A 115,343-nucleotide genomic window follows, 5' to 3' on the forward strand; every position below is an offset into this window, starting at 1 on the left:
CCTTCATGCTGTACAGAGAGCCAACATCCAACTTGGAGATTTCGTTGTCCTATCTGGTGCAGGAACACTAGGTTTAGGAATGGTTGCTCCAATTAAGAAGTCAGGTGCAGGAACATTGGTTGTATTGGACCTTCAGGATGACCGACTAGAATTAGCAAAGAAATTCGGTGCGGATATTGTTTTAAACCCAAGCAAAGTGGACGCAGTGCAGGAAATTAAGAATATGACGGAAGGCTATGGCTGTGATATTTACATTGAAGCGACAGGACATCCGGCATCAGTTGAACAAGGCTTAAGTGCGATTAGAAAGCTAGGTACATTTGTTGAGTTTGGTGTATTTGGTAAGCCTGTAACGGTTGATTGGAGCATCATTAGTGACCGTAAAGAACTTGATTTACTAGGTGCGCATTTAGGACCATACTGCTACCCATTAGTAATTGATGGAATTGCTAAAGGCGAAATTCCAACTGAAAGCGTTGTAAGTCATGAATTTGGATTAGAGCAATTCAAAGAAGCCTTTGATTTAGTGAAAAAAGGTTCAGAATCCTTAAAGGTTATTTTAGTACCATAAGCTAAGTAATCCGGACGCAAATTCGACGGGCGAATTTGATATATCCCCCCTGAATGGTAACGCTGCACCAAATGCTGCGTTACCATTCAAAATAGCAACTTCCCTAGTAATTTTTCTAAATCATTAGGAAAGTTACTTAAAATGAAAGCGTTTTATATGAGTGTGTGACTTAGAAAAAATATATGTTGGCTTTGGGAGGGTTAGGAAAATGAATGATTTGAGGCAGCAAGGCAGTTTTTTAGATAAAATAGGCATTCCTTCAAATCTGGTGTGGGGTTATATTGGCGTTCTTATTTTTATGATGGGGGACGGTCTCGAACTCGCATGGATCAGCACATATCTTGTTGAACAAGGATTAACAGTCCAACAGGCAGCGACTCTTACCACTGCATATGGAGTAACGATTGCCATTGGAGCCTGGTTTTCTGGTGTGATGGTCGAAGCCATTGGGCCGCGGAAGACGATGACAATTGGTGTCTTATTCTATGTCATTGGACATGCATTATTTGTGGGTCTTGCTTTGCCTAGTATTAAATATGGACTCATGATACCCACTTATGCAATAAGAGGTTTTGGTTATCCGTTATTTGCTTATTCATTCTTAGTATGGGTTACATATAAAACACCGCAGCAAAAGTTAGGAACGGCGGTTGGTTGGTTTTGGTTTGTCTTTACAGGTGGGCTCAGCGTACTAGGTGCTTACTTTTCTAGCTGGGCGATTCAAGCGTTTGGGCATATGGCTACCCTTTGGAGTGCGATTCTATGGGTATTAATTGGATGGCTATTAGCAGTCTTCGTAAACCGAGATTCATTCGAGGTAAAGGCAAAAGGTGATAATCAGGCTTCATCAAAATTAAAAGAGTTATTAAATGGAGTTACAATTGTAAAAAGAGAGCCAAAAGTTGCGATTGCGGGAATCGTAAGGATTGTCAATCAAACATCACAGTATGCATTCCCACTATTCCTACCTATTTACTTATCTAACTATGGAATCAATATGACGGTATGGTTAAATATTTGGGGAACGATTTTCATTTCAAATATCGCCTTCAATTTAATTTTCGGTGTGGTTGGAGATAAATTTGGCTGGAGAAATACCGTTACATGGTTTGGCGGAATTGGATGTGCTACTTTCACACTATTACTATACTTAGCACCACAATGGTTTGCGGGAAATATCGTCGCTCTTTCAATTATCGGTGTGCTATGGGGCGCATGTCTAGCAGGATATGTACCACTTTCTGCCCTAACTCCATCATTAGTAAGCGATGGCGACAAGGGTGCAGCGATGTCGATTCTAAACCTAGGAGCAGGCTTATGTGTTTTCGTAGGACCAGCACTAGTTGCTTTATTCTATAACTTTGTTGGAGCACAAGGGATTATCTTTATCTTAGTAGGTCTCTACTTATTAAGTGCTGTTTTAACAAGATTTTTAAAATTACCTTCTGAAGTTCAAGTAAAAGGAGAAGGAATTGAAGAAAAAGTAATCTAGTTTTATAGATATTGTCAATTAAAAAAATGACAATATTAATCTATAAATATATGTCATAGATTCCATTGATATGGGAAAATAAAATGGATTATCTAGTTGAACATCAGAATGCTAAAGGAGTGCATCAGCTATGAAAAAACTCATTAACGATCCAAAAAATGTAGTAGAAGAAATGCTAGAAGGATATATTAAAGCACACCCAAATTATATAAAAGTACTACCGGAAAATGACCGCGCACTTGTAACAACAAAAGAGACAAGAGAAGGAAAAGTTGGCATATTAATTGGTGGAGGCTCAGGCCATGAACCAGCGTTTATGGGTTATGTAGGTGCTGGAATGGCTGATGGCGTTGCTGTTGGGAATATTTTCGCTTCCCCTTCACCAGACCCAATAGTAGAAGTGACAAAAGCGATTGATAAGGGTGCAGGTGTTGCCTATTTATATGGAAACTATGCCGGCGATGTGATGAACTTTGGAATGGCAGCTGAAATGGCTGATTTAGAAGAAGATATTAAAGTAGAAATGGCTTTAACATCTGATGATGTAGCGTCAGCTCCGAAGGCAGAAAAAGAAAAACGCCGTGGAATTGCGGGATCATTATTTATTTGGAAGGCAGCAGGTGCCGCAGCAGACTTTGGCTATAGTCTTGAGGATGTTATCCGCATGGCGAAGAAAGCAAATGAAAATACCCGCTCAATGGGTGTCGGTTTATCTCCATGCTCCTTGCCGCAAACGGGTAAGCCAAGCTTTGAATTAGGCGAAAATGAGATGGAGATCGGTCTTGGCCACCACGGAGAGCCTGGGGTTGAAAAGGGACCAATTAAAACAGCGGATGAAGTAGCCGATCGTCTTGTTCAAGATATTTTAGCTGATATTGAGATAACAAAGGGTGACAAAGTAGCTGTACTGGTGAATGGTCTTGGTTCCACACCTAGAATGGAATTATATATTCTGTTTAGAAGAGTGGAGCAAATTCTTAACGAAAAAGGAATTGAAATTCATCGCTCCTATGTAGGCGATTATATTACTTCTTTAGAAATGGGCGGTTGCTCGGTAACCTTAATGAAATTGGATGATGAGTTAATGAAAGCGGTTGATCATCCGGTTGATTGTCCTATGTTTGTTCAAAAATAAAGGGGGGTTATGAGAATGGAATTAACAGCAGTAGATTTGAAACAATTTTATAAAGAGATAGTGGAAATGATTGAAGTTCAAAAGGATTATCTATGTGAACTGGACCGTAAATTAGGCGATGGTGACCATGGTGTGACGATGTCTATCGGCTGGCAGGCGATTAATAATAAATTGGAAAATGAGCTCCTAGAGGAAGAGGATTGCAGCAAGATTAGTATTACGGTAGGAAAAACGTTTTTAAGTGCGGTTGGCTCCTCTGTGGGTCCGTTATATGCTACAGGATTTTTACGGGGGGCAAAGGAAATTAAAGGTAAAACCGTTATAAACGATCATGACCTTGCGCAATATTGGATTGCCTTTGCTAAAGGTGTGAAGGAGCGAGGTCAGGCAGAGGTCGGCGATAAAACTATGATTGATACACTGGAGCCTTTCTTCCAGACATTAGAAGCAAGCTATGGTGAATCACAGAATTTCGTTAGCTCGTTCCGCTTGGCTGTGGAAGCGGGTAAAAAAGGCATGGAGTCTACGAAAGATTTATTATCGAAAAGAGGACGTTCCAGTCGTTTAGGTGAAAGGTCTCTTGGTGCACAGGATCCTGGTGCTACATCAGCCTACTACATCCTATCTACTTTCCAGAGCTTTATTGAGAAGTACAGCGTAGCCGTATAATAGTCATTTGAATAAAGAATAACCACATAACATCCTAGAATGAACAGAAAAAAATAGTAGTATTCAAAAAAAGGAATCAGGAACCTTTATTTCTGGTTCTTTTTTTTAGAAAAAAACGGTTAGTATTTTTAAATGAAAATTAAAAATGAAATAAAACGATAAAAAACAAAAATAAAAATTGAAAAATGATAAAATAAGTATTAAAATGAAAATATATAAAAGAATATACGAAAAACCAAGGGGGTTTACGAAAAATGAAAATTGGTATTGGCAGTGATCATAATGCGTTTCAATTTAAGGAAGAGCTTAAAAGGTTCTTGGCAAATACAGAGCATGAAATCGTAGACTATGGATGCTACAGTCAGGATGCAGTTGACTATCCGGATGTAGCCTTTGAAGTGGCAGAGGCCATTAGTGAAGGAAAGCTTGAACGCGGCATCTTAATTTGCGGGACGGGTATCGGTGTTTCGATTGCTGCTAATAAATATCCAGGCATCCGAGCAGCGCTATGTCATGATACCTACTCTGCTGAAAGAGCGCAGCTCAGCAATAATGCGCAAATCATTACGATGGGATCACAAATTATTGGTTTAGAAACGGGGAAGAAAATTGTGGATGCCTACCTAAATTCTGAGTGGGCAGAAGGTTCTAAAAAGAAAGTAGATAAAATTATCGAAAAAGAAAAAGAATTTGTAAATGTAAATTTTAAAGAAGTAGTTGCTTGCAGCTAAAAGAGCAAAATCCAAAGGGGGCGACAACATGCAATCATTGTTGCTGGATATAGTAAAAGTAACCGAATCAGCTGCCATTGCAGCACTGCCTTGGATTGGTAGCGGCGATAAAATGGCGGCAGATGGTGCCGGGACTAACGCAATGCGTGCGTCATTAAACAGGTTAAGGATGAACGGTACTGTCGTGATAGGCGAAGGAGAAATCGACGAGGCACCAATGCTGTTTATCGGTGAAAAGGTGGGAGCTGGAAATGGTCTGGAGGTGGATATCGCCGTTGATCCGATTGAAGGGACGAATCCTACCGTTAATGGACAGAGCAATGCCAGCGCAGTGATAGCTGTTGCGCCGAAAGGGACTTTGCTTCATGCTCCAGACATGTATATGGAAAAAATCGCGGTCGGACCAAAAGCAAAGGGCAAGATCGATATTGAAGCACCATTGCTAGATAATATTCAGGCTGTCGCCAAGGCAAGCGGCAAGGATGTAAGAGAGTTAACCATCCTTATCCAAGATAGACCAAGACATCAGGAATATATTGACATCATCAGAGGATGCGGAGCCAAGGTCCATTTATTCAATGATGGCGATGTGACCTACACAGCAGCAACCTGTATTGAAAACTTGAATATCGATATGTTTCTCGGCATCGGTGGTGCGCCAGAGGGCGTGCTTGGTGCTGTTGCCGTAAAAGGTCTTGGTGGTGAAATGCAGGCTAAGCTACTGCCATTTGATGAAGAAGAGTTTAATCGATGCAAGAAAATGGGAATTCTTCATCCGACCAAACCACTTAGGCATGAACAATTAATAAGTTCAGAAGACTGCATTTTTGCCGCAACTGGAATTACAGATAATCTGTACTTAAACGGAATTAAAAAGGAATCTAACCAGTATGTCACCCATTCCATCTTAATTTATGGAATAGAGCAGCGAGTAAGATATATCGAAAGCTTATATCCAGAGTATGAGTTTGCTAGATAAAAAGATAATTATATTAATAGTTTAAAGGGTCAAGAATATCAATAAAAACCAATATTGGAGGCAACAAGCATGGAATTTTTCTTAGATACAGCAAACATAGAAGAAATCAAGCGTATTAACCGCTTAGGTCTTGTGGATGGAGTAACTACGAACCCGACGATCATTGCAAAAGAAAACAGAGATTTTGAAGAAACCATTAAGGAAATTTGCAATCTTGTTGAGGGCCCTGTTAGTGCGGAAGTGATTGGTTTAACCGTTGATGAGATGGTGACGGAAGCAAGAGTAATTGCGGAGTGGGCTCCGAATGTTGTTGTAAAAATCCCAATGACAGAAGCTGGTCTTGAGGCTGTGAATATTTTATCAAAAGAAGGCATTAAAACGAATGTAACGTTAATTTTCTCGGTTTCGCAAGGATTAATGGCGGCAAAAGCTGGGGCAACCTATGTCAGCCCATTTGTTGGAAGAGTTGACGATATTGGAGTTGACGGCTTAGAGCTTATCCAAAACTTAAAAACAGTACTAGTAAACTATCAGTTAGATGCAAAAATTATTACGGCAAGTGTACGAAACATCGGACATTTAGAAAAAGCTGCGATTGCCGGTGCAGATATTGCTACAATCCCAGGCAATTTATTCCCTAAATTATGGAGCCATCCATTAACAGACAATGGAATTAAGCAATTTTTAGCTGATTGGGAAAAGGTGCCGAAGAAACAAGAGGTAAGATAATTCGGGAATAACCCCAGTCTTATCAAAAGAAAAAGGAGTGTTCCATTTGACTGCTATTGCGACATCTGTTGAACAATTATCCATTAATGCCGTTCGTACACTGGCAATTGATGCGATTGAAAAAGCAAATTCAGGACATCCCGGTCTGCCAATGGGAGCGGCGTCTATGGCTTACACATTATGGACGGAGCATATGACACATAACCCTAAAAATGCCAAGTGGTTTAACCGTGACCGTTTTGTCCTATCTGCCGGCCATGGTTCCATGCTTCTCTACGCATTGCTTCATTTATCAGGCTACAATGTCACCATGGACGATTTGAAGAATTTTCGTCAATGGGGCTCGAGAACCCCAGGTCATCCGGAATATGGCCATACAGATGGAGTCGAAACAACAACAGGACCGCTTGGGCAAGGGATTGCTACAGCCGTTGGGATGGCAATGGCCGAAGCGCATCTAGCTGCAGCGTACAATAAAGAAGACTTCACGGTAATTGATCATTATACATTTACACTTGTTGGTGACGGTGATTTAATGGAAGGAATCTCCCATGAAACCGCCTCGCTTGCCGGGCATCTTGGATTAGGAAAATTAATTGTTTTATATGATTCCAATGACATCTCCCTTGATGGCGACTTGAATAAATCTTACTCAGACAATACAGCGGAACGCTTTAAAGCCTACGGCTGGCAGGTGTTGCGGGTAGAAGACGGAAATGACCTAGGTGCTTTAAACCAAGCGATTCATGAAGCAAAAAGCAATACGGCTCAGCCGACGTTAATTGAAGTGAAAACGGTCATTGGTTACGGATCACCGAATAAATCAGGCTCCTCTGCATCACATGGTGCACCGCTTGGAAAGAGTGAAGTGGAATTAACAAAGGAAAGTTACCAATGGAGTTATGAGCCGTTCCAGGTTCCAGAAGAGGTTTATCACGATTTTAACGAAAAAACACGGGAAAAGGGTGCTGTTGCAGAAGAGGCATGGAATCATGTGTTTTCTGCATACAAAGAAAGGTATCCTAAAGATGCGGAAGAGTTAGAGCGTGCGATAAAAGGTGAACTGCCGCTGAATTGGTCTGAAAATCTTCCTGTCTATGAACTTGGTGAAAATAAAGCAACCCGTGATGCATCTGGCCAAGTGCTCAATGCCATCGCAGAAGCTTTGCCACAATTTATCGGTGGAAGCGCAGATTTAGCAGGTTCAAACAAAACAACAATTCTTGGACAGACAGATTTTTCAAAGAATGCCTATGAAGGTAGAAATATATGGTTTGGCGTCCGTGAATTTGCCATGGCTGCAGCGTTAAACGGAATGGCCTTGCATGGAGGATTAAAGGTATTCGGTGGGACATTCTTTGTCTTCAGTGACTATCTCCGCCCAGCCGTACGATTATCTGCCCTAATGAAATTACCTGTCACCTATGTCCTTACACATGATTCCATTGCTGTAGGGGAGGACGGTCCTACGCATCAGCCGATTGAACACTTAGCTTCTTTCCGTGTGATGCCTGGTTTATCCGTCATCCGTCCGGCAGACGGAAATGAAACGAGTGCAGCCTGGAGACTCGCGGTAGAATCTACGAATAAACCAACTGCTTTAGTACTGACAAGACAGAACCTGCCAATATTAGCAGGGACGAAGGAACAGGCCTATGAAGGTGTGACAAAAGGTGCTTATGTGATTAGTCCGGCAGTCAAGGATACAGCGGATGCGATTTTAATTGCAACCGGATCAGAGGTCCATCTGGCCATTCAGGCACAGCAAGCGTTAAAAGAAAAAGGGATTGCCGTGAGTGTGGTCAGCATGCCGTCATGGGATCGTTTTGACGAACAAGACCAGACGTATAAGGATGCTGTCCTGCCTCCACAAGTAACCAAACGGTTGGCGATTGAAATGGGCTCCCCATTTGGCTGGGAACGCTATGTGGGAGACAAAGGCAGAATAATTGGAATTGATACGTTTGGAGCATCTGGAAAAGCGGAGAAATTAATGGAGGACTTTGGATTTACGATTGACAATGTCGTAAAACAAGTGGAAGGCTTATTGTAAGTGACCTTGATTAATAAATTACTTTTATTGCTAATTTGTTTACTACCCATTTTGAAAAGATAGATAGAACATGTTAACTTCATTCAGCAAATGCTTTTTGTACCGAAAGCTTGCGACAGGTACAGAAGTCCTCCACTTCTACAAGTGGGGGATGAATGCAAATGGTACTTCGATTCAGTGGGGTACAAACCCCTGCTGAATGAAGTTAAGCCACCGGCGAGTCTTGCGATTTTTTAAAGGTAGTTTATCGAGCGAGCTCGATAAAAAATCCGGACGCAAATTCGACGGGCGAATTTGATTAAAAAAACCGGAACAAACTTTGGTTCTGCCCCAAGAACCGTGACTTTATTGGAAGGGAACGCCATAAAGGTCTGTGGAAAGATGCCATTTCTTACTGAAGAAATGGCATCTTTCCTTTGGGTGCGGATGCTTCGGAACCAGCCTGCGAAACGTCCTCGTAAGGAGGTTCTGAATGCCTCGGAACCCCTAATAATTGGCTTTACATCAGTCCGGTTACCTGTAGGTCGGTAATGAGAAACACTCCGTATGGAAACTTTTTTACGGTATAGATATTTTCAAAGTCCATGACGGTTTCTCGCGCCTCATCCCCGAAATAGACTCCAAACGATTCTTGGACGGTTATCTGATAAGTATCCTCTTCAATCGGAGTAATTTTGCTAACCTCATAATAGAGCAGGGTTTCCTTTATGTTACGTTCATACGTATCAAGAACATATTCAGCCTGTGCATGATAGAAAACACTCGTCGGGTCAATGAGATGCATGATATAGATGAAGGCTCCCTCGTTGACCGCCAAAGGATAATTGGTCATATATTCGTCCATCAGCATCCTTATTTTCTGCTCCTCCAGCTCGGAGGGTCCCTCCACGTCTGAAGTGGTAGCAGAAGGTATTTCAGCAGGTGGTGCTGGACCGTCAGCTTCTGCTCCAGTAGGCGGTGCAGGGCGCTCACCCCCTGTTTTTGTATCATTAGGCAGCTCCTTTGTTGGTTTCGTTTGAGTGGGCGCTTCCTCCTTTGGAGCCGTTTCCTTCCGGCTGGCCTCCTCAACAGTTTCTTGACCCTGGACATTCTCCACGGGTGTCTCCTCAATTGAAGCGTCGTTAGAAGTCTCCTTATCAGAGCAGCCAACCACTAATAGGAGGCAAATTATCCATAATAGGATCAATCCATACGGTTTTCTCATCATCTCACCTCTGCAGAATATGGACGTGATTAAGATAAATAGTAAATAAGTGATAAAAAAAGTCCCAACTCTATCCTATTCAGCTTGGGTGAAGAAATATGCTTCGTCCTTCAAGAAAATTTGCGGGGAAAGCGACCGGAAAAAGGTCATTATTGTTTGGTTATGTGGCATGGTCTAGAAGGATAGCGTAAAACGGCTAAGTAAATGGAGAATTTATAAATGGTAATCTATGAGATAAGAAATATTGATAACGAAGCCTATGAACATGAAGTGGTTGAAGAGCGATAAATTAAGCGGGATATCTGATTGAAAAAATATATCCGCGGTTTTGGGAGACTTATCCGCGGATTTCAGCGGGATATCCGCGCTTTTTGATAAGATATCCGCGCTTTTTTAACACATATCCGCATATATCCATTTTATACCAATTATTAAAGGCTTAATTACCTCTTTATATAAAAAAACAAAAAGAGTCAGCCCCCTACCGTTGAGAGGATTGACTCTTTTCTTATCTTATCTTATTCGTTCGCTTCGCTAGCCTTCACTTCTTTTTTCATCGGCTGAACATATCCGTATGTCATTGTCCGCCACAGCCATTCAAACGGACCAAAGTGGAAGCTTCTCAGCCAGATATAGCTGAACAGAGTTTGAGCCGCATAGATGGCGAGACAGATAAGTGTTCCTGCTGCGAGGCTGACCTTTCCATAATAATTCAGCCCTAAGAATATCCCGAGCGAGATAAAGGTCTGCAATAAATAATTTGTTAACGCCATCTGTCCGGTATAGCCAAGCGGACGCAGCAGTCTTTGCCAGAACGAACGACGCAGTAGCAGCACTAATGATGACATATAGAAGAAGCATAGGACCACTCCGCTTAAGCTAGTAAGGAGGAAGATGGTATTTTGCTGATAAGCACCTGTGTCGATGGCACCTGTTTTAAAGGAAGCCAATAGAGCAACAAGCGGAAGACCTAATAACAGCGTAATCCACCATACCTTTTTAAGCATTCGCAGATGGTCTGAGACCGCCCGGAACACACCGATTTTTCCGGCATAAAGTCCGAATAAGAACATGGCCAGAACCGTGATAATCGTAAAAGGGATATTTGCTAGTACCATGCCTATTTCGGTTTGCAGGCGGTACGCAACCAGCTCTAAATATGGTGCATTTTCATACATCTCTACATATTCGGCAAGCTTACCCGATTCAGTCTCGTCTATCTCTGTGTAAATGGTTTCCATCTTGGATGCAGGAATTAGAAACGGGGCAGATAGTGAACCACTCCCACCACTTACCACCCTTACGGGTCGCTTGAAGTGGGGGCTTCTCGACTTATCGTTACTTTTACTAGCTAACGAAAAATGACCGAGCTAACCCTCTTGTTCCAAGAGTTCTTGTTTCTATGATAACGCCAATAGGCGAATACCTTCATTTTTGATATTGATTGCTGAATTGTAGTCACGCTCTGCCACGTAACCACATGAACAACGGTAGGTGCGTTCAGATAGTTTCATTGGTTTTTCTGCACCACAACAAGAACACTTCTTAGTGGAAGGGAACCACTTATCCATTTTCACGAGTTGTTTTCCTTGTTCTTTTAGCTTGTACGCTAAGAAAGTAGTGAACATACCCCAACCATTGTCGTGAACGCTTTTTCCAAAGTGAAGGGCTTGAGACATTCCCTTCATGTTCAAGTCCTCAATCACGACAGCATCAAAGTTAGAAGCTAATTCTTTTGACTTATGATGAAGAAAATTCATGCGTTGGTTCGCCACTTTCTCATGTAACTTAGCTACTACTAGTCGTTGCTTGTTCCAACGTGCAGAACCTTTCTTACGTTTGGACAGAATGCGTTGTGCTTTTGCTAATTTTTCTGACATGACACGATAGTAACGAGGATAATTGGCTTTCTCATTCTCACTACTCACGTATAATTCATCCATAGCAAAATCTAGCCCAACGACATTTTCTATTGTTTTAGGCTGTATGTCTTTTTCGTATTCTGTTAGTACAGACACATAGTATTTCCCTGACTTCGTTCTCGAAATGGTGCAGGATTTCAGTTTGTAGTTCTCAGGAATTTCTCTATGCTGTTTGATTTTCACAAGTTTTAGCTTAGGTAATTTGATATGACCGTCTTTCAATTCGATGTTTCCATCGACTAAGTTAGTCGTGTAGGATTGTTTTGCTTTACGGTTTTTGAACTTTGGAAATTCCGCATTTCCTACAAAGAAATTCTTATAAGCAGTCTGCAAGTTGATTTGTGCGTTCGCTAAGGCTAATGAATCCACTTCTTTTAGGAATGGAAACTCACCTTTGTATTTTGCAGGAGTCGGAAACTTTTGCTTTTTAAGCATTTCTTTATCGTCCTTGAACTTTTCATAGGTTTCCTTGCGTTCAGCTAACATCTTGTTATAGACAAAACGAACACAGCCGAAAGTTTTGGCTAATAATACGGCTTTTTCTTTGTTTGGCAACAATCGAAATTTGAAAGCTTTGTTTTGTTTGGTCATATCAATTCACCTCACTTTTGACCTTGATTTTCGATGTATTTTTTGATGGTATCAATTGGAGCACCGCCTGTTGTAAGTAGACAGAAACTCCTTGACCAGAACATTTCTTTCCATAGCTTTTTTCTGATATGCGGAAAATCTCTCTTTATCAATCGAGAACTTGCACTCTTATAAGCATTGATGAACTTTGATAATTCAGAGTTGGGATGTGCTTTGAATAAGATGTGGATATAGTCTTTATCATGATTCCATTCCACTAAAGAAATATTGTACTTACTTCCAATCTCAGTGAACATCACCTTTGCAAAATCAGATATTTCACTGTCAAACACTTGTCTGCGATATTTCACAACCAGTACAAGATGATAATACATCAAGAACACTGAATGATTATTACTATCTAATTTCATTGTTATATCAATCCTTTATTCTACCTAAGACTGATTATACCAAAACCTTTGGCTAAAGCCAACCGAAATTCATCTCCCACCTACTCATTGGGCTATCGCCCTTCACAATTCTTGAGGATGGGAGACTTCTTTCGGAAATCCGTTAAAGCATGGAACGCAATTAATAAGCTGAAAGCCCAAATCAACAGTGTTTTAGGTTTTCTCTTATAAAAAAGCAGCAGTAGAAAGCCGGCAATGGCGTAGGTATGGAGGATATCCCCGTACCAAAGGAGCACGAGATGAAGGGCGCCAAATAATAGCAGTGCGAATAGCCGTCTGGAAAACAAACGGTTGATCCTGAGCCCCTTCTGTTCGGCACGGCTCATAAAGATGTAAAACCCAAGGCCGAATAGGAAGGAAAAAATCGTATAAAATTTCGTTTGAACAAACATCTGAAACAAGAGGTCAAGCCAGTAATCCATGCCGTTATACTCCGGAGCACTCACCATCAAAGCCGGTGAATGGAAGGCAGGCATATTCACCAGGAATATCCCGAGCAGCGCAAAGCCACGAATGATATCGATTGTCAAAATCCTCTCCTGGCTGGATATCGGTGTTGATTTCATCCCATCATCTCCTAATCAAATTCGCCCGTCGAATTTGCGTCCGGATTTTTATCGAGCTTGCTCGATAAACTACCTTAAACAAACAATTATCAAGATGAAATATCGATAGGGTCAATCAAGAAAACATTAGTCCCATAATTAATATGTAGAAATTAAACAGGGTATACCGGAATATTTGGATATAATATCCAGAAGTGGTGTCAGGCATCATTTAATCAGACTAGACCTCCATCATAGGTCCACACTCGGTGACTTGCTCAAGGAAGCTTGTAAAGAAAAAAGAGAATGAGATTGACGTAAATAAGGAACTACTATAAGAAGTGATAGGACTAATTTTCTAAATCAAGGAAATCGATGGTTTTGGGGAGGTCTACATGGATAGAAGAGTATGGAAGAATCCTGTTTTTTCAGTATCGGCGGTCGTTATTACATTGCTGGTGATATTGGGGGCTGCTGTTCCAGAGCGATTTGGAATCGTTGCTGGGCGCTTATTTAATTACACCACCATCAACTTTGGCTGGTTTTATTTGATTGCTGTATTTATATTAATCATTTTTTTAGTAGGACTTGCCATTAGTAAATATGGGACGATTCGTTTAGGAGGGGAGGATGAGCGTCCGGAGTTTTCCTTTTTTACGTGGATTGGCATGCTGTTTTCTGCTGGCTTTGGTGCTGGGCTTGTCTTCTGGGGAGTTGCCGAGCCGATGAGTCACTTTTTTACCTCACCTTTTCCGGGAGTGGAATCGCAGAATGAGGAAGCGGCAAGGGTGGCCATGGGCTATGCCTTTTTTCATTGGGGTGTCAGCCAATGGGCGGTGTTTGCGATTGTCGGATTGGTGATTGCCTTTTTACAGTTTCGAAAACAAAAAAATGGCTTGGTGTCGACAGCCCTCGAGCCAGTGACGGGCAGTAAACCAATAGTGAAGGGGACGATTGATACGCTGGCTGTTATCGCCACGGTTATGGGGATAGCAACCTCAATCGGCTTAGGTGTTCTGCAGATGAATGGCGGAATTAATGCGGTATTTGGGACGGAGAACTCCTTTGGAATTCAGCTAATGATCATCTTTTTCATTTTTATCGCCTATATGCTGTCCTCAACCACTGGACTCGATAAGGGGATTAAATTTCTGAGCAATTTAAACTTAGCTTTAGCGATTGTCCTTTTGTTGTTCGTCCTAATTGTAGGTCCGACGGTGTTTATTATGGAAAGCTTTACGCTGGCAATCGGAGATTATTTTTCTAACTTCATTCAGTACAGCTTACGGCTGCAGCCTTATCGCGGCGGGACTTGGGTACGAGATTGGACGATTTTCTACTGGGCATGGGCCATCGCCTGGTCACCATATGTAGGGGCGTTTGTAGCGAGAGTTTCAAGGGGGCGGACGATTCGAGAATACATCATGGGGGTGATGGTCATTCCGCCGCTGATTGCTTGTCTCTGGATTGCAGCTTTTGGGGGGACGGCGTTATGGAATGACCTAAATCGCCAGGCAGGTATCGCGGAGGCAGTCAATGCGGATATTACCTCGGCCCTGTTCGAGACCTTTAGCCAGCTGCCATTTACGGCCATAGTGTCATCACTTTCCATTTTGCTGATTCTAACATTCCTGGTCACATCGGCGGATTCTGCTACCTATACATTAGCGAGCATGACCAGTAATGGCACGCTGACACCGCCAACCTTTGCCAAGCTGGTCTGGGGTGTCTTGATGTCAGCGATTGCAACCGTCCTGCTTTATGCCGGCGGTTTGGAGGCCCTGCAGACGGCTTCCTTGATAGCGGCTTTGCCGTTTACCATCATATTGCTGATGCTAATTTTTGCAATAGTTAAGCTGTTAAAGCATGAGCCTCTGCCCATTCGTAAAGCAGACTTACGCCGTTTTCGCCGTCTCGAGATGGCAGCCGCGAATAAAAAGGGTAAGAAATAAGGAGCAGGTGCGGTTTCTATCGATTCTAATACCTGAAAAAAGACAAACTCGGGGAGTTTGTCTTTTTAGCGTTGCCTGACACTACAGCTGCATTTGTTTGTTTCTGCGTTGAAGGATGAGGGCTTCTAGTGTTCCAGATCCGAGGAGGACTCCGGAAACAATGAGAACTAATCCGGCATAGTGTGCGGGTACGATGGCTTCATTCAGGAACAATGCTGCACCTAGGACGGAGAAGAAGGTATTTAAGTTCAAGAATATGGACGCTTCGGCAGGTCCGACCTGGCTGATGCAATAGTTATAGACGGCGTGTCCAATGCCCGTTCCAAAGACGGCTGAAAGCAGGAAGACCACCCATAGCGACGGCGTTGCCCCTGGAATCGTCGCTAGCCCATTTGGTTCTAGAAGTAGGCTGAAAAGAAATAGAATCAGTGAGCCGAAAAACAGCATATATCCGGTAAACAACACTGGATTCATCGTTTTAGACACTTTGCTGATGATAAGAAAGCTGAACGCCTGCGATAATATGGCAAGGAAGATATGGAAATCCCCAATATTAATCGTTTCGAGTGCGCCATTGCCAAATAGGACAGTAACTGAGACACCGGCACCACCAAGGAAAAAGCCTAGTAATGCAAGTGGTGTCGGTCTCTTCTTCAAAAAAATCATTGACAAAACAACCGTTAGCAGGGGTCCCATCCCTAGAATTAAGCCGCCATTGGCAGCGGAGGTTTTCGATAATCCACTGGCTAAAAAGTAATGATGAAGAATGACGCTCAGCAGTGACCCAGCCCCGATGTACAGCCATTCCTTTTTCACCGGTAGACGGAGCTTCCGAGTGAAGGCCAGCATGAGCAGAACGACAAGCGAGGCAGAAAAGATCCGCAGTGACGTAATCGTAATAGGCGCCCAATTCTCAACAATGGTTTTCACCATTGAAACGTTAAAGCCCCAAACAATCATCAATAGGAACAGAATCATGTATATTTTCATTGCATTCATAGTGAATATAGAACCTTTCAGGTGTATTTCAATCATTATAACATTAAGCAGTTATTTTATAATTATAATGGGGCTTTTAAAAAGCATATTTACCATTAAATTTCTTTGTTGAGATTTACAAAATTATAGTATAATAACTTTTGTGATTCAGACGGAAGTATGAAGCTTTTCGTAAAGTATGATGAGGCAGAGGTTCCTATGATAGTAGTCAAAGGCAGTTAAATTCATGATTTGAAAAATGAGGATTTTTCCAGAAATTTGCCATCAGGAAAGTCTTTGGTTTTTCAAGTTTTTCAATTATAATAGAAACTATTGGGAATTTGCAGCAACTTTTGGCTTATTTTGTAGAATGATAGCTGATGAATCTTTTTTACCTTCATTCAGCAGAAGTCCTCCACTTCTATAAGTGGGAGATGAATGCAAATGGTACTTCGATTCAGTGGGAGTACAAACCCCGGCTGAATGAAGTTAAGCCTCCGGCGGATGTCACGGATTTTTATCGAGCGAGCTCGATAAAAATCCGGACGCAAATTCGACGGGCGAATTTGATTAAAAAAGAGCGGAAGCATTTTACTTCATACACAATTAGGAGGGCAAAATGGAAGAGGAAACAATAAGTTTAAGGGAATTATTTGCTGTTTTGAGAAAGCGATTATCGATGATAATCATCATAACGGTATTAGCAACGGTAGCTAGCGGTGTTGTCAGCTATTCATTCTTAAAGCCTGTGTACCAGGCTTCGACGCAAATTCTAGTCAGTCAGGCTGCAGCAGGATCGCTGGCATCAATTGCAGGCATGTCATTTGATAATGATGCAAAATACATTGAAACTTATAATGTGATTTTAAAAAGTCCATATATCTTGGACCAGGTTATTGATGAATTGGACTTGAATACATCGGCACAAGGCTTAAACAGCCAGGTGAATGTAACACAGCAAGGAAAATCACAGGTTGTGACGATTGCTGTACAGAATAATAATCCGGCAGAGGCCGTTACGATTGCGAACGAAATCGCTAGTGTTTTCCAGCGGGAAATTTCTGCTTTAATGATGATTGATAATATTCATATTCTTACACCGGCAGAGCTGCCGGAAAACCCATCCCCAATCAAGCCACAGCCAATGTTAAATATGGCAATTGCTTTAGTGGTTGGATTAATGGCATCAGTCGGAATTGCTTTCTTACTGGAATATCTTGATAATACGATTAAAAATGAACAGGATATTGAAAAGCTCTTAGGAATCCCAGTCCTCGGAACGGTCAATACAATTGAATTAGAGGATGAAAAAACATCGACCAAAAAATCATCCATGATGAATAGTAAGCGGGGTGCAAAGGTTGTTTAAGAAAAAAGAAAAAAACAAGGTTTCAAATAAAAAGTCTTTAATCACCTTTCTAAATTCCCGTTCACCGATTTCAGAGCAATATAAAACGATTCGGACAAACATTCAATTTTCGTCAGATTTAGGTATTCGTTCGATTGTTGTGACGTCGTCAGCACCTGGTGAAGGGAAATCAACAACCGTTGCCAATCTGGCAATTGTTTTTGCCCAGCAAGGAAAAAAGACACTCCTAATTGATGCTGATATGCGTAAGCCGACCGTTCACTATAAATTCAATATTGATAACAGCAAAGGGTTAACCAACGTTTTAACAAATCGTAATGATTTGGAAGATTGTCTTCAGGAATCATTGATTGATAACTTATCTATTCTTACAACAGGACCTATCCCGCCAAACCCTGCAGAGCTTCTTAGTTCAAAGGTGATGGATGATTTAATAGCGAAGGCTTTAGAGGAATTTGATATGATTCTAATTGATACACCACCTGTACTAGCTGTTACAGATGCGCAAATTCTAGCTAACCGCTGTGATGGGACTATTCTTGTTATAAAAAGTGGTGAAACAGAAGTTGATGCTGCGGTGAAAGCGAAGGAATTATTAGTAGCGGCAAATGGAAAGCTTTTAGGTACTGTGTTAAATCAGAAAAAGGTAAATGAAAGTCATTATTACTATTATTATGGTAATGAATAAGTAATGCAAAAAAGATGGCTCACATGGGTCATCTTTTTTTGCATGGACTGAAAAAATTTGCGCTGTTAATTGGCCAATTAAAATATGAGAATGACATCTTCTTTTTCAAACCATAATAATGTGAAAAAGGAGTGTGTTGTTTTGAAGGGCAAAGGGATTTGGATTTGTTTCGTTTTATCTATGGTAATAATCATGATTTGGCCTAATCAGGCTAATGCAGGAGAACAGGCAAATGAGGTTTCTGTTCGACAGGTATTTGAATCAATGGGCTATAAGGTGGTTGGAAAAGGTAAAAATATTCTTATCACTCGCGAGCAGGATGATGTAATTAGACTACAAACAGATTCAAAAGTGGCAAACAAAAATGGGAAAGCTTATCCGCTAACAAAGCCGATTCGCTTTGATAAGCCTAGCAAAAAGAATATGATTCATGTCCTGGATATATATAAGCTGGCAAAGGAGGATAAAAAGGAAAAGCATTATCGAGTCAAACCAGGTGACACGTTATTTTCTGTTTCACGAGCATTTGCTGTCACGGTTAAGAATCTAAAAGCATGGAACGGGTTATCGTCAGATGTGATTTTTCCGGGACAGCATTTACATACCCAGGATCCTTATTATGTTGTGAAAAAGGGTGATTCTATTTGGGAGATTGCCCATAAAACGGAAAGTACCGTAAAGGACCTAAAACGAGAGAATGGTTTGCTAATCGACATCGTTCAGCCCGGTCAGCGCCTACGGCTTCCAACCCAGCCATCTTTGAAACCGCCCAAACAGTTCGCTGATGGTGTGTTCCCGTTAGCCCAGGAAACCTATGACCCGTTTATTGACAGCTATGGTGACGGCCGGAGCTTTTCGACGAATGGTCAGTCTAGAACGCATGAGGGAGCCGATATTATGACAGTGAAGTGGGTTCCTATCTTTGCTGCTGTAGAAGGAACAGTCATCAGGCACGGCTGGAATACCTATGGCGGCTATCGCATCACGATTAAAGCCAAGGACGGAACAACCTTTTATTATGCTCATTTAATGGGCTATCCTCCTGGTTTGAAAAAGGGCCAGAGTGTTTCCAGAGGTCAGTTGATTGGCTATTCAGGTGATACGGGCTACGGGAAGGAGGGCACGAGTGGAAGGTTTGCTCCGCATCTCCATTTTGGCATGTATGATCCAAAGGGCAAACCAATGAACCCTTATCCCTATTTAAAATGGTGGGAGATGCAGCCATAATAAATGAAGAAAGCTCAAAACCGAATTTTGGTTTTGAGCTTTCTTTTTTTGTTGGTTATGTTAGACATGTGTGTTGGTTCCAGGCACTTCGCTTTCCTGCGTGCGACCGCAGGAGTCTTCGTGCCTTATACTACAATCAACCTGCTAAAAAATCAACCATGTACTTTAACACAGTCTTTTTGTTAAAAGTCCTCTAATTCACTAATAATATGTGCCAAACGCTGAGCTTTCTTTGTTTGATATTCGGTCTTAAATTCAGCTGCTTCATTTGTATCATGACCGTATTTTTCCAAATCTACCAGCAGTTGATTGTAAATGGTATTAAACATTTTATCTGCATTTTGCTCGAGTGTCATGGCGGCATCCTGATACTTAACGGCAAGGTCTGCTTTAGACAGCTTTCCGCTGACATAATCGGCCTTTGCCTTCACAACTAATTGATCGACCCTACTCGTTTCCTGAACCTCTAAATCTGAGAAAATCTTGCGGTAATTACCTTTGATTTCCTCTAGAGAAGTACCTTTATATCGAGATGAACCAGTAGTGTCCTCCGAACCGGCTTCTTCATTGCCGGTACTATCATCGATCACGGATCCGTCGCTTTGAGCTCGATCAGGATCATTCTCAGAGTGGGTACCTGTTGCGGAGTGATTGGTTCCATTTGTTTGGGAACCAGTGCCTTCTGCGTTCTCTGAAGCATCTACATTTTCCCGCTTCTCGATCCTTTTTTCCTCTGCCACTTTTATATCTTTCTTTGCCTTCTCAGTGGTTGTTTCCACCTTTGAATTCCATTGGGCCACACTGAAGGCAATAAGCACAATCCCTAGGATAATACCGCTGATTAATAAATATTTCTTCATATATAATCCCTTCTTTATTTCGAGTCCATTTTTTGTTATCATTTGCCCTATGCGCCTGCCAAATAGTCAGATGCCTAGGAAAGTAATCAACAAAATTCATTATAGAGAATGCCTTGTGAAATTGGAAACAATTTTTAGTTTCTAAATGTTGGATTCTCATTGAAAAAACCATTCTAGTAGTATAGTATTATTTTATCAGACTTCTGCTATTTTTATACATATGTAGAAAAATGATTAGGGTCGAAATAAGAAAATAATTTTAAGAGGTGGAATTATGAAGAAATATCCATTTAGTAAAAAGGCTGTACAGGCAATGCTAGCTGCAGCGATTGCGTTTTCACCGGTAGCAGGATTTGGAGCGGCGCAGGTGCAGGCAGATGTGACTGTGGCAGAAGATATTATTCCTGAGTATACTATGGAAGAGCTAATTGAGAGATTGGATCAAGTCTATACAGTATTAAATGAAAAAGGGGAATATAAAACTCTAATAGAACCTATCAAAGAAAAGGTAGCAAATAAAGAAATTAATTTAGAATCCTATGCTAATGAAATAGTAAAGGATGAAGAATATAAAGGTCTAATTGAGGATATGTTAGCAGGTATTGTTGATATTTCACTTAGTACTTCTAAAGTAGAATTAGAAGAAAGTATTTTAAATCTTAGAAGTAAAATTTTAGAATCGGAACAATTGTTTGGTGAAAATGGGTTAACAGTTGATCAGGTTCAAAACCTTTATTTTTCAGCAATATCTGAGTATAACAGTGCAATTTCTCAACTTGATAGCGCTAATATTGATAAAAAGACACTTGATAGTGTTTTAAAAGTATCGTTAAAAAATATTAAGCTAGATATAAATACATTAATTCAAATCGAATCTATTATAAAATATGATGAAACAAAATCAGCAATTATAGAGTTAGTTCATGAACTAGATAGTACTGGAGCAGCTAGAGTTGCTTTTGCGAAAGCTGTCAAAAGTACAGAACCCGTTACTCCACCACCTGGTGGCGGATCAGGTGGTGGAGCACCAGTAACACCACCAACACCACCTACACCTGAAACAGGTAAAGACGAAGTTGCTGTACCAGAAAAGGCTGCTGAAGTAGTTAAAGAGACAAATCAAGCTGGTAAAACAGAAGTAGTAACAAAGGTTACAAAAGAAAAGGTTTCAGAAATTGCTAATCTAGTAACTTCACAGAAACCAGTTGTTGCGTTACAGCTTGCAAAGCCAGAAGCAGGTGAAGTAGCAAAAGCTCAGGTTCCTGCTTCATTATTCACAGAAGCTGCTAAGAAGAGTGCGGATGCTGCTATCAACATTAAAACTGAAGAAGCAAGCTACAAGCTTCCTGCAAGTGAAATCAAAGTAGACGAATTAGCAAAAGAACTAGGTGTGACAGCTGGCGAAGTTGAAATCACAGTAGCAGTAAACGTTGTTGAACCAACTGCTGAAGAAGTAGCTGATTTCGTTAAAAACAATAAACCAGTATCTAAGATTATTGAGTTTGAAGTAAAGGCTGTATCTGGCGATAAAGAAGTCCATGTAACTACTTACCGTTACTATGTTGACCGCGTGATAAATTTAGACTCTGAAGTGAGCACAAGCGCAGTAAATGCAAGTGCAGGAGCTAAATTAAATGCGAACAATTTAGCTGGTGTACGTATTAATGAAGATGGCACATTCAGCCCAGTTCCAACTGTATTTGATGGTGACAAAGCTACCATTAAATCATTAACAAACTCTAAATACACAATCGTTGAAAATAGCAAGACATTCACAGATGTTGATAATGGTGCGAACTATTTCGAGGCGAACATTGAAAAGCTAGCATCTAAATATATCATCAACGGTAAAACAGACAGCACATACGCTCCAAGTGCAGACATTACTCGTGGTGAATTTGCTGCCTTAATTTCTCGTAGCTTAGGTTTAATCGCTAAAAACCCTGCTGAAGTGAAATTCCCTGACGTTCCAGCAACTAAAGCTGTGAACAAAAATGGTGAAATCAATGCAGCTGTTGAAGCTGGTATTATCCAAGGCTTCCCAGATGGAAACTTCAAGCCAGATCAACCAATGACTCGTGCAGAAGCAGCCATCATGATTGATCGTGCGATGAACTTTACGAAGGTAGCTGACTCTAAGCTTGATAAAACGAAAAAGATTACAGGTCTAGCAGACCATGCATCTATTAGTAATACAAGCCGCGATAGCATCTTAAAGGTGTACCAAGCTGGTATCATGGGCGGATTCAAGACTGGTGAGTTTGGTCCGTACGAAAATACACAACGTGACCAAATGGCTAAAGTACTTGATGAATTCCTTAAAGTAGCAGGAATGATTAACTAATTTAGCTTAGTTAATGAAATTGAATAGACAAAAAAGATGCCGGAGATTCTTCGGCATCTTTTATTTTTTTGCTAGAGGCAGCCGGTTTGTTTTATAAACCGGCTAACTATACTTTCTATCAAGGTGGGTGACTAGCTAGAAAACTATTAAAGTATTTTTCTTCTAATTTATGTCGAAGTGATCTTTTTACTATCTAGCATACATAACCTGTAGAACTTAAAGGCAATTATGTTCACATTTCCATAAATTCCTGATTTAACAAGCTTCTTCTCTCCGTTTCCCTGGAAAGGTATAATAGCGAACTTAACTAAACAGCTTTTTCCGCGGTCTGCTTCCTAGTTTAAAGTAAATACCACCTTCTCTTGATCTGAATAATTTTATCCCTAGAAGCTTAAGTGGTGTACTGATTTCTTTCATCTCAATTAAAGGCATAAAATAACTCTCCTTATATAGTTAGGTGATGTGATGATTATCACACTAATTATACACGAAAAAGTCGATTTATATATTTTAATATTTCAAAAAGTGAAACTTTACATGTCCCAATTTTACCCAAATATCTTTCTCCGTGGTCGATTCCCTACTTTAATATAAAAATCGCCCTCACTTGATTTAAATAAACGTATTCCTACCAATTTAAGGGGTGTAAAGATTTCCTTCATGGCTATCAATGGCATAATAGACATTCCTTATAGATTTAAATATTCAAATATTTCTATCATTATAACTTAAAAAGAACGTAAAAAGCTATAAAAATTCTTTATAAGGAACAACGAATGGTATAATAAGGAATTTATCTGAATATCTATAAAAAAATGTCTAGGGGGAAGCTCTTAAATGGGAAGAATCGTATTGAAGATATTCAGTATTCTACTGGCTTTGCTTGGGACTTTTCTCTTTATAATGGAAAATGAAGGAATGGGGATTGCTGCGGTTGTGGTAGCTGTTATTATCTTTCCAACAGAACGCAGAGGTGTATCACAGCAGGTCTATCGTCATCATGAACATCATGATAATGAAGAATATAATAACCGGCAGGATATCGACAGCAAAGATTCTTCCAATATTAGTGATCAAGACAATGGGGGAGAGGACTAGAATATTTATGCAAGAAAAGCTCTGTAGCATACAGAGTTTTTTGCGTTTGCTGTGTTAAATCGGTAGTGGATACTGAAATAACCTGTGCTGAACTTGTCCATTATGTGATTTATGTAAATCAAGACCATGACCACTTTACACACACGTCATTTTAGATTTAACTTCATTCAGCAGAAGTCCTCCACTTCTACAAGTGGGGGATGAATGCAAATTATTCTTTGATTCAGTGGGGTTCAAACCCCGGCTGAATGAAGTTAAGCCTCCGGAGGATATCTCGGATTTTTTAAAGGTAGTTTATCGAGCGAGCTCAGGTAATCCAGACGCAAATTCGACGGGCGAGTTTGATCATAGCTTTGCTACTAATTAAGCGTACAGCTTCATAGATTGTTTTTCGTATATTTGCATTATTAATAATAGAAATTCTCAGTCTGTATGAAAGAAACGCCTTTTATACTCCAGTTTTACGATAATCTACGAAAAGGCTATAATAGTTCTATCTGGATTTTTTATAAAGGAGATATCTCTATGATTTTAGTCGTCGGCGGAGCCGGTTATATCGGCAGTCATTTAGTAAAAGAGCTAGTAAAAGAAAAGGAAGTTGTCGTGCTTGACAATCTGTCAACAGGTCATCGCTGGGCTGTTGATGAGAGAGCGGTGTTTGTTGAAGGAGACTTAGGAAATTCTAAGGATTTGGATTCTATTTTTTCTACATATAGTATTGAAGCGGTAATGCATTTTGCGGCCAACAGTCTTGTCGGGGAATCGGTGGTTGACCCGATGAAGTATTATCAAAACAATGTGGCTGCAACCTTGACGTTGCTAGAAACAATGAAGAAATATAATGTGAAGAACTTTATTTTCTCTTCCACTGCGGCAACCTATGGAATCCCTACGGTTGAGATGATTACGGAAGAAACTCAGACGAATCCAATCAACCCATACGGTCGTTCCAAGCTAATGGTTGAACAAGTATTAGTGGATTACGCGAAGGCGTACGGCTTCCAATATATTGTGCTGCGCTATTTCAATGCGGCTGGTGCCCATGAGTCCGCGGACATTGGTGAGAAGCATACCCCGGAAACACATTTAATTCCAATCGTGCTGCAGCAGCTGTTAGGGGAGCGAGAAAGTATTTCCGTGTTTGGCAGTGATTATGACACGCCGGACGGCACCTGCATCCGTGATTATATTCATGTGACAGATTTGGCTCGGGCTCATATTTTAGCAATGGAAGCATTACTTTCTGGTAAAAAATCAACAGCTACCTATAATCTGGGCAATGGCTTAGGCTATTCTGTAAAAGAGGTCATTGAAACCTGTGAAAAAGTGACCGGCAAATCAGCGAACGTCATCATGGCCGAGCGAAGAGCAGGAGACCCGGCAAGGCTTGTCGCGTCCTCCGAGAAAATCTATCATGAGCTTGGTTGGAAAGCAGAGTTTTCGTTAGAGGATATTATTGCGAGTGCGTGGAAGTGGCATTTGAGAGGGGTATAAGTATTTGGTAGGCATCCGTTTTTGTGGCGGGTGCTTTTTGATTTGGGGTTGGAATAGATGAATTTTTATGTGTGTCTTCTATTATATTAAAGTCTTTTATGGAAGTTAAAAATGGGCCACGTGCATTATGGGGGGATAGGCTCATGCGGATGTAGAAATAGGATCAGCGCGCATATGGGGGATTGATATTGCCCATGGTGAATCTGGGGAAGCAAAATGGTCGCAATAGGGTTATGATAGTGCCCACGGGGAATCTAGCGAAGGTGAAACGGTCACAATAGGGTTATGATAGTGCCCATCAGGAATTCATCAAAGACAAAAGGGTCACTATGAGCGTTTGAGATGTCGATGAGTAAGTCGACAATGCAACCTTGGGTAATAGGGTTATAGAAAAGTAGCAATGGATACTAGGGTATACTGATAAGCAAAAAAATTCCCAGTTAATAACTGAGAAACTTTCATAGGACTATTCAACTTTTACAGAGCAACAGATACCTATTTTCCAAAAAAGAGTAGTAGTCTGGCTACTACCCCCGAAACGTCTTCGCCTCAACCGTATAATAATCGACCATTTTCCGGTTGACTTCATACCCAATCCCTGGCTTGTCCGGCACCGTAATCCTTCCGTCCTTAACTACAACCTCTGGATCAATGATATCGCGCTCCCAGTAATGAGAGGAACCGGCGGTATCACCTGGCATCGTAAAGTTCTCCAGCGAGGTAATCGCAATATTATGCGCCCGGCCAACGCCCGCCTCAAGCATGCCTCCGCACCAGACGGGAACACCCTTTTCCTTGCATAAATCATGTATCTTTACCGCCTCGGATAATCCACCGACACGCCCGATTTTAACATTAATCACGCCGCATGCCCCTATAGCAATGGCCTTTCGGGTGTCCTCCAGAGAAAGAATACTCTCATCCAAGCAAATCGGCGTCCGAAGCTGTGACTGCAGCTCTGCATGGTCAATAATATCATCAGACCCTAGCGGCTGTTCAATCATCATCAAACCATACTGATCCAGCTCCTTCAGACGGGCGATATCCTTCAGCGTATAGGCAGAATTAGCATCAGCCATCAATGGAATCGTGGGAAACCTTTTTCGAATAGCCTCAATCAGCTCCACATCCAAGCCTGGCTTTATTTTTACCTTCATCCGGCGATAGCCCTCTGTCGCATATTGATCAATTAAGCGTAAGAGGTCATCGGTCGTTTTCTGAATTCCAATGGCAATACCGACCTCGATGGTCTTCTTTTTACCGCCAAGAGCCTGACTTAAGGAAATGCCCTGTCTTTTCGCATATAAATCCCAAACGGCTCCTTCAATCGCAGCCTTTGCCATGTTATTTTTCCGGATAAAAGAAAAACGCGCATTCAGCTCATCCGGATGGTCAAAGGGAGCTTTGAGGGCGATGGGCAAAAGAAAGTCCTCTAGCATGTGCCAGCTTGTCTTCACTGTTTCCTCTGTATACCAAGGAACAGGAAACGCAACGCCCTCGCCCCAGCCTGTGACGCCGTCCTCATCAATCGCTTCAACCAAGATGAGGTCCTTAGTCTTAAACGTTCCGTAGCTTGTGGAAAAGGCTGATTTTTGCTCCATTTGTAAATGTTTTAGGACGACTCGATTTAGCTTCATCATGTGCCTCCAACGTACCAATTCTTATATCATAAGGTGTATCGATCCAATGTTTATTTGGGTTGTCTACACCTTTTAACTTCATTCAGTAGAAGTCCTCCACTTCTATAAGTGGGGATGAATGCAAATGGTACTTCGATTCAGTGGTGGTACAAACCCCGGCTGAATGAAGTTAAGCCTCCGGCGGATGTCACGGATTTTTTAATGGTAGTTTATTGAGCGAGCTCGATAAAAATCCGGACGCAAATTCGACGGGCGAATTTGATAGTTACCTAAAAAAATCATACCCTTATTTTTTACCACGTTCAAATGTTTTCATGACGGTCGAAGCCAAAATCAGAACTCCGTTCAGGAGATCATCACGGTTAAACGTCATATCGGGATGGTGTAGTCCAGGCTTCAAGTCACAGCCAAGGCCAAGCATCGTTGATTTCAAATCTTCCTTCATTAGCGAATAAAAGTGGAAATCCTCGCCGCCTGAGGTGATGACCGGTGGTGTGCAGTATTCTTGTCCCATGACCTCAATAATAGCACTTTCCATTAGTTCCTGTGCTTCAGGATCAACCGTTGCTGCTGGAAGCTTGATTTCGGATTTTAGCTTAATTTCCGTGTCATAGATAGCAGAAAGTCCTTCAGCAATCTGGATCAGCTTATAATCCATTTCACTCATGACCTCGTTTGTTTGAGCTCTTAGATCGAGCGTAAACTCAGCGCGGTCGGGGATCACATTACCGCTAGGGCCCCCTGCATGGAAGGCAGTCATTTTGATCGATGACGGCACCTGAGGGTCAACATGGATCTTACTGATTTCTTGAATCAGGCTGCTGCCAACTTCAATCACATTAATGCCAAGATGAGGGCGGGCACCATGTGCTGAAACGCCTTTAATGACTCCTTTTACAAGCTGTGAAGCGCCATGGCAGATGGCAGGAGAGGCATAACCGCTGCGCAGCTCCTGGATGGGGCGGAGGTGGACACCAAACAAGTAGTCAACATCATCAAGAAGCTTCTTTTCCATCATTTTCAGGGCACCTGACCCTTTTTCCTCTGCCGGCTGAAAAATAACCTTCAGTTTACCTGGTGGCTGATAACCAAGCTTATTCAGCAGTTTTACAACGCCAAGTGCCATTGTTGAGTGGGAATCGTGTCCGCAGGAATGAACAGCCTGCCACTTGCCATCCTTTTCCTGCCAAAGTGCATCCATATCAGCCCTCAGCGCGACAGTAAAATCTCCTTCCCCGATTTCCCCAACAACCCCTGTACAATCCTCAAACGTTTGGACGCGAAAGCCTTCCTTTTCAAGCTGCTCTTTTATGAATTTCGTGGTTTGAACCTCTTCCCAGCTTATTTCCGGATGACTGTGGAGATGATCAAACACAGCAAACAGGTCGTTCTCAATCTCTTTCAAGGCTTGTTTCACGGTGCCACAGCTCCTTTTGATTGGAGGTATGTGCCTCCAGAAAGTTATTTAACTACGTTTATTAGTTAATTAATAAGCAAAAGAAAATTACGAATGTGTTCCTACTATAGATTATTTTCATATTGCAATGGATGTGAAAGAAAGGAGACTCAAGAAGCAAGAAAAAGTCCTTATCTAAAGCAATTTAGCTCGCTAGTAGAATCAAGAGGCTAATAAAAATAAAAAACAATTTATATTTTACAATAGTATAACGGAATGAAGACTCATTCAAGTTTTTTGACTGAATGTTCAGTATTATCGTCATGCACGATAAATGTCTATATAAATAAAAGAAAAAACAGCCAACATACACCTCATACATATCTATGTACGCTAAACACTGCTATGCATTAAAGCACCGGGGGACAGTCCCCCAACGCTTTAATGTGATAAAACTCTAACGTAATGGGGGACTGTCCCCCATTACGTTAAAGCATAAAAATACCTGCTTCGAATGCTTTCGAAGCAGGTTAATAGTTAAATATTGAAACAATTCTTATTTTATACCCTTCATTAGGCTTTGGATCTTTGGTGAAATCGCGAAGAGGATGATACTTAGAACGATTGACGCTCCACCGATTGCACCGAAGTAAACCATTTCTGTTGCAGGTGAATAGAATTTAACTAATTGTGCGTTAAGTGCTTGTGCAGCAGCACTTGCTAGGAACCATAAGCTCATGGTTTGTGCAGAGAATGCAGCTGGTGCTAGCTTTGTTGTGGCTGAAAGTCCTACAGGAGATAAGCAAAGCTCTCCAAGTACGACAATGAAATAACTTAGTACAAGCCATAATGGGCTAACTAATGAATCTGATCCGCCAAAGTAAGCAGGTAATAGAATCACAAGGAATGATAAACCAGCGAATAATAAGCCTAGAGCGAATTTTTTCGGAATCGAAGGCTGGCGGCTTCCAAGTTTGACCCATAACCCAGCAAAAACTGGTGCAAAGATGATAATGAATAATGGGTTTAAGGATTGGAACCAAGCTGGTGAAATAGTTAGACCAGCAAATTCAAGTTGTGTACGCTTATCGGCAAAGTTGGCAAGAATTGTTGAACCCTGCTCTTGAATCGCCCAGAACATAACCGCTGAAATGAATAACGGAATATAAGCGATAACGCGTGAACGCTCCTCTGCTGATGTTTTTGGACTGCGATACATCACTATAAAATATAGAGTAGGGATAATAATTCCAAGAACAGCAACAAGATTAATAAAACTGCCAATAGTCAGATAACCAGTTGGAACGGCCACTGCAATAAAGATAGCAAGAATAATGATTCCAATACCAATTCGAGTGAATACTGTTTTCTTTTCATCTGGCGCAAGTGGGTTTGCTACATAAGTACCAGCAAGACCAAGATTTTTTTTCTTCGTTAATACAAACATCACTAATCCAAGGAACATACCAATGGCAGCGAAGCTGAATCCTAAGTGGAAGCTAGTATCCATGACAGAACCAACAACTAGTGGTGAAATAAAGGCTCCAAGGTTAATACCCATATAGAAGATACTGAAACCTGCATCACGGCGCTCGTCGCTTGTTGCATAGATATCGCCGACAACACTAGATACGTTTGGTTTAAGAAGACCTGTACCAAGCACGATTAATACCATGGAAACAAAGAATAGAGAAACATTACCCGGGATCGCTAACACGATGTGTCCAAGCATAATCAAAATACCGCCGTAGAATATGGCCTTTTGCGTACCGAATATACGGTCAGCTAACCAGCCTCCAATAATACCGGACATATAAACAAGTGAACCGTAAATGGATACAATGGCTAGAGCTGTTGACTCTTCAAGTCCTAAGCCGCCTTTTGAAACCTCGTAGTACATATAGTAAACAAGGATGGCACGCATACCATAATAAGAGAAACGTTCCCAAAACTCAGTGAAAAAAAGCGTAAATAATCCTTTGGGATGTCCAAAGAAACCTTTTTGTGGAACGCTTTCCACAATTTTCTGTTTATTTATACCAGACACGTTGTAACCTCCTTTTATTCTTTTACTATAATACTTTCCGTGTAATAGCTTTGTCAAAGCCTCTGAAAGTATTCATATTAGCAAAATAATAACGATAAGTCATAAAATTTTTATAAATTGTTTCTATATTAAAATAATAATAACAAAATAGAATTTAATGTCAAAGGTTTTACTTCATTCAGCAAAAGTCCTCCATTTCTACAAGTGGGGGATGAATGCAAATGGTTCTTCGATTTAGTGGGGGTTCAAACCCCGGTTGAATGAAGTGAAGCCTCCGGCGGTGTCTTGTGATTTTTTAAAGTCAGTTGATCGAGCGTGCTCAGGTAATCCGGACGCAAATTCGACAGGCGAATTTGATTGTTTGGAGCAGAGGAAAAAGATAATACTAGCAATTAAAGCATGCTCGAAATAGGCGGAAAGTATTCAAACAAAAGATTGACTTCCATCATGAAGGATTATCACTTAAAATAAGGAAAAAGTCTGGAAATCCCTTGCCTGCTTTAACGCAACGGGGGACAGTCCCCCGCCGCTTTAAAGCGCTGGGGGACTGTCCCCCAACACGGTAATGCGTTAAAAGGGAGGGGGTCTTTCCTCGCAAGACATGGTTTCATGTTGTATGATACAGTAATAATGTGTTTTTTTACTGGCATTTTCTTGTATACTAGATGGTATGAAATGTAAGAGGTGTTTATTGTGGAAGTAGGAAGAAACGATCTCTGCCCTTGTGGTAGCGGAAAGAAATATAAAAAGTGTTGTATGAAGAAAGCTCAAGTTATTGAAATCGGGCAGGTTAAGCGTGAACGATTTTTTCAATTGAAATATGAGCTCGTCCAGGGATTGGTCCGTGAGGTTTTCCCGTCCTTTTCCATGGATGAGCTGAAGGCTTTAGAGAAGGAATTTGAAGCACGAGTGGAAACGGAAATTCCGGATTCCTTTTTTCAACATTGGCTTTTGTTCTTCCACCGCGATGCGCAGGGCTTGCGTGGAATTGAGAGCTATAACAGGGCAATCGGCAACCATCGCGATCCAATTTTAAAGGAGCTTGCGCTTGATTGGGAAAAGATGATTCCGCGGCTGATTCAGCAGGTGGATTATGATGAGCATGGTGTAATTGTGGAGGATTTGTTTTCCAACGAAAAATTCTATATGCCGTTCTGTGAAACGATGCCAGAGTGGATACCATGGGCTGGGACAATATGTATGCTGGAGGAATTTGACGGCGGCTACTATATCAATGGAGTTGCGACATCTGTTGGTCCTGACTCATTGAAGAATGCGTATGAATACATAGAAGAGAAAATGAAGGAAAATCAATCCACTCCACATGAAGTGGCCTTCGAGCACTACCCGGAAATTCTAAGAGCATTGCTTTTAGCACCGGATTATTCTAAGGATGCGGTCGAAATTATTCAAACAGAGCTGCAATATGAGGTTCAAAATACCGATTCGGTTTTCCAAATGTTACAGGCAGACGATCGCTTTTATATGGATGAATCGAAGGGCAGCAACGGAAAAGGTGCCTATTTGAAAAAAATCTACCATTACATAGATAACTGTGCTCCAGGGCCTGTCCGCATTGCAGAGGTGGAGGGCAGTGTGGAAATTACCGACAAAAAGCTCGTGTACTCAACGCTTTCGGTGGATGAGGCGGTTTCTTTTAAAAACAAGCTTTCATCCATACAGGGAGTGAAGCTTGTAGAGGAAAAGGCTGATAGCATGATGGCATCTCCTGATACCAAAGTGGCCTTTTATAGTGTCATGCTGGCAAATGGAGTCCCGCAGGAGTTTGCGACCATCGCACAGCGGGCTCTATTATTAGAGGAAATGGATCAGCCGATGCCATTCTTTGCTGGCCGCTCTCCAGTGCAGATGGCTGCTGCTGGAAAAACTGACGAGCTCGAGCAATGGCTTCGTAAGCATGAATATGGCAGCTATGTGACTATGAAAAATACCGCAGGTCAGGTAAAGGTAACGGCAGACTTTAATACGATGAGAAGAAGATTAGACCTTGAGCTGTCGCCGTTTGTGACGCTTCGTGAAGAGCGAAATTCAAGACTTGTTCCGGAGCTTCCAGCCGAAGCTCCAGTTGAAGTTCCAGAGACACCAGCTATGTCTGACACTCCAGCTCCAGATGTAAATATGCCGGTAAGCTCTTCGGTAACGGAAGAAGACCTTAAACTCATGGAGGAAATCGGAATTCCGTTTGAAGAAGCGGAGCAATTTTATGTGAAGGATATTCTCGAGTGCTTTAGGGAAAAGGGCGAAGGGAAATCGCAGAGTACCTATTATAAATATCGTCTCGGTCTCCAAACCATCGGTTATTTCTTAAGTCAAAAAATTATCTATTCCTGGAATGACGTAAACGAAGACGATTGGAGAAAGTGGCTGACCTTTAATTACTTGGCTTTCAATATGGATGCAACCGTTAATCAGGTAAAGGGCTTTATGTCCGTTCTCAAGAACTTCATTGATAAAATCGATGGCACTTACGGAACGAAGCATGCCCCAGTTGTGAAAAAGCTAATCAAAGAGCTGGAGCCTTCGATTCTCGCTGCGGTAAAGGTAATGGATTCATACGCATCTTATCAGGAGCGTCGAAATGAGCCGGAATATGACATGGACCCATTATTCGATACCATTGCATCAGGTCCGGCTACTGCGTCAGATAAAGCCACTGGTCTATTTGAAGTAAAAACGGTTAATGAAACAGGTGTCACGATGAGACTGCTAGGTGCAGGTCAGAGCGACTACACCACATTGGCTGACGCCAAGTACCTCGAACACCTAGAACCAGGCATGGTCATCTTCGGACAACTCGAAAACCAAAACCAATGGCAGCTAAGTAAAATATATCGAACATTCCCATCACAATCTGTTCAATATATAGACATGCTAGTAACGAACTAAAACGGCGGGGGAACACCCCCCCCGCTAAGGTAACGCGTTAAAGCGCCGGGGGACAGTCCCCCGCTAAGGTAATGCGTTAAAGCACCGGGGGACTGTCCCCCATTTGGGTAATGCGTTAAAGCGCTGGGGGCCTGACCCCCAGTGCTTTAACGTGGAAAAGGAAAATCTCTGGCCAATAGTGAATTTGGTGGGAGGTTTTCTTTTTTTTGTTATTGGTGGGGAATGATACGGGGTATCTGCCTGTTTTGTCATTTAGACTTGAGATGGTGTACCATTCCATATTTCTGTTTCATAGAGTATAAGGAACAGCTATGCAATGCTTAGTGACTAAAACTAAAACAGAGAAAGAGGTGGAGTCGTGCCGAAGGTATCTATTATCTTAACCAGCTATAATAAGCATGAGTATGTTGACAAGACTCTTCAATCCATCTTGAATCAAACCTACCAGGACTTTGAATTGTTTATTATGGATGATAATTCAAATGAAGAAACCTTGGAAAAGATAAAACCTTTTCTAGAGGATGAGCGAGTCCATTTTTTCAAGAGTGAGATTCAAACCATCGATCAGCGTGTAGCCAAGACAAGATACGCTGTATTGATTAATCAAGCGCTGGAGTCAGTAGCCGGAGACTATATTGCCTATGCTACGGATGATAATGTCTATGACAAGCAAAAGGTTGAGAAAATGGTGGATTTTCTGGAGAGCCATCCGAAGGCAATGGTCGTGTATTCTGCCTCGCAGACAAACTATATCAATGAGAATGGGGAAGTAACAAAATCCATTGTCAGACCTGCTAAGGCGATTCAATGGAATGCACCTTGTGTAACCGATCATTGCTCAATTATGCACAGAAGAACGGTATTACCGGTGATTGCCGAAAAATTTGGCTCGATTTGGGATGAGGACCCGCAATTTTACAGGATTGGCGATGCTCGCTTCTTCTGGAAACTGAATCATTATTGGCCGTTTTACCCGATAAATGAAGTTCTCGACTATAACACCATTACGCCCATTTCCATTCACGCCCAAATTTTTGACGACAAGCCAAGTGAATTTGCAAGTAAGCTTCCAGATCAGCGAACCTGCAAGGAGCTTAGAGACTCGATAAGAGCCATGAGAAAGGACCCGAGACCATGAATACGTACTTGGATCATTACTGGGCTCTCTATCGTGAGTTTATCGAAGCCTTTAAGCACCTTACCTTCAAAAAGATTCCCATTTGCCTGTTAACCAATTTTTATCAGCATATCGACCAAGAGCTGAAAGTGAAGCTGGAAGCCGAACATTTCCCTCTCCCGGAATTGAAGCAGGATACGATACAGCCTTATTTTGAAAAATACCTGCCCAAAACTCAGACCATCAATAAACCAACAACCAACGGCAAAATACTAGTAAACTATGACTATACTCGGATTCCAGAGTCCAGCTATCAAGCTTGGTTTGACCCCAACAAAACCATCATTCTCTCTCGCTCAAGAAACAGTCATGTCTATGGGATTCCCAATGAAACAATCGCAAAATATGAGGAGCCAACGGAGGAGATCTCTGAGCAGCTGGTCGAGGAGGCGAAGCTGGTATTTGCCCAATTCAAGGACCATATCGCCTTTGGCAATGATTTCTTTCAGCAGACATTTCTGAAACGGATTCCCCTCATTGTCAAAACCATTAATACCTGCTTCAATTTATTCAACCAGCACACTATTTCAGCGATTATCGTCGGGACGACAGAGGACGTGGTCAGCAGGTCGCTTGCTATCGTGGGTTCTCTTCATGGAATCAAGAGTATTTGTCTTCAGCACGGGATCTTAATGGGGGAAGAGGCATTTATGCCGATTTTTACAAGTGCCGCCGCAGTTTATGGAGAGTATGAGAAGAATTGGTACCTGCAAAGAGGACTTGCCCCAGAGCGGATTCTGGAAATCGGACACCCAAAATATGATGAAATATTTACAGGCCCATATTTGCATCGTACATCTTCAAAGGAAAGCATTAATCCAGACCAGACAACGCTATTAGTCATAACCGGTCCCAATTTGGATCCCGACCGATTTACAAAGCTAATCAAGTCCCTCGCGGATTCGCGGCGCTATCAACTAATCATAAAGCCACACCCATGGGAAATCGCCAAGAAAAGATGTGACCTTTATTATAAGCTGGAAAAAGAGTACAAGTCCATTAAGGTGCAGGCATCGCGGGAGGTGAACCTGTACGAATTAATTGGCTCTGTCGATGGAGTGGTTGCGACATTATCGACGGTTGTGGTAGAAAGCATCCTGTTGAATAAACCGGTATTTCTGTTTGACTTTTTAAAAAGCAACCGAGTTTATGATTATTTTAACGGCCTGGGAGGATATGTCCAAACTAACTCAGATGAGCTTTATAGGATGGTCCATCAATATTATTCCTCTCCGAAGCAAAAGCTGGATTATGCCAAAGTGAGGCAGCGCTATGTGGACAGTCTTTATCTTGATGGAACCTCAGGACAAAGGCTTCTTGAGGAATGTGGCAAAATCGAAGGAGATTCATAAGAAAGGAAGGACCTGCCATAGAAATAGCAGGTCCTTCCCTTTTGCACGGCACCAAAAAAGCGGAGGCTCATCACATAGTCTCCGTTTTTACCAATTTGAAAAAGTGACGGGTCTGTCTGTTCCACAAGTTAGTCGGCCTAGTGTCTACACTTCTTGTTCGTTGCCTCGATGTGCACTTTTCATCCACGAACCCTTTAAGCACCAAATCTAAACAAACGACCAATCCGCAGGCGTTCCTGCCTTCACATCCACTCGAGCCTTTTTCCCCAATAGTTGCTCATAGTATTTCGGGGCCAAGCCGAAGCCAGGCCGGATGACTTTTAAATGCTCCTCTGTTAACACATCTCCTGCCCGTACATCCTTGACAATATAAATCGATCTGCGGAATTTTAAGGAGCTTTGTTCAGCATCAGTCGGACCGTAGCTCACGTGTCCTAAGGCCTGCCAGACCCGTTCGGTTTCCGTCACCAATGCTCTCATTTCCTCAGGCTCCATCGAAAAAGCAGAGTCAACCCCCTTGTCAGCACGAGATAGGGTAAAGTGCTTTTCAATCACCGTCGCACCTAACGGAACACTTCCGACGGCAACGCCAATCCCCATCGTATGGTCCGACAGGCCGACCTGGCACTGAAAGGTCTCGCGCATATGAGGAATGGTGACGATATTGGTATGCCTCGGTGAAGCCGGATAGGTACTTGTACATTTCAACAAAATCAGATCCTGACACCCGTGTGCCCTTGCTGTTTCAACCGTCTCCTTGATTTCCTCCATCGTCGCCATCCCAGTCGAAATAATCATCGGCTTGCCTGTTGCCGCTACCTTTTTAATCAAGGGGATATCATTATTTTCAAACGAGGCGATTTTATAAAAGGGTACGTTTAGGCTTTCTAAAAAATCAACCGCCGTGGCATCAAAGGGGGTGCTAAAGGGAATCATTCCCAGCTCCCGCGCACGTTCAAAGATTGACTGATGCCACTCCCACGGCGTATAGGCCTGTTGATAAAGGGTATAAAGATTACTGCCATTCCACAGACTCTGCCCGTCATTGATTTGAAAATCAGCTGTATCAAGATTAATCGTCATCGTATCAGCCGTATAGGTTTGGATTTTCAAGGCATGCGCTCCAGCCTTTGCTGCAGCCTCCACAATCTGCAGGGCACGTTCCAGGGACTGGTTGTGGTTCCCAGACATCTCCGCAATAATAAAAGGAGGATGGTTCTCTCCAACCATTCGTCCTCCAAGATTGATTTCCTTCAAGTGAAACACATCCTTTTATGTCATACTCAAGTTGACTTTCTCTCTATGAAGCTCCCAATCTTCTTTTGTTAAAATAAACCGCAGGACCTGAAAGGGCTGTTCCTTTCGAAAAAATGTATGCTGATAAGGCAAATCCTGCTGAAAGCCTAGCTTCAGATGAAACGCAGCACTTTTTTGATTAAAGTCAAACACCTCACCAACAATACAGTTGGCTCCTAACGTATGAAAGGCATAATCTAAGCCTAAATAACCCATCCATGTACCGGAGCCTTTAGGTGTTTGAGTCTCGCCAATATAAAATCCCCAGTGAAAGACCTTATTTTGGCCAACCTCCTCTTTAAAGGAAATAAGCCCTAATGGCCTGTTAGAATCACAAAAGAGGCGATAATACTCCTTTTGATTCAGCAAAACCTTATTAAACCACTGGCAATGATGTTCATAGGGAATGACTTCATCATGGTACATATTGACCCGGATAAATTTGGCATTGCGCCAGCTATAAAGCAAATCTTTATCCTGATTGGTTAATGCACGTAAAGTATAGCTCATTCTAATCACCCATTTTTATGATGTACTTAATCATTAATTGAATATCAACTGAATGATTCTTCATTAAATCTGCAGACCTCTGTGACATGGCTGCCCGTTCTTTTTCATCTGCAAGAAAGGCCTTAAGCTGCTCCGTTAATAGGATAGGCTTCACTTGATGACTCTCCCCAAGATAATGGATGATGCCTCTTTTTCCTAAATATTCACACATCGACCTCTGATTCTCGGCCAGACTCCATACAATCGACGGTAGCCCTAGATAGCAGCGCTCCCATGTCGTCGTTCCTCCAGCGCCGATTGCGATGTCTGCCTGTCGCATGAGGAGGGCCATATGATTGATTTGGCAATGAAAATGAAGCTGATCATGCTGGTCACAAAGAGCTTTCAGCTGTTGTTTATGAAGGTTGGATTGTCCGACCACTACGTCTACCTCGATGTCAGTTCGATTCAATTCTAAAAAAGAAGTGAGCGCTTTTCCTGTTTCATTCGTCGGATCGAAGCCGCCAAAGAAAAGGAAGATTCTTTTAACAGAGCCTGTTCGATGCTTCATGTGACTCCTTTGCTGTACGAATTCAGGTCTCAATAGGACGTAGCTAGGACCAAGAAACAACCTGCAATATGGCGGAACGAGCGAACGATATTTGAGGGGGGCATCGAGTGCGGTTGGATCCATTAACAAATCACAATCATGCTTTCGATCCCCCAAATCATCTATCACCATGATTCTTTTGGCGATCCCTTTCAGGACGTGTTCCCATTCGAGAGAAATGGCATAATGATCCACCATCAGCCAATCAACCGTGTATCCCTGCAGGAGGGCTTTGGTTTGCTCTGCATCAATCTCCCAGGGAACACCGAGCCAATGGGAGTGGGACGTTAAAGCTGAAAGAGGGGCATCACCCGTTGGAGGTGGGAGCCTGGAGACGATAAAGCCCTTTGCTTCAATGAAATCACAGAGATGTCCGGCATGCTCTCGGCAAATAAAGCTGACAGTCGCCCCATGAGAGCGGAGGGTTTCTGCGAGCGTTAAGCATCTCATCACATGTCCGGTTCCAATCTCCTTAGAAGCGTCTACCCGAAAAAACACCTTCATAACGAGTCATCCAGCTTCTTTTGCTCGATATGAGCATTGATCAAGGTCCAGTCAGGCTTTTCCTCTAGCACACGCAGGATGTCTTTAAAGGGGACAAAATCCATCCCTTTAGTAGAAAAGTGATGGATGAGCCTGCTGATGAGTTGGAAATCCTCTTCGGTATCCACGGTTAGCCGATATTGGCTCGCATCAAAGGAATTTTTGACAGTGCCCAAGGAGAATTTCTCGGGGTGGGAATAAAGATAGGAGGTCACATGCTCACGATGTACACCGCTTCGTGCTTCGTGATGGGCCTGCTCTAGAGCCTTCATCGACATCACCTCAACATCGAGGCCTCGCGGAAAGGTTCGTTCAAGGGTATTGGACACATAATCATAATCGTCTAGATTTGATAGATATTCGCTAATGACCGCATCGATAATATCCGGGTCGATGAACGGACAGTCAGAGGTCAGACGGACGACAACAGTCGCATGGTACTTCGTGGCAGCCTGCCAGTATCTTGCTAAGACATCCTCCTCTGAACCACGGTAGTAAGCAAGGGAGAGCCTATTACAAAGATCAATAATAGGCTGGTCTACCTCCTTGCTTGTGGTGGCAATGACAATTTCATCAATTCGTTTCGACCTTTTGACTCTTTCAATTTGATATTCAAGCAAGGGCTTGCCCAGTACTTCCTTGAGTACTTTACCAGGAAGCCTGGTTGAACCCATTCTCGCTTGAATGATGGCAACAATCTTCAGAAGAATCACCTTCCTATGCTTTGCGGTAGTGACAGATGACTTTTTTTACAGCCTGAATCACGTCATGAACGTCCTTCTCAGTCATAGCTGGGAAGAGGGGGAGGGTAATGATTTCTTCATACAGCTTCTCAGCTTTAGGGCAAAGGCCTTTTGGGTAGCCGAGACTTTGATAATAGGGCAGGTAATACACGGGAATATAATGAACATTGACCCCGATATTTTCCTGGCGCAGACGATTGAAAATATCCTCCCGAGTCCCGCTTAATTGATCTAATTGAAGGCGGATAACGTATAAATGCCAGCTAGAGCAGCGATTGCTGTCCTGAAACGGCAGGGTGATTGCTTGCAGGCCCTGAAACGCTTCGTCATACATGGTGCGATATTTCTTTCTTCGTTCGATAAAAGCATCAAGCTTCTTTAATTGGCTGAGCCCAAGCGCTGCCTGAATATCGGTCAAGCGATAGTTATAGCCAAGGAATTGCATTTCATAATACCAAGGGCCATGATTTTCTGTTAGTTTATTGACATCCCTTGTGATTCCATGTGAGCGGAATTGCAGCAACTTCTCGTAGTAATCCTTATCGTTAGTGGTGATAATCCCCCCTTCACCAGAGGTAATATGCTTAACCGGATGAAAGCTAAACATGGTCATGTCACTAATCGAGCCAATCTTGTTTCCTTTATAAGTGGCCCCAAGTGCGTGGGCGGCATCTTCAATCACGACTAACTGATGCTTTTTGGCGATCGCGGCGATTTCATCGAGCGGTGCGGGCTGTCCGGTAAAATGGACCGGGATAATCGCTTTTGTCTTACTCGTAAGCTTTTTTTCGATTTCGGCAGGGTCTAGATTGTATGTCTCCTCATCGATATCGGCAAAAACAGGGGTCCCGCCCTGATACAAAATGCAATTCGCACTTGCGGCAAACGTCATCGGACTGGTAATGACTTCATCACCGTCGGAAATTCCAGCCGCAAAGCAGGCACCGTGCAGGGCTGCGGTGCCATTGGCAAAGCTAACGGCATATGTGGCTCCAACATAGCTGGCGACAGCTTTTTCAAAACGAGTAATATAGGGTCCTGTTGTAAGATATTCGCCCTTTAAGACTTCTACGACAGCTTGAATATCCTCTTCATCAATCCACTGTCGACCGTAGGGAAGAAAGGAATCTCTTGTTGGCTTCTGTTCCATTTTATGCCTCCTTCCGTTACGATATGGTTAAATTTTGATCGTTAACTAGCTTGCGCAGCTCGGCAACGCTAAGCCAATGATGATTCGTATGGCTTGCATAGATGAAGCCTTCGGGCAGAAGGTCTCCATCCTTCGCACGGGAAGCATCCCACCAAGGAAATTCAGGCTGAATCACATAATAGCTGCCGTAATCTATGGTATGGCGGCTATCATCCTCGGTAATCATCGTTTCATGCAGTTTTTCCCCCGGTCGAATGCCGACAATTTCGATTTTGCAATCTGGTGCCATGGCAGCAGCCAAGTCAGTCACCCTCATACTTGGAATCTTCGGAACGAAAATTTCTCCGCCCTTCATTCTGGCAAGATTGTCTATGACAAACTGTACCCCCTGGTCTAACGTAATCCAGAAGCGGGTCATTCTTTCATCAGTAATCGGGATTTTGCCTGTTTCCTTTACTTTTTGAAAAAAAGGAATCACACTGCCGCGGCTGCCGGCAACATTTCCGTACCGCACGACCGCAAAGCGGGTTTTCTTCGAGCCGCTATAGGAATTAGCAGCGACAAATAATTTATCCGAGGCAAGCTTGGTGGCACCGTAAAGATTGACAGGATTGGCGGCTTTATCCGTGCTTAAGGCGATGACCTTGGAGACCCCGCGATCAAGGGCAGCTTCAATGATATTTTGCGCACCTAACACATTCGTCCGGATGGCTTCGAAGGGATTATACTCACACACGCCCACATGCTTTAAGGCAGCGGCATGGACCACAATATCGACACCGTCAAAGGCTCGGAATAATCGCTCCTTGTCACGCACATCTCCGATAAAGAAGCGAATTCGCGGGTCGGTAAATTCCTGCGCCATTTCATATTGCTTTAATTCATCACGACTAAAGACAATCACTTTTTTTACCTGATTAGCCAACATTCTCTTAACGAACTTTTTCCCAAACGACCCCGTTCCACCTGTCACAAGAATGGTTTGATTTTTAAAGGTTAACAATTTTCCCTCTCCTTTCTGTTATTTATTGTAAAAAGTCGATCATCCTCTGCATGCGGTGATGGAAGGTATGGCTGCTTAGGACTCTCTCCATAGCCCTCCGGGAATAATTAGCCCTTTTCTCGTCGTCATGGATAAACGTGTGTATGAGCTTTAGACATTCTTCCACTGTTGTATAGCTCACCAATTCACATTTGCTGTCAAAGTGTAAGACGGTATCCGGCTTTGCCGTGATCAGCTGAAATCCACCACAGGCAGCAATGTCAAAGGTCCGATTATTAAGGCTTTTGTTTTCAATCCCAAGCGAGTTTTTGTTTTTGTGAAAAAGGTGTGACCGATGAGGATTTAGAATCATCCTTGATTGATGATATAACTGGTTAACGATGCCAGGGTGGATCCATTTATTGATGACCATGACTCTCTGGTGCGCAATACCTTGCATGGCACGTCTCCATAAGGGACCTGCAACCAATAACTGATAGGGGGTTTGTTCAGCTATCAAATGGGCAAGCTGAACTCTTTCCGGGTATGGATAACCAATTAGACATAAATCATACAAGACTGGATGGTTTGATTGAGAAGGGAAGTACTGTGCCGAATCGGTTCCTAAAGGAAGATGATAAATTTTTTTGCCCTGAAGGACTTTTGTATAGTATTCATAGGCGCCTAAATCAATGGTGAAGATATTGTGGAACATTTCAGCTAAACGAATCGATTCGTCTAGATAAAAGGGATCCTCAGTAAACCAAATCCCGAGACGATATCCTTTCTGCTTGAAGAATGGAAGGAAGTCCTGCTGGAGCTTGTAGCCAACAAAGACAAGGATAAAATCCGGCTGGAAGTTTTCGATTTGTTCAACGCTTTGTGTCGTATATTCTGGAGCTATCGTGATAAAAGGGTGGTCAAGGGCTGTAAGTGCAGCTTGAATCGATTTTTCTAAAAAAGGATAGATGCCTGCATATCCCGATGTGATCAATACTATTTTCATATCATACCTACATCCTAAGGGGAAAGTGGACATTACGTTTCCATTTGAACCGTTACAAACAAGACATCCTGACATCTCACCATGGTCCGCAATTGTGTGGCAAAGGGGCTTAGGACTTCTGTTTCCTGTATGACCATCAAACCATCCCTTGTCATATCCATTAACTCCCCGGATAATACTTGTCCGGATTCAAGTGTAAAGGTTACCTCGTGGCCCATATAGTTAGTAAGATAACGGTACATGGGGTCATGATATTTTTTCTTCTTTTTCTTTTTACCCATTTGTCTCCACTCCTCCTAAATATTGTATACAGAGGTAGTATATTCAAAGCCTTTTGAATGGACAGGGCATCTGTCATGAAAAAAAGACCTAAGTGCATTTGATATACGTAGGACAGGGCTTATGCCACGAAAAAAAGACCTAAGTGCATATGTACACTTAGGTCGGGGATTAAAGCGGTGTTAACGATACTAATTTTGCTTAAGCGCAAGCCAAAAAGCAACGCAGAGCTTCAACTCAAGTCTGTACCGGCACAGCTTATTTCATTTCTAAATGGGTCTTCAATTCAGTCTGCACCTTTTGGATTTCCTCATCAGGCACAATGATATAGAAGATTTTATCAATCTTCTTGTTTTCACCTGTCATTTGAATCTGCTCCACACTTCCGGCAGCGGCTTTATAGTTCTTCTGAATATTCATCATCTCATTAAAGGTCAGGTTGGTGCGGACATTTTTACCTAAGGCCGCAAATATCTCATCAAAGCGGGTCAGGGAGCTAAAGCTTGCTCCTTTACTGATAATCCCCTGAATCACCTGTCTCTGCCGTTCCTGGCGCCCGTAATCACCGTTAGGGTCCTCTTTTCGCATCCGGACATAGGCCAACGCCTGTATACCATCCAGTTGATTCAAGCCCTTTTTAAATTGATTCCCTTCAATGGTGAAATTCAACTCATTTGTCACTTGAATCCCACCAACAGCGTCCACAATATCCTTAAAGCCCTCCATATTGACCTTCACATAATAATCAATCGGGATATCCAAGAGGTTTTCCACCGTGGCCATCGACATTTCCTCACGACCAAAGGCATAGGCATGATTAATTTTATCCTCCACACCGCGCCCGACAATCTCCGTTCTTGTATCACGCGGAATGCTGAGCATCTTAATCGAATTCATCTCCGGATTCACGGTAAGGACAATCATCGTATCGGAACGACCGCTGTCACCTTCACGCTCGTCAACCCCGAGCAGCAGGACGGAAAAAGGGTCTGGGTCCTCTTCCTTTGTCAGGGTAATCACTTCCGGACGTTTTTCGGATTTTTCCCTTTTGATCGGCTGGTGCATCGTATCCACCGCAGAGGTCAAGGATTGATACACATTGTAGGCATAAACTCCGCCACCTGCAATCAGCAGTACCAGCAGTAGCCCGAGTATTTTCAGCCAACGCTTTCCATTCTTTCGCTTCTTCTTATCAGATCTCATTGCAATTCCCTTCTTTTATCCATTTATACCAATCATTTCATTATAATGGAATTAGTTGTTGAAAAATAGACCTTTCTCTCTATTGGATTAGTATGTCCGTAAGACACCGACTGTAGGACGAGACTGAGCCCATGGAAGAAACTAGAATCCACAATCCACAACAAAATGTGGATAAGGTGTTAAAAAGTGTGGATATGTTACTAATTCCTGTGGGTAAAACCAATGTTTGCTAAAGCGAAATCACCACCTTATTCCGCTAGTGATAAAACTTTACGCAAAATGAACCATTGTTGATAAAGTTATCAACAATTATCCTTAAATCACCATTCTGTTCAATTCGTCACAAAACTCTCAAATGTGACCTGGTACTAATTTCATTTTTCGACATTTTCATTGGGCTTACTATCACATTTAAGCTATAATGGGATTATTGTGTTTTGAAACTATCGGACTTAAAGAAGGGATTTACATGAAGATAACGATTACTGGAACGGGCTATGTGGGGTTGGTTACCGGGGTCTGCCTTTCGGATGTCGACCACCAAATCACTTGTTATGATATCGATCAGGAAAAAATAAACCTACTGAACAGTGGGAAATCTCCCATTTATGAGCCAGGCTTAGATGAACTTATTCAGAAGAATATTAGCGCAGGTAGACTGTCCTTTACAGCTGATGTTAAAGAGGCCTACAGCGATGCGGACTGTATTTTTATCGCAGTTGGTACGCCGCCGAACGAGGACGGCTCAGCGAATTTAACCTATATTGAAAAAGCAGCGATTGAAATTGCTGAGCATATAACAAAGGACTGCATTGTCGTAACGAAAAGCACGGTGCCGGTCGGGACAAATGAATACATCGGGCGCATTATTGCGGAGCGGGTGCCGGCAGGTTTAACAGTCAAAATCGTCTCCAATCCGGAGTTTTTAAGAGAGGGCTCTGCCATCCATGATACCTTCCACGGTGATAGGATTGTCATTGGTTCGAACGACCAGGAGGCAGGGAAGGTAATAGCGGACATTTACGCACCTTTCAAGCTGCCGATAGTTCATACGGATATTCGCAGTGCAGAAATGATTAAATACGCTTCAAATTCCTTTCTCGCGTTAAAAATAAGCTTTATTAACGAAATCGCCAATCTTTGTGAAAAGGTCGGCGGTAATATCGAGCATGTCGCAGCAGGCGTTGGACTGGATAAAAGAATCGGCAGCAAGTTTCTCCAGGCGGGCATCGGCTTTGGCGGCTCCTGCTTTCCAAAGGATATTAACGCCTTAAATCACTTAGCAAACGAATACGACTATGACTTCAAGATTTTGAAATCGGTCATTGATGTGAACCGACTGCAAAAAGAGCGCCTATTTTATAAAGCGAAGGAAGCCGTTGGTTCGTTAGCTGGCAAGAAAATAACGATATTGGGATTAACCTTTAAACCCAATACAGACGATATTCGTGATGCGGCATCCTTGAAATTGATTCAGGATCTATTGATGGAAGACGCAGTTATTACGGTTTATGATCCAGTAGGGATGCCAAATGTAGAAAAGCTATTCGGCAACAAGCTTCAATACGCAGAAAGTGCGGAAAAAGCACTAGAGGATGCGGAAGCTACCTTTATTTTGACAGAGTGGGATGAAATCAAAAACCTATCGCTCGAGCAGGTAAAAAGGTATATGACAAAACCAATTTTGTTCGACGGAAGAAACTGCTTTACCCTCGAAGATGCTGAAAAACAAGGGATTCAATATTATTCTATAGGTCGAAAGGCAATAGTGTAATATTTTCCTCAAAAACGGTTAAATAGGAAAAATGTAATTGAGATAATTAGGTAACGGTGGTAATATATAATTGTAAGTGAGATAGACTCCTTTATATTTTATACAATAACCAAGGTTGGTAGCCGGGAGAAAAAACACCTATCAGTAATGATAAGTGTTTTTTCTCCCCCTTTTTTGGCGATTCATGCTACCAACGATTGAGATAACGCTAAAGCACGAAAAGAGGATAAGCCAATGGCTTATCCTCTTTTCGTGCTTTAACGCATTACCCAGATGGGGGACAGTCCCCCAATGCTTTAGCGCATTACCCAGATGGGGGACAGTCCCCCAATGCTTCACCGCATTACCCAGATGGGGGACAGTCCCCCGATGCTTCACCGCATTACCCAGATGGGGGACAGTCCCCCAATGCTTCACCGCATTACCCCACCGGGGGCCTGACCCCCAGCACTTCACCGCGTTACCCTTGTGGTACGTAGGCTTTCCATTTGCTTAAGTCGACATTTTCCTTCAGCACTAGCTCTTTAGGGAAGATGAAGGTCCATGGTTTGCTGGTGTTGGCTTTGACTTCGAGCTCTGCCATTTTGAAGGCTCCCTTGGCGATAACCTCACCAGTGGCATCCTCAATATTAAGCGGTAGCTGCTCGAGCTTTACATTTTTCTCGCTTCCGTTACGAATTAACAGTGTGACATGAAGTGCGCCTTCATCATCCAAACGTGATTGAATGCCCATGAAGTTCACTTCACCCGGCTTAGGAGGCGTTACCGATTTAACAAGCTGCTCAAGCTTTTCCTTATCCTTATCCGCTAAGCTCTTTTCCCAGCTTTCCTCTAAATCAAGCGCATGTGGACCCTTGGCCTTTTTCAGCTCAAATGCCAGCTTCCAATCTGTTTGCGGGATTTCCTCAACCGATACATTCTGCTTGTCAAACACAAACACCCAAGGCGTACTGCTCTCAGGTGGCAGTTCTCCCAAAACCGTTAAATCAAATACCTGGCGGGCCAGCTTTTCTCCATCAGGTCCAAGTAACAGCAACGGAATCGGCTCCTGCACCTGTACACCTTTGGCAATACTATTCCGGATAAACGCCTTCACTAACACCCTGCCGTCTTCTTCCGTATGTACCTCAATCCCTGACAATGAAATCTGATTTTCCTTCAGTAATGGAAGCTCATTATTTAAAAACTGGTAATAATATCGCTCCTCCTGACCGATTTCCACATTAGGAGGGAAGTGGAGCTTTGTCTTAACTTCCTTCCCGGTTTCTTCGGCTTGTTCCCCCAAAAGCTCCATTGAGTCTACTGTATGGTCCTCGCCATCCTTGGCTATTTTCTTTTTATCACGCTTGAAAAATCCTAGCATTTTTACGCCCTCCCGATTTGATTTTCGATTGCTCTCACAATCCCGGCACATTGACGGCCGATTTCTCTTTCTATTTTATGATACATGTCCGTGAACAACGCATAGCCTTCTCGGCCATATTGGCGCATCGGATCCTCCTGGCTGTAGCTTCGTAAGCCAATACCTTCCTTTAAACGCTCCATTGCTTCCAAATGGGCAAGCCAATGATGGTCAACGGCTGAAAGAATATAGCGAGGGAAGGCAGCTAGAACCTGTGGGTTTTCTGTAATCTTGTCTAATCGGGTAAAATAATCCTCAAGCTCAGCTGTGACAATACCTGAAATCTTATTCTGATCCATCAATCCCACAATCTCAGATAATTCTCCGCCAGGCAGCACCTCAGATAGATTGCCCACCAGCTGTTTCGTATCCCATTTCTCCGGAATAATCTCTTCAGAACAAGTCATCTCAATCTCACTCTTCACAAACGATTCCACAGCTGTTTTAATCAGCGGCACCAAATCACGGCCTTCAAGAATCCGTGTTCGCAGCTCATAAACCGTGCTGCGCTGCATATTCAAGACATCATCAAGCTTAATATTATATTCCCGGATGGCATAGCCAGAGCCCTCACAAATTCGCTGCGTCCGATCAAAAAACTCGATGATTTTATCATTCAGTATTCTGCCTTCAGCATCCAGCTTCAATTTCTTCTTTAATTTCTCTGCTTCCTCGCGAGCAAAACGACGAATCAAATCATCCTCAAGGGAAATAAAGAACTCAGATACCCCCGGGTCACCCTGACGTCCGGAACGGCCCTTCAGCTGGTTGTCAATCCGACGCGATTCATTTCGCTCAGTACCAATCACATAAAGACCGCCAAGCTCTGCCACACCTTCACCAAGCATAATATCGGTCCCGCGCCCGGCCATATTAGTCGCAACGGTAATTCGACCCTTTTGTCCAGCGATACTAATCAGCTGAACCTCCTGCTCAACCGTTTTTGCATTGAGCACTTCAAACGTCAAATGATGCTCGCGTAAATAATCGGCCACTTTTTCTGACTGTAAAATAGAAGTCGTTCCAATTAACACGGGCTGACCCTTCGCGTTCAATTCCTTAACCTTTTTCGCAACCGCTTTGTATTTATGGTCGATCGTATCAAAAATCTGGTCAGGCAGATCCTTCCTCATAATCGGTCTGTTCGTCGGTATCTGGATTACGTTCATCGAATAGATTTCCTGGAACTCTTTTTCCTCCGTCTTTGCCGTACCTGTCATCCCAGAAAGAACCGGATAGAGGCGGAAATAGTTTTGAATCGTAATCGATGCCTGTGTCTTATTTTCCTCTGTCAGCTCAAGGCCTTCCTTTGCCTCAATCGCCTGATGCAGCCCATTGCTCAGGGAGCGACCCTCCATGGTTCGTCCGGTAAAAGCATCTACCAGAAGCACTTTTCCTTCCTTTACAATATAATCAACATCACGCTCAAACATAATATGGGCACGCAACGCCTGAATTACATAATGGTAGAGGGTCTGATGCTCCAAATCGTATAAATTATCAATATCAAAGCCACGCTCAATCTTGGCAATTCCATCGTCGGTAAAATTAGTCGACTTGGTCTCAGGGTCAAAAACAAAATCTTCATCTTCCTTAAACGTTTTAATCACACGAGCACAAAGGTAGCTCAGCTCATTGCTGACCCCAGTTTTCCCGGCAATAATAAGCGGTGTTTTCGCCTCGTCAACCAGCACGCTGTCCGCTTCATCGATAATCGCATAATGATACGGTCTCTGCACCCGTTGATTAGGGTCATAGGCCATATGATCACGTAGGTGGTCAAAGCCAAATTCATTTCCAACACCGTATGTAATATCAGCCTGATAGGCAGCCTTTTTTTGATTCTGGTCCATCATCGGGAGATTCAATCCAACCGTTAAACCAAGAAATTCATGAATTCCGCCAATCAACTCACGGTCACGGCTGGCAAGGTAATCGTTCACCGTAATAACATGAACACCTTTTCCCTCAAGAGCACGTAAATAACTAGATAAGGAAGCGACAAGTGTTTTTCCTTCACCTGTAGGCATTTCGGCAATATTTCCCTCTGAAAGCACCATTCCACCAATCAGCTGAACATCAAAATGGCGCATGCCAACAACTCGTTTCGCAGCCTCTCGTACAACCGCAAACGCTTCAATTTGGAGATCCTGTATGGTTTTTCCCTTTTCAAGCTGTTCTTTAAAATAGGTAGTCTTCGCTTTTAACTGCTCATCTGTAAGCTTTTCCATTTCAGGCTCCAGCTTGTTGATCTGCTGGACCTTTTTATAATAGGTATTCAATTGTTTCGTTTGCTTATCACCGGTAAGCTTCTTCATAAAACCAAGCATATTTTTCTCTCCTCGCCATGCATTCCAGTTTCTTGCATTAGTATAGCATTTATTATAAGGACTTTCAGCACAACTTCTTTCGTGTAAAAAGAGATAGATTCAAGTATGGATAAAAAAAGTAGGACTGTTAGCTTCTTTCTATAACTAAATATAAATAAAAGAATGGTTTTCCTATTTTGTGTGAATCTTGTAAAAATCATACAACAGTCCCAAAAGATAGAGTATTAAATGATAAAAGTTCGCTTAATAGAACGTAAATGCGACAAAATTCGCCTGCCTTACGACAAGAAAATGACTTATTAACTATGTCATAAGATAGAATTAATGGCTGTTTGTCGATAATAAATGATTGATATATCTATAATCCTATCTTATAATGAGGACAGGTAAATGAAAAGTATGAATATTCATTATACTCATATCGTTCTTTAAAGAGTACATTTAGGTGGGCTTATACTTGTTGGTGTGGTGAGTCAGCGCTCATAAAATGCTTGTTTTACTTGTTATTATGAGTTTTTGCAAATCGTTTCGATGAGTTAGTGAAGCTTTTCATTTATTATACAAATCTTTATAAATGCTATTGTAAAAATATTGTAAAGATTTGTAAATTATAGAATCTATAAATGAAGGAATATTGACAATATTCTGATAAGGTTCTATACTGAATCTCGGTGTCAGGCTCATTTTTAGGAGTTACATAACTTACCATAGTACGAGACTCTTAGAATGGCTTTGATTTATATTTATACTTTTTTATAACAAGGGGAGGAAATATCTCAATGGCTAAATCTTACCGTAAATTTATCGCTGGAGCTGCCACTGCAGCAGTAGTAGGATCTGCATTCGCAGGTGTTGCTGGCGCAGCTAGTTTTTCTGATGTTGATAGCAGTACAACTCACCAAGAAGGAATTCTTGCATTAGTTGATGCTGGTGTAATTAAAGGATATGAAGATGGAACATTCCGTCCATATGCACAAATCACTCGTGGCGAAGCAGCCATCATGGTTGCTCGTGCAATTGGCATCCTTGATGGTAAAAACATTCCGGCTAACCCATTCAAAGATGTTAGTGAAAATCAAGTAGCTTATGAAGCAATCGTAAAATTAGCTGACAGAGGAATCGTTAGCGGATTTACAAGTGACACTTTCAAGCCTTACGATAAAGTAACTCGTGCACAAGTTGCTAAATATGTTGCTTTAGCATACGGCTATGAGCCAGCTGACGGCATCACTAAATTCCCTGATGTAAACGAAAATGCTGCTCTTGCTGCATATGTTGATGTTCTTGCTGATGCAGGTATCATCCAAGGTAAAGCAAACGGTAACTTCGGTTACAACGATGCTTTAAGACGTGCTGATTTCTCTGGTATTGTTTTCAGAGCTGAGGAAGCAAAGAAAAAGCCTGATGAGAAACCAGTAGTAAAAAATCCAATTACACTTGAAGCAGCAGATAACAAAGGTAACAAACTTAAAAACGGTGAAAAGAAAACTTTCACTGCAACTATTACAAATCCAGTATCAGGTAAACCAGTACCAAATGCTGCGGTAAATGTTACATTTGCTGAAAATATTGGCACAGATGCTGGATCAAAGAGAAATGTAGTCGTTACTGATGCATATGGTAACGAGGAAGGAATTCCTTACCAAGCCGATTTAGAAGATGGTGCAGTTGAATCAGTTGTCATTTTCACAGATCAACATGGTAAAGCTACATTCACTATCAGCGGTTCAAATGCTTCTGTAACACCAATCGTATTCCTTGATGGAACAAACCAAGAATGGGATACAAAGAGCGGTATTCTTGACGAAATTCTTTCTTATAAAGATGGCCGTTTTGATAAAAACGTTGAATTCTATGCAGAAGCAAAAACAGTTTCATTTAACTTAGAATCCTATGACCTTTCAGTTTCAGCTAAAGGTACTAAATTCGCTGCGCTAGCTGAAGGAGATTGGGATGAAGAAAAAGCTACGCATGAGCGTCCTAACGGTCGTGAATATACAGTTACTGTTCTAAAAGAAGATGGCAAACCATTTGCTGGCGGTACTGTAAATGTTGGTATTAACGAACTTCTTGACCAAGAACCTGGAAATGACCCATCCAAATCATACTTAGTTGGTGCTAATAAAAAAGGTATTGTAACTTTGAAGCTTGATTCAGAAGGAAAAGGGAAAGTTGTTTTAGCAAGTACTGCTGATAACGATTTTGCAAGTCCCATTTTCTGGCTTGACGAAAATGGGAATAATGTACCAAATACATTTGAATCTTCAATAGTTGGTGAATTAACTAACTTCCAATTAGCTCGTGTGCAAGCAGAAGCTAAATTAGATGTGAAAGATTCAGGTCTACGTGAAAATGTAAAAGACTTCGAATTTATTATTCTGAACCAAAGTGGTCAAGAGTTCGGTGACGAGTGGTATGAAGATAAAGATGCACAAGCAACTTTTGAAGTGAAAAACACTGGTTCACATGCTGTAAGAGTTATTGACCGTGACGGAACTGAGAAGTATAGAATCGAGCCAAATAAAGTTCTATCAATCCCAGTGGAAGATGTTGAAAATGATCGTACACTTAGAGTAAGAGCAATTGACGGACCTTCTTCTGTTGAAGTTTCTGCTAATGCTGTTATCAAGTGGTACGAAGAGGGTAGAAGTCGTAATGTAGCTGTTACAGCCCCAACAAAATCTGCTGATCTTCAGTACAGTGTAGATGTAGAAGATATCAATTCAGAGTTTAAACTATTATCTGTTACTCCAGAAGATAAAAATAATAATGGCACTCCTGAATATTTTGTATTTACTTTTAATAAGGCAGTTTCTGGTGCTGAAGAAGGAGACTTCCGTTTAGGAGGAAAGCCTAATAAAGCTGCAACTGCAGTAGAACTTCGTGATGGAGATAAAGAAGTTGTCGTTAAGTTTGCTGAATCATTAGTTGGTAGTGAATCAACAATTAGCTATGATGGTGGTTATGTAAATGCCAATGAAGTGATTACTGATGGATATGGAAATACAGCAAGACCATTCTCTGTTGAATACTAATAAGTAAAAAAATTTGTAAAGTACTTAAGTTTCTAGAAAGGCCTTTGTATAGAGAAATCTCTACAAGGCTTTTCTTTTTTATTGATTTCTCAAAGAACGATATAGAAAATTGTATGTTATCTATAGGTAAAACAATATTCAAGCAATTAAATAACTACATGCTTTTCCTTTTTTACTATATAAATACACAAAAATCTATCCTAAATTATCCTCCTCTTGTTCAATATATCGAAAGTCCTTGTCCTTTATAATTCCCTCAAAAAAAATAAGACCAATATACTGAAAAATACAAATAGATTGAAATATTAATATTATTCCCTTAAACTTTTATACTAGCAATATTTAAAAGTATATAAGGAAACTAAAAATTTATGGTAAACAGCGGGATGGTTTTCGTGTTTCACTGATATGGCTGACTCTAACGTGCAAATCTATGTAAGATTTCTATGATACATAAGAACCGTCCCTACGTTGCATATTTGGTCACTATGTACATATGATAAAGGAGGACATAAATCGATGTCACACCAACCAAAATACTATCGCCAAATTGCAGCCGGAGCAGTAACCGCTGCATTGGTTGGTCTTTCCGCTACCCCGATTACATCATTAGCAGCAACCTTTTCAGACATCGAAGACAATTCACATAAAGAAGCGATTATATCATTAACAGAACAAGAGATTATCAAAGGCTATCCAGATGGAACCTTCAGACCCTATGCTCAAATTACCCGAGGCGATGCGGCTGTCATGGTGGCTCGGACACTTGGTCTGCTTGACGGGAGAAATATCCCAGCAATCAACTTTACAGATTTACAAAATACCAACTCAACCACTCGGGAAGCGATTGCCAAACTCGTTCAATTAGAAATTCTCAGCGGCTATTCACCAGAATCATTCCGACCGCAGGAAACCATCACCCGTGCACAAATGGCGAAATATTTGGCAAATGCCTTTGATTTGCCAATCAATGACGGTACTACTTCTTTTTCTGACGTTAACCCAAATGCTGTATTAGCACCGTTTATTGCAGCTATTGCCAAGGCAGGGATTACAATCGGAAAGACAAATGGAACATTCGGGTATCATGACCCTCTGAACCGAGGAGACTTTGCCGCCATGATCTATCGGGCACAAAATCATAAACTTGATCCGGAACCGATTCCAGATCCTGAACCAGCGTTCAACCCTATTAGCATTGAGGGTGATGACAAGGGAAACTCGCTAAAAAACGGCCAAGCGAAAACCTATACGGTTACATTAATCAACCCTGTTTCAGAAAAACCAATTGAAGGGGCCAGGTTAAATATTACGTTTGCCGAAAATATTGAAACCGATTTCGGACCGCAAAGGAATGTTAGTGTTACAAATGGTTATGGAGAGTCCACGATTCCTTATCAATCTAAGGATGGTTTTGAATCAGCGATTTATATTGTCACAGATAAAAATGGTAAAGCAACCTTTACGATTACAGGATCAAATGCAACAGTCACACCTGTTGTCTTCCTTGATGGCAGCAACCAGGAGTGGGACACAAAAGGTGGTATTGGAATTGAAACACAGGACGGTCGATTTGACGAAATCGAATACCATGCCATTGCAGATCCGGTCACATTCACCGTCACACCGTACCAAATTACAGTAGAAGGACAGCGGACCAACTATGCGGCAACGGCTGAAAAGGATGAAAATGGATTCATCTCTGAACACAATGGCCGAAAATATAAAATCCAGGTTAAAAAACCAGATGGTTCTCCATATGCAGGAGGAACTGTAAATGTTGGAATCGAAGAATGGCTAGACCAAAAGCTAGGAAATGAACCAACAGGTGCGTATTTTCCTTCCTTTAAAGACACAGAAGGTCGCTACTTAAGACAAGGACAAGTAAAATTGGATGCAAAAGGTGAGGCAACTATCACTATATCTAGCACAGATATTAATGATTCAGCCAAACCTATCGTCTGGATTGATCAGAACTACTCCAATAATTACCAACCGGGAACGCTTGAAAGTGGGGAGCCAATGTCAGATCAAGCAAAGGTGTATCCGACCAACTTTCAACCGCCCCGTGTCGACAATGGAATTTTGGGTGCCGAATTAGTGGTCGAAGAAGCTGAGTCTGTAGGTGAAGAAACATTCACATTGACCATTCTTAATCAAAGTGGAAAACCATTCAATCCTGGTAAAGAAGTTAGAGCAAATGTCACCTTTGAAGTCATCAATACAGGAACACATAGAATCGAAATTAATACGTCGCTTTTGCAAAATATACAATTAACGAAAACGCTGGGTGCCGAAAGCCTTGAGAAGGATAAAATTGTAATCGAAGTTGGTGGACGTGCAACCATTGCAGGAGACACCATAGCCAATACAGCAACACTGACTGCTCATGCAGTAGAGGGCATTTCGTCGCTAAAAGTTAAAGGCTCAGCCGTTATGTTCCCTGATGTCGGAAACGAAAGTAACTCTGTCTATGTTTATACAGATTATATAGAAGCAGCATTGCCTTACTTTTACACAGCAAAGATAGAATCGATTGTCGCAAAGGATATAGATAATAATGGTACCAGTGATCAGGTTGAGCTTACATTTGAAAAAGAGGTATATGACTTTGAAGCGGGAGATTTTCAAATCACTCAAGCTGGAATTACATATGCTGCAAGCAAAATTAAAAAAGATGAAAAAAAGCTAATTCTTTCATTTCCAGAAGATGCATTTGCCAATGGGATGACCACACTAAAATACGATCCACACTATTCTGGAACAGAAGCATTAGCAGATGAATTCGGCAATAGGGTGATTGCGTTTAAAGTAGATTTTAACTCTATTAGTAAAACTGAGAATGAAGAAACAGGTGAATCACCTAATGTAGAAGAGGAAATTGTAGATCGGATAGAAGAAGAGAATACGAATCCTTCTGATGATCAAGATAATAATGTGGGTTCTGGTGGTGATCACACAGAAGAAGATGAAATCTCAAGCACTGAAACTGGAGAAGACAGTGCAACAAAAAAATCAACTACTGGGTTATTGTCAATTATCTCTAACCTGCTTATCTGATGGAACCAATATCTATTCATTAATATTATTATAATGTCAGAGTGTCAGATGTATCCAAGAAGGGATTATTCAGGCACTCATTTTTTGTATCCTATTTTTATACTCCAAAAATAAATCAAAAATAGCACTAAATTAATACTGGTGGGTCATTTTATTTTTTTTAGTTCACTTGTTACAAATACATTAAATATATATTACAATTCATAGCATTCTATTACGAATGATCTCAAATTGTGTTAAGTAAATAGTAGGATATATTATATAGAAGGAATAGGACAATTTGCGTAATAAGAGTTCTATAGATAGATTTAATGAAATTCTATTCTATTATTGAAAGGCTAACGTGTTATTCAATTAATATCTTCTTAGTTCTAATGTATATTTTATATTAAAATACTAATTAAGGTTAGGGGAATCTAGTTTCTTCATTAATAATTTATTTCATATAATGAAATATAAAATGAAGATAATGTTAAAAGGACATCAAAACGTGAAATACAATAAAAATATTTGTATGATTTTGTTGAATTTTTAGAAAAATCCGCTTTTTAACAAAGGATAAAACTGACAAAATTAGGATTCAGACAAAGCATTGACATTATTCTATTAAAATTCTATACTAATATTTGTTGAGGGGCTAGTTCAAGAAAACACAAGCGAAAGTTAGTTTTTTACTAGACTCTTTAATTAGTTTCAATTTACTATATTTATACTTTTTCAAACATAAAAGGGAGGAAATATCTCAATGGCTTACCAACCAAAGTCTTACCGTAAATTTATCGCAACTGCAGCGGCAGTAGCAGTAGTTGCTCCAGTAGCAGCACCAGCAGCATTTGCAGCAGCTGCATTTGATGACGTAGCAGGAACTCGCTATGAAGCAGCAGTTACAGCATTAGCTGAAGCTGGAATCGTAAAAGGTGATAACGGCAGCTACAAGCCTTACACTGATATCACTCGTGCAGAAGCAGCAGTAATCGTTGAGCGTGCATTAGGTCTTGAAGATACTGATGCTGAAAATCCATTCACTGATGTAAGTGAAACTAGCTTTGCTCGCGATGCAATCGTGAAATTAGCTGAAGCAAAAATCATCAACGGATTAACTTCAGATACTTTCGGTCCTAACGAAAAAATCACTCGTGGCCAAATGGCAAAAGTTATCGCTCTTGCATTTGATCTTGAGTTAGGTGACGGAAAAACTTCATTTACAGATGTTGCTGAAACTGGCACATTTGCTAAGTATATCGATGCAATCGCCGATGCAAAAGTAGCAAGCGGTAAAGCTGATGGTACTTTCGGATTAAGTGAAAACATCCTTCGTGGTGACTTTGCTTTAATGATTAATAATGCAATTAATATTGTAAACGCAGTCCCTGTTGTTGAAGGTGTAAGTGCAAACACGCCTAAAACACTAAAATTAACTGGAACAGCGTTAACAAATCTTGATATTGCTGATGTAACTGTAGAAGGAAATACAGTTAAAGAAGTAAAAGCTAGTGCGGATGGTACGTCTGCTACTGTTACTTTAGAGGATGTTTTAGTAGATAACCAAGAAGTTAAAGTAACTGTAAATTCTAATGACGAATTAAAAGAATTCACAGTGAAATATTCATTGTCTGTTGATACAGTAACTGTTGATACTGCTACATTTGATGATGATACTAAAAATCAAAAAGTAACATTTAAAATTAATGGAGAAGCTACTGACTTAGATTATTTAGCAGCTACTGGCTATACTGTTGAATTCTTATCATTAGATAAAGATGGTAAAGTAGCAGTAGATACATTCTTTAAATCTGGTGATGAAAAGAGTGCTGATGGAAAATTAGCTGATTCCGTTGCCCGCGGCAAATACCAAATTCAAGTAACAATCTCTAAAAATGGTACAGTACTAACTTCTGAGAAAACAACTGTAGAGGTTAAAAACTTAGATAGCGCAGCATCTTCAATCTCTGACTATGAGCTAACAAATAATGATTTAGGCGAAAAACAAAATAGTACTACATTAGTAGTTGGAGAATCTGCTGAGTTTACAGAGTTAACTGTAAAAGCAGGAGATGCTACAAATAAAATTGCAACTGGTATTGAAGTGGAATCTTCAAACGAAGGTGTAATTTCAATTAGTGAGAATGCTGGAGTTTATACTTTAAATGCTGAAGCACCTGGAACAGCTAAGATAACAGTTTCTTACGGTGATCTTGAAAAAGAATTGACTTTCACAGTTGATAATGAAGCTCGTAAAGTTGCTAAAGTTACTCCTGATAAAAGTTCTGTAACAGTTGTTTCTGGTATTGCTACAGACGTAAAAGTAAAAGTAACTGACCAATACGGTGACCCATTTGATTCAGATACAGATGATATTGAAGAAGTTCTTCCAAGCAATAAGGATGATTTATTTGCAGTTGGTTATGATTTCGATATTGATTCAAACTCAGAAGGAAAAGTTACACTTTCAGTAACAGGTAAGAATGCAGAAAGTGGAACAATTTATTTTAAAGATGAAGATGGAAAATCTCTAGGTACTCTTAAAGTGACAGTAACAAAAGTAAATAACTTAGGTAAAAAAGTTCTAGAAGTAGTAAAAACATCTAATCAATCTGATGATAATAAATTAGATGTAGTTGATGCAAATGATAATACAGTGACTTATAAGTTAGCTAAATATACAACTCAAGGTGTTTATACTGGTGTTCAAAATTTAGAAAACTATACTGCTAAATTCGATAAGGAAGTAGTAACAGTTGATGGTAATGAAACAGGTGAAGTAGTGTTAGGTGACATTACTGAGTTTGATGTTGTTGCTGTAGATGAAGGTACTACTGATATTGCATTGTATGATGCTGAAGGTGTATATGTTGCTAAAATCACTGTTACTGTATCTAATGATGTAGCGGAAATTAAGAGCGTAGATTGGAAGAAAGCTGATACAATTAATTACATCGGAGAAGTAATTAACTATAAAGATGTACTTGATATAGTTGCAAGTGATGACAGTGATATTGTGAAAAATATCAATCTTACTACTTCAACAGTTCACAAAGTACGTATCGTTGATGAAGATAATGGCGGTCAGATTTTCATCGATAAAGATGATGATGGTGAATTTGATAACGACGAAACTTACTTAGGAACATTAGTTGGAAAACTATCAACAAGTGCAGAAATCAATGATGCATTCGGCGGCATTGTTACTGGTATAACAACTGCTCAAGATGATAAAGGCACTGTTATCTTCAGTATTATTGATGAGAATGATAATGATAAAGTCCTAGTATCTACTTCTATTTCAGTTGACGTAGAATAATTTTCATTAGTTATAATATTTAGTTACAAGCGTAATTAATAGAAATAGAAATTAGTTTAAATGTGTACAACGAACCTTTTTTATTTCACTAAATATTAAGCCCTATAGAGAAATTTCTCTATAGGGCTTTTCTTTGTGCTCCCGGCAATGGCTAGAACTTGGTAATGAAAATCCACTACATGCTTGGCAGCTGGAACTGTTTTCTAATGTCAAGTGTGTATACCATGAAGTGGAATCTGAAGGAATCCTTAGGCAAACTCCCAAGCTGCTGGACATAAACTGTATATAAGACTGAATAGGAATGGACGAGTTTGCAAAGCAAAACAAAGTCCGATACTTCACGAGTTCCATATTGTAAATAAACAGTTCATGAGAGGAAGGTTATAGTTCTTACTAAGGGGCTTACGAGGGTTCACGGCAAGAGGGATGGAATATGACTCAAGAAAAAGTCTGCGAGTGATGATAGACTGAATTTTAAGAATCTAGCAGAGGTCATTGCAATTCTTAAAGTTTGAAGAACTGAACAATAATAAACTTAAAGGAATATGGTGGTAAGGACAGAGAGAACACAGACATCATCAATAGATGGGCTTTTAGCAGAGATATAAGTTGGAAACTAAGAGTATGCGAGAGCGTGTAGTTCTGTCTTTAAAGAAGTAGAACTGCAAAATAGTATCGATTTAATTGACAAAGGGATTTAAATAATTAAATTTTTTAGGCCTGTAAAAAGTTCAAAGCTAATAAGGGAGTAGCGAGAGATCCTTGGTTCCTGAAACAAACCACTTTGAAAGAAATAAGGTGCAGAACACACCAATTCATAAAAGAACTGGCTTACTACCAAAATAGTACCAAAGGAATATATATTGATTATTGTTATAATAGAAAAGTATATAGTAATGTTGAGATTGTGAACCGAATCTATTTAATCTATAAGAATATATAAACAATTGGGGGATTCAATCATGATTGAACAATTAAAATCCTTCTATAAAATTATTATTATCATAGCCTTTTCTGTGATTATAGCTACAACTACGATAGGATTTGCAGCTAATTTCGAAGATGTCTCATCCGACTATAAAGAAGCGGTAGATTTTCTTGTTTCAAGAGGAATTAAAGGTCTTACTGAAAATACTTTCGGAACACAAGAGAATATCAAGCGTGTTGACGCAGCTGTTATGGTTGCTAACGTTCTTAGTCTTGACGTTGAAGCAGCACCGGATGCTGGTTTTACTGATGTTCCACAACGGGCATCGAAACACGTAAATGCTCTTAAAATGGCTGGAATCACTGATGGGAAAACTGAAACAACCTTTGCTTCCCAGCAAAAAATCACTCGTGGGGAGCTTGCAATCTGGTTACAAAGGGGCTTCAAGCTTGAAGCAGACAAAGGTGAATTAGCTTTTACGGATGTAGCGGAACGTTACGAAGAAGCAGTATCAGCATTAGTAGCAGCTGGAATTACAAACGGAACAACTGAAACAACTTTTGGAACTAGAGATAACGCAAAACGTGGTGATTTTGCTAAGTTCCTATTAAGGGCAGATCAAACGGTCATTCCACTATCCATAGAGAGTGTAAATGCAGTAAATTCTAAGACAGTAAAAATTACAGGTGTTGGTTTAAAAAAATTAAAAAACGAAGCCGTAACTGTAGAAAATAATACCGTAACAGAGATTATTTCATCTGCTGATGGTAAAACTGCTATAGTAACACTATCATCTAATTTGTTTTTCAATCAAACTACAAAAGTAAAAATAAATGAAGCTTCTTTCGATGTGACATTTAAGCTAGAACTTGATTCTGTTACTATCGAAGAAGTTGTTTATGATGATGATACGGTTGGTCAATTTGTTGCCATTAAAGTTAACGATACTAGTGTTAACGCTCAAGAATTAAGCAATGCTGGTTTTACAGTTCAATTCGAAGCTTTTTCGAATAGAAGTGCTACAAAAAATGTAACGAGTGAATTATTTGTTGCTAGCTCTACTGGTAAATTAAATACTAACTTCACCATACCTTACTCTGGAAAAGAGTTCTATGTAAGAGTGAAGGTAATAATGGGTGCTGAAGTAATGGTCTCAGAGTTAACCCAAATTAAAATAAAGAACCTTGACCTTGTTGTTGATTCAATCACTGCAGTTGAATTAGTAAATCTTACAACTACATTCAAACAGAACAGTACAACTCTTGTAGCTGGTGAAACGGCTCAATTTACTAAAATCAATGTAAAGTCAGGTTCTGAAATAGATACTGTAACTGGAGGATTCACTGTTAAGTCATCTGATGTATCAGTAATATCTGTTAGTGAAGACGAACATGGAAACGATGTATTAACTGCACAAGGACCTGGTACAGCAACAATTACTGTAACCTACGGTGGAGCACTTTTTAATCGAACTTTCACAGTTAAAAATGATAAACGCGAAGCAACAAAAATTGATGCAGACAAAACTTCGCTTACTGTTGTAAAAAATGGTAATAAAACAACTAAAGTTAGACTTTTAGATCAGTATGGCGATCCAATGGCTATCACTAGTGGTGTTAATGTTTCTTTACTAGTAATCAATGAGAAAATAAATGTATCACTTAGCAATTCATCTGGAGAAGATAGTGAAGCAGTTTTAAAAGTGGAAGGTAAAGACACTGGTTCAGCATACATTATATTCCGTGATGCTGCTAATTTAAAAATTGGTACAACGATAGTCAATGTTAATGTAACAGAAAATGGAACATTAGCTAAATATGAGCTGGAAGTTGATAATAATATCAGTGATAGTGATGTAACGAAGATAAATGAAGTGACTAATGCTACGATTGCTAAAGATAAAATCTCTAATGACGCAATACTTGATATAAAAGATGATAAGTTCTTAAAGCTTAATATTCAAGCTCTCAACTCGGATGGAGTTAAACTATCTAAGCCTGAAGCATCTAGTTATACGGTAACCACTTATGTATCAAAAGTCGGTGTGTTGGCATCTAAACCTTATTATGCAGGCGAAGGATTTATTGTGGTAGAAGCTGGAGAAAACGCTGGTACAGCAACAATTGTTGTAACAAATAATAGCAATAGAAGTATTATAGCAACTTTCAAAATAACTGTTGAAAAAGTTGGTTATGACGTAGTTGAGGCGGCATTAAAAAATGTGGAGACAGCAACTTATGCACAGATAATAAACTATGAAGACTTTTTATCATATACTGAGTCGGTAAATGACCCTATTATTTCTGGTATTAAATTAACTAAGTCAGTAACGTATCCTGTGCGTCTGGATATAAGGGGCGTTAGTGGTACAGTGGGCTCACTCTATCTGGATAAAAATGCAGATGGCTTTTTTGATGTATCAGAGGGTGATATCGAAGTGGGTCGAATAGTGATTACTATAATTGGAGAATTTGCTGATACTGAGTTTGATGCTATTGCTGGTGTTGATGTAACAACTAGTGATGAAGGCACAATATTATTTAAAGTACTTGATACCGAAGATAGAGTAATAGCAATTAAAGCAGTTAAAGTTGAAATCTAAAAAACAATTGGATAATTCTATTTGCCTTGCAAAGGGGAAACATCTAGTGCACGGTTCCATGCTCCGAACTAATAACATCTGAATGTAAGAATAGACCTGTAGAAATCTACAGGGCTATTCTTTATGAAAGTTGGTTTGTTTTTTTCATTATTCTATTGTACTTCTTTCTTTAAAATATTCGTAATCTATTTATTCGTTTTACATTATAATGATATAATAAACAGATAGAAAATATTTCTACATATGGTATGATAATTTTTTTAGATAAAAATGGCTTCACAAGTGAGAGGAGAAATACAATGAAGAAGTTTGCTTACATGCTTGCTGCGGGACTGGCATTTACATCACTTCAACCGACTATATATGCACAGGCTGCAGTTAATCAGCAAGAAGAAACAACAGAAAAAGAAACACTATCTGTTTTGTCCATCGATGACGTAATAGAGCGTGGTTTAGATAGAAACTCGACGCTATTACTTTTAGAATATCAAATGGAAATCATGGATAATCAGCACAAAGACATGGAGAAGGATATTGAAGATTTAGAAGATGATATCGACGAAGCTGATTCTAGCTTACCAAATATTAATCTTAAAACAATTAAGGAAAATATTGCTGGCTTACAACTATTAATATCAACGCTTGAAGAAGAAATTGCTGGGCTAGAAGCAGAACTTGGAGAAGATGAAGGCGGTTCAATCGAATTTTTAGAAAATCAAAATGAGCTTCTTAAGTTAAAGCTTGATAAATTGGAAGCTTCCATTGCAAGTGGACAGCTAGAACAAGTTGTGAGTGGATACAACCAAGCTTTGCAAGCCATCAATGCTCAAATTGAGGCTTTGGAAGATGCTATCGACCAATTGCAGCTTGCATTACAAAAGATGGAAGTGGGAGAGCTTCAATTAAACTATGAAGCTGAAGAAGCGGAACAGATGGTTAAAATGATGTTAACATCTTCATATACAGGCTTGATTTCTACAAAGCAGCAAATTGATTTAATGGAATCATCTGTTGTGCAGGTAGAAAAAAATGTGAACATTTTGGAGAAAAAAGTTGAGGTAGGTATTGCTTCAGCATATGAACTAGAGCAAAGTGAACGCGATCTGGAAAAACAAAGGCAAGCACTAGACCTGGCTAAACAGGATTATCAAAGAGAGTTAGCCAAGCTTCTACTTGATATCGATGTGGAATATAACGCAGAAATCAAACTTAAAGATTTAGAGATTAATACGAATACAGATAAAGTAGCAGCAAACAAAATGGATAAACTAGTAAAAGATTCTTACGCATATAAAAAAGCAGAGCTAAATCTAAAGAATGCAGAACTGGATTTAAATGATTTAATGGATCAAGATGATGCTAGTGAGTATAAAATAAAGCAGGCAGAATTAACGATTGAAGTTGATAAGGAAAAAATTAGACAGTTGAAGCTTGACCTAAAAGAAAGTATCGAAAATCTTTATTATGATTTAGATAAAGCGGTGCAAACCCTATCAGATAAAAAGAGAGATTTGGAGTATGCTAAAAATGATTCAAATCGCTTTAAAGTTCAGTATGAATTAGGAATAATATCTGAGTTTCAATATCAGCAATCGAGCTTGTCCGTAAAGCAAGCCGAATTTGATTTGGAAATGGCTGAAATAAGCTATTATATGATTAATGAACAAGTGAAGGCAACACATGAAGGAGTTATTCAGGTCCAATAATTACCAAATGCTAAATACATTAAGTTAAGTAAGGAGTTCGCTACAGTAAAATAGCAGCTCCTTATTTTTAAATAATATTTAATAGTAATCGAGTCTATCTGACTAGGGAAATTTATTATCAAAACTAGTAACCACAGAATAATACAATCTATGATATAATATGTCGATATAATAATGAGGAGAGTGCTTGATAAGTATGAAACGATACAAATATTTTTTGGTTCTCCCAATTCTATTTTTATTGGGAATGTCTGTAATAACCTCACAGGCAGATGCAGCTGAACTATCTTTTACAGACTATCAAAAAGATAATTTTGGCTATGCGTCTGTTTCACAATTAGTCTCAGAAGGGATTATTCAAGGTTACAAGGATAATAGCTTTAAGCCTGATAGAGCCGTAAAACGTATAGAAACAGCCGTGATGTTCAAGCGGGCTCTTCCAATAGAAGCAGCAATCAGTGGATCAGGCTTTAAGGATGTACCGGATACGTCAGAATTTGCACAGGCTACCGCAGCTGTGAAAACAGCCGGAATTTTCAAGGGGTCATCTAATGGTACATTCGGTCCGAATGATCTTTTAACAAGAGAACAAATGGCATCCGTTATTGTACGTGCCTTTGATCTAGAACCAGTTTCAGATGTCAACGTTACCTTAACAGACCTTAATCAAGTTTCCACAGCACATGTCGATGATGTAAAAGTATTATTCCAGAATGGGATAACCAAGGGTAAGAACAATGGTGCATTTGATCCAAAGGGCTCTGTATCAAGAGCAGAGTTCTCTGTGTTTCTTCACCGAGCATTACAAAACTTCAATGGAGAAAATCCGGATAATGGGATTGGAACACCTCCAATTGGAAATATCCCTGGCGGTCCAGGTCAGATGGATCAGACTAAACCGGATGTAAGAAATACTGAATTAATAATAGACTCTAGTAGCTTAAATGGGCAGTTATCTTCTACTGACAACGGTATCCAGATTACCTATAATCTAAAAAATCAAAGTCCTGAGAGTATAATCAAAGAAGGTACTATCAACGTTTCAGAAGCCAGCACACTAAGTATTACCAAAGCCCCTAACAAGGTCATGCTTGTACTAGGTAATGATACAACACAGCAGTTAACACAAGGCAGTAATATTCTTTCCTTCACTGATAAGCTGAGTTTAGTAGATATTAGCCAGATTTCTGATCATATTGGTAATTTTACTGTAGAAGGAAAACTGACTGACCACGCAGGAAATAGTAAGGATATCACGATTAGTTTTATTGTGAAGTAAGCTAATAATAAATTATAAGACCCACCCTGCCTTAGAATTTTCTAAAATAGTGCAGGGATTGTTAGTTGATTAGAAGGAGCTAGCTACTAGATAAGTAGCTGCTCCTTCTTTTTTATTGGGGAGAGCCCGAATTCTAATCATAATCATCAGCTTATTCAGTACCATTCTATTCACACACTCTCCCTAACAGCCTCAACAACCGACCTCTTCCTCTCCACACTCCCTTTTCTCAGCAATTGAACGTAAGCCCGTATTCAAACGACGCATATAAATAGAGCTGCACCTCCTGTAATATGATCATATCAATATTAAAGGGAGGTGCTTTTCATATGCCAGATCAAAAACTGACTATTGTTCCCGTTACACTTCTTCCTGAAAATAAAAGTAACTCCGTGTCACCACCAACCAGCTCTTCCTCTAGCATCTGCACAATCAAAACGGCAAATGCGGAAATCCTCTTTTATAATGGTGTAGACGAGCACATCATCCTAACAATCATGAGGGAGTTGAAGCATTGGTGAAACATGATTATACGGATGTGAAAAATATCTATATTGTTTGTGGAAAAACGGATATGAGAAAGGGCATTGACGGATTAGCTGCCCTGGTTCAAGATTCTCTTGAATTAGATCCTTATGGGGATTCGATATTTCTTTTTTCCGGATGGAAGAAAGATAGATATAAATGTTTATATTTTGATGGAGATGGTTTTGCCCTTCTCTATAAGCGTTTAGATAATGGGAAGTTACAATGGCCTAAAGATGAACAAGCAGTACGTAATCTATCCCAAAAACAGCTCAGGTGGCTGCTCGAAGGCTTAGCTATTCAGCAACCAAAAGCTATTCAATCATCGGAAAAAGGAACTTTTTAAACACTATTATTTTTTCTTTATCTCCACGTTCGAACTGGTTATAATAATAAGAACGAAAACGAACGGAAAGTGGTGAATGATATGGTGAAAGCTTCTTCTACGAATGAAAATCAGAACGAGAAAATAATTCGGCTGCTTGAAGAGCAGTTGGCTCATTCAAATCAACAAAACAAAGAATTATCGAAACAGATTGAAGCATTAACCGATCAAGTACGCCATTTAACTAAGCTTTTATATGGATCAAAAACTGAAAAAACGAAATATAACGCACCAGACGGGCAAGGTACGTTATTTGATGATGACCCGGTTTTTAGCGAACCTGAGCACACAGAAGAACAAAGCCAACAGACTATTTCTTATACTGTTGTACGAAAAGTTCAAAAGAAAAAACGAAATGATTCACTGCATGATGGCATTGAAGTAGAAGCTATCCACCATCATCCGGAAAATACGACTTGTGACTGTTGCCAAGACCAAATGATTGAAATAGGCAGTTCAATCGTACGTGAAGAGGCTGAATTTATTCCTGCCAGAATGAAGAAAATACAACATATTGAGCATGCATATGAATGTAAGAATTGTAAAAGTGATCTATCTCAAAAAGCGCAAATAAAACGTGGAAAAGCACCGCAACCTCCCATTCAACGTAGTATCGCTGGTCCAAGCGTTCTTGCCAAAGTAATACATGATAAGTTTTCACTATACTTACCACTATACCGACAGGTAAAGGAATGGGATCGTTCTGGTCTGAGTACTAATGATAAGAACCTTTCAAATTGGGTTATTCGTGCATCGCATGATTGGCTATTGCCTATTTACGAGAATATGAAGCATTTAATGATGTCTAAATCGCTCATGCATGTCGATGAAACATATGCACAAATTATCAATCGATCCGATGGGAAATCTGGACAAACCAATGCTTATAATTGGGTATTTCGAAGTGTGCCGAGTCAAGGACCAATAATAACTCTATTTCAAAGTTCATTATCACGTGGTCGATCTGTTCTTGAAAATTTCATTAAAGGATTTTCCGGAACGATTATTTGTGATGGTTATTCTGCCTATGACAAAATTGAAGGTGTCACTTTCGCCAATTGCCTTGCGCACGTTCGTCGCTATTGGTTAAAAGTGGAGAGCAAAAACGGACATATCGGTGTAAAATATTGCGATGAATTATATCGATTGGAAAGGCAATTCAAACACTTGTCTCCAAGTAAGCGCAGAAAAAAACGACAAAAATACTCAAGGCCAATCCTTGAGGAATTTCTAGACTGGGTTGAAAAATCCCCATTCTTCGGCAAAAATGCGCTTGCGAAGGCAGCAGAATATACCTTAAACAGAGCGAATGGTTTAAAAGCATTTTTGATGGATGGTCGTATTGAAATTGATAATAATCCAGCTGAAAATGCCATCCGTCCAAGTGTAGTGGGCCGAAAGAACTGGATCCACTCAGTAAGTGAGGCTGGCGCAAAGGCCAATGCCATCTGTTTAAGTATTGCAGAAACTGCAAAAGCAAATGGTGTGGATTTTTATCGCTATCTATTGAAGTTACTGACGGATTTACCTAATCTAGATATCTATCAACAATCGGATATTTTAAATCAATATATGCCTTGGTCAAAAATGATCCAAGCTGAATGTGGAATTAACATGAAATAGCCGTACATCTGACAAAAAAAGTCATGATATACGGCTATTTGTCATGCATACCGGAAAGGTGCGCTTATTTTTATAATTCGGGCTTACAATTGAACTAGCGGCTTCTCAACAAATGAATGCACCAGACAGCCGATAATCAGCATCAAAGCTAGAAGAATCATGCTCGTCAGCCAACCGCCTAGATAATCGTAAACAGAAAGTACACTAAATAACTCTGATAACAAATCTAGGGCGAAATTATGAGATAAGTAGATTGAAAAAGCTGCATTTCCGATATAATTAAAGATTCTTGGAATTTTGTAATCCTTTTGCATATCTAGTGATCCCAGCCCGAGGATGATGAGCGCCGAAGCTAAACCTGTTCCCATATCAAAGCTGATGGGAATTAAAGGGTGAATCGAGTTAATCCATATGATGGGAAATCCCAATCCACCTAGAATGAGCATAAAAACGGATAGCTTTGCTTTTATTTTAAAATGAGTAATAGCATAGGCACAGAAGATTCCTGCTAGAAAGATTAGATTATATTGATTGAAAAAGAAGCGGATTAAATAGTGATCAATATAAAGGTAACCAAAGGAAAACGCTAGTGTTAACAATGCCCAGATGGCTATGATGACTTTTGATAGTTTCACATAGGACAAGAACAATAGGGAAAAAACGAGATAAAAAAATACCGTATGAACTAATGACCAGGCAACGTTGAGGACTGGTTCAAGCTCTCTTGGACTTTGGACAAGCAGAAAGGAAGTAATGAGAGTGTCCATATCGGTCTCATGTCCCACACTAAAGTCTGAATTAAGGAATATAACTAATAAAAACAAGCAGGTTAGCAGCCAGTAAAGTGGATAAATTCTTATAAGCCGATTTAGCAAGAGGCCTTTAAGCTGCTGGGTTTGGCCAAAGTTTTTATGGTAAATGTAATACATCATAAACCCAGATAATGCAAAAAAGTAATTCACGCCACCTGAAATGGGAATATAGGAAAATCCAAATAAATTATAGTCAAAATAGGCCATCATGGTTCCTGATAAATGAAACAGCATCACCATAAAGGGAACGAGTGCCCGAGAAAACTGTATCAATTCTAATTTTTTTCTCATCCGATACATCTCCTAATATGCAATCTAACTTCTATAACCATTGTTCCTTTTCGCCGGCTCTTTCCATAAACAGCATAACCAAAAGCCGAATACTATCACTGTAGTACTTACTAGTTTCATGCGGACCAAGATCCTTTGTCATATTGTCCCATAAACGATTCAGCCACTCTTGATTTTCTTCATCTATAGAAGCACTTGCGGCAAAAGGAGCGATAAAAGAAATATCTGAGAAAGAAACGAGTGCATCTCCGTCCAAATTATAGCCAGCCTTAATACTAGAAGGATGACCTTCGGTGGCTTCCATGACCCATGAATTGATTTTTTCTAGCTGCATCTTCACTTCCTTATCCTTTGTAAAAATGTAGCCAGCGGCTAATCTCCATGGTACTCGACAGGCATTATATGAATAGTACGGGTCCTTTTCCCCTTCAAGAAAATAAGAATCTACCGGAACCCATTCCCCATTTTGTTTCCAAATAAAATCAGGCAATAATCCTGTGTTAGAACTATAATGGTCTTGAATCAGGCTAGTCAGCTTAATCATCTTATCTAAAACCTTTTTCCATCGATCATCACCTGTTACCTCATAAAATACAGCGATATGGCCAACCATCCAATCGGATGTTCTAGTGGCTGTTCCATACTTTGGATCATCGTCTTTTACCCAATCCCCAAGCTTTAACGTCCACTCATTAGGATTGACAACTGAGTCCATCAACGCGTTGATGATCCAAATGGCCTCCTGCCGATAGTTAATCGTCCCATCGCTTCCCCAGAGCTGATCAGCCAGCAGCAGTGCATAGGCGATATCCATATCACCATCCGTGGCAGAGCCGGTAAACTGTCCACTTTTGTCATCCTTCATTGAACCATCCTCTTGTCGATACTGTCTCCAGACCATAAAAGAATCGTTGCGATCAGAAGGATGATCTTTAGTATATCGAAACATTCCATCAAAAATTTTCTTCGTCTTGATGCCAAACTGCTCCTCCGACATGACCATAATTAGCATTCCGTAGCCTTGAGCCTCAGAAACCGTATTTTGATCATTATCATAGGACACATAATACTGATTTCCATCTAGTTGCTTTACATACTGTTCCTTCCATGCTTCAAAAGCATACTGAACCGTTTCTTTTCTCTGTTTCACGGAGACATGATCCGGAAAGATGGTGTCTCCGTGTTGCTGTTGTTCTTCTAAGTCAAGATTGGCAGGAAGCTCTTCGGCCTCCGGGTTATCAGGTGAAATAGGAGATTTTTTTTGTAAAGAGTTGAACAAAATCACTATGAAAATGAAAATAATGGATATTATTATGAATATAAGTTTTTTCACTTCTTGCAATACCACCTAAGACTTCTTTATTTCCACTTATTACGCACCATAATTGGCTTTCTTTTTTCGATTTTCTTCAAATTCTGATTGCAGCACACTGCCGGTTCGTTGTAATTTATTCCAGCCCAGCAGCTGTCCTTTGATGGCAAACAAAACTGATTTCCACACAACATAGGTAAAGAACTGGCGGTAGATAATCCGCTGTATGAACAGTGAGAATAATGGTTTTTTCTTTTCTTTTTCTAAACTAAACGCATAGGCAGCAATCAGGGTATCAACGATTAAAAATGCCAAGTAAAAATAAGCGACAAACATATGACCGTTCGTAAGGGCAAGGATCAGAATAATGTCTGCGACTGGGGCAGTTGCCAGTAGGACATATTGGAAGATCATGTTTGGCAGGGCAATATACCCAAGCTTTTTATTTTTCTTAGCAAATAAGGCTTCCCTGTGCTTCCATATGCATTGCAAAATGCCAAAGGTCCAGCGATAGCGCTGCTTGATAAAGCTTTTCAGATCCTCCGGTGCCTCGGTATAGGCAATGGCATTCACTTCACTTTTAATCCTGTAGCCTTTACGTAATAGCTTCATCGTGGCATCTGTATCTTCAGCTAACGTATCCTCCTCGAATAAATGAACCTCCATCATCGCGCTTTTTCTCCAAGCCCCAATCGCCCCCGGCACAACTGTAATGCTATCTAGCTCATCAAACGCTCGTTTCTCTAGGTTAAACCCTGTGACATATTCAATATGCTGCCACCAGGTTAACAGATTTTTGCGGTTACCGATTTTTACATTCCCTGCGACAGCACCAACAATGGGATCGACAAAATGTCTAACAATGATGGTGAGCGTGTCTTCAGCAATGACCGTATCGGCATCTAACGTAACAATGATGTCAGCAGAAGCGTTCTGAAATCCAAGATTTAATGCCGAGGCTTTCCCTCCGTTTTCTTTTCGTAACAAACGTACGTTGGAATATTTACTACATTCGGTTTCCACTATGCTCGCCGTCTGATCTGTTGAACCATCGTCCACAATAATCAGCTCAAATCTTGGATAACGGCTTTTCATGATGGAATGAATGGTTTTCCCGATTACTTTATCTTCGTTGTATGCAGCAATCAAAACGGAAACAAATGGCTGGTAGGAATCATTAAACCTTCGATGCTTGCTTTTTCGTTTTTGTTTTAAGCTGAAAAAGAGCAGGATAGTCAAACGGAACAGCCCGACAATAATTAACAGGTATAAGAAAAACTTAATCGATTTAATTAGCGCAGCTTGGAAGGATGAACCATATAAATAAAATGGCTTCATCGATTCCTCCGTTTTTTGTACAGCCGGCATAACGGCGCTTCGTTCCATCCCTACTAATTCACTAGCAGGTACAATGGAATAGTCATTCGCTTTTAACCACTCGATAATTTTTGGCAGTGCCTTAATCGTTGCACTCCGATCTCCTCCAGAATCATGTAATAGAATCGTGTGACCATTCTGCACTTTGGCGGTAACTTCTTTCACAATTTCCTCTGCTGATATTCCACTCCAATCCTTGGGATCTATCGTCGAACTAACCACTGTGTATCCTAAATCTTGAATTTTAAGAATTCGCTCCATCACTTCCTCCGATGGAAGCTCATTTGGACCGTCATTGATTGATAAATATGGTGGACGAAACATGTTGATGGAATGTCCAGTAATCCCTTGTATGACTCGTTGAGTAGAGTTTAGCTCAAACTTCAATTGTTTTTCTGAAATGGTCATAACATCTGTATGTGTAAAGGTATGACTGCCAATTTCATGACCCTCTTTATAGATTCTGTTTGTAAGCTCAGGATACATAGCAGCATTTTGGCCAATTAGGAAAAAGGCGGCTTTGACATCATGCTTCTTTAAGATCTCAAGAATTTTCCCTGTATATTTTGGGTTCGGCCCATCATCAAAGGAAATGGCGACCTTTTTCTCATCTACACCATATTGTTTGAGTAAATAGGGAGTTGGATATTTTATATATTTTTCCTTTTTTATTAAGTTATTGTTAAGCTCGAAACTTCTCTTGCCTTCTGATTCAACAGTCGTCACCTGTAAGAAATCTCCGGACCCTTCCGTCGCTGTAGCTGCTCGGTTTGGAATCGTTTCTAAATCTTTTGGATTCGCATGGTTTGTTGAGAATAATCTCCAGATCGTTGGGTCTTCTGAACCAATGTTCCAGACTCCAATGGAAGAGATTTGGTTGGTTTGTGCTATTTTCATTTGATTATAAAAGGTTGCTGCGTCTAATAACCAAATCATGTGTTCTTCCTCTTGTTCCATATAACGAACGTACGGAGTGAAGAAATCCTGATTCCACTGGATTTGGAGATTCTCCCGATTAACCATTTCCATCAAAGTGGAGAAATGATGGGGGGTTGCAGGTTCACCAGTAGTTACATTCCAGTCATAACCATAGTTAGCTAAACATAACACCAGCTTTTCTTTGGCACCATGATATTGATTAATCAATTCCTGAGTCCATTGAAAGGATGCTAATGGGCCGGGCTCCCCTTGTTCGATATGCTGGTCAAAAGCTTTAACAATTAAATGATCGGATACATCTGAAAGTAGCTGTGTATCATACGTATCATCGCCCAAGCGAACAAATAAGGTTAGCAGTAATCCAGATTGATGAAAGGACTGATAGAGCTTTGTCACAAACTGATTATAGAAATCTTTATCTTCCCAGTATACATCCTCGAAATTTAAATGGACGCCCTGGTAGTCTTTTGTTGTCATAGTACTTATTAGATTTTGAATCATTTGATCTTGTGTTTGAGGATTTGAAAGCCAGTTATGAACGTCATCGGCCGTGCTATTTTCATCAAGAGTAATGGAGGGGATAATCTGTACACCATGTTCCCTTGCTAAGTGATCAATTTTTGCTTCTGCATTATCAATGATGTTACCATCTTTGTTGAAGTAAAACCAATCGGGGATAAGTACGTCAATGGTATCAATATTTTCCTTAAGGGAAACCTGATTCTCTCTATTGGAATGATTCTCAGACTGATAAAAAGTAAATATCTTTGGTTTTGTTTCTTGTCCCGTTATGCTGATAGTCTCAAGTGGATTCAACGTTCCATCAAGGGTAACGAGATGAGAAACCGGAGAATTGATTGGTCTAATGGTGCTATTATTTATCTCAAGTTCAGCTAAGTTAGGTCTGTCAAGTAATCCTTTTACGATGAAAAATAGGAAAATAATCGCTACCAAGGAAATTAGACTAAAGCTTAATTTTGAATACTTCCATCTCCTTCCAGTTTTTTCGAAAAATATAAATTTTTTAGGTCCTTTCTCATCCTTTTTCATTCATTTCCCTCGACCTTCTAACTTTAGTATGCTTCGTGTTCTTATTAACGAACACCTAACTAAATAAAAAAGACTATAACAATGAATTAAGTATATTATAAAATTCAAATAATTCAATAAATATGTCAAAAAATCCTAAAAATAAACAATATACATATGATAGTAATAGTTATTATTTATAAAATAAGTATATTCATGCTCCTTTTATTTATTATTAGGTCCATTTAGGTGAGTTTCATTAGCGTAAAAGGGAATATTTGTAATGGTAAACATTGTAACGATGTCGAAAATTGCAGAATATAAGTATTATATTGGTGAGGTTCTATGAAATTGGTCAAATAATATTTGGGACCATTGGGAAACTGTATGGGGATTGAATGAAGTAAAGCGCTTTCTTTTTTACTATATAAATGGATTTAAAAAAGGGGCAAAGTTATTTTATAAAAATAGATAGAATAATAAAAATAATCGTTTCTTAGAGAGTAGGGGTACCTTTTTAATAGTATAGATAACATTGGACGGGCGAATTTGATTTAATCATTTCCAGCTGAACGAAACCGCCACTACCTCAAACAAACCATGATATAATAGATCGAGTTCATAACAAGGAGTGTGCTTGAAAATAATGAAACGATACAAATCTATTTTCCTACTCCCGATATTATTTTTGTTGGGATTGTCATTAACAGCTCCAAAGATTGAGGCAGCTGAGCAGTCATTTACCGATTATCAAACAGGAAATTTTGGCTATGAGTCGGTTTCGCAATTAGTATCAGAGGGAATTATTCAAGGTTATAAGGATAATAGCTTCCAGCCTAGCCGGGCTGTGAATCGGATGGAAACGGCAATCATGTTTAAACGGGCATTGCCGATAGAAGCCGTGATAAGTGGGTCGGGATTCAAGGATGTACCGGATACCTCCGAGTTTGCCCAGGCGACGGCTGCAGTGAAAACAGCAGGAATCTTTAAGGGTTCAACGAATGGAACATTTGGTTCAAATGACCTTTTAACAAGAGAACAAATGGCTTCCGTTATTGTCAGAGCATTTGGTTTCCAACCAAACTCAGCTGTCGCTGTTCCGTTAAATGATTTAGATCAAGTGTCTGCAGCACATCTTCATGATGTAAAGGTGTTATATCAAAACGGCATTACAGAGGGAAAGAAGAATGGCTCCTTTGATCCAAAGGGTACTGTGACAAGGGCAGAGTTCTCCGTATTTCTTGACCGAGCCTTGAAAAATATCCCAGGATTGATGGGGAATCTTCAGGCGAAGGTAACCAATACTGCCCTTAAAACTAGCGGTGGCATAGTCAATGGTCATGTAGCCTCTAATAATAGAGGCATTCAAATAATCTATAATTTAACAACACAAAATAAGGAAAATACCTTCACAGAAGGAACGATTACTGTTTCCGAGGCTGTTACATTAAAAATTACTCAGGCCCCTAGCTATGTGAAGCTTGTATTAAACGAAGGTGATTTTACACAGCAATTGACACAAGGAGTCAATAAGCTTTCCTTTGCTGACAAACTAAACGGAATTAAGCTTGGTACTATTTCCTCCTTAGTCGATAATTTTTCATTACAAGGGATTATTAGTGATAGTAAAGGAAACAGTAAGCCGGTTACGATTCATTTCATCGTAAAGCTGTATTAGAGTACAATGTTGATTTTCCAGCAGGTTGATTGTAGTGGAAGGCACGCAGACTCCTGCAGAAGAAGCGAAACAGACGAGACCCCGCAGACACGTAGTGTCGAGGAGACTCGGCGCTCGCCTGCGGAAAGCGAAGTGCCTGGAACGAAAATCAACACTCGTGTTTAACAGAGCCTATTGTAAAATAAAAATTGAATCATGATGGTTTAAGAGAAGGCGCTTCGATTAATAATTAGAAGCTCCTTCTTTTTTTGGCTGAAATCTTGTAGTCTGATTAACTTAGTAGTATAGTAATATAGTGTTTGACCGAATGGTCAGTCAACGTCATGTAACGAGGTATAAAGGATGAACCAAAAACGGAAAAAGATATTAGAAACAGCCTTGAAGCTGATGTCTACCAAGGGCTACCATTCGACCTCCATGCAGGAGATTGCAGAGGATGCGGGGGTTTCGAAGGGGGCGCTTTATCTTCATTTTTCATCGAAAAATGAACTGCTGGTCGAAATCTATCGCTATTATTATCAGATGATCAAGGAAAAAATGAATCTAGTAGATGATCAAAGGCGGCTTGATTCAAAGGAGCGTCTGCAAGCCCAGATTCAAATCTATATGGAGGAATTGCTGTCGCAAAAGGAATTTATCCTGATGCATATGAATGAGCATGTTAGCTATAGTGAGGAGCTGGAGGAGTTTCTACAGACAGCCAAGGCAGATGCCTTTGCCTGGTATAGAGAAAGCCTAACTAGTATTTACGGTGAGAGCATTCTTCCTTATACAATTGATTTGACGATTATCCTGAAGGGGATGATTGAAGGCTATCTGTTTACGCTATTCAGCACAAATGCTTCCTTATCGACGGACAAGCTGACAGGCTTTATTATTTCTCGCCTCGATGATGTAGTAGAAGGGCTGTTGCGGAAAAAGGAAAAGCCGCTGTTTGATTTAGCACTGATTAACCACCAGGCTCAATCCCTATTTGGCGAGAGTCATTGGCGGGAGCAGCTCTGTCGTGATTTTCTGCAGCTAGAGAAAATCATCGTTGAGGCCAACATAGATGAGAATATTCAAAGAGATTGCTTAGATTCTATCGAATTTTTAAAGGAAGAAGCCAAGCAGGTTGCTCCGAAGAAAATTATTTTTCAAGGCTTATTGAATAATCTTCAAGCTATACCGGAAACACAAGAGCTTTCAAGCAACATTTTACAAACCATTACAAAGCAATTAGCTCAGTAGATATGAGGGGGACAATATAGATGAAAAAACGCCATCGTAACCTGCTGGTGGCAGGGGGTATTTCAGTGGCTTTGCTTTTTAGTGCCTGTAATGCCGATAAGGCTTCAGTGTCAGAAGAGCAAACAGTAAAGGAAACACCTGTCCAGGTAGGAGAGATTACAAAAGGCAGCTTGACCGTGCAAAATGATGTGATTGCGAAGGTCACTGCGGGAACGACAGCAGATATCATGCCGAAAATGGTTGGTGAGCTAGTACAGGTTCATGTGAAAAAAGGGGACAAGGTCAAGAAGGGCGATGTTCTCGCCATAATCGATAACAGTGACCAGAAGCTGGCCGTTGAAATGGAGGAAACGTCCGCTCGAAGCACACAAAGTCAGTATGACCAAGCGCTTGTTTCCAAATCACAGGCGGAAAATGCCGTTAGTAATGCCAAAATAGCGGTCAAGCAGGCCGAATTAAACCTGCAAAAGGTAAAGGATGGTCAGAAGACGGGGATTGATAATACGGGGTTTGCGCTTGAACAGGCACAGATTGGTTTAAATGATGCCCAGACAAATCATGATCGTATGAAGGCTTTATATGATGCTGGAGCGGTGTCCATGCAGCAATTTGAGCAGGCGGAAACGGCGTTAAAGCAGGCAAAGATTGCGCTTGAGCAGGCAAAGCTGCAGGGCAGTAACGCTACAAGCAATACAGATATTGAATTAACCGAGCAATCACTAGAGCAGGCGAAGGTAGGTCTTGCTAATGCTGAGCAGCAGCTGGAGCTGGCAAACATTGGTATTGAGCAGGCGCAGACGGGACTGGATTCGACTGATTTACGGATTCAACAGGCAAAGGATAGATTAGATGATTCTAAGATTATCGCTACGATATCAGGTGAAATTACAGCTGTTAACGGGGATGTCGGACAGGTTGCGAGCTCGAGTGCTCCGTTTGCAACGATTGTGGATGTAAATCAGATTCATGTCGAGGCGCAATTAAGTGCGGACCAGCTTGCTTCTTTTCAAAAGGACCAGGAAATAAAGGTGGAAATTCCATCCTTGAATGAAACCTTTAACGCTACGGTCACTTATGTTTCTAACGTTGCCAGCAGCACGGGCTTTTATGAGCTTGAAGCGGCAGTCGTAGACCATGGCGGCAAAATCAAGCCGGGAATGATCGCTAAGGTACTTCAGGAAACAGCCGTTGGCGAGGAAGCCTTGTTGGTTCCAACAGATGCTGTGATTGAAAAAGGAAACGAGGCGTTTATTTTTACGATAAAGGATGGAAAAGCGGTGCAAACGCCGGTCAAAATCCTGAACGCCCAAACAGAGTTAACCGCCATTGAAGGGAAGGGCCTTTCTGAAAAAACAAAGCTTGTCATTAAAGGACAAAATACGTTAATGGATGGCAACAAAGTAAGGATCATCAAGGAGGATAATAAGTGAAAATCATAGAAACAGCTGTCAAACGACCCGTCGGCGTCATTATGCTGTACCTTGGGATCCTGGCGCTAGGCTTTGTTTCGCTTACGAACTTAGCCATTGATCTTTTTCCAAAAATTGATCTTCCGATTGCGGTTGTAGCTACCACATACCAGGGTGCGGCGCCTGAGGAGGTCGAGAAGCTGGTTAATGAACCATTGGAGGGAGCCTTTTCTTCAATAGAGGGAATCGAGTCGATTCAATCACAGGCAATGGCTGATTCATCCTTGGTGATTATGCAGTTTCAATCAGGAACCAATTTAGATAATGCACTGCTAGAGGTTCGGGAAAAGGTCGATCAGGTTAAAGGGTTTTTGCCGGAGGATGCGAATGACCCTTCTGTCCTGCGCTTTGACCCGCAGCAGATGCCGATTATGACACTAAGCTTAACAGGTGATGAGCCGGAAAGCTTAGTCAAGCTTGCTGAGGATACGGTATCGCCTTATTTGGAGCGGTCAGAGGGAGTCGCATCCGTATCGATTGCCGGAGCAAAAACAAGGGAAGTCCAGGTTGAGCTTCAGCCTGCCCTGCTAGCACAATACGGGCTTTCAACCTCACAGGTGATTCAAGCCTTAAGTGCGGAAAACAGCTCGTCTTCAGCGGGAACGATTACAAAGGGCTCAAAGGATTTACAGGTTCGTTTTAACGGTGAATTTGAGTCAATAGATGATATTAAGAATATGAAGCTGAAGCTGCAATCAGGTGAAGAAATACAATTAGCAGACATCGGTGCCATTCATGATGCCTATAAAAAGGAAAGTGCCAGCTCCTATGTGAACGGGAAGCCTGCCCTTGTCCTGTCTGTCATGAAGCAGTCTGACGGCAATACAGTCGAAGTAGCCGATGGCATGTATGAGGCGATTGAGAAAATTGAGGAAAGGCTGCCAAAGGATGTGGAGCTTTCCACTATTTTGGACTCTTCTACCTTTGTCCGCAGCTCGATTAGCTCGGTTACAACGAATATGCTATTAGCTGCTTTAATTTCGATTGTGGTTGTGTTTATCTTTTTACGAAGCATTCGTTCATCGATTATTATCGGTGTTTCGATTCCGGTTTCCTTGATTGCGACGTTTGTGATGATGTATTTTTCAGGCGAAACATTAAATATTCTATCACTGGGTGGATTAGCACTTGGTGTCGGAATGATGGTGGATAACTCAATTGTTATTTTAGAAAATATCGTCTCCTATAGACAGAAGGGGCATTCGATTAAGGATGCCGCAATCCTAGGGACAAAGGAATTATCAGGGGCGATTATTGCCTCGACCGCGACAACGCTTGTCGTCTTTTTACCGATTATCTTCTTAGAAGGCTTGTCGGCTGATTTATTTACACCACTAGCGCTATCGGTTGTGTTCTCGCTTGTTGCCTCATTGGTAGTGGCAGTAACACTTGTGCCGATGATGTCATCGAAGCTGTTGACAAAAGAGATGCAGGTGGAGGCCGAGAAAAAATCCCTTTTTGATCGCTGGTTTGGTGCCTTTGAAGCTTTTTACAAAAAAGCGTTAGCCTACTGTATTGGTCACCGGAAAACGACGGTTGGGATTGTCTCCTTATTAGTAGTCGGTAGTCTGCCGCTTGCCGCATTCCTAGGTGCGAGTCTGTTCCCGGCTTCTGACCAGGGGCAGGTAACGATTTCAGTTGAAACACCAACTGGTTCGCCGCTTACTGCAACAGAGGCGGTTGTTCAAGAAATTGAAGAAAAAATGGAGCCTTATAAAGAGACGATTGCGACAAATTATGTATCGGTTGGCTCCTCTGGAATGGGTATGGCGTCAGGTGCGAACACGGCCAGCTTTACACTGCAGCTTGTTCCAAAGGCCGAGCGAAAGATGACGACAGAGGAATTAACAAAGAAGCTGAGTGAAGCCGTAACGGATATTCCTGGTGCGGAAATTACCGTATCTGAAGCGACCATGGGCTTAGGAACAGGTGCGGCTGTCCAAATTAATATTAACGGGGAAGACCAGCTTGTGCTAGAAGAGCTGTCACAGCAGGTGCTGTGGTTGATTTCAGAAGTGGACGGGGTGAAAAATCCCGAAACTTCAACCTCTGAAACGCAGCCAGAAATGTTAATTGAAGTGAATCGTCAGGTTGCCTCACAATATGGTTTATCGTACCAGCAGATTATGTCTGAGGTACGGATGGGAATTAACGGTCAGGTAGCGACTCGCTATCGTGAGGACGGCAGTGAGATTGATATCAAGGTGATCCTACCTGAGAATCAACGCTCAAGTATTAGTGACCTTGAAATGATGATGATTCAAACACCGTCAGGCACATCGGTTCCGTTATCAACGGTTGCCGAGCTTGTTCAGGTGCAGGGACCGTCGGTGATTAATCGTGATAATCAGCAGCGTCAGGTGAATGTCACAAGTGAGGTAGAGGGTGAAGATATTCTATCGGTCACAAAAGCGATTGAAGCCGAGCTAAGCACGATGAATTTCCCTGATGGCTATTCCTACAGCATCGGTGGACAGTCTGAGGATATGGCAGAATCCTTCACAGATTTAGCTCTTGCACTAGTATTCTCGATATTCCTTGTCTATGCAGTGATGGCGATTCAGTTTGAATCCTTCCTATACCCATTTGTTATTATGTTCTCGATGCCGACAGCGGTAGTAGGGATTGTGGTGGGACTGTTTATTACAGGACTGCCAATCAGTGTTCCGGCGTTTATCGGATTTATCATGCTCGCCGGGATTGTTGTGAATAATGCGATTGTCCTGGTCGATTATATTAATATTTTGCGTAGCCGAGGCATGGACCGAACAGAGGCGATTCTGCAGGCAGGACCATCCCGTCTGAAGCCGATTCTGATGACGACCCTTACAACGGTATTAGGGATGATTCCATTAGGATTGGCACTAGGAGAAGGTGCGGAATCCCAGCAGCCAATGGCTGTAGTAATCATCTTTGGCTTAACCTTCTCGATGTTCTTTACCCTCCTGTTTGTACCGGTTATTTACACGTATTTTGATGGATTATCGGTTAAAATGAAGAAGTGGTTGAAGCGGGATAAGAAGGTGAAGGAAGAAATAAATAATGGTCATCTGGACGTATAGTTAATAAATAAAGAGAAGTACCCTATAGGTAGAACCTTTTTTAAGAATCTACTTATTAGGGTACTTTTTCATTTATTTATTTTCAATAGGAAGTGATTATTACTCAAACAACTCTTTTGAAATCATTCCAGACTAACATTTTACAATTTGTAAAATAAGTATATTAATATATAGCTAAATATTTATTGTCTGCTTTTCTCGATTGTAGTAAATTAATGTAAAATCATCATGAAGCGCGTAGAATATTGTAGAAAATTTTCTTATGTAGAATAGAAATATTATTAATAAATAGGTTCTCTAAAAAGAATTGTGGTTGTATAATGAACGATATAGTTCTTAAAAAAGTTAAAATTTGTATATTGTATTTTTTGAATATTTGAAAATACAACGAGGAATGAATGACTAATTTATTGTAAATAACCGGAATTTACGTAAGGATTGAGCAACTGTTCAGCCTTATAATTAATAGTAAAGAAGTAGGGTTAAGTGGTTTATCAATCAAAACAGAGTTGTCACGATTATTTACTAGTCATGGTGGGAGACAATGGAAGGAAGTTAAACACCTTTGAGAAACTAAATAGAGCAGGAAAACGTCCATTTTTTATTTTTGGAAGATTCTAAAAACAAAACGTTATTTATCTAATAATAATTCCAGTGTATCTCTATTTCCGGAATCAATATGATTATTGGTGGTCTGTTTGTCTACTTGTAATTCTTATCAAAAACAATACCTTAGGGAGTATGATCGTCATGTCATATGTGGAAAGGCAAGCTTTTTTATTAGCCACTCGTTCTTTATAAAGAACTAAATATTCTTTATAAATGTATAAATATAGCAAATTCATTAATATCAAGGAGGCGAAGTGATGATTTACAGACCAATGAAGGTACAGATGATTCCATGGGTGCTTATTATTTGTCTGACCTTATTTATCTTTTTCAGTTATACGCCGTCTAGTAAAGCGGATGAAAAAGAAAGTCCTAAAGTATTAGTCATTTACACGTCGCAGGATGGGGAAATAAATGAATATCAAAGGTATTTAGATTTGATTGTCAGTCATTTTTCCAATGATGTAACATTTATCAGCAGTGATAAAGTAGTGAAAGAGGATCTAACAGCTGTTACTCATCTTTTTTATTACGGTCAGGTAGCCCAACAACTATCACCTGAATTTTCTACGTTATTTGATGGCTTTACTGGTAATTTTGTGGCGATTGGTTATAACACAGAGCAGTTTGGTCAGATATTTTCATTTGTTCATCCTACTGATGGAGCTGAAATAAATCAGCTCTATAAAATAGGTCCAAATGAAAAACCAATGGAGGTATACGAACAATATATTTTGGGTGTTCAACCAGACAGCGGCACAGAAGTTTTATTAGAAGGTAAAAGCTTAAGCACTAATATGACTTATCCAGTTCTGATAAAAAATCAAAAGAATTATTTCTATGCAATTGAAGATATCTACTCGGAAAATTCAATCCTCCTTGGTGAAATGCTTCATGATGTTTTCCAAACCACTAATCATTCTTCACATCCAGGATACATTCGTTTAGAGGATGTTCATCCATTAGTTGATCCTAAACCTCTCGGAGAAATTGCTGAAATATTAAAACAAAAGAATATTCCCTATATGATTGCTGTTATCCCAATCTATACAAATCCAGAAACCGGTGAAAAACATACATTTGCAGATTCTCCAAAGCTGTTAAAGGTACTAAAGGAGATGCAAAAAAATGGGGGAAGTATAGTTCTACATGGGTATACCCATCAATATCGGGCAAGTGAAACAGGGGAAGGGTTTGAATTCTGGGATGTGGACAATAACTCACCTATTTACTCGCCCACAAATGAACCGTATTCAGTAAAGAAAGAAAGCGATTTTAGTTCAAAGGCTGAATACGAATCGTATATAGCTGATTTAAAAAAGTTTGAAACAAAGTATATTGAAGAAAAAATTAAAAGTGGGATTCATGAATTGACGAAATATGGACTCTATCCGCTGGCTTTTGAAGCGCCGCATTATACGATGTCTCAAAATGGTTATAAAATATTAGCGAACCATTTTTCAACCTATGTTGGCCAGGTTCAATTAAGTGATAAGGATTGGGAAATTATGAATTCCACTCCATATATTACGGAACCTACCTTTTTCCATGGAATGCAATTACTTCCTGAAACGATGGGTTATGTAAAACCACGTGACCCGGAAGCTATCCAAACCATGTTGGACAAGGCTGAACTACACAGTTATACGAAGGATGGAATGTTTGCAGCCTTTTATCATCCTTATTTAGGATCTGAAGGCTTTAATAAGTTAATTGTGGAGATGGAAAAACTCCCTATTTCATGGATAGATTTAAAGCAAATGGATAATTGGGTGAAGGTTGATAATGTGACCATCCATACGGAAAACGGAGAGATTCTTGTAGAAATGGATAAGGGAAAAGTGTTTTGGTCTTCAATGGACGCTCCTCTCTTTTACTTTAAGGAATTTATCAATAAAGTGGTATGGGGAATGGCTGCATTAGGTGGTGCGGCAGTTATCGCATTCATTATTTTTACCATTTATCTAAAAGGCAGAAAAAAACAGATAGAAGGGTGATTAAACTTGGCCAATTTCTTATTATACACCTCGCTTTTTTTAATCTGGATGATGTTGTTCTATCATGCCTTTCTCATGATGGGAGGATTTTTACATTCAATCAAGTATGTTAAATATAAAAAGTCTCTGAAACAACCAACTGAATTTCCAAAGGTTAGTATTTTGATACCTGCTCATAATGAAGAAGTAGTGATTGAGGAAACACTCAAATCCATGATTGAATTAAACTACCCAAAGGATAAGCTTGAAGTCATTGTTATTAATGATAATTCTAGTGATTCAACTGGACACATTGTTGACACTTATGCGAGACAATATCCTTTTATATTTGCGGTTCACACGAAACCTCCACATGCCGGAAAGGGCAAATCAGGTGCATTGAATCAAGGGTTTCTCCATTCAACAGGTGAAATCATAGCTGTCTATGATGCTGATAATACACCTGAACCGGATGCAATTAAGTATCTTGCTTTAGGTCTAAGTAATGATAGTAAGGCTGGGGCAATCGTAGGGAAATTCCGTGTCATTAATGCGAATAAAAATTTGCTTACGAGATTAATTAATATCGAAACCCTAACATTCCAATGGTTAGCTCAGGCTGGGCGCTGGTTTTGGTTTAAAATGACAACCATTCCCGGAACGAACTTTGCCATACGCCGATCGATTCTTGAAAAATTAGGAGGATGGGATGAAAAGGCACTGTCAGAGGATACAGAATTAAGTATCCGAGTGTATAATCTTGGCTATTATATCCGCTTTTTTCCGGCTGCTATTACTTGGGAGCAGGAACCGGAAAACATTCGGGTATGGTGGCGGCAGCGAACAAGATGGGCAAGGGGAAATGTCTACGTCATTCTAAAGTATTTATTCCGCATGCACAAATTAAAAAATAAAAAGGTTCTTTTAGATATATTTTATTTTCTGTTCACGTACTTTTTATTCTTTGGCGGTGTGCTCCTCTCACATCTAATTTTTGTTGTCAATTTAATAAATGATTTAGAACTGTCCATTGGAAAGGCTTCATACGTGTTATTAATTGTCGGTTTTCTTCTCTTTATCACAGAGGTATGCCTGGCACTGAGTATGGAGAGAAAGCAACTAACTATTAGAAACTTTTTCACCGTATTATTTATGTATTTCACTTATTCACAGATGTGGATTTTTCTCGTCGTAAATGCATCGTATTTAGAAGCAAAACGCATTATTTTCAGGCAGGAAGTTAAATGGTATAAAACGCAGCGATTTAAGCAGGAGAAGAAGCAGAAGCCATCCGCATAGTGTTATTTTTCTTAATATTCTTAAAAGGGAGAGACATAATATGAAAGTAATGACCATTTTTGGAACAAGACCTGAAGGAATAAAAATGGCTCCTCTTGTAAAAGCCTTAAAAAATGAAGCAGGAATACAGTGTGTATTTGTCAATACAGCTCAACACCGTGAGATGCTTGACCAAGTCCTTGACCTTTTTGAGCTTGTTCCTGATTATGATTTAGACTTAATGCAGGCTGGCCAATCGGTAGAAACCTTAACTGGAACCATGTTAACCAAGCTATCGGGGATTATTGAAGAAGAAAAGCCGGATTTGGTGCTTGTCCATGGGGATACAACCACAACCTTTATTGGGGCCTATTCAGCATTTTTGAAAAAAATCCCGATTGGTCATGTGGAAGCTGGGTTGCGAACAAACAATATATATTCTCCATTCCCTGAAGAAATGAATCGGCAGATGGTTAGCCGGATGACAAGCTTTCACTTTGCGCCAACGGAGAGAAATAGGAAACACTTATTAATGGAAAATATTAATGAACATAAAATTCATGTCGTTGGAAATACCGTCATTGATGCTTTATTGAATGTGGCCTCGAGACCCTATCAATTTGATGGTGAATTAAGCTCTATTTTTTCCAAAGATAGGAAAACCATCCTGCTGACTACTCATAGACGGGAGAATTTTAACGAACTGCAAAATATCTATGAAGCCATTAATCAATTACTTGAGGAATATTCTGATATACAGGTTGTATTTCCGATTCACAAAAACCCAGATATTCGAGAAAAAGTCTATGAAGCTTTTCAAAACAGTCATCGGGTTCATTTAATTGAGCCGCTAGATTATGAAAGTTTCGTACATGTAATGAAACAATCCTATCTAGTTATCACCGATTCAGGTGGTATTCAAGAAGAAGCTCCATCCTTAGGTAAACCTGTTCTTGTTGCTAGACAGTCAACGGAACGGCCGGAGGGAGTTGAGTCTGGAACACTTAAGCTGGTAGGGACTTCGACAGAGAGAATATATAAGGAGTGCAGCAAGCTGATCATCGATCCAAGTGAATACAGTAAAATGGGGGAAATCTCAAATCCATTTGGGGATGGTAACACAGCTGAAAGAATTGTTGAAATCATAAAATCAGAACTTACGAAACTACAGTCTGAGTATCATGTAACAGAGCAAGCAGCTCATGTTTAGTGGTGAGGGTGTGAGAAAAGAATTGCCCTTTCTAATCCTATTTATTGTTGTGAGTGCATTTTTCATTTTCTTATTTACGAATAAGGAGGATGTAATGGAACCTTTTGCTGCAGAGGGATTTATCAAAAAATGGTTACTAAATGAAAACCAAACCTTAGCCACCTATATAAAAGAATCGGAATCAGAGGATGAGGATTTAGTCAAAGGCCGGGAAACATTATCTGAAACATTAGGATTGTGGATGGAATATGTCTATCAAAAGGATGACAAAGAGCACTTTGAGGAAGCATATGGCATTTTAGATAATTATTTTCTTGAAGAGAATGGCTTTGTACATTGGAAATTAGCAGAAACCGGTAAGAGTGAGGTATCGACAAATGCCCTTGTCGACGATTTGCGAATCAGTCATGTTTTATTCCAGGCAAGTGAAAAGTGGCATGAGAAGAAGTATGAGGATGCTGCCATACGTATCGGTGAATATATTGCGAAATATAATCTTTATCAAAATGTATTAACTGATTTTTATGATAGAAAGTACGAATATGCGAGACCCATTATTACTTTATCTTACATTGAACCAGAAGCGATAAATGTTCTCGAAGATATGAATCTATTAAATGAAGGAACATACGAAAAGACAATGGGGATTTTAAAAGATGCCCCGAGTGATGGTCCTTTCTTTCCTAAGGCATACGATGTTAAGCAAAGAAAGTATATGTACGATAAAGATATAAATCTGATTGATCAGTCGTTAGTTGCCTTATATCGTGCAAAAAGTGGTTATCCTACTAAGAAATATGCTTCTTTTATTAAAAAGGAATTTGCTAAGAATGGAGTCATTTTTGGGAAATATAATAGAATAACTGGAGAACCTTCTGTTGATTATGAATCTCCTGCCATTTACGGCTGGTTAATTCTATTTTGTGTTGAAATCGGGGAAAATGAACTTGCCAAAGGGTTATTTAAGGAAATGGTCAAATTCCAATCAAAAGATTCGGATTATTATGGAGGATATTCTGTGTACTATGATGATACACATATTTTTGATAACCTCGTTCCGCTCTTAGCAGAAAGAAAATTGTATGATACAGGAATTTTAGAGTAGGATTTCGATCCTAGTGAGGTAGGTAGAGATGGCCTCACTGTCCCGCCAAAAGGCGAATAGCAGGAGCTATTCGCCTTTTGGTGTTGAATGATAAAGATTGGTCATTGGGGTTACGAGTGCATTCTTTTTCTTAACGATACCTCTATTAAGTAGCTGCACCAGTGGTTTTTCAATAAAAGAATGGACCAAACAGCCAATCACAAGCATTAATAATAATAGAACAATACTAGTTAACCAACCACCTAGAGAATCATATATGGAAAGGTAGCTAAAAAGTTCTGTTAAAAAATCTAGTGCAAAGTTATGAGATAAGTAAATCGCAAAAGCTGCATTTCCTATATAATTAAAAACCCTTGGGATTTTCATATCGATTTGCATATCTAATGACCCAAATCCGAGAATAATAAGCGCTGAAGCTAAGCCAGTTCCCGTATCAAAGCTAATCGGGATAAATTCATGAATCGAATTCAGCCATATGACTGGAAATCCTATGATACCAATCACAAGCATGAAAATAGAAAGTTTTATATTCACCTTAAAATGGGTGATGATATAAGCACTGCAAAGGCCTGCTAAGAAGATTAAGTTATATTGATTAAAGAAAAAGCGCATTAAATAGTGATCGATATAAAGGTAGCCATAGTAAAATGCGATGGTTAACAGTGCCCAGATGGCTATTATGATTCTTGATAGATTTACTTTTGGTAAGAATAAAAGTGAAAAAACGAAATAGAAAAATACAGTATGGACTAATGACCAGGCAACAATAAGAATGGGTTCGATTTCTTTTGGGCTTTGAATTAGCAGAAATGAAGTGATTAGAGTATCCAAATTTGTTTCATGTCCTACTCGTAAAGTAGGATAAAGGAATATAGCAATTAAATACAAGCAAGTTAATAGCCAGTAAAGCGGATAAATTCGGATGAATCGATTGATAAGGAAGATTTTTAACTGATGGCTTTGACCGAAATTTTTATGGTAGATGTAATACATCATAAAACCTGATAAGGCAAAGAAGTAATTTACGCCACCTGAAATTGGAATATATGAAAAACCAAATAGATTAAATTCATAGTAATCCATCATTGATTCTGATAAATGGAACATCATAACCATGAAGGGAACAAATGCCCGAGAAAACTGTATCAATTCTAATTTTTTTCTTTTCATATGGTACATCTCCTAAAAAAGTCTAAGTGTTACAAAAGGGAATAGTTGGATAAGATACAGCATCTCCTTCTAAAATTAGTCTTAGTTAAAAACTAAATCATATGTTCCACCTTTAGTTTCTTATCGGGGAAGAATTAGTTAGCATCCCCTTGTTTGTAATAGCTTTTAGTTCGTTATAACGAACATTATAATTAAAAAATGCAATAATTTCCCATTAGATTAAATTATATTAAAATCTTCAAATATTTCAATAGATACGACAAAATACCCCAATAAATAACAATATTCAAAAGACTATTTTGGATTTTTGTGTAACCGTCACAATCTAAGAATTAAAGGTCACCTGTTAACCATTTATTTAACATAAAAGTTAATAGTCCTATTATTGAATTTTTTATGTCTGTTACAGGTGAAAATTTTAAAAAAGTGAACTTTATCGTTTTAAAAATAGTGAAAATATACTATATTCTAAATTGATACTCATTCATTTGACCTATTTTTACTTCATTCAGCAGAAGTCCTCCACTTCTACAAGTGGGGGATGAAAGCAAATGGTACTTCGATTCAGTGGAGGTTCAAACCCCGGCTGAATGAAGTTAAGCCTCCGGCGGATGTCTCGGATTTTTTTTAAGGTAGTTTATCGAGCGAGCTCAGGTAATCCGGACGCAAATTCGACGGGCGAATTTGATTAGATTCTTTTTATAAAGCAAGCTGTGTTAAAGCACAAGGCTGATTTTCAAGCAGGTTGATTGTAGTGGAAGGCACGCAGACTCCTGCAAGAGAAGCGAAACAGACGAGACCCCGCAGACACGTAGTGTCGAGGAGGCTCGGCGGTCGCCTGCGGAAAGCGAAGTGCCTGGAACGAAAATCAACACTCATGTTTAAAAGAAAAATAAATGAATTAAATGGGAGGGGATTTTGAATGAAGCTTAGTTCGTCCATAAAGGCAAAATTGATTGTCGTATCCGTTCTTATTTTAACGATCCCACTGGTAGTGCTTGGCTGGATTAGCTATCAGAAGAGTGCAGCTAGCTTAGATGAGCTAGGGAAAACCAATTTAAAAAACAGTGTCGAAATGACCATTGAGATGATGAATACTTTAAATGCCGAGGTAGAAAGTGGCTCCATCACATTAGAGGAAGCACAAAATCAAGTGAAAATCGCTATCCTCGGTGAAAAGCAGGAGGATGGCACAAGACCCATTAATCCTAACATTGATTTAGGGGAAAATGGTTATTTGTTTGTGCTGGATGCTGACGGTACAGAGCTGGCACATCCCAATGCAGAGGGGCAGAATATGTGGGAGGAAAAGGACCATAAAGGGGTGAAGTATGTCCAGGAAATTATTCAAGCTGGACATAATGGCGGGGAGTTTGTCTATTATGATTATCCATTACCCAATAACCCGGAGCAAATTGAAGCGAAAGTGACCTATTCTAAAACTGATGAGCATTGGGGCTGGGTGGTAACGGCAGGGACCTATATGCAGGATTTCAATAAAAGTGCCAAAGGCATCATTACGTCCATTCTGATTGTGATGGGGATAACGCTAGTAGTCGGGATTGTCATTATCTGGTACTTTGCCAATAGTATTTCGCGTCCTATTCAAAAGGTAGCGAAAAGGATGAATGAGCTGGCAGATGGAGATTTAACACAAGAGCCGATTGTCGTTCAAACAAAGGATGAAACGAGTGTACTTGCCAAATCGATGAATGAAATGCAAAACAAGCTGAAGGATATTCTCATAAGTATCTCGAAGGCCTCAAATGTGATGAGTACCCAAAGTGAGGCTTTGACACAGTCAGCCAATGAGGTGAGAGCAGGCTCTGAACAAATTGCCGTTACGATGCAGGAAATCGCGACAGGCTCGGAGACACAGGCCAATACCTCGAGTGAGTTAGCGACAGCGATGTCAATTTTTTCTGGCAAGGTCCAGGAAGCGGATGAGCAGAGTGAGCATATTCAAACAGCCTCCAATCAAGTACTGGATTTAACTAAAGAAGGTAGTCTGTTAATGGATGCTTCCACGAAGCAAATGATTAAAATTGACCACATCGTGAAGGATTCTGTTCAAAAGGTAAAGACTTTGGATATTCAGGCGCAGCAAATCTCAAAGCTCGTCGTTGTCATAAAGGATGTTGCAGATCAAACCAATCTTTTAGCCTTAAATGCGGCCATTGAAGCAGCGAGAGCAGGAGAGCATGGAAAGGGCTTTGCCGTGGTGGCGGATGAGGTGCGTAAGCTAGCTGAGCAAACGGGGTCATCTGTTAAGGATATCACAGGCATTGTTGCCGATATTCAAAATGGCTTTAATCTGGTAACAGAGTCGCTTCAGGCTGGCTATGGTGAGGTGGAAAAAGGCACCACTCAAATTGATACAACGAATAAGACCTTTAACGTCATCAGTTCCTCTGTGACACAAATGGGTGATAGTATCCATACCATCGCGGCCAATCTTTCGGATATTGCCGCGACGAGTGAGGAAATGAGCAGTTCAATACAGGAAATTGCCGCGACAGCGGAAGAATCAGCAGCAGGCATAGAACAAACCTCTGCCTCCATTCAGGAAACAACCAGCACGATGGAGGAAGTGACACGAAGCTCAAGAGATTTGTCAGAGCTGGCGGAGGAATTGGACCGAATGATACGGCGGTTTAAGCTGTAAGGGCGTAGAGTTTTAGGATGGAAGATTCTCGCGCTTCTTTGAAAAAAGTGGGTAAGGTATATATAACCTTGCCCACTTTTTTTGTGCTTAAGTATGTGAGGCTTCATGTACTCTTTCTTTATAGCTCATAAACTGCTCTACCAGCTGGTCTAAGCGGTCAATCTGATAGGCATAATGATAAATAGAAGAAGCAATTATCGTCAGCTGAATTTTATGCTGCTCCTGGTCATTTGCATAGACCTTTTCTAGAAAGGCCGTTGTTTCCTTCAGTCTGTCCTCTTCATGTCGGGCATCATCGAGCTTGATTTTTCCGTCAAATTTTAGCAAATAAAGCTCATGATGCTTGATTAACAGCTCGAGGTGCTGATCAAATAAGCGGTCATCCTCTTCTGTCGGCTTGCTTTTGAAGTAAAAGGAATCAATCTCTTCAAGAACGATAAACCCCTGCTGAAGCGATTTATACATTTGCCTAAAAACAACAATTTCCCGTAAATCAGCGTGATGAAGCTTGGCCATTTTTTCCCGTTCTTCATCAAATATTCGATATTGTTCCTCTAGTTTGGATAGATCCTTTTCCAGCTGTCTCATTTGCTGCTGGAAGGATTTTTCGTTCATTTCATCAGAAATCGCCGTCCGCACTAGAATAGAAAGACTTTGAAAAACGCTGTTTACCTTCTCGATGTACATTTTCTTAAAATTGGGCGGTGCAATGAAAATATTCACGACCAAGGCAGAGGTCATCCCAATAAAGGTTAGTGCAAAGCGCTGGAGGGCAAATAGCAAATCCTCGTTTCCGGGAGCGCTCATTATCGCAAGGACCGTGACTAATGTAAGCGAAATCGTATCCTCCATCTTAAGCTTAACCGTGATTCCGATGACAATCACCATGACAAGTCCAATGGAAAACGGGTCATTTCCTAGAAAATATAAACCTAAGAGGGCGAATACAGCACCGAGTAAATTGGTTTCTACTTGGTCTGCCACCTGCTTCCAGGTCCGGTATATCGACGGCTGAAGTGTGAAAATGGCAGCCATGCCGGCAAAGACGGCCGACTCTAGTTTGAATAAAGAACAAATATACAATGCTAATGTAACAGCAATTCCAGTTTTAATAACGCGTGGTCCAAGCTTCACGACACTAATTTCTCCTTTTCTTCCAAGTCAAGGTAATTTTACCATTTTTGAAGGGGGTAGAGCATTGAATTATGGAATAAAAGTAGACTGGTATTGGTTGATTTTTAGTATAGAGGAGTAGGGGGCGGCTCTGACGGAAAGATAGGAAATCGGTAAAGGGAAGTCAGAGGTAGGGGTTAGCTCTGACAGAAAAGTAGGAAACCGGTAAAGGGGTGTCAGAAGTAAGGGTCGGCTCTGACGGAAAGATAGGAAATCGGTAAAGGGAAGTCAGAGGTAGGGGTTAGCTCTGACAGAAAAGTAGGAAACCGGTAAAGGGGTGTCAGAAGTAAGGGTCAGCTCTGACAGAAAAATAGGAAACCGGTAAAGGGGTGTCAGAAGTAGGGGGCGGCTCTGACAGAAAAGTAGAAAACTAGGCAAGGGAAGTCGGAGGTAGGGCTCAGCTCTGACAGAAAAATAGGAAATCAGCAAGGGCATGTCAGAGGTAGGGCTCAGCTCTGACAGAAAAGTAGGAAATCAACAAGGGCATGTCAGAGGTAGGGCTCAGCTCTGACAAAAAAGTAGGAAACCAACAAGGGCATGTCAGAGGTAGGGCTCAGCTCTGACAAAAAAGTAGGAAACCAGCAAGGGCATGTCAGAGGTAGGGGTCAGCTCTGACAGAAAAATAGGAAATCAGCAAGGGCATGTCAGAGGTAGGGCTCAGCTCTGACAGAAAAGTAGGAAATCAGCAAGGGCATGTCAGAGGTAGGGCTCAGTTCTGACAGACTTGTACGAATTCGGTCTTGCTATGTCAGAGCAGAACCATACCACCCAATCAACCGTCCTCAAACCTCATCCTATCCACATTAGGCACCCTATTTCTTCACAAAACAATATCGATATGATATCATATTAGTATCAAAGGTATATCACAAGGAGTGACAAATTATGAAGGAAAAAGAAATGTTAAGGTGGAATGGGTTTGTCGGCTTGTTGTTCGTTATTGTATTGGCTGTTGGCATTGTGTTTTCAGTTAGATCGTTTGTGGTAGCTTCAAATCCTGTTGCATTTGTTTTAGCAATTGTTCTTTTTTTAGTGTTTCTTGTGGTTCTTACCGGCTTTACAATTATTCAGCCGAATCAATCGAAGGTATTTACCTTGTTTGGGAATTATTTAGGCGTAATAAAAAAAGAAGGCTTTTGGTTCACGGTTCCTTTGACCTCTCGCAGAACGGTTTCACTAAGAGTGATTAACTTTAATAGTGATAAGCTAAAGGTCAATGATCTCGAAGGGAATCCGATTGAAATTGCTGCGGTTGTGGTTTATAAGGTGTTTGATTCAGCGAAAGCGGTTTTTGATGTGGAGGATTATAAGGAGTTTGTTCATACACAAAGTGAGACAGGGCTTCGCCATATTGCCAGCCAGTATCCATACGATAATTTTAACAATGACTATGAAATATCCCTTCGTCAGCACTCTGATGAGGTAGGGGATGTTCTAACACAGGACCTCCAAAAAAGATTGCAGGTTGCCGGTGTTGAAATCATCGAGGCGAGAATTATGCACTTGGCTTATTCAAGTGAGATTGCTCATTCGATGCTGCAAAGACAGCAGGCAAGAGCCGTACTGGCAGCAAGAAAAGTGATTGTGGACGGGGCCGTATCGATGGTAAAATCAGCAATAGAGCAGCTTAGCCAGGAGCAGATTGTCGAGCTGGATGAAGAGAAAAAGGCGCAAATGGTCAATAATTTGATGGTGGCGTTAGTATCTGAAAAAGGAAATCAGCCGATTATTAATACAGGGTCAATATATTAAGGTTGTGAGTAGTTGTGGCTGAAAAAAAACGATTTTTACTGCGGATGGATCAAAAGACATACGACGCACTCGAAAAATGGGCGAGTGACGAGCTGCGAAGCGTCAACGCCCAAATTGAACTCTTATTAAAAAAAGCACTGAAAGACGCAGGCAGAACAAAAGAATAAGGACGCAGTAAGCGATGAAAAACCGATTGGCTAAAAATAACCAATCGGTTTTTCTGTGTTTCTCAATCTACCTTAATGGACCTTCTCCACATTTCTTTCTTATTCTTGGATGCAATGGCTTCATCGCCGATTGATTAGGCAATCAGCATTTCAATCCAAAAGGGCGATTTCAAAGTTTCTTGACCAGATATAGTACAAAGAATCCATCCGTGATACGATAAAGTCAAAAAAGGATACGACTGTATATGCGAACATTTTTATTTTGGCTGATGCAGCTGACCTGGGGAATAGGATTAAACGTAATTGGGGCAATCATTGCTCTTGGTTTGCTGGCCAAGGGCAGCAGGTTGAAAAGATTTGGCTATGCCCTCTATTGTGAGACTGGAAATCACTGGGGTGGCGTCAATTTTGGTGGGTTTTTCTTTGTGCAAAAGAATGCGAACCTGCAGCTGAAAAGTCATGAATACGGACATTGCTTTCAAAATTTAATGCTTGGTCCACTAATGCCGTTTTTAGTAACCATCCCCTCGGCAATAAGATATCATTATCGAAGCTACAAAAGAGCAAAAGGTTTTGCCCTGCCACCTTATGACAGCTTCTGGTGTGAAGGCTGGGCAACAAGGCTTGGAGTGAAATATTATCAGGAATGAATGAAAAAACGATAAAGTGATATTAAAGTTTCCAACGGACATTATTTCCCGGAAAATGACACGATTCGCTATGATGTCAAAATGTTAATCTATAGCAGGCTCGTCGGTCGCCTTAAGGTGCGCGAAGTGCCTGGAACGAAAATCAACACTCATGATAACAAAACAATAAAATTAGAAATAATTTTGTCATCTTAATTGTGAGGTAACTAACAATTGAAATACTCTGACATTTGCTATAATGAAATAGTAATAGAGTACGGGTTATTTTGGGCAATTTGGTTGAGGATGGAATGACTATCCACCAGATTCAATAAAGTTGTTGGGTAGCTATTCCAGTCGGTTAGAAAAAAACTTTTCTAATGGAGGGAAGTATTATGGCTAAACCAGCAACTTTTTTTTGGAAATGGGGGGCAGTGGCTGCCATTATTATGGCTGCGATATTATTGCTAGCGACGTCTGTTCAGGCAGCATCGTCCTTTACAGATGTATCAGAGCGGTACACGGCAGCCGTTGATTATCTTGTTGAAATGGACATAACAGACGGGTTTACGGAAACAGAGTTTGGAACACAGCAAATGATTAAACGGGTGGATGCGGCAGTTCTTTTAGCAAAAGCATTAAAACTGGAGATTTCAGATGATGCCCAATCTGGCTTCGCAGATGTACCGGCACGTGCCGAGCCTTATATTGCAGCATTAAGGGAAAAGGGAATTGTTCAAGGGAAGGACGACACGACCTTTGCCGCTCAGGACCATATCACTCGTGGTGAAATGGCCTTGATTCTGGCTAGGGGCTACAAGCTGCCTGCTTTAGAGAAAGAGCATCCGTTTGTTGATGTATCAGATCGTTATCGGGATGCAGTTTCCTCGCTATACCAATTTAAAATTACAATAGGGAAGACGGACACCACTTTCGCTACCCATGATAATTTAACCCGCGGGGAGTTCGCCCTTTTCCTATATCGATTATCCTCAGTCGAATTACCAGATTCGCAGGAGGTTATTAGTTTAAATGTGTTAGATTCCGGATTAACGGATGGCAGTATATCGATCGAAGAGCTATTGACCAATCAAGAACTATTGCTAATCACCTATGGTAAGGACGAGGGCTTTGAAAAAGGTGATACCATTAAATTGGGAACAGTGGACTTCAATCTTCTGACAAAGAAGTTAGACGCTGCAGCGGAGCTCGATGGTGGTAATATTTATACAGGCTTCAACGAAGAGTTTTTAAAAAAGCTGCAAGGTGGCCAGACGATTGAGTTAATTGCCACTATCGAGCGAGGGGCAACTGTCCTCGGTTCCACTTCCAAAGAAATTAAGCTTCCTGTCTATCCGTTAGTCATGCCTTCAATAGATGAGTCAAAATTCACGGCAGGAGAACTGGCCAATATTTTGTCAGGCGAGTTACCTTTAGAGATTGAAATCTCACCTGAAGGGCTTGAACAAATTGTACCAGGGAATACATTAACCCTTACCCTTGCAAGCGGGGAGCAAATGGAAGCCATCAAGATTGAGATTACAGCGGAGGATATTACGCAAGGGTATGTCAGTTATACATTTAAGGATAAAAAACTCATCCAAAGAGTATTAAAAGGGATTACTACTGGAAGTACGATTGAAATCACCCCCGTGCTTTCTGATAAGGATAGAACCCGAACAGGAGATAAGGTTCAATATGTGGTGTCTTCCGGTCTTTTAGCTAGTCTTGAGGACCTGATTGGTGGAATAGGGGAATTACCGGCTGACGGTGATGTTGTCAGCATAGCCTTGTTAAACGACGGCTTGATTGATGGCAGTATTTCGGTAGATGAATTATTGTCCAATCCTGAGCTTGTGCGTGTATCATTGCTGCCAGGGAGCGACCTTGCTATCGGTGATGTCGTCAAACTTGGGACAGATGATTTCAATCTGTTAACCCTCTCGCTCACAGAAGATGACCTCAACCGTGGCTTTGTCGATGTGGGAATAAGCACCGATTTATTAGTGACCTTGTCAGGCGGTGAAACGCTAGATTTAGTTGCGATTGTGGAGCGCGGAGAAGAGATTCTTGCCAGTGTAACAGAGAAGATTAAGCTGCCTATTTTTCCACTTGTTGAGCCGGTCATTGATGTGGTAAAAAACACACTAGGAGACCTATCGTATATATTGGCGGGAAAAAAAGCCCTCCAGGTGGGCATTGAACCAGAAGGTCTGGATCAATTAGATGCTGGGGATACCTTAATCTTAAGAATAAAGAGTAGGAGTCATACAGAAGAGGTTAGTATCACTATCACCCAAAGAGATATTGATAATGGGTATGTGAACTACACCTTTAAGAATAACGTCAATATCATTGAACGACTATTGGAAGGAGTGACAACCGGAAGCTCTATTGAAATCACGCCTGTGATGACGGATGGGGATCAGGTTGTTGAGGGTGAGCCAGCCACATACAAAATTACTAAAGGTCTTTTATCAAGTCTAAACGATCTTTTAGGTGGTCTGCTTGGCGGCTTACTTGGAGGATTGCTTGGTGGTTTATTTTAACTTCATTCAGCAATTGCTTTTTGCACCGAAAGCTTGCGACAGGAGCAGAAGTCCTCCACATCTACAAGAGGGAGATGAAGGCAAATGGTACTTCGATTCAGTGGGGGTTGAAACCCCTGCTGAATGAAGTTAAGCCTCCGGCGGATGTCATGGATTTTTTAAAGGTAGTTTATCGAGCGAGCTCGATAAAAATCCGGACGCAAATTCGATGGGCGAATTTGATTTAAAGGCTGTGTTAAAGTACATTGTTGATTTTTAGCAAGTTGATTGTAGTGGAAGGCACGAAGACTCCATCGGGAGAAGCGAGGCAGTCGAGACCCCGCAGACAGTAGTGTCGCGGAGGCTCGGCGGTCGCCCGCAGGAAAGCGAAGTGCCTGGAACGAAAAACAACACTCATGTTTAACATAACCTAATTAAAAGGGATAGCCAAGGTATTCAGTGAATAAGAAAGCTGCAAGGTTAGTATAGTTCCTATTGTATAAAAAGAGCCCGATTGGAGTGAGTCTCCAACGGGCTCTTACCTGTTGTCTAAAAATGCCGCATCATAAATCTGTTAATTGTCAGGAAACAAAGTCCCAAGACTATACTGCTTACCGATTAAGAGGTCATAGACAAGCAATCGATAGTCTGCAATTAATTGCTCCTGTTTTTCCGAAAGCTCGGTGATAAATTGCAGCTCCGGGTCTATTTTTAAATCTGATTTAAGGCCTGGAATTTCTTGTTTAACCTCTTCTAGAAATTGGAAGAAGGGGGGCTTTTCCAAGCCGCTTACATCATACACAATCGGTGCTAAATAATTCGGACTGACACTAGAAAGCTCCCTTTTCGCTGTTTCAAAGTTGGAATAAACGAGCAGCGGTGTTTCGGAATACAGCTGATTATCTTTTTTCTCATTAGAATCTCCAAAACCGGCTTCCTTGTAGATGGCCAAATCGGCACCAAGTATCGGAAGGTGGTCACCCCAAAAGACAATCACGGTCGGCTCCTCTAGCTGTTCCAGCTCATCCACCAGTATCTTAAGCGCCTTGTCTGCTTGGCGAATTCCTTCAGTATAGGACTCTAAGGTCGCTGTGGAGTCAGGGCTTAAACCGGATATTTGAATTTTATTATTCTCATAGGCACCAGGATTATAAGGCATATGATTCTGCATCGAAACCGCATGAATAAAGAGCGGCTCATCTGTTTCCTTGATCTGATCGAGGATTTCATAGGTCAGTGATTCATCAGATATCGTTCCTCCAGGTGTTTTGTCCTGATAGTTCATGGTTTCCATATCTAAAAATTCATCAAATCCGAAGATATCATAGACGACATTCCGCTTATAAAAGACCCTGTTAAAGGGATGGATGGCGAGCGCACGATATTCCTTTGATTTTAGATCGCTGACAATGGTCGGGATAAAGTTCTTTTTATCAATAATATCATGATAGGGTATACCTCCTTTTTTTAAAAAGGCTGTAGAAAACCCTGTTAAGGCTTCAAATTCAACATTGGCAGTAGCCGCGCCAAAAACGGGTGAAAGCAGTGCGCCTGATGAATGCTGGTTCATTAGTGAGTGAGTATATTTGAGCGGATTCCCGCTGAATTGGACGTCCAGCTTGGTAGGGTCCCAAAAGGATTCACTCATTAAATAAATAATATTGGGTTTTGAATCCGATGCCTTGCTGTCGGAGTCCTTTACATATTTATTTGCTGTATTCAACACCGTCTGTTTTGAATAATTCTCGGGTTTTTCCATGATGGTCATATTAAGATTGGACAAAAATCCAAACACAAACCCATTCACTTCATAGTTTTCAATTTGGTTCCATTTCACAATCTCGATGTTATGATTTTTGACAAAATCCTTCATAAACGTCTTCGGGAAATAGGTATAGGAGTACAGCATCGTGAGCGCTGTGACCAATAGAATTCCTCGCACCCAAAGCGGGATGGTGAGTTTCGGCAAGAACCTCACAAGAACAAACAGAACAATAAACAAGAATAGTATCAGGAGTATTTGGGAAACCGATATATATTCCGTCACCATCGGTATGACATCTTTTAAGGCTCCGAACTGTCTGTAGTCTGCCGGATAGAGCGGCTCAACCCTTAGATTTAGTTTGTGATAATGAATAAATCCTAAGGTCAATAAGACAAATCCGGTAAAAATGGAACTGACATAGAGATTCCCGATGAGGGCAAATGCCAGCAGTAAAATGAACAAGACATATAAGACGCCAGCCAGCATAATCCGCGTATTCTCCGTGATCCACTCAATCGTCAGTGCTGGATCCTTGAGGAATTGGAAATATTGAAAATAATAATTGATAAAAATAGAGGATGTAACTAAAAAAATGAAAATAAATGAATATTTGAATACGTGAAGGAACCATGGATATTCTTCCTCCACTTTATTCAGGATTTTAAGTTGAATTTTTACAAAAGCCAACTGAATGAGAAAGAGACTGAACAGGATGAAGGAAAATTTCTTTGTCGCCTCTTGCATCCAAAAGATAAAAGAGCCAATATTGAATTCATTTCCTGCCATCTTTATGACAAAAATTACGAAAAAGGCTATAATTCCATTCCAAGCTAACAAGCTAATGAATCGGTTAAACCGCTTTCTTTCCATACCACTAACAACCCCATTGACATTGATTCAATCCACTAAAAATTAAATATACGTGAACAGATATTATTTACAATAGTATAACTGCCAGCAGATATCAATTATGTTGGTGAAAAGGATCAATTTAGTAATAAAAGAAATTTTCTGATGGATTGAGTTTGGAGTCATTTGAAGGAGGAGTTGTATCTTGCGAAAACTATATTTTCAATAGAATAAGAGAAGGGTGATTCAATATAACTATTTTCCAAATAATGTTTATTTCGTACCTGTAAGGTCTGAATAGTCCGTGGAATGTGTATAATTCAAAAATATTTTAATAAAAAGTTTAAACAAATACTCTGAAATTTGTTATAATAAGATAGTAATAGAAGATATTGGTAATTTAAAGAAAGGAGTATAGTTTGATGTCGGAATCACTATTCACTAGGTCCTATTACATAAGCGTTGTGGATAGAGGTCCGGCTGACTAAATAATTATATGGAGGGAATTTCTATGGTTTATTCATCCAAAATCAATCGAATGTGGGTAACTGCCATTGCTGCCATTATGGCGGCAATATTGCTACTGGCAATACCAGTACAAGCGGCATCATCTTTTACGGATGTACCTGCCCGTTACAAGGATGCTGTTAATTATCTGGTGGACAATGAGATTACCCAAGGGTTGACAGAAACAGAATTCGGAACACATGAAATGATTAAAAGGGTAGACGCAGCAGTACTTTTGGCAAAGGCATTAAAATTAGAGATTGATAGCAGTGCTACGTCAGGGTTTGCGGATGTGCCGTCCCGTGCAGAGCCATATGTTGCTGCACTGCGTGCAAAAGGAATTGTAAATGGTAAAGATGATACCACTTTTGCCTCTCAAGATAATATTACACGTGGAGAAATGGCGTTAATCCTGGCTAGAGGCTATGAACTGCCAGTTTCTGAGGATGTTCTTCCATTTAATGATGTGGCTGATCGTTATAAAGAGGCGGTTGGATCTCTTTATAAATACAGAATTACGGTAGGGAAGACAGATACTACTTTTGCCACAACAGAAAATCTAACACGCGGTGAGTTTGCTTTATTCTTATATCGCTTAGCTAATTTGGAATTACCAGGAGATAAAGGCGTTATCGATCTAGAAGTATTAAATCCTGGTCTGATTGATGGCAGCATTTCGCTTGATGATTTATTATCCAACCCTGAGGTATTACGCGTCAAACTATTACCTGGAAGCGGACTTGCACTGGGTGATGTCATTAAGCTTGGAACCAATGATATGAATCTATTAACGGTATCATTAGAGCAAAATGATCTGGATAATGGATTTGTGGATTTAGCTTTAACGACAGATATTTTGAAAACCTTAACAGGCGGTAAGGCTCTTGATTTAGTTGCTGTTGTTGAAAGCGGCGAAGCAATTCTTGGTTCTGCAACAGAAACGATTAAACTGCCAATCCTGCCACTTGTTACTCCAGTTATTGATATAGCAAAAAATACTCTTGGCGACTTAGCTTATATTTTAGCTGGTGAAAAAGCGTTCCAGGTAGATATTAAAGCTGAGGGGCTTGAAAAGGTAAAAGCAGGCGATACGCTGAAGCTTACGATTACAACTGGAAGTAAGACAGAAACAGTCCAAACCACACTTGCAGCTGCAGATATCGAAAGAGGATATGTTACTTACACCTTTAATGATACGAATTTAATTCAAAGATTACTGGAAGGCATCACAACTGGAAGCACTCTTGTTATCACTCCTGAAATTACAGATGGTGCGACTACTGCAACAGGTGCTCCTGTTTCTTATCAGATTTCATCAGGTCTTTTAGGTGTCTTAGACGGACTACTAGGGGGATTACTTGGCGGAATATTGGATGGTCTGCTCTAAAGCGGGTATAGAAGAATCTGTCCATTTACTAGAATAATAGAAGGCGAAAGCTCTGTAGAGAGAATGAATCTCTGCAGGGCTTTTTACTATGTTATGAATTCGGTTGAGTTTCTACTATTTATATAGAAGAAACTCTTCTGTTGCTTCTGGAAGAATGTACCTGTCAATTAGATGAGCAGATTGCTTGCTTAAAGAATCTGCATGGTACTTGCTTTTTTCCTGCTTCTATTGAAAATTTTTATAATCTTGTAAATATTCATATGGTCTTGTAATGAAATAGTAAAATAAAAATCTCTTTTTATCTGATAGAATAATGTTACTGAAACATATCAACCATATTTTGATAATTTTCGAGTCGGAATGATAGAAAAAAGTAATGAGGTGGCAGCATGAGACAGCGTATTTCGCGCATTTTAATGATGGTTTTACTAATAGGAATTCTACCTTTTCAGTCCGTGTCAGCGGCAGGTACTCAGCAGGAGGATGTAATCCAAATCGCAAAAAACTACATTGGAGTTCCTTATGTATTTGGGGGCACGACTCCGAGTGGATTTGATTGCTCAGGATACATACGTTTTGTTTTTGAAAATGTAGGTATCAATCTTCCTAGAATATCTGCGGACCAATATAACGCTGGGACAAAGATTTCAAAGGCGGAGCTTCAGCCAGGCGATCTTGTTTTCTTTCAGAAAACCTATAATAAAGCAGGAATTACCCATTCAGGCATCTATATTGGAAACAATGAATTTATCAGTGCCACCAGCAGTAAAGGAATCAAAATAGATTCATTAAGCAGTTCATATTGGGGACCTAAATATTATGGAGCAACACGTGTCATTACGGGTAAGCCAGGTGAATTCAATGATGTAAGCGCAAGCAGTCCTTCGTATACGGCCATTGCAACGTTGAGCAAGCAGGGAATTATTCAAGGGTTTGAAGATGGTAATTTCCGTCCTGATGCAAATGTAACACGTGGACAAGCTGCTGCGATCATTAATAGAGTACTTAATAAGCAGCCGGCAAGCCTGAATTCCTTTAGTGATGTACCCTCGTCAAACCGGTTTGCGAAAGACATTGCTGTCATAAAGGAATTAGGTATTATTGATGGCTTCCCTGATGGTACCTTCCGTCCTAATGATAATATGACAAGAGCGCAGATGGCTGTAATTGTTGAAAGAGCCTTTAACCTGAAGGGTAAAACCTTTACAGCAGCCTCCCATCATCCATACAGTGATGTATCTCCTGATTACTGGGCACACGATGCCATTGTAACCATGAGCAATATCGATAGAACGACTGTGTTTGCCGGTGACCGCTACTACGCAACAAGCCAGGCTTCACGTGCTTTCTTTACAACTGCCATCTACAATGCAATGAACGTTCAATAGAAGAAGTTGAATAATGGATGAATATGAAACGACCCTCTGTATCGTTAACGGAGGGTCATTTTTTTGCTTTCGATTTTTATTTCGAAAGGTTGGATTCTCTTACTGGAAAAGATTACTTGTCTGAAAATAGTCTGTTTGATATCGTTTAATGTTAAACTATATTCATCACACTATTTAACTTCATTCAGCAAAAGTCCTCCACTTCTACAAGTGGGGGATGAATGCAGGTTGTACTTCGATTCAGTTGGGTTCAAACCGTGGCTGAATGAAGTTAAGTCACCGACGAGTCTTGCGATTTTTTAAAGGTAGTTTATCGAGCGAGCTCGATAAAAATCCGGACGCAAATTCGACGGGCGAATTTGATTCGAAAAGTGGAGGGACCATGATTAATCAACTAGTAAACCGGTGGATAGATAATCCTATATTCTTTCGTTATGGGTTCATTGTCTTATTGCTTTTTAGTGTTATATTGAACAGTATCCTTCTTCAAGGTGAAAGTAATACTTATATATTGTATATTTTTGTGACTTTGCTATTGGGAATCGGCTTCTATAACAAATCAACCCTGTTTCTAACCACTTTTACGATTATGGTGGTAGCCTGCAGGTTTTATTTAATACGCGATTCAGAATTAACAATAGCAACATTCCTTGTTCATCTTTTAACTTATCTGCTGATTACGGGGATTTCGGCTGGCTTAATGAAGTATTTGCATAAAGTCAAGGAAGAGCAGCTTGCCTTATCCACTACGCTCGCAAAAGCTCTCGATTCACGTGATACGTACACAAGGAATCATTCGGAAAGTGTAGCAAAGTATTCTATTGCTATAGCCCGAGAGATGAACCTGTCAAAGGAGCAGTGTAAGGCTGTACGAATTGGTGGACTGCTTCATGATATTGGAAAAATCGGGATACCGGAGCATATTTTAAAAAAGCCCGCCAAATTAACGGATGAAGAGTATGTCGTCATTAAAATGCATCCAACCATTGGCTATAAAATGATTGAACATGTTCAAGCATTTCGACAAAATGGTGTCTTGGATATTGTGCGATACCATCATGAAAGGTTTGATGGCAGGGGTTATCCACTAGGTATCAAAGGCAAGGAGATTCCTTTACTAGCTAGAATTGTGGCGGTAGCCGATGCTTTTGATGCGATGAGCTCTAAACGTGTGTATCGTGATCAACTTGCCTTGAAACACGCTTTGAACGAGATTCGTAAGAACAAGGGGTCGCAGTTTGATCCCGAAGTGGTCGATGCCTTTCTATGCTTGTTTGAGCAGGAGGGTAAAAAGGAAGAACAATTGAATCGAAAATTTGCTTGAAGCAGGGTGAGGTTATCCTGCTTTTTTTTATTGTGGCAGGAATAATAAAATAAAATTTCCGCTTTTTCAAGTGTCATGTATTTGTCATAATTCAACGGTAAAGTGCCATAATTAACTATCGACAAACAGGGACGATTTATGTATCTTTAGTAAGGCGTAAATGACTAAGGAGGAATTAGGAAGCAGCATGAATAATCAGAATCATACCTCAGTAAAAATAACAGTAGCAGACCCATCAGCATTAGGTCTTTTTGGCTTGGCAATGGTAACGCTTGTCGCATCATCACAGAAATTGGGTTTAACAGAAGGAACTTCGCTCATTCTACCTTGGGCTTTCTTTTTAGGTGGTCTTGCTCAATTAATAGCAGGCTGGTTGGATTCAAAGCATAATAATACCTTTGGAACAACGGCGTTCAGCGCATTTGGTTTGTTTTGGTTCGGTGTCGGAATGACCTGGCTGATTCAAATGGGTGCTTTTGGTGAAAGTTTGCTTGCCAATGCAGACCCTAAGCAGCTTGGTGTGGCATTCATCGGCTACTTAATCTTCAGTATTTTTATGACAATCGGCGCTATGGAAACACACAAGGTGTTATTCTTTATTTTCGTCTTAATTGATTGTTTATTTATTGGGTTATCCTTAAGTTCTTTCCATATTGCCTATGAATTTTCACATATGTTCGCAGCCATCTCAGAGCTGCTTATTGCTTTGCTTTCATTCTACGGCTCAGCAGCAGCGGTCTTAAATACTCACTTCGGTCAAGTGGTATTGCCGGTCGGAAAGCCTTTTGGTGTCTTCAAAAAACAACCACGCTCAGCGAGAAAAGTGGCATAGGTAATAGAGGGATCGAATTTCTTTAGATATTTCTAGTTGTGGTGGTTTTTGCATACTCCACATGTCACTGTGAGCTATACTTTTCTTGGCCAATAGGAATAACTCCCGCAAATCACGGGAGTTATTTTTTATGATAGAGAAGAGGTCAACTTCTTTATCCACTTACTTATTTAAAGCGTGGGCTGCAGCATTTTCTCCTGCGATACGGCCAGAGTTCATGGCGAAGCCCATTGTTAAGCCTTCTACATCGGGATAGGTGTTGTCATACATACCACCTGCATCTGAGCCTGCTACATAAAGCCCCGGAATTGGCTGGCCGTCAGCCTTAACAGCTTGAATATCTTCGTTAATGCGTACGCCACCGATTGAGCCGTATACTGAAGCTTTCACACGAATAGCATAATAAGGTCCTTTTTGTACATTATATTGTAGGTATTCAGGTTCCTTATAGAAGGTAGTATCCTTCCCATCTGCAACGGCTTTGTTATAGGTTTCAATACTTGAAGCTAGCTTTGCTTCATTCATTCCTGTTAGCTTTGCCAATTCTTCAATTGTATCAGCTTTGTACACAACATCTTCTGCTATTAACTTATCTAAGTCTTCTTGAAGGGTAGGAAGGGGATCTATCGTAATATCGATGCTATTACCGCCACCCATATGCATTAATCCGTCGCCATTCATTTGGTAGGCGCCCGTCATATTAATGCCATTTTGAGCAAATTGATCAATGCTGCCTTGATCAACAATGGTAAAATATTCACCACCTGCAGAATATGCAGCGTTACCCCAAAGTACATTATCATAAACTATACTTTCGTTGGTGAAACGAGTACCTTCCTTATTCACCCATAGTAAAGGCACATCTTTTACCTGTGAAACAGTATTATCGATATATCTGTCAAAAATCGATTTGGAGCCAGCGAGGTCACCTAAGTGAATTTGAACAATACCGTCACCTAGTTCGTCAGCACCTGCCTTCCATGCCATTTTGACACCTTCACCTTGGTTTGCAATTCCAAAATAATTATATTCATTAAGTCCAGATTTTTCTTTTAACATGTCTGCATCTCCACCAAAACCACCTGCGGAAATTATTACAGACTTAGCATGAACAGTTAGCTTTCCGCCATCCTCTTTTGTAGCGATTACGCCTGTTACATTGCCATTGCTATCCTGAATGAGCTCTTCACCAGTTGTATTCAGCATTAGCTTTGCATCATATTTCTCTTGTATCATGTCATATGCTTTTGGAAAGTCTTCTTTTGAGTTCGTCCACATATGATACGTTTTTGGTGAATCAGCATGCATTTTTTGGTTAATACCTAAGCTTAAACGTAAGCCAATCCCATTATTCATCAGCCAATCAATTGTATCTCCTGATTTATCAATAATCGCCTTCATTAACGGACCGTTTCCACGATAATGATTATATTCCTCCAAATAGTTATAAAGCCATTCAGAGGTAACGTCCTGTCCTAATTCCTTCTGCAGGGAGGATTCCGTGGCGAATAATCCCATCCCTGTTGTCGCCATGCCACCAACCTGTCCGGTTTTTTCCAGAATTAATACCTTTGCACCTGCTTCAGCGGCCGCAATGGATGCACCGGTTCCGGCTGTTCCGGCACCGATTACAACTACATCAACAGTTGTTTCTTCATCGGTTCCAGTTTTTGCTACTTTTTTCATCTCATCGGTATTGACACCTGCCTGTTGCAATGCCTTTGTTACGGCAGCTATTACAGCTTTGCTAGTAACGGTTGCTCCTGATACGGTATCTACCTGTACTGTTTGACTAGCTAATATTTCCTCTTGAAGCTTTTGTGCTGCTTCAATACCAAACTCCTCTGACTCTTGAGAAGCATCGATTTGTAAATCGATTATTTTCCCTTCCTTGTCCACTTCCACGGTTGCCTTGATATCACCCAATCCTTTTTCAGTTGCAGTATATGTACCAGCAGTAATCCCTGCTGATTCAGTGCTATCACCGCTGCTAATATCATTATTTGTGCCGCAGCCGGCTAAGAAGAGGGAGAACAGTAGAATAGATGCAAGTACGATTTGATACATCTTTTTCATCGGTTATACGCTCCTTATCCTGTTGATGAATCTATGAAAGATATTCATAGATTCTTAAATCAAAGCATTAAAGCGTTCTTTTTCGAAAAAGAATTTCGCTGACCCCGGTCACTGATTAATTCTAAACCTTTCCAGATAAAATTCAATTACAAACAATGGAAATTCAATAATAATTCATTTTTGTTTGACTACTAAAAAGGAAAAAGGTTGTAAAATGAACATTAAAGGTGAAAAAGTAAAAATAATAGAATGACACTATGTTACATTTATCACAAACTATTCGCTGCCTTTGTCATATCTAGGAAGGCTCGAACTGCTTGCAGACCATACTGGACAATATCATAATCCCCATTATGATTCAGCCAATCAATCATAATACCGTAAATAAATGCCTGCAGATATTGAGATAATTGTTCTGTTGAGATATCGCTTCTAATTTCTCCTCTACTCTTTCCGCAATCAAGTATTTTTCCTACCATATTTGCATGTAGATGGGCCTTAACTAAATTTGTATCAAAATGTTCATCTATGATTATTTTTAAAAAGACTCTTGTAAAATCAACTCCCTGTTCTTGGATTGTAATCATGTAGCGCTTAATATATTCAAGTATTTGCTCAAATGTAGTATGGTTTTCATCTAGGAGTATTTTTTCGAACATATTTTCATTGATATCAGCTAAAATTTTTATTAGAATATCTTTTTTTGATGAAAAATGGGTATAAAAGGTTCCTTTAGCAACCTCACATATTTGGCAGATTTCACTAATTGTTACATTGTCATAGCCTTTTTCAATAATTAATTGAATAGACGTTTGTAACAGATGCTCCTGAGTCTGCATTGCTTGAAGATCCCGTTTCGTTAATTCCTTCACGTAAACCCCTCCACATATTCAATAGTTTTCCTACTATCATTAATATTCTCTTTTCGAAAGAAAATCAATACTGAAAAGGAGGATGAGGAGGAGGTTCTCTTGTTTATATAATGATTAAGAAGCTATTGCAGATGAAATGAATTACAGTTTAATGGATTAATGTAAAGATGACGGCTAGAAGTAAAGTAATGTTAGCGGGAAATTGATGAAAGTTTGTAAAGGGAATAGAAGCTTTTGAAACAAAAAATTAGAATAAAAAGGAAGAAATATCTCAATGGCTTACCAACCACAGTTTCCATTCAATACTATTTTTCCCTTTTTATTCTCCCTTATATTATATAAATTCTCAATTAAGAACACAAGGGTAATTTGTTAGAAAATTTTAAAACTTTATCTATTTGCTTTAAAATATATGATATTGATAGTTATTTAGTACTACTGAATAAATGGAATGCAAATAAGTTCTTTATAGAGAATGAATGGTAGAGTTTTAGAAGGCATATTTAAGAGGATCGTATGGATGTAGAAAGCAGTATAGTCCGGTAATATAGTGATACTGTCTGATATAGGAAGTCAATATTTTTTGAAAATTGTAACGAATAGTTCACAGGTAATTCATGGCAAAAGGAGAAAGATAGGAATAAAATGTAGGTAGAAAGGTCTGGTAATGATTATGGGAGTTAACGCCTATAATTCTATTATAATAATGTTAATAGGAGGGAAGAACGATGAGGTTAGTTGTACTATTGTTATTTAGTATGCTGGCATTCTTTCCAACAGGAGCATTTGCAGATGATTTTGATGCCCAGACCATCCTAGAAGGCGATACGGAAGTAGTTGGTTTTGAATCGGCAAGTGACATGATATGGTTAAAGGTTGATGTGGACGAGGACCAAGGTTTACTGCTGGATTTCACGGATGTACCAAGAGATTTGGTGTACAATGTGTATCTATATGATGGAAATCCATATGATGGTCATATACTGACATATGATTATTATTTTTCCGGCAATCAGTTTCTCGCCTATAAAGTCGATCATGCAGGTTCTTATTATGTGAAAATGGAACCAGAGGAGTTTGCGTCAGGTGAATTTGATGTTACTTATACAACGACAGAGCCAGACCAAAATGAACCAAATGATGTGTACACAAAAGCGATAGTGTTGGATGAAAATGAAACTGAAACGTTAACCTTGAATGCTCCAAACGATGTCGATTGGTTCAAGGTTCAGGTGGAACAGGACCAAGGGATACTGCTTGATTTTACAGGAGTACCAGATGATTTAGTCTACAATGTGACTTTATTTGAGGAGGAAGCATTGCAAGGTGTTGAGGATCCAGATGATGCTGAATACTTAGTCTCTGATTATTATTTTACCGGCAACCAATTTTGGAATCATAAGGTTCTGAAAACGGGTGCGTATTATATTCGAATCGATGTTGGGGATGATAATTGGTATTCTGAGGATTATTCAACCGAGCCTTTTAACATTAAATTTACAACCAGTATAGGTGAAGGCGATCAAAATGATGACTATACCCAGGCGCTTGAATTGAAGACTAAAGAAACCTTTACCCTCAATTCACCGAATGATATTGATTGGTTCAAAATACAGGTGAATCAGGATCAAGCCATGGTACTAAATGTAGCGGATGTACCAAATGGAATGGAATATGACTTCACTCTGTATGACGGCAAGGAGCTTGAAAAAGCAGGCGATCCTGAGCGTGTTCAATATTTAACCACTGAATATTATCTTACAGGAGAGCAAACCTTAACACACAAGGTTCTGAAAACAGGTACGTATTATATAAAAATAAACCCATCTGATGAAAGCACCTATTCCACTTCATTTTCAACAGAAGTGATCACATTAAATTTAACGACCAATACCCCTGATGCAAATGAACAAAATGACAGCTACAAACAAGCGACCCTTTTGGAGGGTCAGGATACCATGTCATTAAATGCTTGGAACGATATAGACTGGTTTAAGGTGGCTGTTGAGAAGGAAAAGCAGCTCAAGCTAGGCTTCTCCGAGGTTCCAGCGGGAGTTTCATTTAGTGTATATGTCTATAAAGGTTCTGAGCTGGAAAAATTTGAAGACCCTGAACGCGTTGAAGTGATTTTTAGGGAATATTATATTGATGAAGATATGGATTTTACGATTGATGTTCCTGAGAGCGGTGAATACTATATTCTTATTACTTCAGATAATGAAATTTATGAAACAACTGTCCCTTGGACTACCGCTTGGAGAATAAAGGATTTAAATAAGGCTCCTATGACAAATTTCACTGATGTAGCGGCAAAATATCAGGATGCGGTTGATTTTATGGTGTTAAAAGGAAACCAAGGATTTTCTGAAACGTTATTTGGAACCTATGATAATATTAAACGGGTGGACGCGGCTATCATGCTTGTCAGGGTGCTTGGTCTTGATATCGAATCTGCACCTGACTCTGGATTTACGGATGTACCAGGCCGTGCCGTCAAATACATCAATGCACTGAAACAAGCAGGAATCACAAGTGGAAAAACGGCGACAACGTTCGATTCTCAAAGCTCCATTACACGTGGCGAACTGGCCATTTGGATTCAAAGAGGCTTTGACCTTCAAGCGAATAATAAGGCTCTAGCCTTCACAGATGTGGCAGACCGTTATAAGGAAGCAGTAGAAGCCTTAGTCAGCAATAGCATCACAAGTGGAACCTCCCAAACAACCTTTGGTACCACCGACTTTGCCAAACGTGGAGACTATGCAATATTCCTGCTACGCTCTGATATGGCCATGACAAAATAACCGTGACCCTTGTGAAAACAACATAACTGTATTCAATGTGAATAAAGGACAAGCCTTGGTAGTAAATCACTCAACCAAGACTTGTCCTTTTCATTAATCAAATTCGTCCGTCGAATTTGCGTCCGGATTTTTATCGAGCTCGCTCGATAAATTACCTTTAAAAAATCGCAAGACTCGCCGGAGGCTTAACTTCATTCAGCAGAAGTGGAGGACTTCTGCTGAATGAAGTTAAAACAGATGACTAGGCTCTGGGGTACCGCGTTAAAGCATTGGGGGACAGTCCCCCGATGCTTTAGAGAGATGCAACGTTAACGCAGCGGGGGACTGACCCCCGCTGCGTTAGTGTGGTAAAATGATCTTCTTTTTTAGCTGAATTCATAGATGGTGGTTTTGTTTTTGCCTTCTCGTTTGGATTGGTAGAGGGCTTTGTCAGCTCTTTTAATAATGTCCTCTGGGAACTTGTCTTCTTTTTGAAAGGTGGAGATGCCTAGTGAGATCGTGATCGGGTAGCCGGCCGGACTAGGTGTGTAGGCTAGCCTAAGGCGCAGGCGCTCTGCCAATGCGTAGGCATCCTCAACATCTTTATTCCTTAGTAAGATGGCAAATTCCTCTCCGCCATAGCGGTAGCAGAAATCTTCCTTTCTAGACACGTCTTCCATAATGGAAGCAATAAATCGCAAAACATCATCACCGACTAAATGTCCCTGCTCATCATTAACTATTTTAAAGTTATCAATATCAATCATTATCAATGAAAATGGTGTTCTTCGTAAAATCAAATCGTTAATTTCTAAATCAAAGGACCTGCGATTGGCTAATCCGGTGAGACCATCCTGCTGAATCTGTTTATTTAATAATTGGAAATGCTTCTGGATATGCTGGTACAGCTGCTTAACTTCATATATGTAGGATTTGATTTCCAAATGCGGAAACAAATGATCTGGTTTGTTCGAGTAAATGGCCTCCTCTGAGTACCTCGCTAATCGATTAATAGGCTTCGCCAGGTGATTAGTAAACAGCCATGCAAGCAAATAGATTAACAATAGGAGTGGAAGTGAACGAATAATAATTTCTTCCGTTAGGCTTTGTAAAGGTTTATTAATGACAGAGGTAGGTGTTTGAGCCACAATGCCCCACCCTGTCTGCTCGACATAAGCATAACCTGAAAAATATTCCATCCCTTTACTATTGATAATTTCAGCAGAGCCGCTTTTTCCTTGAAGGACTTCTTTTACAAGTGGATGATTTGCCACGGAATCATTTACACGGCTTACATCAGGATGATAGATAATCGTCCCAGAGCAGTCAACAACAAAAACAGAGGATTCATCATGAAACTCGTGGTGATTCAGAATCCGCTTCAACGAGCTATCGCTTTCTAAGTAGATGGTTCCGTCGACAACGCCTTTATAGGTGCCATTCTGATCAAATATTGGATAGGAGATTAGGACAACGAGATTTCCGGATTGTGCGATATAGGGGTCAGAGACAAAGGGCTCCTGTTTTTTTAATGCTTGCTTCATCAAATCTGTTGTGATTTGGACACCAGGCCGCATGCTACCTTTTTTATTAGAGATTGCCTGTGGGGTCATTAATTGAACCACGCCGTTCTCATCGGTAGTAAAAATGGAGTTGAAATAACCGGCATTGGCTTCCATCCAGCTATCCAAATCAGCTTGACTGATTTCCTGTCTACCAAGGATGTGGGCTAATGTCTCGAGGTTTTGCTGCATGTTGAAAAATAAATCACTCGTACTCAGAGCCACTTTTTTCGCATAACGATAATTATTCTCGAGGTAATTCTCTGTTAAGGTGTCTCGTAAGGCTTCGACAGACAAATACCAGTTTACAATAGTCGTACTGCACACAATAAAGATAGCCAACAAACTGATGGCAAATTTTAGCTTAATCCCCTTTTTTATCGACATATATGTGTCCCCTTTCGCTGCCTTAAAACACCTATATAGTATAATTTTACCAGACATGAACATAGGTTAATAGTCATAATTGACTATATGAGAGATTTTTAACTTCATTCAGCAAATGCTTTTTGTACCGAAAGCTTGCGACAGGTACAGAAGTCCTCCACTTCTATAAGTGGGGGGATGAATGCAAATGGAAATTCGATTCAGTGGGGGACAAACCCCGGCTGAATGAAGTTAAGCCTCCGGCGAGTCTTGCGATTTTTTAAAGGTAATTTATCGAGTGAGCTCGATAAAAATCCGGACGCAAATTCGACGAGCGAATTTGACCAAATAAATCTTATGATATTTCTACTTGCAGCAGCATGGAACCTTCTTCAACCATTAGGCTAGGAGGGAGGGATGGGTTGTTTCTATATAGAAGAGAGCCGTTTTATATCACGATAAATGTTCTTTAATGTGTGTGGCTTAGTATGAGGAAACTTGCTGAATGCTTGTTACAAAGGGATTCTAACGATTAACATTGGTGTTTTATCAGTGACTATTTTAAAAAAATACCATTTGGATAAAATAGGAAAAAGTAACTCGAGCCTTAGTAGAATAGGGATTCTACATATAGATTATGGATATTCATGGTTTGACATCCAATGACTAGTTGAACAGACGGAATCTACCAAAGACATGAGTCTTTTATCCTGTTATGATTGGTTCATAGCTTGATTGACACACAGTGTTCACAACTTACAAGTTAATTAAGCTTTTAATCTACTAACAAAAAAACTAACAAACACATTGGAGGAATCATATACATGACTAAAAACTCAAAATCAATGAAGAAATTCCTAGCAACTGCAACTGCAACAACAATCGTAGCGGGAGTCGTTGCTCCTATGGCATTGGCTGCTAACTTAACAGATATCGACGGACATCGTCATGAGGAAGCAATCAACGCTTTAGTTGAAAAAGGAATTATTTCTGGTTATGAGGACAATTCATTCCAGCCAAACAAGGTAATCACTCGTGCTGAAGGTGCGATCATGATTGCACGTGCACTTGGATTATTAGATGGTAAAGATATTCCGGAAAATAATTTCTCCGATGTTGGTGAAAATTCTAAAGCATATGAAGCAATTGTAAAATTAGCTGATTTAAATATCGTAAGTGGTTTTGGAGATGGCGTATTTGCTCCAAATAAAGAAATTACTCGTGGCCAAATGGCCAAATATATTGCCAATGCCTATAAGCTTGAATTAGGTGACGGCAAAACAGCTTTCCCTGACGTAGCTGAAGATGCTCAACTTTCACAATATGTTGATGCGATTGCAGACGCAGGAATCGCTGGCGGTTATGAAAATGGAAACTTCGGTTATAATGACCATTTAAAACGCGGCGATTTTGCGAAAATGGTTTATAATGCGGAAAACCTTGAAAAAGTAGAAGTAACTCCTGCAGTAGAAAGCGTAAAAGCACTTAATGCGAAGCAAATCAAGGTTGAATTTAATACAGCACTGGCAAAAGACACGACAAAAGCACAATTAGAGACTGCTTTCTCCCTAGAAGGGAAGGAAATTGTAGCGGATACAACTGAACTTTCTGAAGATAGAAAAACTGTTATCTATACTTTAACCAATACAGAGGTTGATAATGCAATTTTAACCATCCAACCTTTAAATACAGAGTTGACTGATGAAGACAATGAACCGATTCAAACAGAAAAGTATGTTTCATTATTATCCTATGATGATGTAGTGGCTCCTTCCGTAACGGAAACAACATTCGATAACTATAATGAGGCTGGAACAACTGCAGATGCTACCATCTCATTTGACGAAGCTTTATCAACAGTAGGTACAGTTTCAATTAATGGCGTTGAAGTGGAGATGGATTTTGAAGCGGGTGCTAACTCGGTGAAGCTTGAAGCTTTAGAGGTTGGAAAAACCTATACGGTTGATATCGTAGGTGCGAAGGATATGGCAGCACCAGCGAACAAAGCTGAGCATTTAACATTATCATTCACAGTGTCTGAAAAAGAAGTGGATTCAACGATTCCAACGGTTTCAACTTCAACGAATGGAAATAAGCTAGCTCTTACGTTCTCTGAGGAAGTTTCAAAAGGAAAAGTAACCATTGGCGGTGTGGAAGTAGAAGCAGGTGATTTGACATCTACTGATGATAAAACTTTTGTCATTGATGTACAGAAAGCTAATGAAGGTGCGTTCTTTGCGAACAATAAGAACTTCTTTACTGCTGAGGTTGTTGTAACTGGATTTACAGATGGTGAAAATGAAATGGAAGATGTGAAATTT

77 protein-coding genes and 2 pseudogenes (2 of these 79 only partly in view) are annotated in these 115,343 nt (G+C 40.3%); 48 read left to right on the top strand and 31 right to left on the bottom strand.

What is annotated here, in order from left to right; translation table 11 throughout:
- The 8 genes from BQ5321_RS04495 to tkt all read left to right on the top strand — a co-directional run.
- A protein-coding gene (locus BQ5321_RS04495; RefSeq protein ID WP_071393382.1) for an MDR/zinc-dependent alcohol dehydrogenase-like family protein crosses the window boundary here: on the top strand, positions 1–571 show its 3' portion. The gene continues 539 nt to the left of window position 1, outside the view; 571 of the gene's 1,110 nt are visible here — the last part of the coding sequence; the start codon falls outside the window, past its left edge; it ends in the stop codon at positions 569–571.
- A 208-nt stretch (positions 572–779) separates the two neighbouring features.
- Complete coding sequence (locus tag BQ5321_RS04500) at positions 780–2,063, top strand: MFS transporter (RefSeq protein ID WP_071393383.1); 1,284 nt, start codon at positions 780–782, stop codon at positions 2,061–2,063.
- Between the two features lie 130 nt (positions 2,064–2,193).
- The gene (locus tag BQ5321_RS04505; RefSeq protein WP_071393384.1) at positions 2,194–3,198 is read left to right on the top strand and encodes a dihydroxyacetone kinase subunit DhaK; all 1,005 of its coding nucleotides are present in this window, start codon (positions 2,194–2,196) and stop codon (positions 3,196–3,198) included.
- Positions 3,199–3,213: 15 nt separating this feature from the next.
- On the top strand, positions 3,214–3,867 hold the full coding sequence (gene dhaL, locus BQ5321_RS04510; RefSeq protein WP_071393385.1) for a dihydroxyacetone kinase subunit DhaL: 654 nt from the start codon (positions 3,214–3,216) through the stop codon (positions 3,865–3,867).
- Between the two features lie 254 nt (positions 3,868–4,121).
- Positions 4,122–4,598 carry a ribose 5-phosphate isomerase B gene (gene rpiB, locus BQ5321_RS04515; protein WP_071393386.1) on the top strand — a complete coding sequence of 159 codons (477 nt, stop codon included), beginning with the start codon at positions 4,122–4,124 and terminating at the stop codon, positions 4,596–4,598.
- Positions 4,599–4,626: 28 nt separating this feature from the next.
- Positions 4,627–5,577: a class II fructose-bisphosphatase gene (gene glpX, locus BQ5321_RS04520; RefSeq protein WP_071393387.1), complete on the top strand. Its 951-nt coding sequence runs from the start codon at positions 4,627–4,629 to the stop codon at positions 5,575–5,577.
- 69 nt (positions 5,578–5,646) lie between these two features.
- Positions 5,647–6,306, top strand: coding sequence for a fructose-6-phosphate aldolase (gene fsa, locus BQ5321_RS04525; protein ID WP_071393388.1), 660 nt, complete (start codon positions 5,647–5,649; stop codon positions 6,304–6,306).
- A 55-nt stretch (positions 6,307–6,361) separates the two neighbouring features.
- On the top strand, positions 6,362–8,359 hold the full coding sequence (gene tkt / locus BQ5321_RS04530; protein WP_071396772.1) for a transketolase: 1,998 nt from the start codon (positions 6,362–6,364) through the stop codon (positions 8,357–8,359).
- A 499-nt stretch (positions 8,360–8,858) separates the two neighbouring features.
- Here tkt and BQ5321_RS04535 read toward each other — a convergent pair whose 3' ends face one another.
- The 5 genes and pseudogenes from BQ5321_RS04535 to BQ5321_RS04555 all read right to left on the bottom strand — a co-directional run.
- On the bottom strand, positions 8,859–9,566 hold the full coding sequence (locus tag BQ5321_RS04535; RefSeq protein WP_139187759.1) for a TcaA NTF2-like domain-containing protein: 708 nt from the start codon (positions 9,564–9,566) through the stop codon (positions 8,859–8,861).
- A 515-nt stretch (positions 9,567–10,081) separates the two neighbouring features.
- Positions 10,082–10,861 (bottom strand): DUF418 domain-containing protein, encoded by a 780-nt coding sequence (locus tag BQ5321_RS04540; RefSeq protein ID WP_071393390.1) that lies wholly within the window; start codon positions 10,859–10,861, stop codon positions 10,082–10,084.
- A 102-nt stretch (positions 10,862–10,963) separates the two neighbouring features.
- Entirely contained in the window at positions 10,964–12,076 is a 1,113-nt protein-coding gene (locus BQ5321_RS04545) for an RNA-guided endonuclease TnpB family protein (protein WP_071393391.1), read from the bottom strand.
- Positions 12,077–12,087: 11 nt separating this feature from the next.
- Entirely contained in the window at positions 12,088–12,486 is a 399-nt protein-coding gene (tnpA, locus tag BQ5321_RS04550; protein WP_071393392.1) for an IS200/IS605 family transposase, read from the bottom strand.
- 143 nt (positions 12,487–12,629) lie between these two features.
- Positions 12,630–13,091 (bottom strand): annotated as a pseudogene (locus BQ5321_RS04555) (DUF418 domain-containing protein); the annotation flags it as partial.
- 374 nt (positions 13,092–13,465) lie between these two features.
- Here BQ5321_RS04555 and BQ5321_RS04560 point away from each other — a divergent pair.
- Complete coding sequence (locus BQ5321_RS04560; RefSeq protein ID WP_071393394.1) at positions 13,466–15,022, top strand: BCCT family transporter; 1,557 nt, start codon at positions 13,466–13,468, stop codon at positions 15,020–15,022.
- 81 nt (positions 15,023–15,103) lie between these two features.
- Here the strand turns inward: BQ5321_RS04560 and BQ5321_RS04565 are convergent, their stop codons facing one another.
- Positions 15,104–16,021, bottom strand: a complete 918-nt coding sequence (locus tag BQ5321_RS04565) for a DMT family transporter (protein ID WP_071393395.1) — start codon at positions 16,019–16,021, stop codon at positions 15,104–15,106.
- 598 nt (positions 16,022–16,619) lie between these two features.
- Here BQ5321_RS04565 and BQ5321_RS04575 point away from each other — a divergent pair.
- From BQ5321_RS04575 to BQ5321_RS04585, 3 genes are all read left to right on the top strand, one after another.
- Positions 16,620–17,369, top strand: coding sequence for a YveK family protein (locus BQ5321_RS04575; protein ID WP_071393397.1), 750 nt, complete (start codon positions 16,620–16,622; stop codon positions 17,367–17,369).
- Positions 17,362–18,057 (top strand): CpsD/CapB family tyrosine-protein kinase, encoded by a 696-nt coding sequence (locus BQ5321_RS04580; protein WP_071393398.1) that lies wholly within the window; start codon positions 17,362–17,364, stop codon positions 18,055–18,057. The genes BQ5321_RS04575 and BQ5321_RS04580 overlap by 8 nt, the downstream gene beginning before the upstream one ends.
- Before the next feature lie 141 nt (positions 18,058–18,198).
- Positions 18,199–19,284, top strand: a complete 1,086-nt coding sequence (locus tag BQ5321_RS04585; protein WP_071393399.1) for a LysM peptidoglycan-binding domain-containing protein — start codon at positions 18,199–18,201, stop codon at positions 19,282–19,284.
- A gap of 182 nt (positions 19,285–19,466) precedes the next feature.
- Here BQ5321_RS04585 and BQ5321_RS04590 read toward each other — a convergent pair whose 3' ends face one another.
- Entirely contained in the window at positions 19,467–20,144 is a 678-nt protein-coding gene (locus BQ5321_RS04590; protein ID WP_071393400.1) for a hypothetical protein, read from the bottom strand.
- 274 nt (positions 20,145–20,418) lie between these two features.
- Between BQ5321_RS04590 and BQ5321_RS04595 the strand changes: the two genes are divergently transcribed.
- Positions 20,419–22,488, top strand: a complete 2,070-nt coding sequence (locus BQ5321_RS04595) for an S-layer homology domain-containing protein (RefSeq protein ID WP_071393401.1) — start codon at positions 20,419–20,421, stop codon at positions 22,486–22,488.
- A 303-nt stretch (positions 22,489–22,791) separates the two neighbouring features.
- Here BQ5321_RS04595 and BQ5321_RS24795 read toward each other — a convergent pair whose 3' ends face one another.
- The gene (locus BQ5321_RS24795; protein WP_261798736.1) at positions 22,792–22,920 is read right to left on the bottom strand and encodes a hypothetical protein; all 129 of its coding nucleotides are present in this window, start codon (positions 22,918–22,920) and stop codon (positions 22,792–22,794) included.
- A gap of 405 nt (positions 22,921–23,325) precedes the next feature.
- Here BQ5321_RS24795 and BQ5321_RS04600 point away from each other — a divergent pair, with 405 nt between their 5' ends.
- Positions 23,326–23,586 (top strand): hypothetical protein, encoded by a 261-nt coding sequence (locus tag BQ5321_RS04600; protein ID WP_071393402.1) that lies wholly within the window; start codon positions 23,326–23,328, stop codon positions 23,584–23,586.
- Positions 23,587–24,111: 525 nt separating this feature from the next.
- Positions 24,112–25,080 carry a UDP-glucose 4-epimerase GalE gene (galE, locus tag BQ5321_RS04605; RefSeq protein ID WP_071393403.1) on the top strand — a complete coding sequence of 323 codons (969 nt, stop codon included), beginning with the start codon at positions 24,112–24,114 and terminating at the stop codon, positions 25,078–25,080.
- A gap of 527 nt (positions 25,081–25,607) precedes the next feature.
- On the opposite strand, the gene menC is transcribed toward galE, so the two are convergent.
- From menC to BQ5321_RS04620, 3 genes are all read right to left on the bottom strand, one after another.
- On the bottom strand, positions 25,608–26,717 hold the full coding sequence (gene menC, locus BQ5321_RS04610; RefSeq protein WP_071393404.1) for an o-succinylbenzoate synthase: 1,110 nt from the start codon (positions 26,715–26,717) through the stop codon (positions 25,608–25,610).
- 289 nt (positions 26,718–27,006) lie between these two features.
- Positions 27,007–28,137 (bottom strand): M20 peptidase aminoacylase family protein, encoded by a 1,131-nt coding sequence (locus BQ5321_RS04615; RefSeq protein ID WP_071393405.1) that lies wholly within the window; start codon positions 28,135–28,137, stop codon positions 27,007–27,009.
- 535 nt (positions 28,138–28,672) lie between these two features.
- Positions 28,673–30,163, bottom strand: a complete 1,491-nt coding sequence (locus tag BQ5321_RS04620) for a peptide MFS transporter (RefSeq protein WP_071393406.1) — start codon at positions 30,161–30,163, stop codon at positions 28,673–28,675.
- Between the two features lie 693 nt (positions 30,164–30,856).
- On the opposite strand from BQ5321_RS04620, the gene BQ5321_RS04625 reads away from it, so the two are divergent.
- The 3 genes from BQ5321_RS04625 (at position 30,857) to BQ5321_RS04635 (ending at position 35,599) form a co-directional block, all read left to right on the top strand.
- Positions 30,857–33,070, top strand: coding sequence for an SEC-C metal-binding domain-containing protein (locus tag BQ5321_RS04625; protein ID WP_071393407.1), 2,214 nt, complete (start codon positions 30,857–30,859; stop codon positions 33,068–33,070).
- A gap of 358 nt (positions 33,071–33,428) precedes the next feature.
- Positions 33,429–34,208 carry a glycosyltransferase family 2 protein gene (locus tag BQ5321_RS04630; RefSeq protein WP_071393408.1) on the top strand — a complete coding sequence of 260 codons (780 nt, stop codon included), beginning with the start codon at positions 33,429–33,431 and terminating at the stop codon, positions 34,206–34,208.
- On the top strand, positions 34,205–35,599 hold the full coding sequence (locus BQ5321_RS04635) for a CDP-glycerol glycerophosphotransferase family protein (protein WP_071393409.1): 1,395 nt from the start codon (positions 34,205–34,207) through the stop codon (positions 35,597–35,599). The genes BQ5321_RS04630 and BQ5321_RS04635 overlap by 4 nt, the downstream gene beginning before the upstream one ends.
- 207 nt (positions 35,600–35,806) lie before the next feature.
- On the opposite strand, the gene pseI is transcribed toward BQ5321_RS04635, so the two are convergent.
- The 9 genes from pseI to BQ5321_RS04680 form a co-directional block, all read right to left on the bottom strand.
- Entirely contained in the window at positions 35,807–36,856 is a 1,050-nt protein-coding gene (pseI, locus tag BQ5321_RS04640; RefSeq protein WP_071393410.1) for a pseudaminic acid synthase, read from the bottom strand.
- A 15-nt stretch (positions 36,857–36,871) separates the two neighbouring features.
- Positions 36,872–37,405: a UDP-4-amino-4,6-dideoxy-N-acetyl-beta-L-altrosamine N-acetyltransferase gene (pseH, locus tag BQ5321_RS04645; protein ID WP_071393411.1), complete on the bottom strand. Its 534-nt coding sequence runs from the start codon at positions 37,403–37,405 to the stop codon at positions 36,872–36,874.
- A 1-nt stretch (position 37,406) separates the two neighbouring features.
- A complete protein-coding gene (gene pseG / locus BQ5321_RS04650; RefSeq protein ID WP_071393412.1) occupies positions 37,407–38,498 on the bottom strand; it encodes a UDP-2,4-diacetamido-2,4,6-trideoxy-beta-L-altropyranose hydrolase in 1,092 nt (363 codons plus the stop codon).
- Positions 38,495–39,241: a cytidylyltransferase domain-containing protein gene (locus BQ5321_RS04655; RefSeq protein ID WP_071396773.1), complete on the bottom strand. Its 747-nt coding sequence runs from the start codon at positions 39,239–39,241 to the stop codon at positions 38,495–38,497. The genes pseG and BQ5321_RS04655 overlap by 4 nt, the downstream gene beginning before the upstream one ends.
- Before the next feature lie 13 nt (positions 39,242–39,254).
- Positions 39,255–40,430 carry a UDP-4-amino-4,6-dideoxy-N-acetyl-beta-L-altrosamine transaminase gene (gene pseC, locus BQ5321_RS04660; RefSeq protein ID WP_071393413.1) on the bottom strand — a complete coding sequence of 392 codons (1,176 nt, stop codon included), beginning with the start codon at positions 40,428–40,430 and terminating at the stop codon, positions 39,255–39,257.
- 16 nt (positions 40,431–40,446) lie between these two features.
- Positions 40,447–41,433 carry a UDP-N-acetylglucosamine 4,6-dehydratase (inverting) gene (gene pseB, locus BQ5321_RS04665; RefSeq protein ID WP_071393414.1) on the bottom strand — a complete coding sequence of 329 codons (987 nt, stop codon included), beginning with the start codon at positions 41,431–41,433 and terminating at the stop codon, positions 40,447–40,449.
- A gap of 22 nt (positions 41,434–41,455) precedes the next feature.
- Positions 41,456–42,418: a CgeB family protein gene (locus BQ5321_RS04670; protein ID WP_071393415.1), complete on the bottom strand. Its 963-nt coding sequence runs from the start codon at positions 42,416–42,418 to the stop codon at positions 41,456–41,458.
- Between the two features lie 32 nt (positions 42,419–42,450).
- Positions 42,451–42,699, bottom strand: coding sequence for a hypothetical protein (locus BQ5321_RS04675; RefSeq protein ID WP_071393416.1), 249 nt, complete (start codon positions 42,697–42,699; stop codon positions 42,451–42,453).
- A gap of 256 nt (positions 42,700–42,955) precedes the next feature.
- Positions 42,956–43,900 carry an LCP family glycopolymer transferase gene (locus BQ5321_RS04680; protein WP_071393417.1) on the bottom strand — a complete coding sequence of 315 codons (945 nt, stop codon included), beginning with the start codon at positions 43,898–43,900 and terminating at the stop codon, positions 42,956–42,958.
- 469 nt (positions 43,901–44,369) lie between these two features.
- Between BQ5321_RS04680 and BQ5321_RS04685 the strand changes: the two genes are divergently transcribed.
- On the top strand, positions 44,370–45,674 hold the full coding sequence (locus BQ5321_RS04685; RefSeq protein WP_071393418.1) for a UDP-glucose dehydrogenase family protein: 1,305 nt from the start codon (positions 44,370–44,372) through the stop codon (positions 45,672–45,674).
- Between the two features lie 460 nt (positions 45,675–46,134).
- Here the strand turns inward: BQ5321_RS04685 and BQ5321_RS04695 are convergent, their stop codons facing one another.
- On the bottom strand, positions 46,135–47,037 hold the full coding sequence (locus BQ5321_RS04695) for an accessory Sec system S-layer assembly protein (RefSeq protein WP_071393420.1): 903 nt from the start codon (positions 47,035–47,037) through the stop codon (positions 46,135–46,137).
- 2 nt (positions 47,038–47,039) lie between these two features.
- Positions 47,040–49,406 (bottom strand): accessory Sec system translocase SecA2, encoded by a 2,367-nt coding sequence (secA2, locus tag BQ5321_RS04700; protein ID WP_071393421.1) that lies wholly within the window; start codon positions 49,404–49,406, stop codon positions 47,040–47,042.
- A gap of 779 nt (positions 49,407–50,185) precedes the next feature.
- On the opposite strand from secA2, the gene BQ5321_RS04710 reads away from it, so the two are divergent.
- The 9 genes from BQ5321_RS04710 to tnpC all read left to right on the top strand — a co-directional run bounded on the left by BQ5321_RS04710 (position 50,186) and on the right by tnpC (position 67,850).
- On the top strand, positions 50,186–52,441 hold the full coding sequence (locus tag BQ5321_RS04710) for an S-layer homology domain-containing protein (RefSeq protein ID WP_071393423.1): 2,256 nt from the start codon (positions 50,186–50,188) through the stop codon (positions 52,439–52,441).
- Between the two features lie 519 nt (positions 52,442–52,960).
- The gene (locus BQ5321_RS04715) at positions 52,961–55,501 is read left to right on the top strand and encodes an S-layer homology domain-containing protein (protein ID WP_071393424.1); all 2,541 of its coding nucleotides are present in this window, start codon (positions 52,961–52,963) and stop codon (positions 55,499–55,501) included.
- 745 nt (positions 55,502–56,246) lie between these two features.
- Positions 56,247–58,802, top strand: coding sequence for an S-layer homology domain-containing protein (locus BQ5321_RS04720; protein WP_071393425.1), 2,556 nt, complete (start codon positions 56,247–56,249; stop codon positions 58,800–58,802).
- A gap of 962 nt (positions 58,803–59,764) precedes the next feature.
- On the top strand, positions 59,765–62,332 hold the full coding sequence (locus BQ5321_RS04725; protein ID WP_071393426.1) for an S-layer homology domain-containing protein: 2,568 nt from the start codon (positions 59,765–59,767) through the stop codon (positions 62,330–62,332).
- 299 nt (positions 62,333–62,631) lie between these two features.
- Complete coding sequence (locus tag BQ5321_RS04730; RefSeq protein ID WP_071393427.1) at positions 62,632–64,038, top strand: TolC family protein; 1,407 nt, start codon at positions 62,632–62,634, stop codon at positions 64,036–64,038.
- 196 nt (positions 64,039–64,234) lie between these two features.
- On the top strand, positions 64,235–65,317 hold the full coding sequence (locus BQ5321_RS04735; protein WP_071393428.1) for an S-layer homology domain-containing protein: 1,083 nt from the start codon (positions 64,235–64,237) through the stop codon (positions 65,315–65,317).
- A gap of 329 nt (positions 65,318–65,646) precedes the next feature.
- Complete coding sequence (locus BQ5321_RS04740) at positions 65,647–65,838, top strand: hypothetical protein (protein ID WP_071392721.1); 192 nt, start codon at positions 65,647–65,649, stop codon at positions 65,836–65,838.
- Positions 65,835–66,188 carry an IS66 family insertion sequence element accessory protein TnpB gene (gene tnpB, locus BQ5321_RS04745; protein WP_200798700.1) on the top strand — a complete coding sequence of 118 codons (354 nt, stop codon included), beginning with the start codon at positions 65,835–65,837 and terminating at the stop codon, positions 66,186–66,188. Before BQ5321_RS04740 ends, tnpB begins: the two co-directional genes overlap by 4 nt.
- An 81-nt stretch (positions 66,189–66,269) precedes the next feature.
- Entirely contained in the window at positions 66,270–67,850 is a 1,581-nt protein-coding gene (tnpC, locus tag BQ5321_RS04750; protein ID WP_071392719.1) for an IS66 family transposase, read from the top strand.
- A gap of 83 nt (positions 67,851–67,933) precedes the next feature.
- On the opposite strand, the gene BQ5321_RS04755 is transcribed toward tnpC, so the two are convergent.
- From BQ5321_RS04755 to BQ5321_RS04765, 3 genes are read right to left on the bottom strand one after another with little or no spacing between them, the layout of a single operon-like run.
- The gene (locus BQ5321_RS04755; protein WP_071393429.1) at positions 67,934–68,953 is read right to left on the bottom strand and encodes an acyltransferase family protein; all 1,020 of its coding nucleotides are present in this window, start codon (positions 68,951–68,953) and stop codon (positions 67,934–67,936) included.
- A 31-nt stretch (positions 68,954–68,984) separates the two neighbouring features.
- Positions 68,985–70,286 carry a family 8 glycosyl hydrolase gene (locus tag BQ5321_RS04760; protein WP_071393430.1) on the bottom strand — a complete coding sequence of 434 codons (1,302 nt, stop codon included), beginning with the start codon at positions 70,284–70,286 and terminating at the stop codon, positions 68,985–68,987.
- A 39-nt stretch (positions 70,287–70,325) separates the two neighbouring features.
- Positions 70,326–73,631 carry a trifunctional glycoside hydrolase family 18/polysaccharide deacetylase/glycosyltransferase family 2 protein gene (locus BQ5321_RS04765; protein ID WP_071393431.1) on the bottom strand — a complete coding sequence of 1,102 codons (3,306 nt, stop codon included), beginning with the start codon at positions 73,629–73,631 and terminating at the stop codon, positions 70,326–70,328.
- Positions 73,632–74,256: 625 nt separating this feature from the next.
- On the opposite strand from BQ5321_RS04765, the gene BQ5321_RS04770 reads away from it, so the two are divergent.
- From BQ5321_RS04770 to BQ5321_RS04805, 8 genes are all read left to right on the top strand, one after another.
- Positions 74,257–75,288: an S-layer homology domain-containing protein gene (locus BQ5321_RS04770; protein WP_071393432.1), complete on the top strand. Its 1,032-nt coding sequence runs from the start codon at positions 74,257–74,259 to the stop codon at positions 75,286–75,288.
- Between the two features lie 342 nt (positions 75,289–75,630).
- A complete protein-coding gene (locus tag BQ5321_RS04775; RefSeq protein WP_071393433.1) occupies positions 75,631–76,518 on the top strand; it encodes a TetR/AcrR family transcriptional regulator in 888 nt (295 codons plus the stop codon).
- Between the two features lie 20 nt (positions 76,519–76,538).
- Positions 76,539–77,948 (top strand): efflux RND transporter periplasmic adaptor subunit, encoded by a 1,410-nt coding sequence (locus BQ5321_RS04780; protein ID WP_071393434.1) that lies wholly within the window; start codon positions 76,539–76,541, stop codon positions 77,946–77,948.
- Entirely contained in the window at positions 77,945–81,049 is a 3,105-nt protein-coding gene (locus BQ5321_RS04785; protein ID WP_071393435.1) for an efflux RND transporter permease subunit, read from the top strand. The genes BQ5321_RS04780 and BQ5321_RS04785 overlap by 4 nt, the downstream gene beginning before the upstream one ends.
- 866 nt (positions 81,050–81,915) lie before the next feature.
- Positions 81,916–83,655, top strand: coding sequence for a DUF2334 domain-containing protein (locus BQ5321_RS04790; RefSeq protein WP_071393436.1), 1,740 nt, complete (start codon positions 81,916–81,918; stop codon positions 83,653–83,655).
- Between the two features lie 6 nt (positions 83,656–83,661).
- Entirely contained in the window at positions 83,662–84,933 is a 1,272-nt protein-coding gene (locus BQ5321_RS04795) for a glycosyltransferase family 2 protein (RefSeq protein ID WP_071393437.1), read from the top strand.
- Positions 84,934–84,973: 40 nt separating this feature from the next.
- Positions 84,974–86,122: a non-hydrolyzing UDP-N-acetylglucosamine 2-epimerase gene (wecB, locus tag BQ5321_RS04800; protein ID WP_071393438.1), complete on the top strand. Its 1,149-nt coding sequence runs from the start codon at positions 84,974–84,976 to the stop codon at positions 86,120–86,122.
- A gap of 94 nt (positions 86,123–86,216) precedes the next feature.
- The gene (locus BQ5321_RS04805) at positions 86,217–87,227 is read left to right on the top strand and encodes a glycosyl hydrolase family 8 (protein ID WP_159433401.1); all 1,011 of its coding nucleotides are present in this window, start codon (positions 86,217–86,219) and stop codon (positions 87,225–87,227) included.
- A gap of 66 nt (positions 87,228–87,293) precedes the next feature.
- On the opposite strand, the gene BQ5321_RS04810 is transcribed toward BQ5321_RS04805, so the two are convergent.
- On the bottom strand, positions 87,294–88,397 hold the full coding sequence (locus BQ5321_RS04810) for an acyltransferase family protein (RefSeq protein ID WP_071393440.1): 1,104 nt from the start codon (positions 88,395–88,397) through the stop codon (positions 87,294–87,296).
- Between the two features lie 922 nt (positions 88,398–89,319).
- Between BQ5321_RS04810 and BQ5321_RS25065 the strand changes: the two are divergent.
- Positions 89,320–90,120: pseudogene (locus tag BQ5321_RS25065) on the top strand (cache domain-containing protein); the annotation flags it as partial.
- 123 nt (positions 90,121–90,243) lie between these two features.
- Entirely contained in the window at positions 90,244–91,062 is an 819-nt protein-coding gene (locus BQ5321_RS25070; protein WP_407639273.1) for a methyl-accepting chemotaxis protein, read from the top strand.
- An 87-nt stretch (positions 91,063–91,149) separates the two neighbouring features.
- Here the strand turns inward: BQ5321_RS25070 and BQ5321_RS04820 are convergent, their stop codons facing one another.
- Positions 91,150–92,196: an FUSC family protein gene (locus BQ5321_RS04820; protein ID WP_071393442.1), complete on the bottom strand. Its 1,047-nt coding sequence runs from the start codon at positions 92,194–92,196 to the stop codon at positions 91,150–91,152.
- Positions 92,197–93,120: 924 nt separating this feature from the next.
- Here BQ5321_RS04820 and BQ5321_RS04825 point away from each other — a divergent pair.
- The 4 genes from BQ5321_RS04825 (at position 93,121) to BQ5321_RS04835 (ending at position 97,332) form a co-directional block, all read left to right on the top strand.
- Positions 93,121–93,987, top strand: a complete 867-nt coding sequence (locus BQ5321_RS04825; protein ID WP_071393443.1) for an SPFH domain-containing protein — start codon at positions 93,121–93,123, stop codon at positions 93,985–93,987.
- Positions 93,988–94,001: 14 nt separating this feature from the next.
- Positions 94,002–94,154: a type II toxin-antitoxin system antitoxin gene (locus BQ5321_RS24365; protein ID WP_187143720.1), complete on the top strand. Its 153-nt coding sequence runs from the start codon at positions 94,002–94,004 to the stop codon at positions 94,152–94,154.
- A 245-nt stretch (positions 94,155–94,399) separates the two neighbouring features.
- The gene (locus BQ5321_RS04830; protein WP_071393444.1) at positions 94,400–94,804 is read left to right on the top strand and encodes a hypothetical protein; all 405 of its coding nucleotides are present in this window, start codon (positions 94,400–94,402) and stop codon (positions 94,802–94,804) included.
- A gap of 374 nt (positions 94,805–95,178) precedes the next feature.
- Complete coding sequence (locus BQ5321_RS04835; RefSeq protein ID WP_071393445.1) at positions 95,179–97,332, top strand: S-layer homology domain-containing protein; 2,154 nt, start codon at positions 95,179–95,181, stop codon at positions 97,330–97,332.
- Positions 97,333–97,885: 553 nt separating this feature from the next.
- Here the strand turns inward: BQ5321_RS04835 and BQ5321_RS04840 are convergent.
- A complete protein-coding gene (locus tag BQ5321_RS04840; protein ID WP_071393446.1) occupies positions 97,886–99,946 on the bottom strand; it encodes an LTA synthase family protein in 2,061 nt (686 codons plus the stop codon).
- A 490-nt stretch (positions 99,947–100,436) separates the two neighbouring features.
- Between BQ5321_RS04840 and BQ5321_RS04845 the strand changes: the two genes are divergently transcribed.
- The 4 genes from BQ5321_RS04845 (at position 100,437) to BQ5321_RS04860 (ending at position 105,363) form a co-directional block, all read left to right on the top strand.
- On the top strand, positions 100,437–101,819 hold the full coding sequence (locus BQ5321_RS04845; protein WP_071393447.1) for an S-layer homology domain-containing protein: 1,383 nt from the start codon (positions 100,437–100,439) through the stop codon (positions 101,817–101,819).
- Positions 101,820–102,208: 389 nt separating this feature from the next.
- Positions 102,209–103,207, top strand: coding sequence for a C40 family peptidase (locus tag BQ5321_RS04850; protein ID WP_071393448.1), 999 nt, complete (start codon positions 102,209–102,211; stop codon positions 103,205–103,207).
- Positions 103,208–103,589: 382 nt separating this feature from the next.
- Positions 103,590–104,531 (top strand): HD-GYP domain-containing protein, encoded by a 942-nt coding sequence (locus BQ5321_RS04855; protein ID WP_071393449.1) that lies wholly within the window; start codon positions 103,590–103,592, stop codon positions 104,529–104,531.
- Positions 104,532–104,718: 187 nt separating this feature from the next.
- Complete coding sequence (locus BQ5321_RS04860) at positions 104,719–105,363, top strand: acetate uptake transporter (RefSeq protein WP_071393450.1); 645 nt, start codon at positions 104,719–104,721, stop codon at positions 105,361–105,363.
- A 162-nt stretch (positions 105,364–105,525) separates the two neighbouring features.
- Here BQ5321_RS04860 and BQ5321_RS04865 read toward each other — a convergent pair whose 3' ends face one another.
- Both BQ5321_RS04865 and BQ5321_RS04870 read right to left on the bottom strand, forming a co-directional pair.
- Entirely contained in the window at positions 105,526–107,439 is a 1,914-nt protein-coding gene (locus BQ5321_RS04865) for an FAD-binding protein (protein ID WP_071393451.1), read from the bottom strand.
- A gap of 269 nt (positions 107,440–107,708) precedes the next feature.
- Complete coding sequence (locus BQ5321_RS04870; protein WP_071393452.1) at positions 107,709–108,311, bottom strand: TetR/AcrR family transcriptional regulator; 603 nt, start codon at positions 108,309–108,311, stop codon at positions 107,709–107,711.
- Between the two features lie 728 nt (positions 108,312–109,039).
- Here BQ5321_RS04870 and BQ5321_RS04875 point away from each other — a divergent pair.
- Entirely contained in the window at positions 109,040–111,115 is a 2,076-nt protein-coding gene (locus BQ5321_RS04875; RefSeq protein ID WP_071393453.1) for an S-layer homology domain-containing protein, read from the top strand.
- 365 nt (positions 111,116–111,480) lie between these two features.
- On the opposite strand, the gene BQ5321_RS04880 is transcribed toward BQ5321_RS04875, so the two are convergent.
- Positions 111,481–113,043 (bottom strand): sensor domain-containing diguanylate cyclase, encoded by a 1,563-nt coding sequence (locus BQ5321_RS04880; RefSeq protein ID WP_071393454.1) that lies wholly within the window; start codon positions 113,041–113,043, stop codon positions 111,481–111,483.
- Between the two features lie 803 nt (positions 113,044–113,846).
- On the opposite strand from BQ5321_RS04880, the gene BQ5321_RS04885 reads away from it, so the two are divergent.
- A protein-coding gene (locus BQ5321_RS04885; RefSeq protein ID WP_071393455.1) for an S-layer homology domain-containing protein crosses the window boundary here: on the top strand, positions 113,847–115,343 show its 5' portion. Its footprint extends 978 nt past the window's final position; the window shows 1,497 of its 2,475 coding nt (coding positions 1–1,497); the start codon lies at positions 113,847–113,849; its stop codon lies off the right edge, out of view.

Source organism: Bacillus tuaregi (assembly GCF_900104575.1).
GTDB classification, from domain to species: domain Bacteria; phylum Bacillota; class Bacilli; order Bacillales; family Cytobacillaceae; genus Bacillus_BD; species Bacillus_BD tuaregi.

Excerpts from the sequence above, each read along its gene's own strand:
- BQ5321_RS04680 (WP_071393417.1), bottom strand. The coding sequence starts at position 43,900 with ATGAGATCTGATAAGAAGAAGCGAAAGAATGGAAAGCGTTGGCTGAAA.
- BQ5321_RS04740 (WP_071392721.1), top strand. The coding sequence starts at position 65,647 with ATGCCAGATCAAAAACTGACTATTGTTCCCGTTACACTTCTTCCTGAA.
- BQ5321_RS04710 (WP_071393423.1), top strand. The coding sequence starts at position 50,186 with ATGGCTAAATCTTACCGTAAATTTATCGCTGGAGCTGCCACTGCAGCA.
- BQ5321_RS04765 (WP_071393431.1), bottom strand. The coding sequence starts at position 73,631 with ATGAAAAAGGATGAGAAAGGACCTAAAAAATTTATATTTTTCGAAAAA.
- dhaL (WP_071393385.1), top strand. The coding sequence starts at position 3,214 with ATGGAATTAACAGCAGTAGATTTGAAACAATTTTATAAAGAGATAGTG.
- BQ5321_RS04865 (WP_071393451.1), bottom strand. The coding sequence starts at position 107,439 with ATGAAAAAGATGTATCAAATCGTACTTGCATCTATTCTACTGTTCTCC.
- BQ5321_RS04860 (WP_071393450.1), top strand. The coding sequence starts at position 104,719 with ATGAATAATCAGAATCATACCTCAGTAAAAATAACAGTAGCAGACCCA.
- BQ5321_RS04805 (WP_159433401.1), top strand. The coding sequence starts at position 86,217 with ATGGAACCTTTTGCTGCAGAGGGATTTATCAAAAAATGGTTACTAAAT.
- tnpC (WP_071392719.1), top strand. The coding sequence starts at position 66,270 with ATGGTGAAAGCTTCTTCTACGAATGAAAATCAGAACGAGAAAATAATT.
- BQ5321_RS04715 (WP_071393424.1), top strand. The coding sequence starts at position 52,961 with ATGTCACACCAACCAAAATACTATCGCCAAATTGCAGCCGGAGCAGTA.
- BQ5321_RS04840 (WP_071393446.1), bottom strand. The coding sequence starts at position 99,946 with ATGGAAAGAAAGCGGTTTAACCGATTCATTAGCTTGTTAGCTTGGAAT.
- rpiB (WP_071393386.1), top strand. The coding sequence starts at position 4,122 with ATGAAAATTGGTATTGGCAGTGATCATAATGCGTTTCAATTTAAGGAA.
- BQ5321_RS04830 (WP_071393444.1), top strand. The coding sequence starts at position 94,400 with ATGCGAACATTTTTATTTTGGCTGATGCAGCTGACCTGGGGAATAGGA.
- BQ5321_RS04500 (WP_071393383.1), top strand. The coding sequence starts at position 780 with ATGAATGATTTGAGGCAGCAAGGCAGTTTTTTAGATAAAATAGGCATT.
- BQ5321_RS04560 (WP_071393394.1), top strand. The coding sequence starts at position 13,466 with ATGGATAGAAGAGTATGGAAGAATCCTGTTTTTTCAGTATCGGCGGTC.
- secA2 (WP_071393421.1), bottom strand. The coding sequence starts at position 49,406 with ATGCTTGGTTTTATGAAGAAGCTTACCGGTGATAAGCAAACGAAACAA.
- BQ5321_RS04505 (WP_071393384.1), top strand. The coding sequence starts at position 2,194 with ATGAAAAAACTCATTAACGATCCAAAAAATGTAGTAGAAGAAATGCTA.
- BQ5321_RS04590 (WP_071393400.1), bottom strand. The coding sequence starts at position 20,144 with ATGAAGAAATATTTATTAATCAGCGGTATTATCCTAGGGATTGTGCTT.
- tnpA (WP_071393392.1), bottom strand. The coding sequence starts at position 12,486 with ATGAAATTAGATAGTAATAATCATTCAGTGTTCTTGATGTATTATCAT.
- BQ5321_RS25070 (WP_407639273.1), top strand. The coding sequence starts at position 90,244 with ATGCAGGAAATCGCGACAGGCTCGGAGACACAGGCCAATACCTCGAGT.
- BQ5321_RS04595 (WP_071393401.1), top strand. The coding sequence starts at position 20,419 with ATGAAGAAATATCCATTTAGTAAAAAGGCTGTACAGGCAATGCTAGCT.
- BQ5321_RS04685 (WP_071393418.1), top strand. The coding sequence starts at position 44,370 with ATGAAGATAACGATTACTGGAACGGGCTATGTGGGGTTGGTTACCGGG.
- pseG (WP_071393412.1), bottom strand. The coding sequence starts at position 38,498 with ATGAAGGTGTTTTTTCGGGTAGACGCTTCTAAGGAGATTGGAACCGGA.
- BQ5321_RS04735 (WP_071393428.1), top strand. The coding sequence starts at position 64,235 with ATGAAACGATACAAATATTTTTTGGTTCTCCCAATTCTATTTTTATTG.
- BQ5321_RS04780 (WP_071393434.1), top strand. The coding sequence starts at position 76,539 with ATGAAAAAACGCCATCGTAACCTGCTGGTGGCAGGGGGTATTTCAGTG.
- BQ5321_RS04720 (WP_071393425.1), top strand. The coding sequence starts at position 56,247 with ATGGCTTACCAACCAAAGTCTTACCGTAAATTTATCGCAACTGCAGCG.
- menC (WP_071393404.1), bottom strand. The coding sequence starts at position 26,717 with ATGAAGCTAAATCGAGTCGTCCTAAAACATTTACAAATGGAGCAAAAA.
- wecB (WP_071393438.1), top strand. The coding sequence starts at position 84,974 with ATGAAAGTAATGACCATTTTTGGAACAAGACCTGAAGGAATAAAAATG.
- BQ5321_RS04850 (WP_071393448.1), top strand. The coding sequence starts at position 102,209 with ATGAGACAGCGTATTTCGCGCATTTTAATGATGGTTTTACTAATAGGA.
- BQ5321_RS24795 (WP_261798736.1), bottom strand. The coding sequence starts at position 22,920 with ATGCCTTTAATTGAGATGAAAGAAATCAGTACACCACTTAAGCTTCTA.
- BQ5321_RS04790 (WP_071393436.1), top strand. The coding sequence starts at position 81,916 with ATGATTTACAGACCAATGAAGGTACAGATGATTCCATGGGTGCTTATT.
- BQ5321_RS04600 (WP_071393402.1), top strand. The coding sequence starts at position 23,326 with ATGGGAAGAATCGTATTGAAGATATTCAGTATTCTACTGGCTTTGCTT.
- BQ5321_RS04875 (WP_071393453.1), top strand. The coding sequence starts at position 109,040 with ATGAGGTTAGTTGTACTATTGTTATTTAGTATGCTGGCATTCTTTCCA.
- BQ5321_RS04730 (WP_071393427.1), top strand. The coding sequence starts at position 62,632 with ATGAAGAAGTTTGCTTACATGCTTGCTGCGGGACTGGCATTTACATCA.
- BQ5321_RS04855 (WP_071393449.1), top strand. The coding sequence starts at position 103,590 with ATGATTAATCAACTAGTAAACCGGTGGATAGATAATCCTATATTCTTT.
- BQ5321_RS04725 (WP_071393426.1), top strand. The coding sequence starts at position 59,765 with ATGATTGAACAATTAAAATCCTTCTATAAAATTATTATTATCATAGCC.
- glpX (WP_071393387.1), top strand. The coding sequence starts at position 4,627 with ATGCAATCATTGTTGCTGGATATAGTAAAAGTAACCGAATCAGCTGCC.
- BQ5321_RS04670 (WP_071393415.1), bottom strand. The coding sequence starts at position 42,418 with ATGAAAATAGTATTGATCACATCGGGATATGCAGGCATCTATCCTTTT.
- BQ5321_RS04565 (WP_071393395.1), bottom strand. The coding sequence starts at position 16,021 with ATGAATGCAATGAAAATATACATGATTCTGTTCCTATTGATGATTGTT.
- pseH (WP_071393411.1), bottom strand. The coding sequence starts at position 37,405 with ATGAGCTATACTTTACGTGCATTAACCAATCAGGATAAAGATTTGCTT.
- BQ5321_RS04545 (WP_071393391.1), bottom strand. The coding sequence starts at position 12,076 with ATGACCAAACAAAACAAAGCTTTCAAATTTCGATTGTTGCCAAACAAA.
- BQ5321_RS04835 (WP_071393445.1), top strand. The coding sequence starts at position 95,179 with ATGGCTAAACCAGCAACTTTTTTTTGGAAATGGGGGGCAGTGGCTGCC.
- BQ5321_RS04770 (WP_071393432.1), top strand. The coding sequence starts at position 74,257 with ATGAAACGATACAAATCTATTTTCCTACTCCCGATATTATTTTTGTTG.
- galE (WP_071393403.1), top strand. The coding sequence starts at position 24,112 with ATGATTTTAGTCGTCGGCGGAGCCGGTTATATCGGCAGTCATTTAGTA.
- BQ5321_RS04695 (WP_071393420.1), bottom strand. The coding sequence starts at position 47,037 with ATGCTAGGATTTTTCAAGCGTGATAAAAAGAAAATAGCCAAGGATGGC.
- BQ5321_RS04535 (WP_139187759.1), bottom strand. The coding sequence starts at position 9,566 with ATGATGAGAAAACCGTATGGATTGATCCTATTATGGATAATTTGCCTC.
- BQ5321_RS04810 (WP_071393440.1), bottom strand. The coding sequence starts at position 88,397 with ATGAAAAGAAAAAAATTAGAATTGATACAGTTTTCTCGGGCATTTGTT.
- fsa (WP_071393388.1), top strand. The coding sequence starts at position 5,647 with ATGGAATTTTTCTTAGATACAGCAAACATAGAAGAAATCAAGCGTATT.
- BQ5321_RS04635 (WP_071393409.1), top strand. The coding sequence starts at position 34,205 with ATGAATACGTACTTGGATCATTACTGGGCTCTCTATCGTGAGTTTATC.
- BQ5321_RS04775 (WP_071393433.1), top strand. The coding sequence starts at position 75,631 with ATGAACCAAAAACGGAAAAAGATATTAGAAACAGCCTTGAAGCTGATG.
- pseC (WP_071393413.1), bottom strand. The coding sequence starts at position 40,430 with ATGGAACAGAAGCCAACAAGAGATTCCTTTCTTCCCTACGGTCGACAG.
- BQ5321_RS04845 (WP_071393447.1), top strand. The coding sequence starts at position 100,437 with ATGGTTTATTCATCCAAAATCAATCGAATGTGGGTAACTGCCATTGCT.
- BQ5321_RS04575 (WP_071393397.1), top strand. The coding sequence starts at position 16,620 with ATGGAAGAGGAAACAATAAGTTTAAGGGAATTATTTGCTGTTTTGAGA.
- BQ5321_RS04755 (WP_071393429.1), bottom strand. The coding sequence starts at position 68,953 with ATGAGAAAAAAATTAGAATTGATACAGTTTTCTCGGGCACTCGTTCCC.
- BQ5321_RS04675 (WP_071393416.1), bottom strand. The coding sequence starts at position 42,699 with ATGGGTAAAAAGAAAAAGAAGAAAAAATATCATGACCCCATGTACCGT.
- BQ5321_RS04880 (WP_071393454.1), bottom strand. The coding sequence starts at position 113,043 with ATGTCGATAAAAAAGGGGATTAAGCTAAAATTTGCCATCAGTTTGTTG.
- BQ5321_RS04825 (WP_071393443.1), top strand. The coding sequence starts at position 93,121 with ATGAAGGAAAAAGAAATGTTAAGGTGGAATGGGTTTGTCGGCTTGTTG.